This is a genomic window from Haloquadratum walsbyi C23, assembly GCF_000237865.1.
Lineage (GTDB): Archaea > Halobacteriota > Halobacteria > Halobacteriales > Haloferacaceae > Haloquadratum > Haloquadratum walsbyi.
The window spans coordinates 1727250-1842592 of sequence record NC_017459.1 but is presented as its reverse complement, the minus strand read 5'-3'; the positions used below and the strand labels follow the sequence as shown (position 1 = coordinate 1842592).

Genomic DNA, 115343 nt, shown 5'->3' with positions numbered 1-115343 from the left:
TTTATACGAACTGGTATACTCGACTACCGATTGCTGCCCTACTCATCCGATACCCGCTACTTCGTCACCATGACTCAATCAATCCTCAAGCAAGTCCCACCAATCTACGAAGATCCAATCCACGCCCCTGTCAACGAGTCGGTCAGCGTCGGAACCGGGTCTCTTCACTACAAAAGATATTAATGGCTAATCCTGAATAACTGTTTAACCCATCTTGACTGCTTCTTTCGCCGGCGTGGAACACATCGAGTGTCCCCACAAGATAAATAAATCGCTTAGCGGCGCCTTTCGCCGCTCTAAGAGCAACTTTAAGACTGAATAGGCAGGATGGAACCCCAGGCTTTGGAATGATGACATAACTCAATTAGCACCCTAAACTTTCATAACACTCTCCTCGTAAAACATAGTGAATCACTAACGGCTATGACCGGACTTGATGACTGAGTGAACCCCCAGACATTTTCAGGGCTGAACAGCACCGAATACTGTCGCTGTCCGGTCAATCTGATTCGTTCCGAAAGGAAGTTCGCTCTCCCCGATTTGAACAGGGGAATACGGCGCGATAACAGGTCGGCATTGGACAATCTGCTCGGCTTCCCCGACCGCTGGCGTGGGCTCGCGGAGATGACAACCAATGACCCAAGATCTCGAACTCATCGCACCACAGAAAGCAGTAGACCTCTACCTCGCACAGCGAAGACGACGCTTCTGAGAGAACCGTACAGGCTCACAGATACGGTCTCAGGTACTTCGCCCGTGATAGTGATGAAAGCTGAAAATCTACATCAGAGGGGATATGTCCTTCGTGAAGCAACTCTACTACTGGTGCAGAGGTGATCAGCAGTTGATGGATGAATGTTTCCGAGCCTCTGGTCGATACGGTATACGCGGCCAACCTACTCCAAAGTGGGATGAGCAACGCGGTGACAGACCTATGGAGAGATGACCACACGGAACGTCTGTCGAGCCAACAGCGAGACGTTTGGAGAGAGGTACGTGGAGTGAGAAAGGATTCGAAAGTGTTGGTATCGTCCACCCACCACCTGTGTTATTCCGCTGGTTGTCAGCCAAGGTACACGGAGTGTTTTCCATGTACGCTATCTCTCGTTCAATCCCTCCATATACTACCTATGACAATCGGGTGGATGTTCGTTGAATTAGCAGCAACGTGCCCAGACAAAACAGGAGAGACTCATGAATCAGGTTCGGAGTGACCGAATATGAGACGCCGAGTTGGAACGAGTCTGTATGCTGGGCTATTGTTCACGGTACTCGGCGTGATTGCGTGGGGAAGTGGTCAACCGTTCATCTTCCCAAGCCTTGGCCCAACCGCCTTTGTTCTCGCGTTTGACCGACGGAGCGAACGGACACAGACGTATCGAGTCATCGGTAGTCACCTTATCGGAGGAATTGCTGGCCTGATAGTGTGGACGGTAGTGGCGACAGGGATTTCTATTACTGCGACACCACCTCCCCTCTCTATAGAGGGCTTTCGCTTGGCTGCAAGTGCAACAGTTTCCATCGTACTGACCAGTTGGGCGATGATAGCCACTGATGCGATTCACCCACCCGCTTGTGCCACGACGCTTATTATCTCACTCGGACTGCTTTCGACACCTTTGCGTGTTGGTATCATTGTCGGTAGTGTTACTATTCTTGTTCTGTTTCACGGTGGCGTACTGTATGTCTTCAAGCGTATTGTTGGTGAATCTCATCCTCTATATAGGGAGGAGAAGTCCGATTGATGAGCAGTAGTCTGTCCGGCATTAATCGGGTGCCATAGGACTGTTTCCGAGATGTAGATTCTTTTTGATGAGGTTGAATCGAGTGCATATATCTGCTCGGCTTCGAGTCGTTTGGTGAGGAAGTCCGCCCTCCCCGATTTGAACGGGGGGCAAGTCGATCTACAGTCGACTGCTCTACCAGGCTGAGCTAAGGGCGGTTATCATATATAGCGACGTTTAATAATTTAAACGTTACTCATCACTATTGTCCATCGACTCAATCACACATCTTCCTCAGCTACATCACGCTCTGTCACACGGATCCCTTTCTCAGCCAAGTGTCGAAGCTGACGTTGCGCAAACTCCTCTTCGGTTGTACCCCGAGTTGCAAGAACGTAGACCTGTGCACTTCCTGTTGGACGCATCGTCCGACCTGCACGCTGGGCACCTTGTCGCCGAGAACCACCAAGACCTGATGCAACAACTGCCAACTCAGCATTTGGAAGATCAATCCCCTCATCACCGACGCGTGATATAACGAGTACTGATATCTCGTCGTCACGAAATGACTCAAATACTTGATCTCGTCGATAATGTGGCATTTCACCACTAACGAATGGAGCGTCAAGCGCGTCTGCAAGTGCCTCTCCGTGGTCAAGCCATTCAACGAACACAAGAGCACTCGCATCAGAATGCATCCCAAGCAATTTCTTTGTCGTTGTTATCTTCTGTGGGTTTTCTGCGGCTAATCGTCGGCGATCACGACCATCGGCATTTGCCCACTCATTCTGTGAGAGTTCATCTTTCCATGGAACATATTGAATCTCGACATATGGTTCCTGTACATATCCTGCCTCAAACAGTGCTGACCAATCAGTTCCGATAGGCGGACCGACAAGTGTGAAAATCTCTGTTTCCTTATCATCTTCACGGACTGGTGTTGCAGAAAGCCCAAGTCGATGTTTTGTCTGCAAGTCTGCACTCCGCCGATACACCGCAGCAGGGATATGATGAACTTCATCATAGATAATTAACCCCCACTCACGTGAGTCGAACAATGATCGGTGTCTATCCATTCCAGCCGTTTGATAGGTCGCAATTGTTACTGACTGTACTGTCTTTTTTCCGCCGTGATACTCCCCAATTTGATCATTGTTTAGATCAGTGTGTTGAATTAACTCTGCACGCCACTGCGAGGCAAGTTCTCGTGAAGGAACAAGAATGAGCGTCTCACCACCAATCGCTGCCAGTGCACCAATAGCTGTTACTGTCTTGCCAGACCCGGAGGGTCCAACAAGAACACCCGCACGCTGGTCAAGAAAATTATTAACCCAATCCTGTTGATATGAACGAAGTTCAGCCTCGAGTGTGACTGCAAGTGGTTCTCCAGTCTCAAGCTCTCTTTCATCGATTACAGGATATCCAGCTTCATATAACGTGCGTTTAATCGCTGCCTCAGCACCGTCACGAACCCAATTCTGTGTATCCGAGATTGGTGCAATAAGTTGCTCTTCATCAAGTTTTTGTCTTGCGATATTCCCCATCAAACTTTCTGACGCGGCTTCAAGTACCACATACCCATCATCGTGTGTAAAGAGCCGAAACCGATTCGCTCGCTTCCACTGCGTCTCAATCCAAGATTCTAATCCTGGAACACGCCGCGGAAGTGCTGATCGAATCACTGAGATGAGACTTCCGAGATCATCAAACGGTGCTTGCCAGATATCTTCTTGACGCACACGATAGAGATAACCACGCGACTGAGGCTGTCGTGGGGCACGTGTGTCTGCGTCCGTCTCTGCGTCTTCATCTTCAACGATTGTTGTCTTCTCAGGGTCAGTTATGCTAATGCCATCTTGATCAACCATCTCTTCACTTACCTGTGGTCCATGCTGATCTACTGGTTGTCGTTCGCCAGTGGTGTCGACAAGATGCGCGAACTGAGTGAGTTGCGCACGCGTATATTGTGTTGGATTATCAACTACAATCTCCCGGCGGTCTGGAAAGACAACAATGCGTTCACGTGTCGACATTTCCGAAAGTGATGTTGGGTAATATACAACTGGATCGTCATCAACTGTAATATTATCAATGACTCCACTATCAATTAACGTCGATAATTGCTCTGTTATTGTTGCTTGATTTCTCGACAAATAACGTGCAATGGTTGAAGCGGTGACAACGGGCCGACGAGCAGCCTCAAATATATCATAAATCTGATCCGTAGAAAGTCTATCCGATGTTTCGGTTTTATTCGACCGGGGGTGATCATTCGTCTCGACCGCTGTTTCGGTCTGTGTGTCTATAGATTCCGCAGATTCCACAGACGCATCAGATTTAGACTTCTTACCCATTACTGGTATTACGTTGCAATAGGAAAACAACTTGCGACATTACCTCTTGGATAATAAAAACCCATATATCGCTGTCAAGACTCCATGTTCAATGGTTGATTACACCCGGATCAGACGTATATAATATATACGAACCTAGTCGGAACTAGCCTATGAGCAAGTATGAATAATATACAATGTAATACTATAATACAACAATAACGCTCAGATTAATTTAACAGACCAAGATCCTCAATTCGTTCGACAATTTCTTCAACTGCTGCTGCGGCATCATTCGTCTGCTTTCCACCGGTAATAACGATCTTTCCGGATCCAAATAGCAAAATAACCACTTCTGGTTGATCCATTCGATACACGAGTCCAGGAAACTGCTCAGGTTCATATTCAACATCTTCTAATCCAAGCCCGATTGCCAGTGCATTCAAATTGAGGGTGTGTCCAAGATCTGCACTTGAGACAATATTCTGGACAGTTATCTCTGGGTCTTCATCAACAGGAATACTGAGCCCCCGGAGCTTCTCGAAGATGATCCCAAGCGCATCATGCACATCATTGATGCTCTTTGCTCCTGTGCAGACGATTTTTCCTGAGCGAAAAATTAGTGCTGCTGCCTTTGGCTCCTGTGTCCGATACACTAACCCAGGAAAATTGTCAGGATTGAAATCTGCCCCCGGAAGGTCCTCAGCGAGTGCTTCAAGGTCGAGTTCCTGTCCAATCCCAGTCGATGCGACCACATTCTGAATCTCGATTGAGTCTGCGGGTGCACTCATACGTTGTCAAAGTGACGCTCCGTACCCTTATAAAGCCCCATTATAAACCATTCACACGCAGATAATATATCTGTCATAAATTCTGTCATATAACTCTCGACCAATACGGTCGAATAGCTGCTGTTTGAGCATTAATCATCCTGGATAAACATCTTCTAGTTATCCAGATGTTGTATTTATATGAAACCCGTATCATATACCGACTTAGCCTTACGACCACTTTGTCGGTATCCTCAATCGAATCGGCTTGTATTAATCAATCGTTATTATCGACCCGACCTGTACCTATCGTGCAGACATTACTGTGATCTGAACACAAAGCATACACCGTTGATATTTTATTGAAATGGCTTAAGAAGCAACTATGCGCGCATCAATCAGATAATAATCATTTGGTTTAGATTTGATACTCAATTTCTTCACTATATAGCATATATATCGTAAGCAGTCGTTGTATGTCTCTCATAGCACTGTTTCAATTAATCCCCACATCAACGACCTTATATACAACCCTCACATTAATCGTAATGCGAAGAACGCATGACTGCAAGCGGTTCAAATCCGTTTGCATTCACCGATTTCCAACTCAATCATCATACTGATTCAACGGGTTTATACCTATACGACAGTTTCGATTGATTGGACAGAAGATGAGGATTCCATCCCTGCGGTCCGCCGTACAGACGGAATCTGATGTTAGCTTTGGTGGTTCGGTGATACCTGTCTGGTGTCTCCGAACCACTCGGACCATGCAATGCGAAATATCTGATCAACTATCAGAATATATCATGACGTGACGTTTCGTGTGTAATCGTCACTCTGATTCTCTGCTAATACAGCATCTAATGAGACTCAGACTGACACTCACCCCGTGACAATGATACAATACGATACGATACAATAGGATACGTATCCTTGTCACATCGGTGATTCGTTACCACGAATCCCGCCACCCTCCTCATGACTCATACGTCTGAGTCACGAGGAATCCCATTCCGGTTGATCCTGCCGGAGGCCATTGCTATCGGAGTCCGATTTAGCCATGCTAGTCGTGCGAGTTCAGACTCGCGGCACCGAGCTCAGTAACACGTGGCCAAACTACCCTACAGAGACGGATACCCTCGGGAAACTGAGGTTAACCCGTCATATCGATCTCAGGCTTGAATCGCAGAGATCACAAAACGCCCCGGCGCTGTAGGATGTGGCTGCGGTTGATTAGGTAGACGGTGGGGTAACGGCCCACCGTGCCCATAATCAGTACAGGTTGTGAGAGCAAGAACCTGGAGACGGAATCTGAGACAAGATTCCGGGCCCTACGGGGCGCAGCAGGCGCGAAACCTTTACACTGCACGCACGTGCGATAAGGGGACTCCGAGTGCGAGGGCATATCGTCCTCGCTTTCGTGTACCGTAGGGTGGTACACCAACAAGGGCTGGGCAAGACCGGTGCCAGCCGCCGCGGTAATACCGGCAGCCCGAGTGATGGCCGATCTTATTGGGCCTAAAGCGTCCGTAGCTGGCTGCGCAAGTCCGTCGGGAAATCCACTCGCCCAACGAGTGGGCGTCCGACGGAAACTGCACAGCTTGGGACCGGAAGGCTCGAAGGGTACGTTCGGGGTAGGAGTGAAATCCCATAATCCCGCACGGACCACCGATGGCGAAAGCACTTCGAGAAAACGGATCCGACAGTGAGGGACGAAAGCCAGGGTCTCCAACCGGATTAGATACCCGGGTAGTCCTGGCCGTAAACAATGTTCGCTAGGTATGACACAGACTACGCGTCTCTGTTGTGCCGTAGGGAAGCCGAGAAGCGAACCGCCTGGGAAGTACGTCTGCAAGGATGAAACTTAAAGGAATTGGCGGGGGAGCACTACAACCGGAGGAGCCTGCGGTTTAATTGGACTCAACGCCGGACATCTCACCAGCTCCGACTACAGTGATGACGACCAGGTTGATGACCTCATCACGACGCTGTAGAGAGGAGGTGCATGGCCGCCGTCAGCTCGTACCGTGAGGCGTCCTGTTAAGTCAGGCAACGAGCGAGACCCGCACCCCTAATTGCCAGCAACAGTTTCGACTGGTTGGGTACATTAGGAGGACTGCCAGTGTTAAACTGGAGGAAGGAACGGGCAACGGTAGGTCAGTATGCCCCGAATGAGCTGGGCAACACGCGGGCTACAATGGCTAAGACAATGGGTCGCTATCTCGACAGAGAACGCTAATCTCGAAACTTAGTCGTAGTTCGGATTGAGGGCTGAAACTCGCCCTCATGAAGCTGGATTCGGTAGTAGCCGCCTTTCAGTAGAAGGCGACGAATACGTCCCTGCTCCTTGCACACACCGCCCGTCAAAGCACCCGAGTGAGGTCCGGATGAGGCTATCACTGATAGTCGAATCTGGGCTTCGCAAGGGGGCTTAAGTCGTAACAAGGTAGCCGTAGGGGAATCTGCGGCTGGATCACCTCCTAACGAACGGGACTAGATCGATGTATCTAGCCCACCACGATCGCAACCGCGATCGCAATCTCGACTGCGAATTCGACTATGATCCGATTGTACACTGATTGAATCTCACATCACACTCAGTTACAATCACATATTACAGACGAAACGATACACCACGATATATACCACAGCACCGTCCGAGTGGTCGGTACCTCTGTTCGTGTATTCCAACAGAACAGACAACACAAACATAGACGACAGACAGGCACCTTAGAACCACCAAAGCTAATTAGGGCCCATAGCTCAGCGGGAGAGTGCCTCCTTTGCAAGGAGGATGCCCTGGGTTCGAATCCCAGTGGGTCCATTTCAGCCATCGACACTGACCATTTGAGTGAATCCAAATTTCATTCAACACAAGTGTCGTGGTGTTCCGAACTGATGCACCATTCCGTGAAAGCGCGAATGGGAAGGGTTCGATGAACGCGTCAATAACCACTTAGATCTGACCGTTCCATGACAACCGTATGTACGCGTGTAATCCAGACGCCCACTGAACCCGTTCACACGGGCTCCATCGTGGACGTCAACAACACAACATAACTCAACACAACCATAACGTCACAACGACAATAATAATGTCAGTCATCAAGACTGCATTATGCTATACTATACTGTAACATACTAGATTGTCTTATCATCGAGATGAGACTGACTATACTATACACTGTATACTTATACTATATACTATACTGGCTACTGTACTGGCTGGTGAATGGCTCGGCTCGAGAGCCGACGACGGACGTGCCAAGCTGCGAAAAGCCTGAGGGAGCCGCACGGAGGCTAAGAACTCAGGATCTCCGAATGGGAATCCCCATTGCGATTACGAGGTATCTCGTAATCGGGAACGCCCCGAATTGAAACATCTTAGTAGGGGCAGGAACAGAAAGCAACCGCGATATCGTTAGTAACCGCGAGTGAACACGACACAGTCCAAACCGAATCCGCAAGGAAATGTGGTGTTTCGGACCAACAACCACGGACCGCACGATACCGAGAAATCTCCTGGAACGGAGTACGACACAGGGTGACAGTCCCGTATCGTCATCACGCGATCCCGCGTTGACTCCAGAGTCGCAAGGGTTGGCTATCCCTTGTTAATTCCGCAGACATCAACTGCGAAGACTACACACTCCTCGAGACCGATAGCGAACAAGTAGCGTGAGCGAACGCTGCAAAGCACCCCGAACAGGGCGGTGCAATAGGGCCTGAACTCAGTCAGTGATAGAACGACGAGGCATACAAGGTCCCACTCACAACGACCTGAGAGCAATCTCACTGTAGAACGAGTGGGAAGCCGATGTCGCGTCGTACGTTTTGAAAAACGACCCAGGGAGTGCATCCACCCGGCAAGTCTAACTGGTCCACCCAGGAAGACGCAGGGAAACCGATATGACCGCAGTCATGACATCTCATACTCATGACCAGGGTCACCGTACTTACATGCGGGGAGTCGCGTGGATGCGACCCGAAACCGAGTGATCTACGCGCGGGCAAGGTGAAGCGTGCCGAAAGGTGCGTGGAAGCCTGTTAGGGATGGTGTCCTACAATACCCTCCCGTGACCCACGTGTAGGGGTGAAAGGCCCATCGAACTCGGCAACAGCTGGTTCCAGCCGACACATATCGAAGTATGTCCTCAGCCGAGGTAGTCTGCGAGGTAGAGCTACCGATTGGATGTCCCGCCTCCGAGAGGAGTCGGCCATGCTGTCAAACTCCAAACTTGCAGACGCCGTAGACGCTGGGAATCCGGACTGCGGGGTAAGCCTGTGGTCCATGAGGGAGACAACCCAGAGCAGGGTTAAGGTCCCCAAGTGTGGATTAAGTGCAACTGAAGGTTGTCTCGAGCCCTAAACAGCCGGGAGGTGAGCTTAGAAGCAGCTACCCTCTAAGAAAAGCGTAATAGCTTACCGGCCGAGGTTCGAGGCGCCCAAAATGATCGGGGCTCAAATCCACCACCGAGACCCTGCAATACTTATTATCAAGTAACTTCGTAGGCTTGGCGTACTGACCGGATGGAAGTACGGGCGAGAGCTCGTATGGACCGCTCAGTAACGATAATCCTGGTCACAGTAGCAGCAATAGTCGGGTGTGACCCCCGACGGCCTAACGAGCAAGGGTTCCTCGGCACTGCTAATCAGCCGAGGGTTAGCCGGTCCTAAGTCTGACCGTAATTCGACTCAGACAAACAGGGAAACTGGTTAATATTCCAGTGCCGTCGTGTCTTATCGAACGCTTTCGGAAACAGTGAACGGGGCCATCGCCCCGTCGAATCATGGAATCTCGTGGATGCCGTAACGGCACGAAGCGGGAGAATCATGAGACCGCGCAAGTCACTGGTACCAAGAGCCCGTGAAACAAACACACGACGCCCGTACCAAGATCCGACACAGGTGCTCAGGCAGCGAAAGCCATGGCCCGTCGGGACCAACCGGCGTTAGGGAATTCGGCAAGTTAGTCCCGTACCTTCGGAAGAAGGGATGCCTGCTCTTGACCGAGCAGGTCGCAGTGACTCGGACGCTCCGACTGTCTAGTAACAACATAGGTGACCGCAAATCCGCAAGGACTCGTACGGTCACTGAATCCTGCCCAGTGCAGGTATCTGAACACCTCGTACAAGAGGACGAAGGACCTGTTAACGGCGGGGGTAACTATGACCCTCTTAAGGTAGCGTAGTACCTTGCCGCTTCAGTAGCGGCTTGCATGAATGGATCAACGAGAGCGTCACTGTCCCAACGCTGGACCCGGTGAACTGTACGTTCCAGTGCGGAGTCTGGAGACCCCCAAGGGGAAGCGAAGACCCTATAGAGCTTTACTGCAGGCTGTCGCTGAGACATGGTCGCTGATGTGCAGCATAGGTAGGAGCCACTACACAGGTATCCGCGCCAGCGGATCACCGAGGCACTCATGAAATACTACCCGTCAGTGACTGTGACTCTCACTCCGGGAGGAAAACACCGGTAGCCGGGCAGTTTGACTGGGGCGGTACGCGCTCGAAAAGATATCGAGCGCGCCCAAAGGTCTCCTCACGTGAGTCGGAAACTCACAGACGAGCGCAAGAGCACACGGAGGCCTGACAGTGATCTTCCCAACGAGGATCGCTGACGCGAAAGCGTGGTCTAGCGAACCAACGAGGTTCAGAGATGGGACCCGTTGATGACAGAAAAGCTACCTTAGGGATAACAGAGTCGTCACTCGCAAGAGCACATATCGACCGAGTGGCTTGCTACCTCGATGTCGGTTCCCTCCATCCTGCCTGTGCAGACGCAGGCAAGGGTGAGGTTGTTCGCCTATTAAAGGAGGTCGTGAGCTGGGTTTAGACCGTCGTGAGACAGGTCGGCTGCTATCTATTGGGGGTGTAAGGTACTTGCGAGGAACGCTCGTATAGTACGAGAGGAACTACGAGTGGGTGCCACTGGTGTATCGGTTGTCCGACAGGGCAGTTGCCGAGCAGCCACGCACCACAGGGTAAGAGCTGAATGCATCTAAGCTCGAAACCTCCCTCAAAAAGAAGTACCACGAAGGATCCTTCTAGAAGAGAAGGTAGATAGACTCGGGGTGTACGCATCGAGGCAACGAGATGTTGAGCCCGCGAGCACTAACCATCCAAGCCATAATCATATTATACTATATTATACTGTACTACAATATACTGTATCATATCAGATGTATACTGAAAGTCAGACAACACTCATATCGAGTTGGTTCGTCTCACACACGAGTGAGAGACGACACTGACAGTATAGGATTGAGAGATGATTGGGTTGATTGACACTGACACTATACTACACTGGAACCTGCGTGAGCGGGTTCAGGCGGAAACTGGATTACACGCGTATATACGGACACAGACACGGACACACAAAACAGATCAGGTAAGAGAGACGCGGTATAACCGAGCGATGGTTCAAGTCACGTCACGGCATGTCACAGCACATTCCAGATCAGATCGGATTAGAATAGATCAGGATAGGAAAGTGATCACAGTGATAATACAATACAATACGGTTCGATTCCGTAAGTTCGGATTTGAGGCGGCCAGAGCGGCAGGGAAACACCTGTACCCATCCCGAACACAGTGGTTAAGTCTGCAAGCGTTGGAGCACGTACTGGAGTGAGAGATCCTCTGGGAGCGCTTCATCGCCGCCTTGCTTTTCATACTTTTATTCTAACTAGTGCCTACCATCTGGCGAATATTAGTGTTAGTGCTAGTGTTAATCATATGCCTGGCAATCAGACTTTGTGCCGGAGACAATTCGTTACTCCAGTATTAGTATTATAAATATGCAAATATGGGCATGCAAATTTTCACTCAGACTTCTGAAGATATTTTGTGAGTGTTTCGTATGGAATTTGTGCTCGTGTGGCAACAGTTTTCACTTCAACGTCGAATCGACGACAAGCAGCTACTGCGCCAGTGATAATGAATAATGACTGATCAGATGGAGAGAGGTCAGACATTCCATAGAAATCAAGTGACGAGGGATTCCATGGGTCGGTCGCGTGATTCATTGAAGAATCAAGCGCATATGCAATCAGTGTACTCGTCAAGAGTGCGCTGAGGAGTGATTCTCCTAACATGGTGGCTGTTCGATCCGTGTTCATATTTGTGTCAGCCTCCGCGTTTGAAATTGGTACTTTTTCAGCGTCTGTTTCGATAGATAGTGGCGATGTGTCATGGGAACCACCGTCTTCGAATACACTGGTCTGAGCGTTGGATTCAGTGAGATTCAGATCTGTTGTTGGCGATATCGTTCGTATGAGTGCTCCGGCGACAGCAAGATGATGTCGGGTGCTGACGATTGTTGATTCTTGGGTATCAGACGCCGATTTATCCGCTGTAATGTGTGTATTTATTCGATTGGCAACTTTATCGGAACTATTTGATTTCATCGTTTTTACTGCTGCATCTTTGGGTAGATTGATATCTATATCATCGGCAGTGACATCATCGGTGTCAGCAGGGTTGTCAGAATCATCAGATGACATTTTGTCGACCGGTCTATCGATGGTGAGTGCTTGCTTGAGGGTAGTATTAATGACGATTTCGATAGGTGATTGATCCGGAAAGGAAGTACTCACAGTTCTTCAATAGTAACAAGGGATGTATTATGAACTGTTCCATCTGGGGTAAGTGTCATGCGACCGAGTGAAATAGTTGTTCCAGCATCATGTTGTGCTGCGAGACGTTTGAGGACAGTCGACTTTTCGAGATGGTCCCAGACGATTGCTTCTATTTGCGTTTGGAACGTTGTCGAGTTAGTCCATCCTGAGTCGATGTCAGATGGAACGTGAACAACAAATTGGAGGTCAGATTCAGTAATATGTATTCCAACGCCAAATGTGTCGCCTGGCGATACCACGTCCTGTGAGTCAGCAGAATGGGTGTCAGTAGAACTGATATTTGGAGGCATGTATAGAACGTTAGCTACGTTAGAAGAAAAACTTGCGGCGTCAGTAGAGATCATGAGTCGCTACAAAAATCAGATGAAGGTGAACACAGCGAACTCTTCGGATAGTATTTGTACATTGGAAATCATCAAAATATGCACATAAATATCCCTTTGGTAAAAAAGGGGCGCTCACTGTATCCAGTTAATAAATATATAACGATAATGACGAATGAGAGTCCACAGGAGTATTGCAATACTGACAATCGTGATTACGAGGATACTCTGACCATTTATTGCATTAGAGCCGGCATATGCAGCAAGTGCGAATGTCGGGGCACGTCCAGTGAGAACAAGCAAAATAAATGTTCGTAGCCGAATATCAGAGAGTCCAGCAGCAAAACATAATAAATCGTCTGGAAATGTCGGTAACAAAAATGCGGCAAATAGGAGCAAAATACCTCCTTCATTATGTGTTAGGCTTTCATCCCACCGTGAAAATTGATCAGGATCGAAGAGGCGTTGAACAGCACGACGACCAATACGACGGGTGAATATAAATACAATAGTGCTCCCAGCTACGACTCCTATGAGGCTATACACTGTTCCAGGTAATACACCAAAGAATGCACCAGCAACACCAGCAAGAATCTGCCCTGGGATTGGTGCGATAATGACCTGAAGCGCTTGAAGTAGGACAAATCCAACTGGTGCTGTCGGACCAAGCGCCGCCAATTGGGCTTGAATCCACGTCGGATTGTCGATTTGCTCAATTGAAGCGATTAAATCGAAACTATCCGCAACCATAGAAACGACCGTCTGTTTTACAGGTAGTGTAACCACACTAATCACACTGAGAAATATGATCATGAGGCTGATAGTGATAATGACAAGTCTTTCTCGTCGGTCTTCAGGGAGCGTCACCACAGATAAGACGACAATATCCAATAGTATCATATGTTTAATATAATAGGTTGGGCAATGTTGTGTGAGGCGACAGTGTCCGTGTTGGTATTATTACTGGGTGATTCGGGCATTCATGGAGTCGGTGTAAGTTCCGCACACATCTGAGATCCGAAAGATACTGAATGAGGATACAGGGTGACAGAAAGCACGATTGAGACAAGCGGTTTCATTCAGATGGTACATTACAGATACCCAGTCTCAATTGCAAGTGCGAGCAATGTAACAATCGTGATGAGTATTCCGATGAAAACATGACCTGCAGTTGTTTTTTTTGCTTTATAATTTGAAATCATCAATGGGCAGATGGCAATAATCACAATCCCGGCAACCCATCCATTCCAAATTTCAAGAACTGAATGAAGTAGATAGCTCAATAGAACAATCACGTTTGTGTGGACGACCGTTGTTCCGTGATAGTAACTGACGTTACCATCTGAGCCAAACCCGTCATTGTTGTGGCGCACAAGTCGAAGTCCGCCAAATGAGAGGATACAGAATCCAACAACAAGGCTTGCAAGAAGATGCGGAGAAAGCGTGAGATGATATAGCAACGCGGCAGGGACAAGATATGCAAAAACATCAATAAATGAGTCTATTTGTCGACCAAACGGTGATGTATTGTTGGTTTGCCGTGCGTACCATCCATCAAGTTTGTCAAACCCAAATGCGGCAAACATGACAATGACACCCCAGTTTGGTTCGCCACGGACGAGTAACAGAGCACTTGCCCAGCCAAATAATAATGCGCCAAGGCTGATATAATCTGCACCAGTAAGACGATCACGAATATCGATTCGGTCATTCGTATCAGGTACACGATATATTGCTGGGTCAAGCCGTTGATATATTCCTTCAATTGTCTCTCGAATTTCACTCGACATCCACACAAATACATAATTATCGCTATTGATATAATACTACTCTGTGAACTATTTACTTAGGAGATATCTATATTGATAGATAGAACTATTGCGTGTTTGGCAATTGATGACGAATTGAGAGAGGTCCAATACGGGCGTATACTCGGGTAGAGCGAACGGTAAACCCACACGTTTCAAATAACGCTTGTGAGGGTCGGTTATCGATTGCTACGAGTGCCACTGCTTGTGTTGCATCACGTGCGGAAGCATATCGATTGGCGGCGGTAATAAGTGCAGTTGCGACTCCACGATTACGATGTGCTTGATCGACGTACACGCGACGAATATATGCACCATTAAACGAGAGTTTGCACTCAAGAACATCAATCGGGACAGTTGTATTAACTGAAATAAATAAATATCCCCGGGCAACGCCTTTCTCACAAACTGTAAGAACAGTTTCAGCTGGAAGCTTCTCTGCTAGTGGTGCATTAAGAGATGCAGGCGCATCAGGACGGCTAACGATACTGAATTGAGAGTTTGATTCAGATGTCCACGTATGCACAGAAGCGTGTGATGAGTTGTCTGCTCGTATCGGCTTACCGACTTCTGTGGCTGTTTTATTTGGAAGGTCAACCGCGTACTGGCGCATAGCTGTCGCGGTAATACCAGCTTGTGCGAGTAATTCGTATAATTTCCGTCCGTATTGGTTCCGGGTAAGACGCCAAAGTGAGACCACGACTGTATGAAATAGTCTGCATGATTCAATTCAAATGTATTGCTTTGTTGTGATCGTGAGTATACTTTATAATCTATACTATATTACGGATAGACTGGCGTATTGATATTGGTTTTAATCCATTAGAATCAGGTTAATTTCACCGTGGAGCGATTGGTTATATCTTACATTTTGACGACCACTCATTATGCTATTTTTAATATATAGTATTCAATCAGTAATATCGTACGTCACACCGGACAGCACTAATTTATTGAAATAGGTTTGAATTACTATTTCAATCTCCTGGCGTTGGGGTTGGTTGTTCAATATTCGTTGGTTCACCAACTTGTGTGTAGACAAGTATCAGTCCGCCAGCACTCAGCACTGTTGCAACAACAAATGGCGTTGCAAACCCAAATCCAACGAGGATTCCTGAGAATAATGTTCCAAAAGCAATCCCAAGTCCGAATCCCATTGTAAGTAATGAGAGCGTTGACCCAGATTCACCCTCGCCAGCAAGGTCACCAGCGAGTGCGAGTGATGGAGCAAATACTGCTGCGACAGCAATTCCCTGGATAAATCGTGCAACAATCATCAGTAGCGAAGAGGTGAGAAATCCTTGTACAAGCGTCGAAGGAAGGAGGAGTACAAACCCCCAAATAAGGAATAGACGTCGTCCATATATATCACTTAACCGTCCGATTGGGAGTTGAAATAGCACATTCGCGAAGACAGTCGCACCAAACTGCAGTGAGAAGAGGAACGTTCCTTGATCAAGACGTGCATTGATGCTATTGGCTAGTGGTGCATAAATTGCCAGTCCAAGTGCCATGACGATTGTTGCAACACCAAGCGCAAACACAGGGTCAAGCCCAGTCCCGTCGACGCTACGAACACGGATACTGATATCTTCAGCTGCCTGCCCGTCTGCTTGTTCTGGATCAGTGATAAGTATTGCAATAAGCACAAAACTAACCAATGCTCCTCCGACAGCAACAATAAACGCAGCATCAAATCCAGATATCTCAAGTGGAATTCCCAGACCCAACAGCGAATACGGTCCAGCAGCAACGACACCCCCAGCAACGAGAGGTCCCATGCCAAATCCTAAGAGTCGAAAAGTGTTGAATAGTCCAAAATTTCCTCCACGGTTATCTGCTGCAGAAAGCTCATTCACTAGTGCAACAGTGACAGGAATAGTAAACGCTGCTCCAATTCCTTGAAGTGCACGCATAAGAACGACCGAGAGATAGTCAGTAAAGAAGATGTATCCTGCACTTCCAATAGCGACAAGCGAAAGCCCAATAAGTAAAAACAGTTTTCGCTTTCCCGTCTGGTCTGATAGTGACCCAGTAAATGGCTGTCCAAGGCTATTTAGAAATCCGAATAATGAAAGAACGACCCCAATGAGTAACTCAGGTGTCAGCGTAAATGGAATCGACCCAAGTTGTACAGTTGTACCCACAAAAGCTGGAAGCGAAACGAGTTGACTCCCAATATACAATGGAAGAACAACGACTAAAAACGAATTTGCGAGCGCATCGACCATCCGCGCTATTGCAAGAGCAAGAATTCGCGAGTCAATATTAGACTCAATACCAAGAACCATCATCAGTAAATAAACGCGAGAGTTGTATCAACCTGTTTACTTGAAGTGACTTATTCACCGCTTCAGGATTATAGACAATCACCTCAGATCTGAGATTCCTTAGTTATACTGCTATTCGATATCGTCTGACAACCTACGGTCATCTCACAAACGCATTTCAAACATTAACTCGGTATTTGTAGAAGTGCAGTTTCCATATGTGGCGACAGATCACAGAGCAATTCGGCTATCCGTTGGATATAACAGGGCAGAGATATCTGAAGAGACATCTCCAGATCATCACAACTTTGATACAAAAGATTCGCGTCTCAAAATACTCATACTCAATCCCCGTCACAGTCACAGTTGACTGCATATAGCAGGTGGACATGCCCTCAAAGTTTGATAGATCCGAGACAATCTGGGAGACTCAAGCTGATGTGCATATATCAAAACTACTTTTGATATAGATACAACCAATTGACACATGCCCTCCAATACCGACTCAGTAACCGCAATTCAGGATATTACTGATGCGATTCGCGCAACAACTGCGTTTCTATCGCCACCAGATATACAACAGTATGTAAAACTTGGATTTTTAATCGTCTTTCTTGGTGGTGTCGGCGGTATCGGTCCAGTTCAACTTCTCACTGGAATTGGAAATGTTGATACTGATAATCCTGTGATGGATGGACCAGGATCCAATACTGCTAGTTTTAGCGATATGCTAACGACGCTTGATAACTCTGAGTTATCTCTTATTATTGGCGTTGTAGTGGTTATTCTACTGTGTTTTATTGGCTTATTAGCTGTTGGATCAGTCTTCGAGTTTATGTTCGTTGAGGTCCTCCGACAAGAACGGATCAAAATCCGGGCATATTGGAGACAATGGTGGAGACAGGGACTTCGTCTACTTGGGTTCCGATTAGTCGTAGGGGCACTCACTGTTATCCCAATTGCTGTCATCGCACTCACCGTCGTGACACCGCTCATCACGAGCGGAAATTCACCTTCATTCGGTGTTGTTATTTTTGCCTTAGGCATATGTGTGACAACTATTGTTCTTAGTGGTCTGCTGACCGGACTTACAAAAACGTTTGTCGTTCCTGTGATGATTACTCAAGACGAGACACTTCTCACAGCATGGCAGCGCTTCTGGCCGACAGTACGCAGTGAGTGGAAAGAATACAGCATATATCTGATTATTCGGTTCGTTCTACAGCTTATTATCGGCATTGCAACAGGTCTGATACTAACTCTTTCCACAATTATATTCGCGATTCCAGCAATCGTAATTCTTGCTGCTGGTATACTTCTTGGTGAGGCAACTGGCATAATCGGTATTATACTCATCATTGGTGCGATATTCGTATTTGCTTTTGGAATCCTTTCAACTGCGATCCTCGCTGCAGTACCAATTCAAATATTCTTACGATATTATGCATTATTTGTTCTTGGAGACACCAACAGTCGATTTGATCTTATCACTGATCGACGCATGTCAGTTCGAAAATCATGATAATATATACGCTTATTCAATGGTTGCTTCTGGAGATCACCATGTAAGATACAGAATTCATTCGCGTTTTAGCAGTTTATAGGCGCTAAGCCCCCGTCCTCAAGGAGCGAGCCACTACTGTGGCGAGCGAGTAGGGTGGGGTAGTTCACATGGATAATATATCAGTTACAAATTATAATATCATACAAAATAAATCATATTTATATGTATGTCACTTGATCGCGTGATGATACCAATTGTTCTTTAGTATTGACTGTTGAAGATGAATTAATGATGATTCGACGAAGATTTATCTCTGCTATTGTTGCAGGAATCATAATTATCAGTGGATGTACTGGGCCGAATGACTCACCGAATACCGCTTCCCCTGATTCAACCCCAACAGGGACGCAGCAGACGGCTACCGACGTACCGGCACAGCCGACCACCGAAACAGATACTCCCTCTCCAACACCGACCGCAACAGAGACGAAAACGTCGACACCGACACCGACACCGACACCGACACCGACACCGACACCGACACCGACACCGACACCGACAGAAACAGAGGATGATGACGGCGGATACTACTGACTGCAGATGGCTAATCTGGGGGATGAGTAGTCTATTAGCAGATTCTCATTACCACAGCAATCAAGTGGGCACTCGATTTTATGATCATCTTAGTGGCAAGCCTCAGATAGAAATACAATAGATCATTATTATCAGTATCTTACTCGCACTGGAACCGTTCGTCCCCTGAAGTCAGGATGAAGAATCCATAATCTGCTAATTTTGAACTAGTATTCATAGATAATTGATTAATGAGTGAGTCGCTGTTGTTCGTATTGTCGGAGGGCGCGCGTAAGTGCAGTTATTTCTGCTAATAAATCGACATCAGGGTATGCGTCAAGCAACGCTGGTTTCCATATCTGATAGCGCTTTGCGTCATGAATAAACGCCTCAACTCGATTTCTGATTCGATAGTATTCCTTCTTACAGAGGTTATCAGTAACATCGATACCTGCAACTATCTCAATAAACCTGCTGTAAGCTGTGATATCAAACTTCACTATATTTTCAGTATGTGTAACCCCATCGAGTGCTTCGAATGATCGATTTAGATCAGAGGAAAAAGATAGCATCAGTATATATGTTATATAACAATATGTATAGAAATATATTTTCGGATTACTCGAATCCAAATAACCCACAAAACAACACATCAGATGAGTATTGGTGTCGCCTCGTTTCTAAATGAAATGACAGCGCGTGTTCCATGACCCACCGTGGGCGGGGTCAAGCGTGTCTCCGGCGCGTGTTCCGTCCTTTCAACATCCTGCTTGTATTCACCGATATTTATTCATATGCCCGGACAGATGACTGAGTATATCGAGGGATCACTCTAAGATATTCTTCATCGGGTGCTAATCTCATCCTTATTTTTGAGTATTCGTGTTTCGGCTTCACCGGAGGTCAACTCATTCATAAGATCATAAAAATCATTTTGCATTCCCGCAGGAAAGGTGACAACACCGACCCAGGATCCATCGGGTTGCCACTCTTCACGCTCAAGATCGCCGTATTCACGCACTTGCGCCTGTGTCTTTCCTGCATCAGAAGCCGGGACTTGGACGGCAACAGTCACCTCATCGAAGCGGATTGGTATTACAGGTCGAAGGTCATCGAGTGCATCATCGATTTGTGATTCAACCGGCTCCATTGGGTCAACACGAAATCCAGCCTCCTCAAGCGCCCGCTCGATTCGCTCTGGAGGATGTGGTGCATTATCCATCTGTGGATTTACTGCATTTCGGGCGATTTGGTTAATTAGCTGTTTCCGCTTTTGTTCTTGCATTTCTCGACGTTGTTCAGCGGTAATTTGGATTTCACCGTCTTTGACAACAGTTGGAATGATCGAAAGTGGTTCTGTTGTCTCAAATACCGCTTTAAGATCCTCTTCTGCGGGTCGGTCACCTCTCGCAGCATTTTCAAAGACATCTTCAGCAGCAATGACATCTTCAATGTCATCGTCGAACTCATCACGTTTCATCTCAAGTGCTGCATCCGGGTCGATAAGTACCTCAAAACGTTCACCGTGTGACTCAAGTCGAGCTGTAACGGCTTCATCAAGCGAAATCATACTTCATCATTTCACCTCTGTGGTAAAAAACCTCCCTGGCAGGTAATTACGAAGGACAGTATAATATGATATGATATGGTCGAGTGAGCTACGCTACCGTTCCAATTTTCAGTAGCTTTCAGTAGTGCATCGTAAGAGACAGGTACACTGTTGGACGACTGGACCGCGTCCATCACTACCATCTGCGTTCGACCTGGGCACGGCGACAGCGGGCGCTATGACAGCCGATCCACCACCAGCCGCCTCTGCCTGTTCGGGTTCGTAGGCGACGATTCCAGACCCGAACGTAACTCGCGTGCAGCAGAACGGTCAACTAGCACGATTTCAGCATCCCCCCGTAGGAGGATGTGACTCCATGGTCTAGCTCGTCTGTCTCGCTGAAGAACACGTGAGTCACGTTCAGCGCCCCGATGTAATCCCGGTCGCCTTCGAACCCACATCGGGTGTTGTCACACCGGAAGTGCCCGCCCAACCACTGTTCTTTCTGGTGGTCGGCGATTTGCAGGTGTGACTATGTGAGCCACACCGGGGACACGACTGGCTCGTCCCCCGTGAATAGACTTGTTCAACAGCTACTCCAGCGCAGTCTGCTCGGTATTCGATGTTCTCGATAATTTCACGCCGAGCCCACGATGACAGCTCCCACGACAACGTGCCTTCGTCACCCGGTGGGGAGAGCGACCGCAGATCCTCGTGGACAATCGTGTCCACGTCGTAGGTGAGCACAAGTGCGAGAACTTAGTTGGCTACATTGTGCGTCAGTTGTTCGCGCTTGTGCCGAATCTTGCTATTTACTCGTTCGTATTCGCTCTGGATGTGCGCGAACTCGTCAGTATGCGAGCGACCATCACGGCGCAACGCGGCAAGGCGATCGCTCAGTCGAGTTCGTTCACGGTAGAGCCATCGCATCACGTCACGGTCAGTGAACTGGATGAAATGTGGCGTAGACAGTTGTTCGCCGTCGTCAGTGACCATCACAGCAGTCATATCTTTCCGCATCCCAGCGTCGAGGGTCAGCACGGAATCAACGTTGTCGTTTGTCTCTATCTGATCGACTTCGACAGGAAAGGACAGTTCGTAATAGGCGTCACCGGTCTTTCGCCGGGAAGGTTGGAACTCAAAAGCCGAGAGATTACCGTAGGACAGTAGATCGTGAAACGCTTCGTAACGCGCTCGTGCTCCATCCACGACCAGTCCCCTCGTGTCTCCGGCGACGGCGTGTCTGACGTCTTGAGCCGGATGATCAACATCTCACCGTCGGCGTCGTACTGGTATTTGACGGCTTGACCGCTGGTTGGGCCGTCGTCCGCATAGAACGGCAAGACGCCGCTATCGTACTCTGGATAGCCTTGCATTTCGAAATACGTGGCTGGATACGCCCCGTGACGGTCGTAGTAGCTGGTGAGTTGGTCGATGAGGATGTCCATGTAGCCTGACGAGATGTAGTCACTGTCATCCCAGAGTTGTTCTTTGATGCAACGACGGTGGATGCGTCGGATTTTATGCTTTGGATAGACTGGAAGGCGTCTCGGCGGTCGACGTGACTGCGGAGTGTTTCCCCGACTTTCTGCAAGATGCACCGTCGAAACCGCGGGGGGAGATACAGGTCGAGTTCTTCGAACGGTTCATGTTCATCGAAATATTTCCACGCCTGATGCGATGCGTCAGTAATCCCGTCCAGATGGACCGGCGTCCAATGGTCTTCGAGAACATGGTTGGCGACACGACGGATGAGTGTTGCCAGTCGTTCGAACCGTTTGTCCTCTTCGTCTGGCAAGTGAATCGGGAGTGAAAGGTGGTCACTCACCGGGTTTCACCTCTGATTCGACAGTATTGACGACCTGTTGTTTTTTGATGAGCACATACCGTAGATTTTGCTGCTGAAGCTGGCGACGAACTTGATGAGGTCGTCAACGAGTTCCTCCTGTGCAGATTTGTCCGTCCCGTCTTCGATGATGGTGACTGTGATGGCGTAATAGTCGAAATGCCGCTTGAGATACGAGAAGCCAACGGGTGAGTCTATCTTTATGAGTGACAAGAATGCGTCCGTGGTCGGCTTCCTGTACGTCATCGAAAAGGGATTGAGCCCACGGTGGTCCTTATTGAGGTCACTTCCAATGTCGGTATAGGTGTTTTCGACGCTCCATCCGTGGTCGTGAGCGTATTCCGTGAGTCGGGCGAGTTGGCGGTCAAGGTCGCCGTTTTCACTCTGGCTGTGAGACGCGGGCGTAAAGTGCAACACAGTCTGTTGAGCGAGTGTCGCCTGCGAGCCGGCGGAGTTCTCGGTGTGGAATTCGACGTTCACCGCTGGGTGTTCGGGTGTAGTCGAAATCGTCGTTGCGACACCAGCGTTTAATCGTCTGGGGGTGAACATCGAGTTCGTCTGCGAACTCGCCAATCGAGCACGACCGTGGCATTCTGATATGCTGTTTACTACTGGTAGTTACTCATAGATACTGGATTCTGTAACAGTTATATAACCCTACTCGATTGCTCGTGTGAATTGGTTAAGCGTAGAGCTTTTGATGGAGTTTAATTCAGGGTCTGACCATATCCAAGATCAGAGAGAATCACTCGCTGTGGGGGCGTTCACAGCCCGATCAAGACTCTTTTTCTCAAACATCTTGCTTGAGAGGTTGAGTCTGCCTGAATTAAACATGGCAGAACGTCAAAAATGAATGTTACTCTTGTATGCGTTATGAGTTGAAACGACCCCACATAAGAACAGTATATTACATCTCATATTATGATATCAAAAGTTACGATTGACAGATATATCCCCTCCGTGTTCGTCCACTTCAGTCGGTTCTTAATGAGCGGTCTTTTGCTTAATTTAGCTAAACCTGATAATAAAGATATCATATATCATATATCATATAATCATTGATAATTTCACCAAGCATACCATGATAACACACGGTCCTACGCTGTATTACATATCAGACAGTTAATCTGTGAGACCGTCAATAACCGACATAAGATCACTCTTATCTTGGACGCCAATGACCTGTTCTGCCATCGTGCCGTCGGCATAGAACTGTAATGTTGGAACTGACCGGATTCCTTTTTCCTGTGCTAGTGATTGAAGTTCATCGATATCAACCTTGGCGACAAGAGCATTCGTCTCTGTTGCAATCTCCTCGACAGTGGGTTCAAGCATCTTACATGGACCACACCAATCAGCATAATAGTCAACAAGAACAATATCGTGATCGCTAACGAACGACTCAAGATCTGATTGACTCTCAACGTGGACCGGTTCGTCAGTTGCTGCAGGAGCACTCATAATAATACATTGTATCGGCGTCCTCTTAGTGGTTCTGTGTGACTGCAAAACAACACCGCTGATTTCAATGTCTCAATATTAATTTCAATCAATTGAATCATATGTCGATGCAGTCGCCTCAACATCATATTGTAATAATACCCCATCATCAATCTGCTTGACAGATGTCAACTGCAACTGTGTGGGGTCATCGATAAAGCCATTACCATCGGCTAATGTGGGTGCATCCCGTCCACCGATAAGCATGGAGCCGACATATACTGAGAGTTCATCGACAAGGTTAGCCTCAAATAATGAAAAGATAATTTCACCACCGCCTTCAACCATTATTGAACTCATTCCGCTGTCAGCGAGTGCTGATAATGCAGCTGGCATTGAGACACGGTCTCGTCCAGCAATAATAACATTCGCTCCTTCAACTTCAAGATCTGCTTGCCGGGAGGTGGGTGCTGACTCACTGACAATAATATATGTCGGTGCTTCATCATCAAGGACTTCCGCATCGGTTGGCGTCCGCGCTCGTGAATCAATAATGATACGATGCGGTGTTGGGATGAGTCCTTGATCTTGACGACGTTTCCGGTATGACCCCTCAACGACAAGATGTGGATCATCTGCGAGGACGGTCCCGATCCCAACAAGGATAGCATCATTATTAGCCCGAAGTTCACTGACTCGTTCAAAATCACGCTCGCCGCTAATTGCAACCTGTTCGCGGCGGCGCGTTGACAACTTTCCATCGATACTGATCGCAGCATTAACGACGACGTGCACATATCTATTGTGACATTCTATCACATGGTCGTTTCGATTATTGAATCGTGTCTGGCGTGAATAACTCAGAGGTAAACCTCGATATATTCACTCCCTGATTGTACATCTACAAATAATCGAGGCGATCGGGGCGTAAACGACCACGGGTCAGGTGACCCGTGGAACTCTCGCTGTTTCCTTTAGACTATGTAATGAAACCCGACACCACGAAATCTGCTGGGAAATCCCACTCCCCAGTAGGGCGATAAACCTCTAGATACCACCCTGATTAAACCCAGAGTAAAAACAGTGGTGGCACTCTCTCACCAACAGCCAGGACGAAAGCGTGTGGGCGGGCGAACTCCGTTTGCAACGTGACGGGAATCGTTGGGTGTTGCACGTCACGGTAAACTTCGAAATCGAACCGAACCAGTCCACTGGTGTTCGTGCGAGAATGACGATATGGCTCCTATCGGATTCGACGTGGGTGAGTCGAAACTCTTGGTGGGCTGTGCCCTCCGAGACAACACCCCGGTTGATTCGTTGTTCGTGGATGGTGGTCGCGTCCGACACCTCCGAGAAAAACAAGCCAGCACTGAAGACCGGCTGAAACCACGATATGCGTCGAACCTCTGGGACGACCTCGTGTGGGGATGGCAAGACGTTATCAAAGACGAAAAAGAAAGAGCCTCACATCGGGCAGTCGAATATGCCTCATAGTTCGAGAGCCCGGTCAGCGTTTTTGAACAACTTGACGGTATCACCGACGGGGATATTGGGAAGTACTGGAATCGACGACTCGGCGAGTGGCTGTTCTTTCGATTGCAGTCACGCATCAAGGAGAAGGCGGCGGAACACGGAATCGCTGTGGAATACGCGTACGTGCACGTGTATCCGCGCCATACGTCGAAGATGTATCATGCGTGTCAACATTGGGTATCGACCGTATCAGGGTACGTTCAAATGTACGAACGATACGTATTGGCTGTCGGAGTACCAGGCGGATCTGAACGCAGCAGCGAACAGAGCCAATCGGCTCAATCCGTAGGGAGAGAGCCTGCCTCGGAAACCGGCAGGCGATGACTCGCCTCGGAGCGGGGGTCAGTGGCAGGCCGATGAAGACACGTCGCCGAGAGAGGGACTCCCGTCCGAGAGGCGGGCTTCCAGTGACAAGGGTTCGTCTAGCTCACCAGCAGTGGGAGCGTGGATGGAGCCGGAGACCAGTGACGCGAACACGTCTTGAAACCTCAATACGACGTCGTGTTGGTATTGCACCTGCGGTGGAAGCCCCGGCGTTCAGGCTGGGCGAGGATATCACGCCTGAAGATAATGAGTTACCAATAACTGTTATGTGATGAGTCCACAAAGACATGTACCATGATGTCGCCAAAAATTCTAATGCTTGGATGGGGGTTTCCGCCGAATGTGAGCGGCGGGTTAGACACACATGTGGGTGAGCTATTCGATGGAATGCGCGCCCGAGATGTCGATATCGAGTTAGTGCTCCCAGCGGAGTATGCTCCAGAAGATCGTGAGGGTATTATTGGCGTCCCAACCGGCGATGGTGACATCATCACGCGAGTCGGACGAATGAGTGAGACCTTCGCAACGCGTGCAGCAGATGCTGATATTGTGCACACGCATGATTGGTTTGGGTATGGTCCTGGCTCTCGGGCAACAGCAAATGCCGAGGTTGAGTGGGTGACAACGTTCCATTCGCTATCCGCTGATCGAAATCTCGACCCACCAACACGAGAGGTTGAAACTGAACGTCGGCTTGCAAACCGTGCAGACCATCTCATTGCTGTCAGTGAACTCACCGCAACTGATGTTCAATCACAGTATGGGGGCGATCCAAGAGTAATTTATAATGGATTTTCGACGTGTGAGACAACTGATCGCGACTTCAAAGCTGAACTTAATATCAGCGGGTCAATGCTATTTTTTGTTGGGCGACACACGAATCAGAAAGGAATCTCACATCTTGTATATGCGATGGATCAACTCCGGCGTGATGATGTGACACTTGTCATTGGCGGTTCTGGTCATCTTACTGACCAGCTTAAACGATTTGCGGAATTACTTAATGTTGAGGACTCAATTGAGTGGGTTGGATACGTGCCCGAGAAAGAACTTGGTGATTATTATGCTGCTGCGGATTTATTTATTTCTCCATCATTGTCAGAGCCATTTGGAATTACAATCACAGAAGCACTTTCAGCTGGCACTCACGTCGTTGCGACTGAAAGCGGTGTGAATGAAGTCCTTCCAGATGACTGCGTCGTTGAGGTTGCAGCTGAATCACAATCGATCGCGAGAGGCATTGAACGTGGATTGACGCTCGAGGGCAGCCCAGAGTATGACCCTGTGACCTGGGATGAGGTGGTTGATGAAACGCTCGCGCTTTATGATTCAATCATATAATTATCGCTGAAGTAACTCAGCGCTTGCAAGCAAAAAATCACCGAAGAACTCGAACATCTGTTGCTGGTTCAGGATGATAAATACGGTAACCTTCGGTTGTCGATACAAGCCCTTCTTCATCTGATTCTAATTGTGACTGTGACTGTGACTGCGTAGACTGATACGGACTGTCGGTCCCCGAGGATTGATATGGACTATCAGTTGGCGCTGATTGATACGGACTGTCACTCGCTGCAGATTGATATGGACTGTTTGTTGAGGCAGACTGATCTGCACTCTCGTTTCGCTGTGTAGTCGGAGCAGCCCGCTCAAAGTCTTCTGGAGGAAGATACACGCGCTCTCCTGATGCCGACTGTACAATCACTGCTGTATCTCTATCACCATGCATATCAATTATTGTCACTCCGTCCTCAATTGTCACATTGAATTTGATTGGTCCAGTTTGATGATGGTTTCCGTCTGAGTCCATATCGTCATTTACCTTTCCCCCGTCTGTTCGCAATGTAGCTAATTCGGTGTGCTTCATAATTCAATGACGATACCGAGTGTACTTATTCATTGATGCTATGATACAATGGTTCAGTCACGTTCATGTGCAACTAAATTAAATTGATTATCGCAGATCGATGTTCATCTTGCTCAGAGCATACATATTCCACTCGGATTTTCAGTAAGTTCAGATATTGAGAAATTCAATATCAGTAATATCATAATAATAATCTATCTGTGATAGTCGACCCATATCTATGTCTCTGACGCCGATGGATCCGGGTCCGGATCTGAGGATTGCTCTGTTGCTCTGTTTTGGTCCGCAGGTGTATCTGTGCCCTCCGTCAGATCTCCATCCCGCCATGTCCCACGTTCGAACCATCCAGCCGCAACAAGTGCTGCGACGATGCCTGAGATAGCGAATGAGAACCAGATTCCCTCTGGCGTTCGGGTACCAAATATCCATATATCAAACGGAATTAGCCCTTGTGAAACGACATATGCAACCGGCAAACGAATAAATCCGAAGAGAACAATTGTAATCACCGCAGCAGTGAGAGTTTTTCCAGCTCCCCGAAATCCCCCGCTATAACCCCGTAATATCCCAACAAATCCGAATGTCGGTGCAATCCAGCGAAGAAATGTCGCACCTTGTTCAACAACCGCAGGCGAGTCATCAAATGCTCTGATAATTTCGGGAGCAAAAATGAATGTTATAATCCCAAGAATCGAAAGGATGCCAAATGATGTTATCGCAGCAAATCGATTTGTCTTTGAAACGCGGTCACTATTTCCGGCACCAATATTCTGCCCGGTCATTGTCTCAACCCCCCGATCAATCGCAATCGCAGGCATGAAAATCATTGAAAATACACGGATTCCGACACCAAATGCGGCAACAACCGGTGTAGAAAATAACGTAACGATGAGTAAAATAGCATTAACTGAAAGAGCACGTCCCGTGTTTTCAAGTGAGGCAGGTGCCCCTATTCGAAGCAATTTTGTGATATATTCTCGATCAGGCCACATATCACTTAGCGTAATTTGTACGCCATGACCTCCACTAAAAAGAATCCACAAACCAACGACTGCTGCGGACCCTCGTGAAAACACGGTCGCTATCGCGGCCCCATCAACACCCAACTCTGGTACGGGTCCAACACCAAAAATCAATATTGGGTCGAGAATCACATTTATAATGACCGTTCCAAGCATGACGAGCATGGGTGTCAGTGTATCACCAGAACCACGCATCAACGCAATAAATACGATAAATCCGAATAGAAATGGAAGTCCAAAGGAAATAATTCGCATGTAATCCGTGGCGAGCGCAAGCACAACCGGGTCGGCACCGAAAACACTCAGCACCTCATCAACAAATATTACACCGGCGGCGCCAAGCAGTATTCCAATTGCAATCGTAAATGCGACCGTCTGTGAGGCAGCATAGTCTGCTTGTGCTGTTTGTGTTGCGCCGGTGTGTTGTGCAACCAATACACTGCCGGCGACGGTCAATCCAAGTCCAAGTGAAATAAACAGATACACCAGAGGAAAACCAAGACTGATTGCTGCCAATGCATCGGTGCTGTAACGACCTAACCAGAATGTATCTGCAAAATTATATGCAACCTGTAGGAGGTTTGTAATGACAATTGGTAGTGAAAGAAAGAATAATGACCGCCCAATCGGCCCTTCTGTCAGTTCTAACTCTTCAGGTCGCTTAAATATCTTTCTTGCTGCTGATCGGAAATCAATATTCATATTCTCGGACTCCTCTGCTAATAGTAATACTCAGAGATTCGTCATCAGCGAAAATGAACCCAAATTGACACCATGTAGAACTGCTCAAAAAATGCACTATATAATATCATATCGTCACGAGTATAAATCCAATTGTTCGGTTATACCCACTGCAACGACAAACTCAGTTGAAAAGTTATACTTCGCATTGATAGCTGACTATGTCAGGTATATCGAGAATCAAACCAGTTCTAAAATAATAAAATTAACAATATAATTAAACTGGATTTCAACTGATCGCCGATTGCTACGAATCAGAAAAACGAACGGACGTAGCGGGATTCGAACCCGCGATCTAGAGGTTAGGAACCTCTCGCCCTTGTCCACTAGGCCACACGTCCTCTATATACTTCATCCGATAATCACGTTAAATCCTAATTGTTTATTATTTGTTACATGTCGGATGATTCGTATAGACTCAATACATATTGCGTAAGCCAGTATATGTATTAGTTATGAATACAAAGTTCACACTAACGAGCAGATATATGAATCCATAGTATCACACATTCCGGTTTCTATAGATTTGCTCTTGAGATATATTGAAAATAAATAAATGTTCTATATTCTGATTCTGAATCAAAACATCTCTGATACAACTGAGACCCGGATTTCTGAAATCTCACTACGGCACCCACACTCACCCAATCAGTGTAGATATCAATTTGGTTCAGTCGCCGTCTCAGTTTCAGATTCGGTTGATGATGAGCTAGAGGCTGGGGTGGATCCCTCATCTTCGCCACTACCGTCAACTTCACTTAATTCTTCTTCAAGTTCCTCTCTTCCCCGCTTAAACTCACCCATTGCTTGACCTGTTGAGCGAGCCAATTTTGGAATTTTATTCGCTCCGAATAATAAGACGAGCACAAGTAGAACAATGAGGAGTTCTGGTCCGCCCGGCAGCCCTGGGAACAACGGAGTGATGATTCCGGTCATGGTTATCTGACAGTAATCTAGTGGTAATTATAGTCTTTTCGGAGACTCAACAGTATAGTCACACAAATTCACTTGATTATAGAAATTTAACACATCCGACAACTGAGAATCAATCTGTCCTTTCTGATGCTCAGTTGTAATGTTCAATATGTCGTGCCATCTCCCGAAGCCTTTAGTACATGGAGAAAATGAATATTGAGACGGACAGTATTGGAGTATTTGAATAGACGAACGCTCACCGCGCAATTTTGCTTTGAGTGTTACTAAGATAAAGTCGATACAGCGAATGGAATGAAAAATTGCTACTACTGTGTCCATGACGGCGAAAACATACTCCCCAGGTCATACCCGGCGTGGCAGTTCATATTCAGTATATCAACTTGGTATTTGAACATCTTATACGGCAATAATATTCCTATGTTATCAAACTATTATGTAATAATATCAATATGTCTCTCATCCAGATCATCAGTCGAGATATGTCAGGGTACTGTGAGCACACGCTGACTCCGTGTGGGAAGAGTCTCCGTGGTTGATGCATCACCCATAGCCCCACTGTGGGAGGAAGCCAACGACTTCAGTCGTGGGTAGCTGACGCTTCGACAACATAGCCATATTAGCCAGCAGAGGTTCGATAGATATCTAACGAAAACAGCGAGAGTTCCACAGGTCAGTTGACTCGTTTATTTGTGGTCGTTTACCTCAACTATGTTAATTAGTTGACCGAGACAACTCACGCAACGATAGGTCATAATAGTAAATTAAGTTATATGTAATGACACATGTTTTGTGGTGTATATTCATCACGAATAAAGGCGAATACTTTGGGGCTTGATCCTGAGGCAGTTGACGCGAGCACTCAATCTCGTGAGGAGCAGTAAAAACACGAGCGGTATGAGTACTGAGAGAAGTCAGCATCTGCAGAAGTCATTCACAACCCCTACACATAATGAAGACGATTACCTCAGGGGTTGATCATGAAGTGCTCCACAACATACCATATGTTATCCTCGACTAGTACCTCTGCAGAGCGGTCTCGACAGCGCTCCTCACATCTGCCGGCATTTCCTCGGCAATGACAACCAAACAGCATTGATATTTCTCCCACTAGATATTTGATACTCAGTATCATACAGACAATGTAATGGCTAAATCAGGCTCGGTTGATGTTGAGGATCGCCAATATGATCCAGATGATGATCATGAGTTTCCGACAGAGCGTCTCAATGTTGTTCTCCCAGAAATTCTTTCAGACCCCGAGATTACAACGTATCTACAGGCTCAAAATGTTAATGCGGTAACGCGAAAAGGGTATAATGATCACGGAACTAAGCATATTGAGATCGTTCGTAATCGTGCGCTTAGATTATATGAACTCCTAAAAACTAGTAATATCGAATTTAATGGTGCAACAGAACAGGGATTATCTGGCGCTGATGAACCAGTGATTATCGCTCTTGCTGCGACGCTACATGACGTTGGTCATGTTGTTCATCGTGATAAGCACCCATATTATTCAATCCCACTTGCTGCTGATATTCTCGATCGGTTTCTTCCACAGTTCGATTTTTATGATATCGAACAGCAAGTCCGTATGAAAGCTGAAATATTACATGCAATTCTGTGCCATCACACAGCGGAGGATCCACTTACCACAGAGGCAGGCATCATCCGTGTTGCTGATGCGTTAGATATGGAACGTGGCAGGTCGCGGATTCCATATAAAAAAGGCGGACGGGGGATTGATACACTCTCAAGCCAGGCGATTGATCGTGTCTCATTACAATCTGGATCGGACTGCCCTGTTCTTGTCAAAATTGAGATGATCAACGCCGCTGGCGTATACCAGGTCGATAATCTACTAAAAGCAAAACTTCGTGATTCGGGACTACAAGAGTATGTCCGAATTGTTGCAGTCAATACTCGTGGTGGGGATCAACTTGTCGAACAAATCGAATTATGACTGTTCAATACTGCCCCCTGCAATAGTAACTTCACCCTCAAGTGTTCGATTTGGATATGGCATATCGATTTCATGCTGATCAAACCGCTCTTTTACCATTTGTACATACTGTGCGCGTGCTTTTGCAACACGACCGCGGCTTGGATTATCGATCCAGACCTGCGATTGAAGTGTCACAGCAGAGTCACCCAGTTCAGAAAGCCGAACTGTCGGTTCAGGCTCCGTTAAGATATCCGCATGATCATCAGCCGCTTCATGAATGATTGCTGAAGCAGCATCGATATCATCATTATAACTAATACCGAATGGAACCTGCATTCGTAGTCGTTCATTTGCGACCGGATTCTTGATCACCCCATCAGTGAGTGTCGAATTTGGGACTGTCAGTAACTCATTATTGAATGTCCGGACTCGTGTTACTCGAAAACTGATGTCCTGAACAACTCCAGCATGTCCATTCCATTCGATCCAATCACCAATTTTGAACGGTCGGTCAGCATAAATAAACACACCAGCAACAAAGTTCTTCAATACGTCTTGAAGTGCAAACCCGACCGCAAGTGTTGCTGCGGCAGCCACAGTTGCAAGTGATTGAAGAAAGTTTCCATACCCTGCTGCCCCGAATCCGATTGTTAGTGCAACGAACCCAATAGCAATAACGACGATCCGACGAAGAGGCTTCCGCGCATGTGCTTCAATATCGCGAGAGTCTAAAACTCGCTCAAGCAATCGAATGATGATAGTTCGACCGCCAATAAAAATAAGCGCAAAAACCGCAATAAATGCAATTGCTTGTCCAGTCAGTCCTGCGATTGTCTCAGGAAGACCAGCACGAGTCAACAAACGTGCAATCGATCCAGAGAGGTCAACGCCGACCTGCAGTGGAGTGGTTGTCAAATCAAATATGATACTCATCGTCGATAAAGAACGCCTGTATTTCCACGCGTCTCAATAACGTGGGCATTTACCCGGTTCGCGAGATCATCTGCAAGTTCTGCGACTGTTGTGCCACCCTGTGCTGCGCGAAGGAACTTTACCTTCACGAGGTCAGTATCTTTTAGTTGATTGTCTAACTCTGGCTCAACGGGGTCGATTCCACTTTTCCCAACCCACACGGTTATATCTAGATCATGTGCTTGCTTTCGAAGTGCCTGTGTATCCATGGATAAACGCCTGCATTGTAATTTGCTTCGAAGAGGATTACACTGTCGACTGCTGGATAAATCATTTAAACCATGACTGTTAGGCTAAATTTCACTCATGCGGATAGCGTTTTGTTGCGCCACATTCTAAACATCGAATGACAACATGGCCAGGTTGCAATCGAACACGTGCTGTCTTCGCCGGTCGAAGATAAATATCACAGTTATCGCAACTAAAACGGCGAAATTGACGGGGAAGACTAATACGGTTTCGTTCGCCAATCCGTCTAGCAAGTTTGACATATGACCGTGCTCGCGCCTTTTTTCCGGTAGCCACTGCCTCACGAGCAAGGACATGAAGTCGCTTCATCCGCTCGGCAGGAATGCTCATGGTCATTCTTAGATCTATTCACTACATTAAAAGACATTCCGTAGTATATTTATATTTGCACTCGTGATTCCGTCTTATCGGTATAAGTTCAGTTTCAACCAACGAGGTCAGTCCAACATACTCGAAGTGAATAACGGCATATAAATACGCTGCAGTCAAATCCGGCGCTGACGTGACCTTGCGTGTATTGAATTATCTTGAACTTGAATCCCGGCTTAACCGCAGTGGGATCGGGACAGCGGTTGACCACCAACGTGCAGCACTTAATATAACCGATGTAGCGGATGTTGAAATTTATACATCACTGCGAAATGCTCTCTCTCCACGCAACTGGATCAAAGATACGCTTTGGTCCGCCGCAGTTGATCTTGATCAAGACTCGGGTGACAGCTATAGATCAAACAAGGAATATTCTGATACAGATTCCAATTCCAGTCCTCCGCATACTCACGTTTCTGCTGTTGATGGCTCCGATTCGACTGCAGACTCTGAACGTGGATGTGAGTCTGATATCGATATTGTCCATTGTAATCTTGTTGGACCAGGATCATTCGCTGCTGCTCAATATGCACTTCGGAGTGAGATTCCGCTAATCCTCCATGCACACATCACACGCGAGGATTTTGCGGAATCATTTCGCGGGTCGACGACAATTGCACCAGTTGTCGAACGATATCTTAAGTGGTTTTACTCACACGCAGATCTCCTCTTATGTCCATCAGAATATACCCGAAGTGTCCTTCAGGCATATCCCGTCGAAACACCGATTCGGGTGATAACGAACGGTGTTGATATTAATGCATTATCCGGATTTGAGTCATATCGTGAAGAATACCGTCAGAAATACGATCTTTCCGGTCCTGTCATATTCGGGGTTGGAAATGTTTTCGAGCGAAAAGGATTGACCACATTCTGTCAAGTAGCGGAACAAACATCATATGATTTTGCATGGTTTGGACCATATGATACCGGTCCTCAGGCCTCCAGAACAGTCCAACGATGGACAAACAATCCACCATCAAATGTCACCTTCACCGGATGGGTTGATGATATCCGTGGTGCATACGCTGCTGGGGATATCTACTTCTTTCCGACAAAAAATGAAAATCAAGGAATTGCGGTCCTTGAGGCGATGGCCTGTGGAAAAGCAGTTGTTCTTCGCGATATCCCTGTCTTTGAGGAATTCTACACACATAATGAGGATTGTCTGAAGTGTGAAACCCAAGCGGAATTCCGTGATGCAATTAATTGCTTGGTCAATGATCCGACCTTACGGTCCCGTCTTGGTGAGAATGCAAAGGCAACCGCTCATGAGCATGATCTCGAAGGCGTCGGTGATCAACTCGCTGAAACATACAAAACAGTCATTACAGCTACTGAAGCTGGTCATGAGATTACATCCACAGATATCACATAACATAATTACTTGATTAATACTAACTTAAATATAACTGGGCTTCTGATACCGTTAGCTCGAATCCATAACCGATTAACCGATACTCTGTAAATCAAACCTGATGAGCATCCCCACCGTTGTTGCGTTTACTGATACATACTTACCAACAGTCAATGGTGTTTCATATACCATTCAAACGTGGCGAGATCAGTGGCATGATCGCGGTGGAACAATGCAGATTGTCTACCCAACTGCAGACCAATATGAGTCAACAACAGGTGAGTTTGGCATCCACAGTCTCCCGTTTCCACTATACGATGGATTTCGACTCGGACTCCCATTACTTCCTGATGAACTTGATGTAGCTGATATCGACATTGTTCATACGCATACACCATTTGCAGTTGGTCTAAGTGGAGTCCGGTTGGCTCGTCGCGCGGACGTTCCGCTTATTGCTTCATATCACACTCCAACAAGTGAATACGCTGATTATCTCACCTCTCAACCGCATGTTGAGCGAATCGTCAGTGCAATAGCTGATGGATACGAACAATGGTTCCTCTCACGTGCAGACGCAGTCATCTGTCCAACACATGATGCTCAGAGTCGACTCAAATCATCAATCGATCCCGACGCAGAGTTAGCGGTGATTTCTAATGGGGTTGATACTGACTTTTTTTCCCCGGCAGATGAATCAACCACTATTTCATTCCGAGACCGATATGACCTCCCCACTGGTCCACTTATTGGATATACTGGACGTCATGGATATGAAAAGAACCTTTCAGAGCTTCTGTATGCGGCTGAATGGATTAAACAGAACATTGACACTGCAGAAGCCGAGCCACGAGCCACAGCATCGATTGAAGATAATACACAGATCAAAAATATCAATCAATTCAGTATCAGCGGTGATTCGGCTGGAGATAATATACCTCAACAAACTCTAATTGATGATCTCAATGTCGATTCGCTCAATCAAGAGCCGACGGTTGTGCTCGGTGGTGACGGTCCAGCACGAGAGGAACTTGAGCTATTGGCTGATAAGCTTGGATTAAACGTCCATTTTCTTGGATTCCTCGCACGTGAAGAACTTCCGGTATTTTACTCCATGCTTGATGTATTTATGTTTCCGAGTCCGGTCGAAACGCAGGGACTTGTTGCTCTGGAGGCAATTGCATGCGGAACTCCTGTTGTGGGGGTCAATGCCGGTGCGCTCTCATCAACAATTGAAGATGGAATCACTGGACGACATTACCAGCCTGATAATCCAGCAGCATGTGGAGCAAGAGTTATTGAAATACTTACAGATTATAACCGATTTATGCATGGATGTTTAGATTACCGCTCAAAATTGAGTGTCACCCGCGTTGTTGATGATTTATTATCACTATATCAACAGATTTCTAAATGATACAATATCATTACTCTGATCTAATTTTGCTCGAAACAGATATGATAGATGGAAACCTAGAGAGTTTGTTTCGTTATACATTATCGTCGAAGAGCTGGACGCTGAGGCGCTGTATTAACCAATAGCGGTTTGTCTTTTGAGACACCATATCTGCTGATGGATGATACTGACCGGACTCGAGTGATTGTTGATACGGATACCGCCGGTGACGATACACAGGCCTTAGTCCTCGCTGCACTCTCTGATCAGATTGAGCTTGAAGCTGTGACGATTTGTGCTGGAAATGTCACATTTAACCGGCAGGTTGAAAATGCAAAATATACACTTCAAGCGGCGGGTGTCGGTAATAACGTAACCGTTTATGAGGGTGCGCAAAGTCCGTTGCAGAAAAGCCACGATCACGCCGAACATGTGCACGGTGAGGGAGGATTAGGTGGATCGCTTTTTCCACAGACAAATATTCCATCTGGAGATATCCACGCGGTCAAATATATTATCCAAGCAGCTCGACAGAATCCTGGTGAGATAACAGTCGTCGCTATTGCACCACTGACGAATCTTGCGCTTGCACTACAACTTGAACCAAAACTGCCTGAGTTACTTGATCAGGTTGTGTGCATGGGTGGTGCTGTTAATACGATTGGTAACGTCACTCCCGCAGCAGAATATAATTTCTGGGTTGACCCTGATGCAGCAGCAATGGTTATCGACGCGTTCGAAATCACACTTATCGACTGGGGAGTGACGGTGAGGGATGCAAAGCTTGGTCCAGATACCTTCGAGCAGGTAGCGCAGATGGATACCGAATTAGCTTCGTTTTATTCGACTATTATACAGCCAGTGCGCCAGTTTAATCAAGAATCAAAGAACAATGCAACTGATCACGATGATGATACTGCGACCCATCCAGACTCGGTCACAATGGCAACAGTACTTAATCCAGATATAATTGAGACTGCAACACAATGTCACATTACTGTCGATTCCCGGAGCGGTCCAACTCGTGGATATACGCTCGCTGATGAACTTGATGTGTTGAGTTATCCATCAAATGCGCGTGTGATTAAATCGATAGACACTGACCGATTCCAAACGATTCTCCTTGATACACTTGCGTATGCTGACCCACATTATACATACTGAACGATTCTCTGTGTTTGTTATCTTCAGCAGCTCATTATATAATTTGTCACACATAAGAGCCATTCAGGTCGGTGCTAGAATACAAACTTTTCTTGTAGCTTTTTACGAAATGGGTCATTCCGAACCCAGTGGAACAGCGATACAGACTTCGATATCTGTGGGAACTACGGTTACTGCTACAAAATGCACCGTAGAGACAGCAAGCCTCGCTTCACAGAGTCATCACCGACAGCAAGGAGAGTAGGGTAGTTCACATCTGCAGATGAATACAACAGCACCAGTAGTTCTTATCACAGATTTTTTAATTATCGGTAAGATCCTCAACAGCCTGGGCAATTCGTTGCAGCTGCCGGGTTGCATCTCGGACTTCATCACGAAGTTGTCGTATTTCACGAACAACTTCCTCATTATCACTATCGTCGCCATCACCCATACCTGGTCCACCAGCACCTGCTCCTGCTCCTGGTCCACCGCCGCCCATCATTCCGCTCATCATCTGTGCAAATGGATTACCACCGCCGCCACCGCCGCCACCGCCGCCACCCATGCCACCCATCCCGCCTGGGGCGCCGCCTGGACCACCGCCGCCACCACCCATCATCTCATCAGGCTCCGGTCGCTCACCCGATTCGCGCTCTTCAGCACGCCGCTGGCGAATTTCTTCGACTCGCTCACGGAATGATTTTTCATCCTCATCAGCGTCCGCAGTGTCAGCACTTGCATTGTCCGCGGTATCATCTCCTGATTCAGTTTCGTGGTTAGTCTCAGGGTCTGTGTCGACGGACTCCTCTGAATCATCAGCCATACCATCAGTTCTCCCCCAGATTGGAAATGGTTGTTGATATTCCAAGTGTCATGTTGAATACTACACCTATTATTTTGTATCACTAATCAGATATTATCGCTCCACTTGATTTAGTATCTACGGGTCAAATCTCCATCCTCAAACAGCAACGCAGTGACTGGAGTGAGTGCACGATAGGGCGGGTAGTCCAGCGATGAAATGTTATAAGCATCATTTCCATGCATCAAGGCTTGCTTGGAGATTTCGTGTAGTCGTTCCTGAGTTTATTATATGACCAACAAGGTCACGCATATCAACTGTGTATGTGCTCCCAGCATAATCGAGTATTATCAATCGCCCCTTTATTCCACGGACTGTTCCAGTGGCAATTGTTTCAGAGACAGGACGGTCACTAAGTTTAAGATCATATCCCAGTCGATAGATTGCAGGTGGGTCAGGATTTTCTTTTATTTCATCTCTATTATCTGCAACTGCCTCTGTCATCAACTCAGAGACAGACAAATCAACTTCTGGAAGACTTTCGATATATGTGTTTATCCCAGCCTGGGACCCGATGTCTAATTCAATGGCTGACTCAGCCTTGACATCGGCTAATTGAGTGGCTACTGCAGATTCATCGACATCTTGATACAAGCTTGTATGCTTTGTTACCGCGCGAATCCGATCAGTAATTGACGCAGTTGTTGCGATTTCTGCCTCACGCTCACGGGCAATGCGACCGTTAGAAACTGTCTGGAGATGAATTCCATAATCCGCGCCCTGCTCAACGAGACGCTGAGTGAGCCGCCATTGTTTTGTTACTCCTACTTTGTGTATATCTGGAGCGAAAACAGCAAGATAAATTGCATGTGGCTCATAGCAGTCCATCTCGTCCTTGAGACACGTTCCAGTACATTTTGCACAGACCCACGTTGAGTTGTGTTCCCGACAGTGCGGTGCTGACGTATTTCTACAAGAATAATGACCTTCGTCGGTTATTACACCCGCACAGTGGCGTTGTCCGAGCGTATATGCAAGTTCGGTCCCGGGAGCGAGCGAGATAAACTCAACCTCGTTTAATGAATTTAGTCCATCCGCTTGTGGTTCAACATGGCTCAGATACATTCCCGGCGCGCTCGTATCATACCCGACGATTTGCACATCTAGTGTATGATATGAGTATTGAAAGCGATACCGCTCTCTATGTAATAATTCATATCATCAAAATCAGATAGACAAGTACAATAGGAGGGTGTTAGAGAAGACTTCACACACCCGAGCTGGAATCGCTGAGTGCAGTCAACGTAGGCCTCAATTGCACCTATTCAAAAGAGATATCAGAAACAGACGTGAGCACTTGCTATGGTTAATCAACTTGCTTTCGTTCTCTTCTGGCTTCCAATCGTCTTCGCCGTCCTCGTTGGAGCATCCTATCTCGGGACGAAACTCGCCCTTCGATCGTATTTCGAGGACGAAAATCCTCCCTCTGGATTCATCGGCATTGAGGATAAAAGCGGGAAACAATAACCACGCAGACTCTCACGGTTGACTCGACTGTGAGATCGTGGAATAAACACCGTGGCAACTCTTCTCTAACACCCTAACAACAGATCTATTTATGAATGAGCCAGAATCCAATCACCAGCACAATTATTTCAATTAACGATGACCAAATCAAAATGATATTTAATTAGTTCAATTCCTTATATAGTTCCTTGGCGGCATGTCGGACAGCGGCGTCACTCTCAGTGTCGGCATTCCAGCCAATTTTCCGTAGCTTTTCAACCGAAAGACGCATTCGTGGAACGTCGCCATCCCATCCACGGTCACCACCTGTGTAGTTGTATGTTGGGTCAAGATCCATGACGTCTGAGACAATATCAGCGATTTTTGTGACTGACGTTGTCGTCTCTGTCCCAATATTATAGATGTTCATTGGCTCATCGGTATATTCAACGATATGACATATTGCATCGACACACTCTGTCACATATAGATAGGACTTCTCTTGACGACCATCACCAAGTATTGTGAGCGTTTCAGGCTCCGCGAGAAGCTTCTGGATAAAGTCAGGAATTACGTTTCCGCGCTGTCTTGGTCCAACGATATTCGCAAATCGAAAACACCACACGGTCAATGACTTTGTATGTGCATATGTAGATAAGAGTCCCTCATCAGCGAGTTTCGACGCTCCATACACACTAATTGGTTCAAGTGGAGCATAATCTTCGGGAGTTGGTCGCGGGGCTTCTCCATAAACAGTTGATGAGGAGGTGAACGCAACACCATCGACGCCGACTGCTGCGGCTTGTTCAAGAATATTATATGTCATATCACTATTTTCCTCAAACAACTGTCGTGGTTCTGCAAAGTTTGTGTCTGTATATGCAGCGAGATGAAACACAATATCAACATCTGATGTAATCACCGACTCAACCTCATTTGAATCCGTCATGTCGGCTTCGACAAATGCTGTATTATCGGGAATCTGATCGCGAGTCCCCTTTGAGAGGTCATCTGCAATAATTACGTCATTTGCTTTACTCAGACGCTCAGCAAGATGTGATCCAACAAGACCAGCCCCGCCTGTCACAACGATTGTCTGATTACGGAGAGTAAGAGATTTTGAGATATCAAGATCAATGCCAGCGTCAGTGTCAAGATGATTATCTGCTTTTGCTTCTATTTTCGATTCAGTCTCTGTCTCGGTTTCCATAATTACGTGTGTGTCTCTGTGTCTGGTAACGGCATTCAAGTGCTTTCTCCTCTAAGAATGCTTTCCGAAGTGGCTCATCGACACCGTCACTCGGCTGTTTGTCCGACTGCAGTCGCGATTGAAGATAACACAGAGGTATCGACATCGGTCATATAATTGACCGCTTTGATTGCTGACCACCATGACATTGATACGCCGCTCCCACCGTGACCATAATTGTGGATTATTCCATCCGCATCCTGTTCGACACGCATTCCATTAGACCGGTATGGACGATATCCCTGTTTTGCACTTACATTGGATTTATCAAGTGACACAGAATCGTGATCACTCATTATATCCGCATTGACTGTATATATCCGCTCAGGAATCGTCTCTCCATCAATGGTCATCGGCTTTTTAGGTGTTTCACCGTCCCATTCCCCGTTGATTATATCTCCCTTTAGATAGGATCCACCGAAGAGAACTGTGTCTTCACGTGGATACATGTATGCATAATGACCATATTCATCAGTAGTAGGTGTATAAGTATATGAGAATGGAAGCGGGAATTCACCATCATATGGCAATGTGAGAATATGACCTCTAATCGCTCGCATTGATGTATCATCGAAAAGCTCCATACTTCCATATCCTGAGCAATTAAAAACCGTGCCACGAAGATCAGGTATATCAGCCGCCGTGAGCGTTCGTTGAGTCAATGTACCGCCAAGTCGATTATATGTTTTGAATAACTGCGGAATATACTCTGGCATTTCGACAAAGTACTCCTCGCACGTGTAGCCTCCGCGAATATCGCAGCCTGTCCGCGATGGCGTATATTTATTATATTCTTCAATCGGTTGCACCCCCATTCGATCTGGTAATGACTCATCATGTGAGTCCTCATAAATATAGAAATGTCTATGTTTTCGCACGGGAACCCCTTCAGTATCATAAAATGGCTTGAACGTTGATTCTGATCGTCTGATGAGTTCATCTTCGGTATACTCTGAGGCAATTTGGACTGGATAAATTGATGCGGCTGCATAATCTGTTGCAACCGTTGGGATGTCCGGTCCATCGAGATATGCGAATGCATCACTCACGATTGTTGTCTCATGACCGAGATATTCAAGAATAATTCCAGTAGAGACACCTTGGATCCCTCCACCAATAACGGTACAATTCATGTATGACCTGTCGATATACATATTACTAAGTATTCTGTTCAATCCCTCAGGCAAGACAACTAATCACGAATTTATTTCATCAGGTAAGTATACTGATAGCACTGATGATATATCACCCCCGCTATCAAATACGATCGACATCGGGAGATCCAACAAAAATAAAAACACCGGTCTCACTGAATGTATCAGGCCTGGTGACCGACAGCGGTTAACCTCTGTCATGATTGTCTGAAGATATGAAACAGTCCTGTGAAAATGATGTGTCCGTTCTTCGATACGGACACCGTCCTGGTCGAGATGATCGGATGACAACGCATGTTGGACTCACCGCACGTGCACTTGGTGCAGATCAAGTAATATTTCCGGATAATGCAACACAATCTGCAGAAACAGTTTCAGATATTGTCTCTCGATTCGGTGGTCCATTCGACGTTGAGCGGACAGACGGGTTGAATACGACAATCCGTGAATGGTCAGGGACAGTTATCCATCTCACGATGTATGGAGAGCGCGTACAGGATGTTACGGAGGTGATTCGCGAAACATGTCTTCATCATCAGCCATTACTTATTATCATCGGTGGTGAAAAAGTCCCATCTGATGTGTATGAATGGGCAGACTGGAATATTGCTGTAACAAATCAACCACATTCGGAGGTTGCAGGGCTTGCAGTTTTTCTTGATCGACTCTTCATGGGGCAGGAACTTGAACAGGAGTGGGCTGGTGCTGAACATGTTGTTGTTCCACAGGCGTGTGGGAAGCGTGTGGTTGATGCTGAGCTAACAACAGAGGCAGATGAAATGAGTGCTGAAAAACAACCTGAGGAGCGGTCTTGATCAATTCAATGCGAGAATCAGGGACGCGATTTTTGCTCAAGATACTAGGTGACACCTTCTCCGTCCTGAAACGCAGGGTTTGAGCCTTACAACTTCGATAACGATACACTCATCCACAAGGTTAAAACGATTGAATAGCAGACAATTAGATAATGGCCTTTGATGAGTTATTAAACGATCCTGTTATTCAGAAGTACCTACATGAACTGGTTGGACCCACTGGGATGCCAGTCGCGGCAGCTCCGCCGGATGGAGAGGTAACAGATGAAGAACTTGCTGAGGAACTCGGGCTTGAACTCAATGACGTTCGGCGAGCATTATTTATCTTGTATGAGAATGACCTCGCTACATACCGTCGAGTCCGTGATGAAGATTCCGGATGGCTTACGTATTTATGGACTTTTCACTATGAAAATATCCCAGAGAATCTTCAATCTGAGATGTACCGTCTGCTTGATGCGCTCGAAGAACGGCTTGAATATGAGCGCAGCCACGAGTTCTATCTTTCAGAACCGGCTGGGATTCGATTTGAATTCTCTGAGGCAATGGAACTTGGATTCCAGTGTCCTGAAACAGGTGCGCCACTTGAGCCGATTGAGAATCAAGAGATGATTGATGCGATGGAACGCCGGATTGATTCACTTCAAAGTGAACTCAATGTCGGTGTCACACAAACCGTCTGATGGATAATAAAATCCCCATCTCAAGAGATACTATAAATCAGTCTGAATCTCTATTCAATCACAGTGTCAGAGCTAATATTAACTCCAATTCCAACTCGAACTCGACTGATTCATCACTAGATAATCCTACAGAGAATATACAAACAGCAGATCAAAGTAATGCCAAATCCCACGATAGCCCTGACACTAGCACTAACACCGACACCGACACTGACACTGACCGTGCCAACGTCATTCTTGGAACAAAGTGTTATATCGACGGTAGTGCCCGCGATCGTGCGCTTGATAGCATGGAATCACTGATCGAGAATGATATTGGCGAACTCACTGTTTCCTGGGGTATTGATATTCGTGATGACGCATTCATTCATGTCACGCTCACTGGAGCAGATGCAACGGCTGCATCAAATCTCCTTGCAGAGACATGGGGAGAAATTCACGCATCTACAGAACGAACTGATGGGGAGATATACATTGGGACACTTGATTCATGGGATGAAAGCGGATGGACACTTGACGTTGGGGGTGAATATGTCATGATTCCCGCCTCTGAACTTGGACTTGGACAGGGATCACCAACACAGGTCCGTGACCGATTTGGTATTGTCCAGCACACGCCGCTTCGATTTATGGCTGGTGAAACACCACGATTGGCTGACTCAACCCGCGATAAATTGTATGAGTGGACGCGAGAAACAGGTGCCGGTCGTGTGAATGTAAATAGTGCAACGCGTGGAGAGGTCCGAGCAACAATTAATCGCGCTGGTCATGCTGACGATATTGTAACTGTAGACCGGCTTGGATTACTTGAACAAAGTGTTATTTGCACAGAAGATACCGACCCTCCTGGATTAATTGCAAGTATTGGATCATATATACGCGCAGAATTGAAATGCGTCCTTACCTGAACATAACGTGTGTTATATACAGTTGGACTCGAGCGGAGGATTAATACTGTGTACTCTCTGCATGCCGACATGCCCCGTTTCAATTACATCTCTAAGCGTGCCAATACGGCAGATATAAAATGAGACTAATAACATGAACAGACGACTCCTTCTCGCGGTTTGTGCACTTGCATTCCTTGGGGTACTGAGTGGATGTCTCGGAATTGGGACTGGTCCAATCCCTGCTGAGGAGATTGATAGTGAGCCAGCTGAGTCGTATGAATGGACGAACGACCGAAGCACACACATTACAATCCAAGAGAACACCAAATTTCGAACCATTATTACGGTCAATGACTCATCAATCCAGCTCTTCCGTAATGATGGATTCGGGGGGACAAATCCATTATCAATCTCTGCTGTGCGTTATCGATATCCTGGTGGTGAAATAATCACTGGTACAGAGATCCGAGAGCGAGGTGGTGAAATTCGACAAACACAGGCTGAGACGATAATTGAACTTCCATCAGACGCCCCTGACGAAACGGGTAAAATCGCGTTTACAAGTGGTGGGAGTCGTAAGCGATTCAGCCTCCCAACATATGCTGACGGCAGCTATGAAATTATCCTACCTCCAAACCGCCGTATCGATATTCCGGTCTTCGGGACGGCTTCACCTGGCGGATATGAAACAGAGATCGATACTGAAGATCGATTACATCTTCAGTGGGCAAATATTGATGAAAGCACTGAAATCGTTTCCGTCCGATTCTATCTCCAGCGCGATCTGTATGTATTTGGTGGGATTGCTGCGTTTGTACTACTCGTCGGTCTCGGTGGATTATTACGATATCGACAGCAAATCCAGCGGTTACGTGCTCAGCGAACTGAAATGGGTCTCGAAGTCGAAACCGATGATGATGATGAATTTGATGATGGTCCTCCGCCTGGAATGGGATAATGACCTGTTCACGATTATAGGTAATATTCATCTGTAAGTGCTGAATTCTGACTCCCGAGTCTCTTTTGTATACCTCATTGCTATTAAATACATGCGCGTGGCAGTCGTCACAGTTGGAGACGAAATTTTGGCTGGGGACACTATCAACACAAACGCTGCATGGCTTTGTGAACAATTGACAGATCACGGTGTTACTGTTGAGCGTATAACAACCGTTCCTGATACTGTTAGCGATATCGCTCGTGTTGTGAATGAGTACCATGCAGAATGTGATGCAGTAATCGTAACTGGTGGATTAGGACCGACGCATGATGATGTCACGATGGAAGGAATTGCCGCGGCTGTCGGTCGATCAGTTGAACCGCATGATGCTGCCAAAGAGTGGCTAAGCGCTGAGAAAGGGTATGCTTCCGATGACCTTGCTGATGGGACAACTGCGCTTCCAGCCCGTGCACGAATGCTGCCGAATGAAGTCGGTGTTGCTCCCGGCGCAGTTGTTGAATCGATATATGCGTTTCCGGGGGTCCCAGCAGAGATGCAAGCTATGTTTGAATCTGTTGCGGCGGAGTTCTCAGGCGAGCAGACAGTAACAGAAATTGTTGCAATTGACGAATATGAAAGTGAATTAATTGATCGGATTGCAGATTTACGAGAGCAGTTTGCAGTGACAGTCGGAAGCTATCCAGGTGACTGTGTTCGAGTAAAACTAACAAGCACTGATCCTGAGGCAGTTGCCGCCGCTCGACGATGGCTCACAGCGCGCGTTTCACTGGCAGACACCGACGATGAGACAGCATGAGCAATAAAGTTCAATTCAGATATAACGAAAGTTCTCAGATAAACCGACCGGAGACTCAGGAGTGCTTTTTTATCTGACGGTGAGACGGCTTTCCTCTGTCGCATCATTCGATTACATGAGACTAAACTGCTCGACTGCGTGAAGTATCTCGGGGACAAGCCCGATGATTCACTGTTTTGGGTCAGCACCGCACCCGCAGGCGAATTTCATTCCTCCCGACCCTCTCCGTGAGGAGTCGGCTGGAAGTAACACCCGAACACGCAGTGCGTCCGTGGGAGTTGGGGACTCGGCCTCCACCAGCCCCCGTTGAAACCCTCGTCGCACCGCCAGTGGCGGATGTTGAGAGAGTCCACAGTTCCAGACTGTCGCAGCCAGCATCGGATGAAGATCTTTAATCCGTCTTTGAGATCTTCTAGCTGTATCTTTTGATAAGACATGTGGTGTGATAACTGTTCATGTCGGCTTCACCATTGGGGTCTCATCAACATCAAAGCCCCGAGGCACTCGTCTTGATATCTGTAGATTCAAAAAGAAGGTCCTAAATTCAGTTATTGAAGAGGTCGCTAGCGATATAAATACGCTAACCATCCAATTGTCATTGCGATGCCAACTATCAGTATAACACCACCAGTCTCTGCAATTGGGAGCGGTTCGCCTGTTATTTCAAGAATAAACATATAACATAATTTGGGGTGTATGATTTAATAATTACGAGGCTAAGTCCCCTCCCTCAAGAAGTGAGTGAAACGAACGAGTGAGGGGATACAGCCGTCTATTAATTATAATACATAAGCGACAGAATGCGAACAATCAAAATATTGCGTCGATGTCGTGGTACAAGCTCAGGAAAGAGTTTGAATACCACGGTAAAAGAATGGGTGTCACATAGTGATAGTGGAAGTTCTACCTGAAGGGACGACGAAGCAGTGTGCGAAGTGCGGTGTCGAATCGGAGAAGCCGTTATGAGTTCGAGAGCATTCATGTTCATCATGTGGTTATGAGACAGATAGAGACCAGAATGCATCGATAGAGATTCAGCATTTTGGATTGAACGATTTGGGAGTGGGAGTGGACTTGGACTTCGAGAAAAAAGAGATCTCTTCTTGCGGTTTCGAATGTAGGGCTGGGACGGTCCGACTCAGAAGGTCTGTCGGCGACTGGAATCTCTGAGGGTGTTCGTCATCGAGACGAGTTGGTTTCAAATTTCGTCGTTGAAACAGAAAGTCCGATACGAGAGCACAGAAGCCCCACCCTCACCGGAGCGACAACGGAGTAGGGTAGGGTATCACATTGCAGTGATACAGTGTTGTCGACAAGATCGAGAGTGGCTTTCAGGACTGAAGGCTGACAAAGATCGACGACAAAGTCTCACTTCCGTCGCTTTGACTCATACTGGCTGATTCTGTCTCAGTTGTTCCAGCAGTTGATGTTTGTATATTCACAAGTCCATCATCCGCTAGATCTGTGACAATCTCATAAAGCCAATCGCGACCGTGCGTCCCCTCTGGGCTATAATCAACACGAATCCGATGACCAAGTGTATCAAGTGCCAACTCCCCATGCTCCCCGAGTGTTCGCACAATCCGACCACGAAACTGCCGACGGCTTCCCTCAAATGACGGTTGTGTCGGCACATCAGGCGCAGTGAAATCGCCTGTTTGATACGCGTGACACCACTGCCGCCACGGGCAATTAGCCTCATCACATCGTGGTGTTTTTTTACAGGCAACTCCGCCAAGTTCCATAATCGCATTATTCCAAGTACGTGATCTTTCTACTGGCAATAACGCGCTTGCAGTTTGTTCATATGGTGGATCATCTGCTTGCCGAATCTGTTTGAACACACGGTATAGAACACGCTCGACATTCGTGTCAACAACAGCATCACCATTATTAAACGCAAATGATGCAACGGCATTTGCTGTGTATGGTCCAACACCCATCAACGAAAGTAATTCATCAGGATCAGCTGGAACTGTTCCATCATACTCGTCAACAACTTGATTCGCTGCTTCGTGTAAATAGCTTGCGCGATTATTATAGCCAAGTGCATGCTCACTCCAAAATGTGACAACTGCAGATTGACTATCCCCAGCGAGTGCCTCAACCGTCGGCCACCGTTGAATGAAGTCTTTCCAGGCTTCGACGACGCGATCAAGTTGTGTTTGGTGACTCATCACCTCCGAGACGAGGATTGCATAAGGATCATCGGTTTCTCGCCATGGAAACTCTCGATGCTCAGCCTCATACCATGAGATTAGTCGATTACGGAATACATCGATATCAATATCGGTATCGATACATTTTATTGATGCCTCGGCATCTGAATTCTGCCCACCACTCATCGTCAAGTACTCTGTCGGAATAGATTTGTGCGTTGTGTTATATCTGCAATAACACGAAAGAGAATTCATCTAGATGAGTACGTCGGAGGATATCATCTGCATAAGCCAGAACGATGTCAACAAATAGCTGTCATCAGTACACCCACAAACGGGAATAATAAAATGAACGATGATCAATCAACCACAGAGATCGGTGCAAAGACGAGCATCGATTGGGAAGCAATTGGTATTTGCTCATTCATCGTTCTTTTTGGGATTGCTGTGCTCGTGGGTATCACATATGCAAACCTGTCGACCTCGACACAGACAGCGCATGAGAACCTCCAGCGTAACTGCGGAGAACTTGCTAATGATACCCGCCTTGTCGATGGTGGGATTGGTCTGATGCGACAACCATTGAATCAAACAACAGTTGCTGCGTGTCAGAACGTAACATACGCTGAGTATCACCAGCGGCGGGTACAATCAATGCGGACGACACCATTCAATCTTGGTCAGTGGGCATTATACGGCAGCGTTGGAGGTGGGTCAATCATTGGGGGAGTCGCATTAGCAATGCGAGTGCGCCGAGTTAATTAGAGTAATGAATACTATTGTCATAATTATTACCTGGGAAACACTGCGTGGATTGAATTTAAACTTATCTATGAATGTCTAACATCACGTCTCAAACTCAGCCGGGAGCAGCAGTTCTGGATTTGACTGTGAGAACACAACTTGACGATCATTGTTGAGAGGTCGGACAAATAGACTGATTTTACCGCGTGTCATCGCGCGCTGTGCCATCCGCTGTGCATCACTCGATTGATAATAAAGTGGCACAAACACAACAGTATCATCAGCCGATGCTTTGATCGCAACAACTACAAATAATATATCTCCTCTCTCTGCCCGGAAGGATTCATATTCATCAAATATTTTATTGCTTGTTATATCGCTAAGTTGGCTGAATTCATTATCAGGAATGATAATCTCTAATCCGGTACGTGCGTGTGGCTCAGATTCATTCTGAGTAGTATCGTTTGTTGTGGGTGTGTAATCGGTGCCATCTGAGGAAGTGAGACTTGTCTCATTAGTCCCATCTTCCGGTGGTATCGGGAGTATATCACCTGGATGTAACTCAAGAGTCTCCCACCCCGCGTTGCGGTACTCGGTCGCTGTAGTCGACATATCATCAATCACACGCTCCCAGCGATCATCGTGACCGGTTATTCGATAATCAACACTTTCACTCATATTTGATCTTGATTCATTGATATTTATATCTGAGTCTGATCGTCCGTCATCCATATTATTGTTCGATCTCGGGAGGCGAATAAACGTTCGCTTAGAGCGTGTACAGGCGGTACAAGGCGACTGCCTCGAGAATTGACCCAAGGTGAGTTCATCCCAGATATGTGTGTGTCTATATTTATGCTATACAAGCATACCTAGTTACCTTGTAGGTGTGAAAAGGTATTTTCCTCAGAGGCGATCATAATGAAGATATGTCCCCGATTCTCTCGCTTTCAGAACTCCGTACGCAGTTTTCTACTGAGCGTGGGCAAGTCAAGGCAGTTGATGATGTGTCACTTGATGTTCATGCCGGTGAGACCGTTGGACTTGTTGGTGAATCCGGTAGTGGAAAAAGTGTCACCGCCCTCTCAGCGATGGGGTTGATAGATGACCCTGGTCAGGTTATTGGAGGAGAAGTAACAATACAATCTGCATCACTGGCAGAGATGTTTCGAGATCAATATACAGATCTATCATTTGTCGATGGTGATCAAATTCTACTTACTGAAGCGCCTGAGGAAGCACTTCGATCGGTTCGTGGTGCAGAGATGAGTATGATTTTCCAAGACCCAATGACCTCGCTCAATCCGGCACTTACGATTGGCGAACAGGTAGCTGAATCTCTCAAACTACACCAGTTCGGTAATCGAAAAAAAGACACGTGGATTAATGCGATTCGCGAGATGCTTACCCGTATCAGATCTAATCCGGACAATGCTGTCGTTGAGCGCACAATCGATGTTCTTTCACAGGTAGGAATCTCAGAGCCTGCCTCACGAATTGATGAGTATCCACATGAATTCTCTGGTGGAATGCGGCAACGAGTCCTCATCGCAATTGCACTTGCGTGTCAACCAAATATCCTTATTGCAGATGAGCCAACGACGGCACTTGATGTGACAATCCAAGCACAGATTCTTGAATTAATAAACGAGCTTCAAGCTGACCTCGGTATGGGTGTATTATTTATTACACACGATCTCGGAGTTGTCGCTGAGACATGTGATCGTGTTGCTGTGATGTACGCTGGTAAGATTGTCGAGGAGGGTCCTGTTGAAGAAATCTTCACGAATCCATCACATCCATACACCTATGCCCTACTTGAGTCGATTCCCACAGCAAATCGTGATCGCCTGACGCCAATCGATGGAAATGTCCCAGATCTTATTGATATGCCAGAAGGATGTAATTTCGCTCCACGGTGTCCATGGGCAGAACCAGCGTGCCGTCATGGTGATATTGCATCTCGTCAACATGGTCCTGCAGATGTTGATCATCGCGCAAAGTGTATTCTTGACGAATTTAATGAAGACGAGTATGGAACAGATGCAGATCTCACAGCTGAGACGACAATGCAAACCAGTGACCCCATCCTTGAGGTTGATGGACTGCAAAAACATTTTCTGCAATCGGAAAGCCCGCTTGATAAATATCTCGAACTCGATACTGAGCGTGTCAAAGCCGTCGATGGCGTCGATTTAACAGTGTATAAGGGGGAAACGGTTGGATTAGTCGGTGAGTCGGGCTGTGGGAAATCAACGACCGGACAAAGTATCCTCCAATTAATTGAACCAACAGATGGTCGAGTGGTTTTTGCTGGTGATGATCTCACAGATCTGTCGAAAAGCGAATTACGCAAACGGCGATGCGATCTCCAGATGATCTTTCAGGATCCAATGTCGTCACTTGATCCACGGATGAGAGTTGAACAGATCATTGCTGAACCGCTACAGATTCACGATCTTCCTGCAGATACCAATTCATCAAATCAAACTACACGCAAACAACGTGTCACAGAATTGTTGAACGCTGTTGGATTGGACCCAAATCAGCGCGATCGATATCCACATGAACTCTCAGGTGGGCAGCGGCAGCGTGTAGGCATTGCCCGTGCAATTGCCGTCGACCCAGAGTTTATTATCTGTGATGAACCTGTATCAGCGCTTGACGTGTCTGTGCAAGCTCAGATACTTAATCTACTCAAAGATCTACAATCCGAATTTGGACTTACCTTCCTCTTCATCGCACATGATCTCAGTGTTGTCAGACATATTTGTGATCGTATCGCCGTGATGTATCTCGGCGAAATTGTTGAGATTGCGCCAACGGAAACACTCTTTACAACGCCACAGCACCCCTACACCCGCGCGCTGCTGTCTGCAATTCCTGTTCCTGACCCAACAGCACACACAGACCGTGTGATACTTGACGGCGATGTTCCATCTCCTATTGACCCACCATCAGGATGTCATTTCCGGACGAGATGTCCCGAGGTTATCCCTCCCGATGATGTTGAAATTGATCAATCAACATATCGTGATATAATGACACTACGTGAACGTGTGTCTAATGCTGCTATCGATGTCGATGCAATTCAAGAAGAAACAGGCGTGACAGATGAAGATGCACTTATCGATACTCTTTCCAAAAGATATATCAATAATCCACTCAGTGGAAAAAACCGTCGTGTGGTGAACACCGCGCTCAAGGCGGTGGTAAACGGTGACTTCGAGACAGCTACAACGCGGCTTCATGAGCGCTTTGCGAGTGTATGTGAGCAACAATCACCAGCATTCGAGACGTCGAAAGAGAGTGTCTTATCATCATCCGGTATATCGACTGCGGAAGAAGCGCATCCAACCGCCTGTCATCGATACGATGACGATATGAATGTTGAACCACTTGAAATAATAGATACAGATACTGACACTGACGCTAACGCTAACACTAACACTAACACAGATACGAACACAACCTATGGCGACGTTCGACGATCAAACACAGATTGATGTTGTTGAATCCGCGAACAGTGTATATTGTGAACCTGTTTTGGGGTCACATCAACGTCAAAGCCCTGAGGCAGTCGCCTTGACAATCTGTACATTGAGGAATAATAGTGTCACTGCCACTAGAAAGAGTAACTAACGCAACATTTAACAGACTTTCTCGGTGTATATCAATATATCTATGTCCTCTAATATAGATCGGCGAACCTTTCTTACAACCGCTGGAAGTGCTGCAGCAGCAGCAACCCTTGCAGGGTGTTCAGGAAGCGACGATGGATCAGCAAGTGATGAGACGACAGAGACAGGAACGACGGGTGGTAATGAAGCTGAATCCGACCTGAGTGGAACGCTTGTATATGCCCGTGGTGACCATCCACAAAATTACGATCCACAGCAAACAACGAGTGGTGAAGTTGCCAAAGTTTCAAATCAAATCTACGACCAGTTAGTCGGCTTCACTCCTGGAAGCGGTGGACAACTTCGAGATGGGCTTGCAACAGAATATTCACTTGAGGGGACAACGGCGACACTAACGCTCCGTGAGGATGTTACATTTCACAATGGTGAATCATTTACTGCAGCTGATGTCCGCGCAACAATTCGCCGATTTACTGATAACGAGTATGAACATTATCTTGGCGATGAAAACAGATCAGGATATGGACCGTTTACTTTTGGTAATTGGGTAGATACAGTTGAAGCGACCGGAGAGTACGAGGTCACAATTGAACTCACGCAGCAATATGCACCGTTTTTGCGTAACCTCGCGATGTTTGCGGCTGCTATTCTCTCAAAATCACAAATCGAGTCACTCGATAATCAGGTACAACTCGGGACAGAGCCACAAGGAACCGGTGCCTTCGAGTTCTCGGAACTTGATAACAGCAACCAGCGGGTACTTCTTTCGGCTAACGCCGATTATTGGGGGAACGGACCAAATGTTGAACAAGTCGTGTTTAAGACCATTGGTCAGAACTCAACGCGAGTGCAGGATGTTATCAACGGAAGCTCACACATCACTGATAATCTTGATTCGCAATCTTCTCAACAACTTGAAAACGCCGGGTCCGCACGCCTCGCCTCAAAGAATGGAATCAACGTCGGCTATATGGCGATGAATCAATCCCGGCGTGAGGAGTTCCGAAGCCGGAAAGTCCGTCGAGCTGTTTCATATGCAGTTAATACACAAGCCATTGTCGACAGCATTTATCAGGGATTTGCAACGACAGCTGATCAGCCACTCCCACCAGACGTTCTTGGACATAATGAGGACCTCGAACCATATCCAACTGATAAGGATGAAGCTCGTCGTCTGCTTAACGAGGCTGGCTACGGTGATGGATTTGAGTTCGAGCTTGCCACGTTTTCAAATCCGCGTGGATACAACCCAAGTCCAGTCGAAACAGCAAACCAAGTCCGCTCAGATCTCGAAGAAATTGGGCTTACCGTTGAAATTAATCAGTTTTCGACATTCTCATCATATCTCAGCTACACAGATCAAGGGCGACATGACGCCTGTTTCCTCGGATGGTACACTGATAACGCAGATCCTGATAATTTCATGTACGTGTTGCTTGATCCGAAAGTCCCACTCGATGCCGTTCCAGACGGACAAAATTGGGTCAGCTTCGATACCGAAGGATATAGCCCACTAAACGTTGCTGGATGGGCACATTCTGAATATATGTCACTTGTCCGTGAGGCACAGCGAAGTTACGATGATGCGACACGTGAGGAGTTGTATGTCGAAGCAAATCGGATTGCACGTGAGGAGGCTCCATGGGTATTCATTGATTATGCACAAACACTTCGTGGCGTCAATGAGGCTGTTGTCTCCGATAGCTACACTGTCACATCCGTTGGTGGACCCTTCCTTAATACGGTTGAGTTGCAGTGAGCCATCTCGGAATATCGGTGCGATTGTGATATCCACGCTCAGTGTCTGTAACGAACATCATGATCCGTGATTTAATTTCGCACATACAAAATATCACATTAGATCTCTGCTGAATTCACCCACACACATTCGACTAACGATAATATGGTATCAAAACGGTTCCTCTTTCGACGTGTTCTGTTACTCGTGCCAGTTTTATTCGGTGTTGCAACGCTTGTGTTTTCAATTCTCCAACTTGCTCCTGGTGACCCAGCGCGAATTATTGTCGGTCAGCGCGCCTCCGCACAGCAAGTTGCACAGGTTCGGAGTGAACTCGGCCTTAATGACCCACTCTGGGTTCAGTACATCCGCTTTTTGATTGATGCAGCAACATTTGATTTCGGTCAGTCGTATAAAATCGCACAAGGGGAACCAGTTCAGAATGTCCTTGCTAGTCGACTTCCCGTGACACTTGAATTGGCGATTTATGGACAAATAACTGGTATTCTTCTTGGCATTCCGCTTGGTGTAATATCAGCCGTAAAACAGGACTCACTTACAGACCATCTCACCCGGGTTGGTGCACTCACTGGTATCTCTGTTCCGATCTTTTGGTCCGGACCACTGCTTATTCTATTATTTTCGACCTTTTTAGGTATCCTCCCCACAAGTGGACGTATTGGTTCAACTATCTTCCTCTCGGAGCAATGGTCATTATTCGGAATGGAGCTTCCGCTCACCGGGATGGTCACAATCGATACATTATTACTTGGTGAGTTTGATGCATTTATTTCAGCAGTAAGACATCTGTTATTACCGGTGCTTGTTCTTGGAATCTATCAGATGGCGTTGTTATCTCGGATGATGCGCTCATCAATGCTTGAAGTCGTCAGACAGGACTACATGCGGACGGCTCGGGCAAAAGGACAGGGCGCAAAAATAACGATCCTTAAACACGGATTTCAAAACGCGTTAATTCCGGTTGTAACAGTGATTGGCATTCAGTTCGGGACATTATTGGGCGGTGCAGTTCTCACTGAGACTGTGTTTGGAATTGGTGGTATTGGAACGATGCTTGTCAGTGCGATTGGCGCTTCCGACTATCCACTTGTTCAAGGGACAGTACTCACCTTTGCATTGCTTTTTACATTTGTCAATTTTGGTGTTGATATCACATACAGCTATCTTGATCCACGAATTGACCAATGATTTATTCAATACCATATCGTTGTCAACGCTTCACGATTCTGAACACGCACAATGAGTCACCCATAGCAATACGTTCAATATCTACTATCCAGTCGTCTTTGCGTTTATATGTACAGTCCTGCATACGAACATTCGACCCATCATAATCACCTATGGCAACTGATTCGCCGTCATCCGACGCTGACACACGAAGTTTCGCTGACCGATTACTGGCATCACCGTTTATATCCAGTCTGTTATCAAATCGACTTGCTATCGTCGGATTGAGCATTATTCTCGGCATCTTCACTATAGCCATCGTTGCGCGAGTTACATTCGATTTGAATATTTTGACTGGGTCTCGTCTTGGAAGCTCAATTCCGGATCGGCATCCACCCGGGTGGACTGGTCCGGCCGCGTGGAATCAATATCTTTTTGGAACTGATGTCGCTGCCCGAGATATATTTAAACGGACATTGTATGGATCATGGCTAGCACTAAAATTCGGTACTATCGCGGTTGGTGCCTCGACAGCACTAGGAGTTGGACTTGGAATCATCGCCGCGTACTATGGCGATGTCACCGATAATATCATCATGCGTACAATGGATATGCTTCTTGCATTTCCATCATTACTTCTTGCACTTGCGCTTGTCGCCATTTTTGGTGCTGGGCTCTGGAAAGCTGTCCTTGCACTCACACTTGTGTATACACCACGATTTGCACGCGTTGTTCGTGGTGCGGCACTTAAAGTGCTCGAAGATGAATATGTTGATGCAACGATTGCACTTGGTTCACACGATCCTCGAGTCCTCATTCGACATGTTCTCCCGAATTGTATTGCACCAATCACTGTCCAATCAACCCTGAACTTTGGACTTGCAATTATTGACCTCGCCGCACTGTCGTTCCTTGGGTTTGGTGCACAAGCAGGCGCTCCGTCATGGGGGCTGATGCTCTCTCGGGGAGTCGAGAATGGATTGCTCACAGGAAAGTGGTGGATGTCTTTCTTCCCGGGATTATTCCTCGCTATCACCGTGCTTGGATTTAATCTACTCGGTGATGGGATGCGTGATGCGCTTGACCCGCGAATGCGTGAGGCAATTGACTGACCGTAATGACCGGAATAATCATGACTCTGGTGTCTGAGAGATTAACTGGAATTAGGCGCTAACTCCCAGTTGAGCAGCAACGCAGCGGGCGAAGCGACCGAATAGCAAAGTAGACACGAGATACAATGCCGACAATAAGAAAAGATGTGTTTTATGATACTAAGCCAAATAAACCGCTGGGGTTCATCCCACGGATTGAACCGGATAGAGACTCGAACGCGGCGTGGAAGATCCTCTCCGGTGTGGTCTCGAAGATGTAGGTGTAGGAGTCGTTCACTCCGAACGAACGCCTGTGGATGTGGAAGCTGCGTTCCCTGCAGACACACATTTTGTGTCTGCAAAGCGCGTCGTACAAGCAGGAAGCCCTCTTCCCAAGAAGCGAACGTTCTCAGCCGTGAGCGAGTATGGTAGGGTAGTTCACGATCGACCAATGTTCTCGATACACTCTCTCGTTACTGTTCGAGGTCGAGTTGTTGGAACCGCACTGCTGGTTGGTTGTACGCTCGGTACTATTTCTGTCTCTATGAGTGCATATGTCATCGGTATCCCAACAGCTGCTGATACCGCTTTTCTTGTTGGGACACTTGCACTTGGGTTTGGAGCACTTGGGTGGTCAGCGTCAGTTATTGCTGGTCCAGGAATGAGAGCAATGCAGACGCATCTTGAAGCTCCGAGTGACTGGGATGAGGCTGATTCACGTCGGGCGATGGCTCGTATCAGCGGCTTTGGTATCGGTGTGATGACTGCCGCAATTATGGTTGGAATGCTTTTTGGATATACGTAACCGACATTATTATATTTTATTTGAGACTGCTGAGTTTCATTTATTGAATTATATGATATATGACTGGCAAATTGTTATAGAAAGTCCACTCACTGTATATCCTAAGAGTGGTATTTATTCACGGGGATTGCAATGATACAGATATGGATTCAGCTGAAGTCGAGGCGCAGATTGAATCGGAGATTCCAGACGCAACGGCAACCGTCTCATTACCGCGGACCCCGGATGAAAATCATGAAGACTCGCACTTTGCGGCAGTTATTGTATCACCTGCATTTGAAAATAAATCGCTTGTTGAACAACACGAGCTTGTCTATGACGCCCTTGGTGATGCAATGACGACCGAAATCCACGCACTCGAGATGAAGACATACACACCAGATGAATATGATCAGACGGCGTCCGTCGAGTGAAGTACTACGGGTGCGCTAATCCGTGTCTTCCGGGTTCGTACTCACTGCCCGGGGTGAAAGGGCAACGAATGTGGTTTCTTACACTCACCTTGTGCCAACGTTTCGTGTTGGCATAGCGTTGATGCTGATGAGTCCTGCGTCCAATATTCGTTGCCCATGTTAGTTATACAGAAAACAGGGTGAGTGACTCATAATGATTACTTCGAATAGTTTCACTGACGGTGTCGAATGACGCGGGTTCAGCGACTTCCATCGCCGACACGCATAATCACGGCGGTAAAGACTTGCACTAATCACTATCAGGGCTTGAATCTGAGTGTAGGTGTGACCCGAATGATTCGATTATAATGATGGTATTCATTTCATTCGACATATCCGTGAGCAGATAAGAAACTAATAGATATTTTATACATAGTGTTGAGGAACGACTGAATATCGACGGGTTTTACGCATTCGGCTTCCCTCGAAGCGACCGATGGCAGATGATTATCGAGTCGAACGAGATAGCCTTGGAGAGATACAAGTCCCAGCAGACGCTTACTGGGGTGCACAGACACAGCGGGCAATCGAGAATTTTCCGCTATCAGGGATTACATTCGGTCGACGGTTCATTCGTGCACTTGGAATCGTAAAGAAAGCAGCAGCGCAAGCAAACCGGGACCTTGATTTGATTGACGCTGACACCGCCGATGCGATTGTTGCAGCAGCGGATGAGGTCATCGCTGGAGAGTTTGATGATCAGTTTCCTGTCGATATCTTTCAGACCGGTTCGGGGACCTCCTCCAATATGAACGCAAATGAGGTTATTGCGAACCGTGCTGCTGAGATTCTTGATAAATCAATTGGTGAACGTGCTGTCCATCCAAATGATGATGTCAACTTCGGACAATCATCAAATGACGTTATTCCAACAGCGATGCATATTGCCGCAGATGAAGCAGTCACGAAAGATTTGCTTCCAGCCTTGGATACACTTGAATCAGAGCTTGCCTCACAAGCTGAAGCATTTGATGATGTGATTAAGACTGGTCGAACACACCTACAGGATGCAACACCAATCAGTCTTGGTCAGGAATTCGATGGATACAAAACGCAGATAAAAAAAGGAATCTCACGAGTTGAAACGGTCACTGACCATCTCAGTGAACTCGCACTCGGTGGGACCGCTGTTGGGACGGGACTAAACACTCACCCTGAGTTTCCGACACGAGCGACTGAATATATCAGCACTGAAACAACTATATCATTCCAACCAGCAGACAGTCATTTCGAAGCGCAAGCAGCACATGATGCAATGAGTGAAGCGCATGGTGCATTGCGGACAGTCGCGGGCTCATTGAATAAAATAGCCAATGATCTCCGGTTGCTTGCGTCGGGACCGCGCAATGGACTTGGTGAAATCGACCAGCCAGAAAACCAGCCAGGGAGCTCAATTATGCCTGGGAAAATTAATCCTGTTATCGCTGAAGCAGTTAATCAGGCACATAAACAGGTTGTTGGTAATGATGCTGCTGTTGCTGCGGGCGCTGCTGAGGGTCAAATCGATTTGAACCTGTATAAACCTGTTATTGCACACAACTTCTTGCAGTCAGCGATGTTACTCTCAAACGCATCAACCGTGTTCGCTGAGCGTTTTATTGCCAAGCTTGATGCAAATGAAGCAGTTTGTGAAACACAGGTTGATCAATCACTGGCGCTTGTTACAGCACTAAATCCAACGATTGGCTATGATAAGGCAAGTAAAGTCGCGAAAAAGGCACTGAAAGAGGATGCAACCGTTCGCGACGTTGTTATTGAGCAAGGGTATCTCTCACCAACAAAAGCCGATACCGTGCTTAACCCGGAGACGATGACGCACCGTGGAATCCTTGGTGAAAATGATGATCAAGCAGATAATGATGATACTGAGGATACGACGGATGCACAGTGATTGTTGGTCCATGAAAAGATACAAACTGATACTACACGGGAATATAACGTAATCAAAATAGCGAGAGTTTCAGGAGTCATTTGACTCGAAGCGATTCATGAATTTAAATTAGAAGCGAAAATATTCCAGGATATGTTAATTGGAGATCGCACAGTATGTTGTTATATGCTCACATAACACTATACAGCCGGAGACCGACGGATTAATATTGACTGTTTCATTCATCTCAGATATGCCTGCATTACAGTATGGACGCGAGACTGGACGGGATAAGTTAGAATGTCGGCGATGTGGAGCGCAGTTTCCTGAAGGTCAGGCAACTGATGACGGCTGGCACTATGTGTGCCCTGAGTGTGAAGAGGGACGTGGAATTGGCGATGGACTTCGTGTGTGTTGAATAGGTAATTTACACGATAACTGTTTAAAAAACACTACGTCGTGAGATAGCTCGGTGCACTTCTCTATTGAATGTATTCCTCCATTGAACCTTTTTTATTCCACCAGCGTGGATAGAAACATAATGACTGCCACCTCAGCTAACAGTGATGTGGACTCTGAAAAAACCACGACAGATGATGATACTGAGTATGATTACGCTGATCTTGGTCTAGTTGCCGGATTAGAGATTCATCAACAACTCAATACTGAGACAAAGCTGTTTTGTGAGTGTCCAACGCAGAGTCGTGACCCTGAGGCAGCGACCTATTCGTTCACTCGATATCTCCATCCAACAACAAGCGAACTTGGTGAACTTGATAAGGCGGCACTTGAGGAAAGTCAAGTCAAGCGCGAGTTTGAGTACCTTGGATACGATTCAACATGTCTTGTCGAAGCAGACGAAGAACCACCCCATCGACTCGATACAGAGGCTCAAAATGTTGCGCTTCAGATTGCTGATCTCCTTGAGATGGAACCGGTTGATCAAGCACATGTCATGCGAAAACTCGTAATTGATGGGTCAAATACGTCTGGATTTCAGCGCTCAACGCTTATTGCACAGGATGGTACAATCCAAACCGATGCTGGGGCGGTTGGGATTGAAGATCTCCTACTCGAAGAAGAATCCGCTCAGCGTATCGAAGAGCGCGATGGCGCTGTGACCTTCTCATTAGACCGACTTGGTATTCCGCTCGTTGAGATTGGTACACGCCCCGATATTGCAACCCCTGAGCAGGCACAAGATGCTGCCGAGCAGATTGGTATGTTACTCCGATCGACGGGGTCTGTCAAGCGTGGGCTTGGGACGATTCGACAAGATGTGAATGTCTCGATTGCTGAGGGAGCTCGTGTTGAAATTAAAGGTGTACAAGCGCTTGATCAGATTGATGAGATTGTCCGTCAAGAAGTCGCTCGACAGGTCGAACTCGTCGATATTCAAACGGAACTACTCCGTCGTGACGCAGATGTTGGTGAAATACAGGATGTTTCGACAGTGTTTACAGATACTGATTCGGGCGTAATTGCAAGCACACTTGCTGATGATGGAATGGTTGCTGCGGTACCACTATATGGATTTGACAGACTTGTCGGACGAGAGCTTCAACCAGATCGGCGACTCGGAACAGAACTCTCAGATCATGCTGGTCGCTATGGTGCTGGTGGGATATTCCATACGGATGAGCTTCCTGCATATGGTATTAGCGAATCTGAAATTAATTCACTTTATAATGCAGTTGATGCCGGCGAGAATGATGCTGTCGCATTAGTTGCTGCAGACCCTGAAACGGCTGAACAAGCAGCAGCGGCAGTCGCTGAGCGGGCGGCAGACGCCATATCTGGTGTTCCTGAAGAAACACGCGATGCAAATGATGATGGAACCACGCGATACCTCCGACCACTACCAGGAGCGGCACGTATGTATCCAGAAACTGATGTGCCGCCAGTAACATTCGATATCGGTGATATCGAGACTCCAGAGCTTCTAACCGAGCGCGTTGAACGCTATCAGTCTAAACTAAATCTTGACCCAGGGCTCGCAGAGCAGATTGCATATGGACGTCGAATGCCACTATTTGAGACTGCCGTTGATATGGGTATTGACCCGACCTTCGCTGCTAGTTTATTGACAGCCACACTTACTGAACTTCGTCGAGATGGGGTTGCAGTTGAGACCCTAACTGATGACCATCTTCTCTCCGTGATGCAACTTGTTTCAGCTGATGAACTTGCAAAAGAGGGCGTTGGACCGGTGATTACAAAACTCACAGAGGATCCAACCCGGTCGGCAGCGGACGCCGTCGAAGCAGCCGGACTTTCTGGCGTCTCTGAATCAGAGGTCCGTTCAGCCGTCATAGACGTTGTTGAACGAAATGCTGAGCAGGTTGATGAAGAAGGGATGGCTGCATTCTCAGCACTTATGGGCGAAGCAATGGGTGCACTTAGAGGCAAAGCCGACGGTGAGATTGTGAGTGATGTCCTCCGTGAGACAATCCAAAAACGAATGTAAGATACTTATTGGCTTAATTTGGGGTCAGCTAGCGATACAATGGGTGAATGTATGACTCAGATCAGGTATTATCACTATTTGTATTAGTCTCTACATCTGCATCTGTGCCTACGTCTGCACCTGCAGTCATTTCTGTGTCTTCATCCGCATTCATGAGATCTGCTGAATCTGATTGGTCACACAGTGAACCATCACTACTGGTTTGTGCCTCAGTCTCCTCATACCCTGATGATGTTGATTCAATAATCGCATTGATACTCTCCTCTGGAATTGATTCAACAGCAGTAGTATCGTCCATTTCATCCGTCTGATTTGACTCACCATATGATTGCTCTCCCAGGAGGATATTTGCTCGCCGAAACAGCCCAAGTAACGTCGAGATCTCTCGATTAGTTGGGTGTGCTCTGGCGATCAGTCGACGGAGCATTAGAGCTGTCTTTTCTCGTTTATGTTCACGCCCCTCAACAGAGTGAAGAAAATCCGTAAAGAATTCATAAAAGCGATCAATATCAGACTCATCAGCACGCTCACGCTCAACATCAGGAAGCTGTGTGTCTGTGAGTGTCAGTGATCGCAGTTCATATAATAGTACAGTTGCTGCCTGCCCAAGATTCAATACAGGATATGATTCATTTGCTGGGATTGAACACACCTCATCTAAGCTGGTCAACTCGTCGTTCGTGAGCCCAGTGCCTTCTCGTCCAAACACTAATGCAGTCTCTGTTTCGACAGTTTTGAGATCATCAGATATCTCAGCTGGGGTTTTATACGGAAATCGGACATGATGGCGACTATCTTCTGCGGTGATTGCCGTTGTCCCAATTGTATGATATTTATTGACGACAGCATCAAATGAGACTGTTTTTGCGTTTGGTAAAACATCTTCACGAGCATGCCCTGCAAACCCATATGCTTCACTTCCAGCCGGGATTGGTGGTGGGTCAACAAGTAATAACTCTGTCAGTCCGAAATTCTTCATCGCCCGAGCAATCGTTCCGATGTTTCCTGGCGTCTCTGGCTCGACGACGACAACAACAAAATTGTGTGCAGCTTCTGGCATTAATACGGTCTACGTTGTCGGATATTCACGGTTAATATCAAGACTGGACTCCTCATTAGTTGTATTGCCACTTCCATTCACCCATGAGATTTCACCCGTCCGAAGATCAATCCGTTTTCGCTTTCCGTCGTACTCTTGATTCAATCTCCGAGTTAGTTCATCAGCATCTGGTGGTGATGGAAGCGAGTCTGGGTCTGTGATAACATGCTCAATCCCATCATAATTGTCTGGAGATCGATTTCCATTCGTAAACCAATTAACAAATTCCGTCTGAACTCCATCTGTTCCAGCAGTGTCTGCACCGTCACCCTCACGGAACCAATAAAGGAAATCAGCCTCATGCTCTGCACATAATAGCACCTCCGCCATAGGTTCGCCGTAGACAATTGTCGCTTCGTTACATCGACGCTTTTGTTCATCGCCGTAGATGCAATGACATGCCATGCATGGTTCACCATGGAGATAGGTCAACCGAACAAGTCGTTGTCGCGTGTCATCGGGAATCTCAGCAAGTGGTCGGAATTCACCTTCCTCGGTGAATATCTCCGACTCCTCAAAACGCCACCCTTGGAGTCCAATACTGACCTTAGCCATCAAATAAATATAACGCATCCACAGATAAAAACAGCGTCAATTGCTCCGGGGCAAATCCAAAATATATCAGATATGAACCTCCAGGTCCTCACCTGATGAGATCGGAGGTTCTTATCTCTCTATCAGTGTGTCCCTCACGCACGTACGGAGATTCCAGACTCTGTAGTTCTTGTAAGGAATGGCTGAGAGTATATCACGTCTTAAGAGTGAATACTCAAGCACACCCAACGGTACCCAATTGAGCTTGCGAGTGAACACCACCTGATAGTGATTAGTGCAAGTCTTTACCGCCGTGATTATCCGTGTCGGTGATAGGAGCCGCTGAACCCGCGTCATTCGACACCGTCAGTGAAGTTATTCGAACTAATCACTATGAGACATGTAGTGAAATCTCAAATCGGTCTATCACTTCGACCGCAGAGGAAGACAGATATAGGTATGGGTGTGGGTATACCTATGCCATTCAATGGAACTTTGATATGCCTACACTCCACGATCGATAACGACTGGAGATAGTATCTGTTGCATAGTGTCTCATCTGTTGCAGATATCATAACAACTGATATGTGGCTACCATTCGAGATATAGGTATGCGATCAGTCGACGCGGCTGGATTGTCGATTGGTGATGAGTCTCCTCCACGAATTATGGGCGTTCTCAATATATCTAAGGAGTCACCATATGACCCAAGTGTCTTTGATGAACCAGATGCAGCAGCCACCTACGTTGATAGCGAATTGATTGATGAGGGTGCTGATATTGTTGATATCGGTCTTGAGTCTGCAAATAAGCGATTTGACGTCCTTTCTGCTGAGCAGGAACTCACTCGGCTTGAAACGGCTATTGAGGCAATAGAAAGCGTTTCTGGAGATGCCGTGTTCTCGATCGAAACCCGATATCATGAAGTTGCAGATGCAGCTCTTTCTCGAGGCTTTGATATGGTGAATGATATCTGTGGATTCGCTGATCCAAAGATGCCGGAAGTATGTTCAGAGTATGATGTCGCCGTTGGAAAGATGGCATCACCTCCCGATCTAACACGCCCAGGAGCAATTGAGAATGTCGATGATATCTATGAAGCGCTTGCGCAAAATGGCTTCACTGAAAAAACTATTATTGATCCTGCCTTTGGAGGATGGTCTGAAGAAAAGACACTTGCAGATGACCGTGAGACGTTTCAACGGCTTCGTGAGTTCCGCGGACTTGGTCGACCTATTCTTGTCTCTATTAACCGGAAAAACTTTCTCCGATCTATCGCTGACCGCTCAACTGAAGAGGCACTTTCGGTATCATTAGCGGCTACCTCACTCGCAGTTGAACGTGGTGCACACGTTATTCGAACGCATGATGTTGCGGAAACGCGCGACGCGGCGTTGATTGGAGATGCATTCACACCCGACCGTCCTTCACATCATCTCACCACTGATGATGACTCTCAGGTCACTGCTGAAGAACTCGATGTGACGACATCAGCGGAAGCGGGTCGTCATCTTGATCGACTCGGTATTAGTTCTATGAATGATATTACAGATAAGTCAATCATCCATACTCTCGAAATTGATGGCCTCTCACGATCTGCGGTTACCGAACTGAGCACTGTTACTGCAAAGTCAGATTCGGCTATCGTCACTGCGGTTGAATCCGAATCTGGGAGAGAAGCGAACTTAGACAGCGATTCTCAATCATCTGGTATCTTTCTTGCCGGGACGCCTGCTTCACTGGACGCAATCGCCACTACAGTCGATGACTCGGTATTAACAGAGATACTCACGAGTATCACACAACAGATCAGTCGGTGAGCATGACTGTATTAATGCGAATACAAACCCTGTGCACAATACGGCAATTACTGCTGTGTTGTACGAGAAAACTTATGCCACGGCGATGGAAACCAACATATCGGGTACTGGAGGGGCAGTCGGGTAGGGGTACTTGTTGCCACTCTGGTCCATATTTTTTGCATGGTGACCCATGTCTACCGTAGACTTTGGACTATCATTCGATGTATGGGAACCTATCTATGAGTCTATACTCACTGCCTTCGAGTATGACCGGGCAGCAGACCAGCAGGCTCGAGATATCCTTGCAACAGTATCATCATCATATTCATTTGATGAGGTAGGATTTCGTGGCGACACGGTCGCAATCGTTGGTGCGGCACCCTGTTTAGATGAGACAGTCGATAATGTTGCAGGCGTAGATCATGTTATTGCTGCATCGACCGCTGCGGATACTGTCCGCACAGCGGGATACGATGTTGATATGATGGTTACTGATCTTGATAAAAATCCAACCACTGCCCGGACATTGACGCATGAAGGGACCCCAGTTGCCGTGCACGCACATGGCGATAATATTGATGCAATTCGCGACTTTGTTCCAACATTCGCTGCAAATGCTGTAATCCCGACAACACAAGCAGCACCAATCAATGGAGTTAGTAATCCCGGTGGATTCACTGACGGTGACAGAGCAGCATTCCTTGCTGATGCACTGCATGCAGAATCACTCCGATTTGTCGGCTGGGACTTCGATGATCCGAGCGTGAACACACATAAAGCAGCAAAACTTGTATGGGCTGAACGATTGCTTGAATTGCTTGAGCGCCGGCGGAATGAGCAATTTACATTATTAGATAACCGTCGAAAGTCGATTGACCACATATCAATACCGACACGTTGAATCCGCTGTCACCCGTTGAACTAATATGCAACTTTATTGGCACCGAAGTGACCTTCGTGGTGTCGACAACCGTGGACTTGCTGAGGCTGCAAGTGCTGTGTCACCCGATTTATTACCTGACGCGGATGGAATTATTCCGGTCTTCATTTTCGATGATAATGCGCTTGAGCATGATGGAAACGCACGCGTCCAGTATATGCTTGAGTCAATAGCTGAATTGCGTTCGTGGTATCGTGACCGTGATTCTGACCTTCTGATTGCTCGTGGCGACCCTGCATCAATCCTTCCCGAACTCGCAAGCACTCATGATGTTGATCGGGTTGTGTGGAATCGTGAATATTCCGGATTTGCACAATCTCGGGATCAACAAGTTGCTGATGCACTCACAGAACACGATATTGCACATTGCTCGGTCCGTGATTCGATTTTCTTTGAACCGGGGTCCATCACGACAAATAAGGGTGAGCCATACTCAGTTTATACGTATTTCTGGAAGAAATGGCGTGATCGAGAGAAAAATGCCCCAATTGACGCCCCAGATGCTGATATGTTCGTGCCTGATGAAGGAATAGGAGATTCGTTGCCAACAATCGACTCACTCGGATTTGAGGAGCCAACTGCAGACATTCAACCAGCAGGAACAAACGCGGCTCGTAATCGATTATCAGACTTTTGTGCTGATGGTATCTATCGGTATGATGATGATCGTGACTACCCCTCTCGTGATGCGGTCTCACGGCTTTCTGCAGATTTATCATTTGGAACTATTGGTATCCGTGATGTGTATGCTGCTACTGTTGCTGCCGCAGAAGTTGATGGGATAACCGATGCCGAGGCTGAATCTGTTGAGGAATTCCAATCACAACTAGCCTGGCGAGAATTTTACACGCATGTGCTATATTTCAACCCAGAGGTCGTCACTGAAAACTACAAATCATACGAAAACGGAATACAATGGCGCGATGACCCAGCAGCACTACAAGCGTGGAAAGACGGGGAGACAGGATATCCAATTGTTGATGCTGGAATGCGACAACTGAAGTCTGAAGCATATATGCACAATCGACTCCGGATGATTGTTGCATCATTTTTGACAAAAGACCTCCTTATCGACTGGCGCGAGGGATACGGTCACTTCCGTCAATATCTCGCCGATCATAATATCGCAAATAACAATGGTGGATGGCAATGGGCAGCTTCGACCGGCACAGACGCTCAACCATATTTCCGAATCTTTAATCCAATGACCCAGGGTGAACGATATGATCCTGACGCAGAATATATCAAACAATACGTGCCAGAGTTGCGAGAAGTTCCTGCCGACACAATCCATGAGTGGCATGAGCTTTCACCGACTGAACGAGCACGTCTTGACACGGATTACCCAGCACCGATTGTCGATCATAGCAAACAGCGTGAAAAGGCGCTTGAAATGTTTGAGACTGCCCGTGGCGATGCATAATCACTGAAATTTAAGCTGTGGGCATATTGATCACTCACAACTGCTCAATACGCTGCCCTGAGAAGGAGGCTATTATATGCTGAACAGGCGCAATACCACACCCGGTTATAACGTGGATACGCGCAGTCACGGAGTGTGATAAACCACAGAGACGCAGTATCGGATTTCCACAGCAAGATTTATTCGACAGGCAGTCTCCCATAAATAGAGAAATCAGCGGGAAGCAGAGCGATTCCTACCTTCCTACGATGGCGGCCTGTCCGTCAGAAGCAATGATATTAATTCGAATAGTTTCATCGACGGTGTCGGAAGGTGCAGTTTCAGCGACTCCAGTCATTGATACGGATCGCCGCGGTGGTAAAGACTTGAAGTAATCACTATGAGACAGTAATCAGACCCAATCTGGTGAGCGGTCGGTTCGTATAACTATAATGAACCGACACGGTGTGACTGCTGGACGTAACTTAGCAAACAACTCTGAGTTTGGTGACGTTGTGGTGGCGCTCCCGTGATAAAAACAACACTGGGGCACCACATATAACCGAGAATAGGGGTTCCAGCGGCTTGGCACCGACAGCAGTCCCACCCGCGACAGCCCAGCCCATGAACACACCTTCAGATTCGGACTGATAGTGATTAGTTCGAATAGTTTCACTGGGGGTGTCGAATGACGCGGGTTCAGCGACTCCCATCACCGACAGGGATAATCACGGCGGTAAAGACTTGCACTAATCACTATGATTGGGTATCCGGCAGGACTGTGAGACCTGAAATTCCTCACGCCTGGGATTCCTCCGCGTTTAGTGCTTCACAGAAGATTTGGCTGTACTCTGCGTGGGTAGGGTAATAACTGTACGGGAGAAAGAGATCGTCCGACATCTCAGTGAGGACGATCTCGACCGCTTGCTCACATAGACTGACAGTGAGAAGGTGAGCAATAGTAGTTCACAGAAGAAGTGGGTGATTGAGTAGACATGCATCAGTCAGAATAGTTCTCTCACATCGAATGAGTGAATCAGTTCACCCAGGAGTTTGTTGAATCACTACACGCGGAGGAGGATGTCAAGTGGGACTCAGATCCCTAGTGGAAATAGATAGTATCCGATGATAATAAATTATGGTAAGTCGCCCCATTCTTCAGCGGCGTATGATTCAAGCGTTGAGAGTGGGATATCATCAATAACAGCCTCACTCGTAGCATCCAAGACAACAGGGGGTGCGCAGTCTGCGTCATGCGCTTCAGCCCACCGTGGGACACACAGACACCATCGGTCGCCGGGGGTAAGTCCGGGAAAATTCAATGATGGACGTGGCGTAGTGAGATCATTTCCTTGTGATTTGCTATATTCAAGAAACTCCTGTGTAAGCACTGCACAGACTTCATGTCGACCGGGGTCTCGACGGAGGTTTCGGCAATGTCCATCTCTGAGATATCCTGTCTCAGGATCCCGTCCACATGGTTGGAGTGGTTCACCGTGGACATTCCGATCCCGCAAATCATCTGACTCAGGAGATACTTCTTCATTCGTCTCGTGATTGCTCATATTAGCTTAATATGCCCGAACATCAAAAACGCTGTTCGGAAACAACTGCTAGTCATGCACTCATTTATTGATTGACTGATTGGTATGCAATCCCGATTATGGGTAGCATGTTAACACGTCACTCTCAAGATTTAACCCGAACCATCACACAATATATAGTGGAGACAGATTGATTATGAGCTACGAACTTGACCCACTACCATACGAATACGATGCGCTCGAACCACAATTGTCCGAACAGGTATTGACCTGGCATCATGATACCCATCAACAAGGGTATGTAAATGGATGGAATAACGCCGAGGCAGAACTTGAGGAGAATCGTGACTCGCACGACTTCTCGTCGTCTGCGGGTGCCATTCGAGATGTTACACATAATAGTTCAGGTCATCTTCTCCATGATCTGTTCTGGCAATGTATGTCACCAGAGGGTGGCGACGAGCCGACGGGTGACCTTGGAGACCGAATTGAGGAAGACTTCGGATCATATGACGCCTGGAGAGGCGAGTTTGAAGCCGCCGCAGGCGATGCGAGCGGTTGGGCACTCTTAGTGTACGATTCATTCTCAAACCAACTGCGGAATGTTGTCGTCGATAATCATGATGAAGGTGCTTTCTGGGGTGCCCACCCAGTCCTTTCATTGGACGTCTGGGAACATTCATACTACCATGATTATGGTCCAGCTCGTGGTGACTTCGTTGATGCATTCTTTGAGGTTGTTGACTGGGAAGAGCCAAGCCAACGATACGCACAAGCTGTCGAGCTCTTCGAATAAGTCGCGATTATATTGACACTGAAGTCGGCGTCCCGTCGATAAATCAAATCCTAAATTTTTTTGAACTCATGCAACTATGAGAGCTATCTCTATGCGAAGGGAGGATGTCCGCGTGAACCTGTTTCGGGGTCAGATCAACATCAGAGCCCCGAGGCTTCCTGCTTTTTCGACAGAACTTACGAACCCACTCTCACTGAAAGAGCCGTCTCAGAGCGGTTCCGGACTCCACAGATCGTTCGAAAATCGAAGATTTTCGTGATCGCGAGAGACTTCGTCTCTCGGACGACGTTGATTTGGAATGTCCTATCCCTCTCTGAGTTGGACAGTCTTGGTGTCTGACCGCCCGTGTGATGAGACTCTCAGCCAGACAAGTGACAATCATGGTCACTGCCTAACCACCAATCATACTAAATATTACGGGTCGATTAGATGTGTCGGCTTCACCCTCCGGGGTCAGATCAACATCAAAGCCCCGAGGCACTCGCCTTGACAACGTACAGAATAGATATCTCTCTGTTGTATTATGAAAATTCAAGGAGAACTCCCATGTTTTGATGCCTGTCTCTTACCCACAAGTCCTAATGGAAGAGTAGACGAACCAAGATTGGTAGATGGGGCGTCGCTCACGGAGTTGGAAGCCAGAACTCGATGAAGATGGACAGCTGTGTGACATGGATGTTTCAGGATGGATTCAAACGGAGTTTCGATCAGCCGAGTTTGGAGACAAGCGCCTGAGTGACCGACTAGTACAACTTGGGGATGAACTCGGCATCGGCAGCTCGCCTGCCGAGTCCATCCCTGCTGCCTGCGGAGACTGGGCGTCCACAAAAGCTACATACCGATTTTGCGATAATGAGAATGTGGATCCCAACGAGGTTCTCTCTGCTCACAAGCAGCAACAGCAATCAAGAGTGAGTCGGTCAGACGAACTCCTGATTGTCTCCGATACCACCGAACTCGTGTTTCCGAGACACCCCTCCAAGGAGGCTCTCGGCGATATTGGCAACTCTGAAATGGATCTCGAAGGTATCAAGCTTCACTCCACGATCGGAATCAATCCACGGACCCATCGAATGACTGGGGTCATCGATCAGCAGCCGCTGATCGAGGACCAGCAGGCCGATGAGAAGTACGATGCCAACGGCAAAGCAGAGCCGATTCAACTTGACAGTGAACATGAGAAATGGAGCCGTGGCGACAGCCAAGCCAGAGACTGGCTCGCCGACGATATCCGCCCGCTATTTATCCATGACCGAGGCGCAGATTCATTCGCGTTCTACGAGGAAGTCACCAGAGAGATGGAAAATGCTGGCTTCATTGTCCGAGCGAATCAAAACCGACGGATTTGGACTGATGATGGTGAACCTGGAAAACTCTTTGACTGGAGCAGCGACCTTGCCGAGCAAGGTCGCAAAACAATCGAGATTCAACAGGGAGGTGGGCGCGAAGCGAGAACAGCGGAGTTGTCGATAGCCACTGGAACGTGTGAGTTGCGCGCGCCAAGGAATAATCCTGAACAAGAGGGCTCAATCGAGGTGAATGTCGTGAGAGTCGACGAGGTCGGTGAAAATGACGACCCGATTCAGTGGGTGTTGCTCACCACTGAATCGGTCGAAGAGTTTGAGGAAACGCTGACACTCATCGACTATTACGGCCTCCGCTGGCGAATTGAAGACTGGCATAAAGTGCTCAAGAGTGGCTGTAACATCGAAGAACGGCAACTGCAGACTTGGGAGCGGATGGAAGTGTTGTTGAGCATGTATTCAGTGATCGCGTGGAAAGTTCTGGAGCTACGAGAACTTGCTCGTGGTGATAGTTCAGTATCTCCGGCGGTCCTGTTGAGTGAGGCAGAGCGCACAATTCTGGAAACGAAATTTCCAGAATTGAGCGGTCAAGATGGGAAATCATACGCAGTGAGCGTGGCTAAACTCGGCGGTTATCTTGATCGTGGTTCAGATCCGCCACCAGGATGGGAGACGATGTGGAAAGGACTCCAGAAGCTACGCATGTGGGCTGAAGGATACGAACTCGGTGCTGAATGAGCCGCGAAGCGGGCTCATTTAGCAGAACCCGCCGAAATAACGAGTTCAACTGAACTTTTCAAGCGGCTTCATGGATACTTCTCTAATCTTGGGCAGATACTGATGGAAATTTGATTGATTTCTTCTTTTCATGCCTGATTTGGTTGAAATTACCCTCTAGTATTGAGTTATGGGTAAGAGACAGGTTTCAACGGGCGGAGTGAAGCCGCTGACCTCCACGGACTCCTCGCGGAGTTCGGGTGTTAATTCCAGCCGACCCCTCACGGGGAAGGTCGGAGGGAATTAAATTCGCCTGCGGGTGCTGTGCAGACCCCAAACGGTGAAGCCTCGGGGCTTGACCCCGAGGTACTTCACACATCCACTATGGTTGAGTTGAGTCGATGGCACAGTCTGTTTATTGCGCAAGGATATCTAACCACAGACATATTACGTCGCTCTTGATGACCCGACGCAATATTCACAAACCACAGTCGAGAGCCAGATAGTCTCGGTCAGGATAGCTTCAGAGACACACGACTGACGCGCTGTCCCACGAAGGAATCCTCGCCGTTCAGGACGAGGGAGGTATTAATCATCACGCTGTCTTTGATTCGTGCCGACATGCGGCATTGCTGGACATTGCTGGATATGGGTTCGAGCGTCTGTTTCGCTTAGGAATCCTTTGCCGCATTGACACTCATAGTATCTAATATAATCATCAATAACCGAAGTTGAATCAGTCATTATTTTGAATTTTCTTTATGATATCTCTAGGCTATAGACATTAATACATCTATCATATTACACAGAGTCAAGGAGAATACCCGCGGCTTCAGCCCTGTTTTTTACCCATAAGTTCGTGGAGTCGTAACCGGACGTGTCAGACGCTCTCAGAGATATTTTGAACGTAGAAAATCGAGGCGAGAATCGATTCAGACAGTGATACCGGCTGTAGGGGTTACAGAACGCCGGTAATCAACTCCACTACAATTGTTCCAAAGAGGTGTTGGAACTGTAGATACCGAGGATTTCAGTCGTGCTCGCCGATCCCGATCCCGTTCCGCTAAAATCCTGACTCGATTTGTGGGTAAGAGACAGGGCTTCAGCCGCAGGATGAATCCGACAACTCGGAGTCAATCTACGCTGTAATAGCCACGCTGAGGTTTGGGACTCCGGAGCTTGAAGTGACAGGCAAGCATATCTATACATAGGAATTAGATCAGAAACAGGGCAGGGCGATTCCGGTCACTCCGACGATGGCGACCTGTCCGCCCCAAGCAATGAGACAATAATCGGAACCAGTCAGGTGAACGGTCGGTTCCTCTCATGAACCGATGCAGATGCAGATGCTGTGCCCGACTGCTTGAAAACAGCACAGAAAGTAATTCCGAGTCCACCGAAATCTGCCGAACTCCCCAAGGCAGAAACAACCTTGGGAGTCCGAACACGATGGAAGATAGGAGTACCGGGGGCTGAGATATGGCACTCCCAGCAGTCCTACCTGCTACAGTCCATGAACCCAACATGGATTCTCGCCGTGCCGGGGTTCGGTGAAACTGCAAACCTGCAATCTCTAATGCTCACGCTCACGATTCCTCCGCGTTTACGCCGAGGAGGATTTCAATGTACTCACCACGTTTGAGATACAACTCAAGAGTCAAATATGGACTATCGCTGTATTATTACTGAAAAATTAATTGAGTGACCACTAGCCTCCAGCCTTCTCGATTTTTTATTATGAATCACCACCGTCAGCGCTGAGCAGGGAGTAAATAAACTACAGAGAAGCTAAAACCCATCATTTGTCTTCATATGGTAGTTTATTAGAAGTGACTAGCTACATCACCCAGGTATTCACGTTAATTCAGGAATAACTATCGATATGCCCAGACCAAAGGACGCATTTGAGACACTGTATCCATATCAGTTATACAAACCTGCGGAGATATTAGATGCTGAGTTGATGTATACCGTTGATGAGATTGCCCGTTTATTACAAGGATTAGACCCAGGCGCCGACCTCCCATCTGAAACCGAAGAACGCGTCGTCGCATGGACGATTCCATGGCTCATGGCGCATGCTGATGAACTTGTCATCAACGACCCTGTTGGTGATGAACCAGGCTATTTTGGACTCAGGCGTGAGACAAAAACAGCATCTGTCCCCGATGACGCGGATACATAGTTACTCGATAGTGGATTAGGCGCTCAAACTTCGCAATTACGGAAATAAATGCCTATACGCAGTATTTTGAATTTTTATCACGTGCTGAACGCAATCGAAGTGGTCTATCTGCCCTACCACAATCAAACAATATTGGAGTTCATCTTTGGATCGTGGAACGTACTTCCATCAGACGAACAGGGTGTGAGAATCAATAGATACTATTGAATACCCGTCTTTTGAGCGTAGATAGTGCAGTAGTGTGTCACTGCTGGCATTCCCTCGAAAATAACATTCTGTGAATCTCCCAATTTAGTACCCCTCCGCTTGTGGGAAGCCTGGTGGTTCACCACTGGAAAGGTATCATATCCTACTGAGTTATATACAATAATATCAATCATTCACATGTACATTAATGTGAGCGGTCATTACACTCGAGCAGCCTGGGCCGCCATATCGATATTTTCCTTTGGATCCGTTGTAATCGCGGGACCATGTCCAGAATAAATCGCAGTGAGATTATCAGTAACTGTGTCCGCTATTCGATCAATGCTTTGAATCAGTGTTTTTCGATTTCCCCCCTCAAGATCGGTTCGTCCAAAACTACCATTGGCGAAGATGAGATCGCCAGCAAAGCAAATCCCGATATTAGCAGCATAAAAACAGAGATGATCAGGTTTGTGTCCTGGCGTATGAAGTGCCATATATCTCTCATCACCAATCGGGATTGACTCCTCATCTTGGATTGCGTGGTCAACAATATCGTGTGTTGTATCATAGCCCCATGTTTCAACATCAAATGCGTCACGAACTGACGGGATATTCTCAACATGATCAACATGCGTATGCGTGAGATAAAGCCGATCAATTTGCTCAGTATGCTCTTGTATCTGAGAGACAACATCGAAATTCGCTCCTGCATCGATAAGTGCAGTTGTCTCTCCAGTGACAAGAAATACGTTTGAGCTAAATGCTTGGACGTTACTGGCTACATTTTGTATCATATTGCGTCTTCAACCGCTGATGGTTTCGGCTTTTCTGTTTGGATATTAGATGAAAAAGTCAGTATTCACTGTTATTGTATAACCGTATGGTCATATTTGATTAGGTTGATATCGTCAGTTGTGATCAGTATCGATGATTCATACACCGCAACAATCAACACAGATAACTGAAAGCCATAATTATAGATAGCTCATGCACCAATATCGCGACCTTGTTACCGCTGTTCTTCGCTCCGGCGAGCACAAGCCGAACCGTACCGGTGTCGATACGATCTCCTCATTTAGCCAGCATTATACGATTAATCTTCGTGATGGATTCCCGTTATTGACAACAAAAGATCTTTCTGGGTCTCGATGGCATTCACTTCTCTCTGAGTTTGTTTGGTATCTCTCTGGTGAAGAACACATTCGATCACTCCGTGAGGAAACGAGTATCTGGGATGCGTGGGCAGATGACGATGGGCGGCTTGAAACCGCGTATGGTCGGTTCTGGCGGCGATATCCGGTTCCATCAACGGATTCACAATTGCCCGGCGAAGCGTGGCCAGTTGATGATCATCGCTGGCGAAATGATGATGGAACCTTCGATCAACTTGCATATGCAATCGAGCAATTACAGGAGAACCCGCAGTCTCGACGGATTGTTATCTCAGCATGGCATCCTGCGAATGCTGCTATTTCGACACTCCCACCGTGTCATTATACCTTTGTGTTCAATGTTCAAAATAATCGATTAAACGTGCATCTCACCCAGCGCTCCGGCGATATTGCTCTTGGCGTGCCATTCAATATTGCTGCATACTCGTTGCTTGCGACGGTCATTGCACAACAGACTGAACTCACCCCAGGAACGTTCGCACATTCTATTGTTGATGCACACATTTATTGCGGAATGGGCGACCGGGGTGCATGGTATGGTGAAAGAGAGACGCTCGATTCTCTTCGAAACCGGCTCGAAGCTGTTGACAACCCATCTGAGTATCGTGATGTCCGGTCGTGGCTTCTTGAATCTGCACCATCAGAGCCAGCGAATCAATCGGGGTATGATCATATTCCTGGGTTACTTGAACAGTGTGCACGCAGTCCACGGTCAAAACCACAGGTTGCTATTGATGATGTCTCATTAGATGATATTGGAGTTGAGAATATCCATCTCAGTGGATATGACCCTGCACCAGCAATTCGGTTCGCGGTGGCTGAATAATGAATAATATTAATTCGGATGACCGATCACCTACAGACGGATCAGAGCGAACACATAATCAGACCACTGACCATGATGTCGACATTGATATTGACATTGATATTGATATTGTACTCATCGCTGCTGTTGCGGCAAATGACATCATTGGTCGGGATGGAGAGATGCCATGGCACATCCCAGCTGATCTTCAGCAATTCAAACGCCGAACTATGGGTCATCCAGTTATTCTTGGTCGTCGGACATACGAGGCGATTATCGGCGCACTTGGTGAGCCATTCCCTGGGCGTACCAGCATTGTCCTTTCATCTCAATCACGTGATGTGCCGGCTGACGTGATTCTGGTGCACTCAATCACAAGTGCGATTCGCGAGGCATCGAAAAATGCTCGCGAGCGTGGTGTGGGAACTGTCTATGTTGCAGGCGGTGGCGGCGTGTACGAACAGTTTCTCCCCCTTGCAGATCGACTTCGTCTGACTGAACTACATGATGAATATGAGGGAGACACAAAATTCCCGTCGTGGGATGACACCGTGTGGCAGGAGACAACACGTGAAAAAAACGAGACATTTGATTTTGTGACATATGAGCGAACACCGTGAGTGATATCTGATAGTGAAATATCCTGCGTGAAATCCTCGCCCGGATTCTTTCACTAATTAAAAATAATCATTAGCAAAGGTGATATGCCGAGGGCACGTATCTTTCTAGTTGAGCTCGGGGTTTGAAATTTCTGTTTTATTAATACTATTCATACTGACACATCCAAGATGAACGACTGATAAAATGGATCATTATCGATTCCGGTAACATCAGGTGACGGTGGTGGCTTTATTTGTCCGGGGTCATAATTATTGTATCATGAACCGTAACGATAAGCAGGCGTATGATCGGGGTACATCGCTGTTTTCTCCCGATGGACGAATATATCAAGTTGAGTACGCGCGTGAGGCAGTCAATCGGGGAGCACCAAGCCTTGGCATTCGGACGACCAATGGGGTTGTTATTGCGGCTCAGCGACGAACAAGCTCTTCATTGATGGAAGCCGAAAGCATCGAGAAGTTACATAAACTTGATGAATATATTGGAGCCGCATCTGCGGGTCACGTAGCAGACGCGCGAAAACTCATTGATGATGCACAAACAGCCGCACAGCGAAATCGACTTCGCTATGGTGAGCCAATGGATGTTCGAGCACTAACACGTGCACTCTCCGATGAGATTCAAGAAAGCACACAGATTGGTGGGACACGCCCATTTGGCGCGGCGCTTCTTATTGCGGGTGTTGATGGAAGTAAGTCTGACCCAGAACCACGACTCTTTGAGACAGATCCATCCGGTGCGCCACAGGAATGGAAAGCAGTAGCAATCGGGAATGGTCGTGATGAACTACAGACATTCCTCGAAGAAGAATGGAGTCAAAATCTCACTGTTGGTGACGGTGTTGATGTCGCCGTTCGAGCGTTATTACAGACTGACGCGGAATTGAATGCTTCTGAAGTATGTGTCGGCATTGTTGATGCGGATGGATACCGTGTGCGTAGCGACAGTGATATTGAACCTATTCTTGCGGAATATGAGGGTACTGACGAATCTGAAGAATAATTAGCTAATCGCAGGCGTGAAGCCGCCGTCATCATCTATTCATACACTGTTTTTTGTCCTCTGTTCTGTTGTAGCCCACTCTGTTGCAGCCCACAGACCCACAGCAGTTATATCCCAGAACACCCAGCCTAGATGTAAAATATGCGTTTGACCTGTCAGCCTTGACTCGCTCATCGTTCCGTCTAGAACGACTCGCTCCTTACGAAGCTGATGGATATGTGCAGCGTTCAAACGCATCAGGATGCGTCGTCTCACGGCATTACCCCGTCGAGCAAACACGAGTGGGACACTCTAGAACCACGTCCTCAGAATCGCAAAACAATTCTGATGCGCGACCGAGAGCTTCGCTCTCGTCAACACCTGTTGAGACTGCGCTCCCGGGAACCACTATAGTTTCTGCAAAGCGCGTTCATCAGACTCCGTCTGGTGGGCTGTCAGACGCAGTCTGACAACGTCGTGGAAGCAGGAAGCCCTACCCTCAGACCAAGCAGGACGGACAGTTCATGACGTATTGCTGTTTATATTGTTGAGCCTTGAGCTACCCACCATTGAGACGTTGTCTCTTGCACATACCTCAGGTATGTCGAAGAGGGTTGATCAAATTTGTCTGAAATAGTCAATTGAATATCACTACTAACACAAGCAAACGAGCTTTACAACTGAACAGGTTGTGAAAATGGAGAGAAGTCCGAACGCATAGTGTGTTTTGTTGGCGGACTGGCGCTCATTCAATGTCGAGTTCGCGGCTTCCTCTCCACATACGAAGCTTCTACACGTTTTCAGCATCATCTACAGATATCAATGCGAATGTCCCAGGGCTTTGACACTGATATTGACGTTGATGTAACCCCGAGGTAGTTCACCAATCATATCGGTTTTCATTCATTTGGAAGTCCACTCTGAGGTTTATGATAATATGTGTCCGCGGAAATCGTCATCACGGATAGCCGTCGTCTGTTCGATTAATTTGAACATTAGGGTGCCGTCATACTTCATAGACTCTTCGACCTCCGTGACCCCACATAAACCGAACAAAACTGCAAGTACAAGACGTTAGTATCCCACTGAGTATCCGAAACCCCGTTCTTGTCTTGCAGGACCGACAGCGCACCTGCGCCGTCAATGATGATATCGACGACATATTTGACGAGCCCAGTCAGTTCCCACGAATCCCGGTAACCGTTCCGTCGTCCGTCTGTGTCACGTCTTAGACCATCATGTCGTAGTGGAATTCAGCGTCCGTCGACTCCACGCCCCTGATCAGGGGTCGTCCGAGCTCCAAGCGATTAATAACCGCGAGTTCCATAGAGGGGATATCAAGAACAGTGCCCTCCTGCAAAATTTCGAAGTGATCATACTCAGCACTGATGCTGGCGAACTCACTCGCGATCTGCGGTTTCGAAGCCGATTCGAACAAACATGTCCGCGGTTTTTCGCCGTTATGACACGCGATGTGACCAGATTCCCCAATAGTTTCCGGCCTAACGACCGCACCATTGAGACTCTCGTCCGCGGCGTAACTCCTGGCTGTCCTGGCGCTGTCGCCGATGCCAACGACATCGGACTTATAAGAAGTGATCATCATCATGTCTCTGCTACGCAATCAAAATTCTCCATCTCCCATCCCTATTAACGGGCGTGCTGTTGTAGTTGTGCTTTCTCGCTTAGACCCTACTTTTCGCCGGACTCATAGTGTTCGCCGGCGGATTCAGGAAGTCGCGTTCGACCAACAAAGGCGAGAATGACAATCACCATCACAAACGGGATGACTCGGATGAGTTGCTGTGGCAGACCAATCCCCTGGAGTTGGAACACCGTCTGAATCGCGTCAAGTCCTGCGAACAGCATCGTTGCCAAGAACGCCCCAATCGGATTGTAGTTCCCGAATAAGTATGCCACGATGGCAATAAATCCCTTTCCGTTGACCATCGTCGCCCCATTACCGGTGAACTGTCCAAGGTCGAGCGACAGCGCCGACCCGCCCATCCCCGCGAGGACGCCCGAGATGAGCACCCCCGCGTATCGGACTCGGTTGACGTTCACCCCGGCAGTGTCAAGCGCCTTCGGGTTCTCACCGCTCGCCCGGACCCATCGACCGAACGCGGTCCGCTCAAAGACGTACCACGAAGCTACCACCGCAATGAGGAGCATATACACCGATGGCGATGCTGAGAACAGCGCACCAAAAAAGGGAATCTCCGCGAGCACCGGCACACTGATAGATCTGGTTGTCCCCACTGTCGGGGTGTTGGGGCTATTGTAGATGACCTGCGATGCGAAGGGGGCGAGTCCTAGCGCAATCAACCACACCGCCAATCCTGCGATGATCTGGTCGGCGCGGAACTCGATTGTAACAACCGCGAAAAGCAGTGCGAGCAGCACACTCGCGACCACGCCGCCGCTGAACCCAACCCAGATTTCGCCAGTGATATCAGTGACGTAGATTGCGGTGAACGCTGAAATGATAAGCAGCCCTTCCAGGCCGATGTTTATAACACCCGCTCTCTCCGAGAATATCCCCCCGAGCGCGGCAAATGCGATTGGGACCGACAGTCGGAGTGCCGCAGCAAACGTGTCCTTGTCGGTGATAATGTCGGCGAGAATCCCCAAAATTGTGTCTGGAAACGCTGTTCCGCCGAGAAGCAACGCCGCGATTAACCCGATCGCTGCCCATGCGGTCAGTCCGCGGGACGACTGCGGCGCCAGCGGTCCCTTCTCGCGAGTCGCTTCCTTATCCGGCTCTGGGTCTACGCCTGGGTTCACTCCAGTGGTCTCTGACGAGGAGTCACTCATCGGTTGCCTCCAAGTTCCCATCGTCGGTCGCGACCGGCTTCGATCCGGGGTCAACAACCCGCTGACCCACCAGTCGGAAGAACTCTGGCATCGCCACGAACAGAATAATCAGCCCGCGGAGAACACCGACGAGTTGTGGCGGCACATCAGTCGCAAACTGGACAACTGTAGTGCCGCTTTTAAGAACACCAAATAAAAGTGCTGTAAACGCAACCCCTGCGGGATTGTTGCCTGCGAGGATCGAGACGGTGATCCCGTCGAAGCCGTATGCGGGCAGCCCTGACTGGAATGTCCCCAATACCATCATCACGTACATCGAACCAGCAACACCACCAAGCGCCCCTGAGAGCGTGAGACTCGCGACGATGGTCCGTTTGGCGTCGACACCGCCGTACTCCGCGGCGCCGGGTTGGAGCCCGCTGGTCTGGATATCGTAGCCAAACGCCGTGTATTCGAGCAGATAGTAGAGTCCGCCGATTGCCAGCAGCCCACACGCCAGCGCGACGAGCGAGAAGTCCTGGCGACCGCCGAATATGACTGTGGGAAACTGGGCGTACTCGGGCAATGGCACAGTCCGGTTCGCTGGACTTTCGGGATCTTTGAATACGCCACTAACGAGATACAGCGTCACCCCGGTGGCGATGAAGTTGAGCATGATTGTCGTGATCACCTCGTTTGCGTCGGAATAAGCCTTCAGGATCCCCGGAATCGACCCATAAAGCCCGCCAGAGACTACTCCAACCACGACTCCGAACGGAATCAAGAGAACAGATCCGATGACGCCCGAGACCACACTCGAGGCTTGGAGCACAAGAACCGCGGTCGCGAGCCCGCCAACAACCATCTGACCCTGCGTTCCGATATTAAAGATGCCCGCTTGAAACGCCAAGGCGACCGACAGCCCAGTGAAAATCAGAAGCGTAGTCTCACGGAGTGTTACCGAGAACTGTCCCTCCGGAGACCACGCGCCGTTGAATGGATCGCCGAGCGCCCCGAGGAACAACCGGTCGAACACTAAGACTGGATTGTAGCAGAACCCAGTCCCAAAGTAATAGACCGCATCGCCCACGGTGCACGTCGTCATTCGACCGGCGATTAACACTAGTAGGGCGCCGAGCAGGATCGAGAGCAGCAGCGCCGCCGAGCTGATTAGGATCCGTTCGGTCGCCGACGCCGCAACCAACCGCTCAAGGACTCGACGGGCATGGTCGATCACGCTCACACCCGCTCACCGCCCGTGGTGACATCAGTCGGGTCCTCAGTCAGGTCCGATTCGCCCTCGCGTTCGTCACCACCGGTGTCGTCCGGTTGCTGCCCAGCCATCAGCAACCCAAGTTCGGATTCTGTCGTCGTCGTGGGATCGACCAGATCAATGAACTCACCCTCGTACATCACCGCCAGCCGGTCGGAGAGTCCTTGAACCTCCTTGAGTTTCGAAGAGACGAGGAGGACTGCAGCCCCTGCTTCTCGGAGTTCTAGTAACCGCTCGTGAATGAACTCGATTGATCCTACATCGACACCCCGGGTCGGGTTCGACGCAACCACGAACTCGGGGTCGCGTTCGAACTCCCGACCGACGATGAACTTCTGCTGGTTTCCGCCTGACAATGACGCCGCAGAAGTGTCGGCGCCGGGCGTCCGCACGTCATACTCATTAATGATGGTCTTGGCATGTTCTCTGGTCTTGTCCCAATCGATCCGACCGCTCGATTGAAACTGTGATGAGTGTTGACTGCCCAACAGTGCGTTGCCTACTAGGTCGAAATCCATCACCACCCCCCGGTCCTGTCTGTCTTCTGGGATATATGCCATCCCAGCCTCAATCCGCTGGCGTCGGGAGTTGTCTGTCACGTTTTCATCGAGCAACCGGATCGTACCGGTCTCTGGGGCTCGCAAGCCTGTGATCGCCTCGATGAGTTCCGACTGACCGTTGCCGTCGACACCGGCAATCCCGAGTATTTCACCTGCACAGACCTCGAAATCGACAGTATCGACCGCCCGAACCCCGCGGTCGCCATCGACAACCAGGTCGGAAACTGACGCCACCACGCCCCCGTTTCGGTCGACGGGCGGTCGATATCAAGCAGCACCTCCCGACCGATCATTAACTCCGCGAGGGCATTACGGGTAGTGGTGCCGGCGTCGACAGTGTCGACCCTCTGACCGTCCCGCAGGACAGTAATCTCGTCTGCAGCCCGCATGGCCTCGCCCAATTTATGCGTGATGAAGATGATTGTTTTTCCCTGAGCAGTTAACTCTTCAAGTACGCCGAACAACTCCTTGATCTCTTGAGGGGTCAACACTGCCGTTGGCTCATCAAGAATCAGCGTGTCGGCGCCGCGGTACAGCGCTTTCAGGATTTCGACACGCTGTTGTTCGCCGACTGAGATGTCCTCAATCCGAGCGTTGGGGTCGATATCGAACCCATAGCGACCGGCGATCTCAACCACGGCCTTCCTGGCTGCGGTCCGGTCGACCGCGAGCCCACCCCACTTCCGCGGTTCGTTGCCAAGCGTGATGTTTTCGACCACTGTCATCGGGTCAACAAGCATGAAGTGCTGGTGAATCATTCCGATGCCGGCATCAATGGCGTCCCGCGGGGAGTCGAAATCCCGCTCTTCGCCGGCAACTTCGACTCGTCCCGAGGTGGGCTCATACAGCCCATAGAGAACATTCATCAGGGTTGTTTTCCCGGCGCCGTTCTCCCCTAACAGCGCGTGAACAGTTCCCTGCTTGACCTCGAACTCAATGTTATCGTTCGCAACGACACCAGGAAACCGTTTGGTTATCCCATCGAGGTGGACGGCTGTCTCCATATGTGTGTTACTCTCTGTCGAGAGGATAAACGAACAGGTTTAGATGGTGACTCCGAGTCAGTCATTCCGGCGACGTCGGGACCGAGATGTCGCCGCTAATGATATTATCGCGTGCGGTCGAGACCTCATCAGCCACGTCGGCAGGGATTTTCGATCCCAGTGAGTCGCCATAGATCAGCCCGATGCCTTCCTCGGCAAGCCCAAGTGATAGAGACTCGCCGCCGGTGAATTCGCCATTTACTTTTGCGGCGATGGCGTTATATACCGGTGTATCCACCCGTTTTATCATACTCCCGAGAATGATATCGGCGTATGAATCCCGGGTAATCGACTGGGCGCGGTCGACACCGATTGCGAACCGGCCCGCCTCCTGTGCGGCCTGGAACACACCAGTTCCGGTGTTACCGGAAGCATGAAAGATGATATCAGCACCGCCATTGTACATCGCAGCCGCCGCCTCGCGACCCGCTGCCGGATCGTTGAAACTCCCTGTGTAGTTCGTGCTGACGTCGATGTTATCACTTCCGGCGGCGACGCCCGCCTCGAATCCAGCCTGGAATCGCTTTATGAGATCGGATTCGACGCCTCCAACGAACCCGACGCTGGTGGAGTCGCTTACGGTCGACCCCGTGCCCGCCGAGAAGTCCTGGGTCGTGAGCAGACTAGCCATCAGCCCTGCGAGGTACGATCCTTCGTGTTCTTTGAATGTGTAACTTACTACGTTGGGCGATTCGACCACGGAGTCGGCAATCATGAAATCCTGATCGGGAAACGACCCTGCGGTCTCAGCCAAAGAGTTCGCTTGGAGGAACCCGATACAGCAGACCAGGTCATAATCAGGATCCGTTGACTGTGCGAACTGCTGCTGGAAGTTGCTGAACTGTGAGACCTCGTCAGGTTGTGCCTCGTTGTACACGATCCCAAAGTCCTCCTCAGCCTGGATTGCTCCACTCTGTGCTTGGTCATTGAACGACCCATCGCCAAGACCGCCGGTCGCATAAACCATCCCGATGTTGGCTGCCGGACTCCTCTCGGTGGTTTCGGTCGCAGTCGTCACTTCCATTCCGTCGCCGGAGTTATCGGACTCTGTTTCGGTCTCCGTGTTGCCTGCTCCGCCGGATGGACCGCCGCTACACCCCGCCAGACCCGCGATTCCTGCTATGCCGGTCGCTTTTACGAATGTACGTCTATCCATGGCTGTAAACACCTACCTAACAGTGGGTAGCGAGATGTGAATAAAATCGTCGCCTCGGTCCACCAGCCGCAGGGTTTAGAAACTTCTTTCACCGCGGAGGTCGTCGTCGTAGAGCGCGTCTCGCGCGGTCGTGTTAGCGGTGACGCACTCGGTGTAGGAGGTGTCGGACCAACAGAACTCGGCGGCACGGTTGGCGCAGTGAAGGAACTGCCGGGCGGATTCGTGGAGGTCGTCGCGGTGCTCGTCGGCAACGACGAGTTTGACAGGTGCGGTACGCCGGCACTATGTATTTCATATATGCTTCCAACGGTTATTATCTGTTTGGTAGTTAGGTAGTCGGAGTAACCCGGTTGTGTCGTAGCATGTCGGGTTCCTCTTCCGGTCTACTCGCTCACTCTGTTCGCTTCTTGAGGCCGGAGGCTCCACCTCGAAAATGCTGAAACAGCTAGCGGATATCATTGGTATTTCACTCAATTTTGAGGGAATTCACCATCCCGTGTATTTATCTCGGCGATAGATATCGAGTTCCTGAATCGTTGAATACTCCTGTGCAGCAGCGAAGGTAATCGCCTCTGCGACCTCCTCAGGCTCGGTTACCTCACCCTGTTCGAATCGATCTGTGAACTGCTCTCCCTCAACATCGAATTCCGTGCGAACCTCCGATGGATTGATAATACTGACTCCAACTCCCGTGTCACCAACTTGCGCAGCAACACTCTTTGCGAATCCTCGGATCCACCATTTTGAGGCGGCATATACTGGATTAAACGGTCGTGGATACTCACCGGCGAAACTTCCGACAAAGACAATTGTTCCCTTACTATCACGAAGATGAGTAAGAGCCGCTCTGGTGAAGAAAAACGCTCCATCGACATTCGTGTCCATCATTGCTCGATATGATTCTGTTGACATTGATTCGATATCACTCCCACGAGCAAGTCCTGCATTGGCAACAGCAACGTCAATCCCGCCGAATCGTTCAACAGTTGCCTCAATCGCTGCCTCAACCGCAGTCGCGTCTCGAACATCTGTTGGCACGGTAAGCGTCTCAGTCTCATACTCGAGTGTCAATTCTTCAGCGAGTTCATTGAGGCGCTCTTCGCGTCTGGCGAGTAATGCAACATCAGCACCAGCCGCAGCAAAACGCTTTGCTGTTGCTGCGCCGATTCCTGAACTCCCACCAGTGATTACTGCTGTCTGATTTTCGAGTGTCATCTCAAGCGGCATAGTTCGCATTGCAGGTGGCACAGGAATCATATGTATCTTTCCGGTGAACCCATCAAACGAAGCTCTCTCTGCATGTGACTTTCTCGAAACGGAATCGTTTTATTTATTCCAGCAGATTATTGGATATAGCCAGCTCCGTTGGTGTAGTCCGGCCAATCATCTTGCCCTCTCACGGCAAGGACTTGGGTTCAAATCCCAAACGGAGCATCCCAATCTGGGGCTCTTTTTGACAATTTGACTTACACGAATTGAGTGGCATGAACCACAAGCGTAGATGAATATCCATTGTGTTAACAAAGTCCATAGAAGAAATGGGTCGAACGGACTACCGAAGTTTAAATGGAAATTAGTGCGAGTTCCCTGCGCAAACGGTGGCGCGGAGTAGTTCACCTGAACATACTGTATCCGTGTTTCAGAACACACGCATCAGACGATCAAACTAGTTGATAAAATATACTTGACACTATGGACATATGTCCACGCAATTCTAATTATTCTATATGTAAAATAACTATAGAGAATGAGTAAGCAGATTCGAAAGGAGTATTCATCCGCATCTCGCCGCGGAGGTAAGGGGTCAAAAATTGAGCGAATAGCCGATGAGTATGATCTTTCAGGATTAGGAGATGAGCTGGTTTTTCGATGGCTGGGAGAAAACGGATATGAACGCGAGAGTCTCCGTGATTTGGCCGATCGGGTAAATAATCGTCTCATCCATGCCGCAGTCGATGACTCACTCACATTACTTGATGGAGAAGCTGAGAATATTCGTCGACTTCTCACCGATGACGATGTTACTATGGGGGAGCGAACTGAAACTCGACAGAATCTCAAACATAAAGGAATTGATATTAATCATCTTGAATCAAGCTTGATATCATATCAATCAGTCTATAATTATTTCAAACGTGACAGAAACATTTCTCGGAAGTCTCAAGAGACAACTCAGGATCCAACATCAAGTCTTGAACCGATTCAGAAGCTTGCAAATCGCCTGAGAGCCATCGTGACAAACAATATTGACCAATGGACCCGAAAAAATGTGGTTACTGATGGCTCATATGATGTGGATGTTGCTGTGTGGATCACATGTCAAGACTGTGGTGAACGATGGTCGCCAGCAGCATTTCTTGATGAAAGCGGGTGTCAGTGTACCAACACCACTGAATGTTAGCGATAGATGGAGATTTGATCTCTGCGTAGATCGAAATCCCATTGCCTGTTCAGCCAGGCACTGGGTCGTTCCACTCGGGGAGACAGAGGCTACTGGTTATCCCACTCTTTTCGAACCCTCGGTGATCTACAGAGAAGTATCAAGGATTGAACCAATAAAATACAATGATATTTGATACGCCCAATGCAACGGCATAAAACAGATTTAAACTATTTGTAAATAGGGATACAATCCAGACTCCCACTGCTGAGACGACTCCGACAAGAATCGCATATCTTACTCGAGAGAGTCCACGTACCCAATTATCTAACCGATAATACGTCTGCCGCAAAACACTCATATTGGGTTATGCACATCCCCACATATCAGTATCTCGTCCTCATGTAAACGACCCAACCCTACTTCGCTCACCGCATACGCGGTTCGCTCAGTGAGGGATGGGGCTTTGATCTGGATTCCCAGCGATCACCTGTCAGCGGTTGACCGATAGCCGTCGCCATTCAATATCCATATCCCACCATTCACACGCACATCTATTGGTGCGTCTGCGCCCCTCGACGTGGGCGAGGAACGCGGTCTGTGCTGTCGCCTCGACACATATCGTAGTCCGATGTTTTTCGCGCCGTTGTAGTTTGCGGTGATTTCGTACCCACACTTCAGACATCGGAACCGCTCACCGTCGCGGTTGTCCTCGTGAGTAAGCCCACAGTCGGTGTGTGAGCACCACTGGCTCGTGTGGTCGGGTTCGACCTGTTCAGCCGCCACACCGCGTTCTGGCGCTTTGTACTCAACGTACTCGACGAGATGACCGAATGCCCAGATGTGATGCCAGTCTGCGTGTAGCAGTCGCTCCCGAATATCAGTCAACTCCTCGAACACGATCACGTCGCAGCCGTGGTCAACCGCCTCATCAACAATCTCGTTGACGATCGTATGGATGTACTACCGGTTAACAACCATAATCTTATATTCAGAACACGAGAGACAAACCGACCCCTGGGCTGTATCTATCGCAGGAATTATGCATATATACTCATTCAGGGCTTCGCCACTCGCTGTATGAGGCAGGATCTTTCAATTTCCTGCGTCAACGATGCGACTTGCAGATGTCGTAATTGGGTCTACAGCAATCGCAGTTTCCACAGGTGATGTTCATATGAGATAGAAAATAGACATGGAGAAGACATAGGACGTTTGAATGGTATTACATCATATGCACGATGTCCTCGTTATTGGAGGTGGCGTTGCTGGATTGCAGGCTGCTGTATTCACCGCAAAGGCTGGACTCGAAACAGTTGTATTGGACGATGGCAATCCACTAGTCAGTAATACAGATAAGATTCAAAATCTCCTCACAGAGGAGCGAATTGCGGGCGATGAGATCATTAAGAGTGGTCGTGAGCGGGTTATGGAATTTGACGGTAATATCGAGAAGGCAACAGTAACGCGTCTTGACCGTGAGGATATGCCTGGACCGTTCACTGTCACAACAGAATCCGATGATTCATATCGAAGTGAAGCGGTCATTATCGCAACAGCGAACGAGTTTGACATGCTTACTCCACTGGATGACGAAATTGAATATGTAGATGGACCGGAAGGAGAGTTCACAATGGAAAAACATATTCAAACAGATGATGCTAATCAAGCAAGTGATAACATATACGTCGCTGGATTAGCGAATACATGGGAGTACCAGACGGCAGTTGCAATTGGCGATGGTGCCAAAGCGGCTATCAATCTTGTCAGTGACCGTAACGAGGAAGCATATATTGATCATGATTGGTAGGCTCAACATGTATCCGCCATATAATGTATGATGCTTATTTTATAGGATGCAACGAGCATTCCCAGGGTCTGACTCTGAAGCGATTCCCCAGGTTAATGTGAGTCAAATCATAGTAAACGCAGTGTGAACTACCCCACCATACTCCGCTATCGCTCCGTTGAGGGTGGGGCTTCCGTGTTCTCGCATCAGACTTTCTGCTTTTGTGACGGTATTTGCAAGTGGTACGTCTGGATGACGCATATCCACAGTGATACCAGTCTCCACCGACGCTCGGAGTCGGACTGCCCCAGCCCTACTCAATAGTGACAATGATAACTCAGGCTGACCGTGGTTAGTATCCCATTCTAAGTCAGTCTGATGAATACTGCTCGTTACAATTTAGTACGAGAAAGCATATGTTAATTATCTCTTGGCAAGATAATGCAAGCGGTATCCCCTCCCTACTCGCTCGTTTCACTCTGCTTGAGGAAGAGGACTTAGCCTCGTAATCGTTAATTACTGAACGATCATCTGTAGAAGCGAATACTCGTCGTTTCGATCCTCTCTGATCACAGGTGTCAGTTCGTTATTCTGCCGACCCTACACCCAATCTTCCGCAGGTACTGACTGCTACAAATAAGCGATTACTGAATACGGGATGAAGACGAACATGAGTGCGAGTGTTGAGAGTGCAGCAAAGAACCGCACGCAGATTATTATGCAGCGCGGACCGTTGACTGGAATCTCGTCAAAAACTAGCTCACGTTCACACAAGACAGATTAATTGCCAGATTGTCCTGGAGTTAGACATCTTCATTAAGACCAGCAATTTCATCTCTGCCGCGTTTCGTGTCCATATAAAGAGCTTACTGATAAGCGTCGTTCTAACAGGTAATTCCCGAATATATCAAATACATCTGACCAACCAATCTATACAGGAGCAACCTCAATACATTTCATATGAACACAATTTGTTATGAGTGTAATAAATCATACACAGAGCTTCAATTATTACCAGGTGAGGTCGATTTATGTCCGCAGTGTTTTGAACGGAAGCTCAACGGTGAATTATGATGAATATATGTTCACAAAAGGCTGCTAACAACGAATAATACATCGAGTGAATAGTATTGTGTATTATCCCGTGTTTTCTTATGAACATATTGGATGTCTGCAAGTCACGTCATCGAAACAGGAAGCTAAAAACTCCTGACCCGAGAAAGCGGCGTCATCCGTTGAGCAAGCAGGGTAGTTTACACCGAATATCATCTTTGTATGTTCCTGATCGCTATCAGACCGTTACAGACAGTGATGTCGCGACCGCAAATTTATCATCGATGGAGATTTCTAAATGTAGTGCAATGTCAGGACAATCTAATGTACTACGAAATCCGCTTGTGCATTATGGGTTACCGGCAGTAAACGCAGTTATTATCCTTGCAGTTGGCTTCTTATTTCTTGACCCCGGCATCACTCGTAACGTGCTATTTCTTGTTGTTGCGGTTGAGATCACCGTTGTGCCATGGGTATTAAAACGAGCAGGGAGACGAACCTAGTTAGAGGCGATCATAGATCTGTACTGCTAGAACATACTGGTGATTCTCGATTACCTCTACCGAACACTGGTGTGTATCGATGAGAGATGATCATCAGATAATGATATTTCGGATTGCATCTCCAATGACGATAGCAACGAATGATGCAACAATGCCAGCAACAAGCAGCAGGTAATTTGCTATTGTATTTTTTGCGGATACCAACTCCAATGAATAGTGAGTACCATCCTCCCCAAACGGTCTTACTCCCATCGGTGTGAGTGCGTCTGCCGCAATATGTGAAAGAATACCAGTCAGTCCAATAACAAATCCGAATGGAATTGATATAAGTATTGAAGCGATACGCGCATCAGCAAACATCACAGCAATTGTGGTCAAAACTGCAACAAGACAGCCAGTCAGAACAGCAAAGCTGATTGTATGTGTCACGCCACGATGTGTAAGAGTATCAATCTGTGTATCATAATCTGGAAGCGGTGCAATTGCCAGTGTTAATACTCCTCCAAGGACTGCTGCTACATCGAATCCAGCAATAATAGTGAGACATCCAACCGGAGCGTATGCCAGCAATGACGCACCATAATGACCTTTTCTGTACATTGATATTTTTGAGTTATGATACTACAACCACATTTATATGTTGTTTTTCTGATTTATTATATACTATCAGTACTGCATATTTATCTGTGGACGGCTTACATATAAATCATCAATAACACGCTATGATGAATAGTAAATATTAGTATATTAAGATCACCGAACTCAGTTTCTCACGCACGCGCGCGACGGGCTTATTAATCCTCTATACATAGATAACGTATGTCCGATACGACCATGCAGTCTATATCATCATCTGATCCTGATATTGAATACGAACAAACGGATGTTTCTGTACTTATTATCGGTGCTGGTGGTGCTGGTGCACGGACAGCAATTGAGCTCGCACAACAGGGGGTTGATGACCAACTTGTCTTAGGCAAACGTAGCCATGGCGATGCACATACAACGTGGGCACGTGGTGGTATCAACGGTGCGCTTGGAACGCATGATCCAGAAGACGACTGGACAATTCATGCTGCGGACACACTCAATGAGGGTCATTTTATCTGTGATCCAGAGAAAGTTGAGACTGTAACCCAGCAGATGCCAGATCGGCTGCGTGAACTCGATGAATGGGGAATGGACTTTTCACGAACCGAGGATGGTGGAGTTGATCAGCGGTTCTTCGGTGCGCAGTCATTCCGTCGCACCGCCTTTGCAGGTGATCATACAGGTGAATCGCTGCTTGATACACTCGTTTCACGAGCACAAGAGCTTGAAATACCATATGAAGAAAACACGATGATCACTCGTCTTATCTCCGACGGGGACTCTGTGCACGGTGCTGTTGGCATTGATCTTGATACTGGTGAATTCACTGTATTTAATGCCAATACGGTAGTGCTGGCTGCAGGAGGATATGCAGCAGCATATAGTCGTCATACTTCACGAGATGATGAAAATAACGGCGATGGTGCAGCACTTGCGTATGATGCTGGTGCATCATTGATGGATATGGAGTTTGTCCAGTTCCATCCGACGGGAATGGCAGTCGATGAGAGTGACTCTGAGTGGGCTGAGTGGAGTGGTCGTCTTGTAACAGAAGCAGTTCGCGGTGAGGGAGGACGGCTATATAATAGTGAAGGTGAGCGATTCATGGAACGGTACTCACCTGATCAAATGGAATTGGATGCGCGTGACGTCGTTGCTCGGGCAATTGCAAAGGAAATTGCGGAGGGGAGAGGAACAGAGAATGATGGCGTTCATCTTGATATCTCTCATCGAGATGCATCATTCATTGAAGAACGACTCCCACGAATGTACCAGCGATTTGCGGACCTCGGTGTTGACCTCGCTGAGGATCCCGTTGAGGTCGCACCGACCTCACATTACGGAATGGGTGGCGTTTCAGTCGATGAATACGGCGAAACAGATATTGATGATTTATTCGCTATCGGCGAGACAATGGCTGGTGTCCATGGTGCGAACCGACTCGGTGGGAATTCACTTGCTGAGACAGTCGCATACGGTACTGTCACCGGTGATCGCATTGCTGATCGGGTCACAGGGTCTGACGCAAATAATACAATCCCACACTCACTGCGTGAGAATCTTATCCAACCACATTTAGACGAACTACGCTCGTTGGCAAATGCTGACGGTGAGCATGATGTGATGACGGTCTTTGAAGAAATTCAGACGCTTATGTGGGAGCATGCACGTTTGCTTCGCGATCAGTCATCCATTGAATCAGGAATTGATGAACTCGAAAGAGTGCAATCAATGGTCAGCAACATGAATGTCGGTCCGGTTGGAAGTGAATCCTTTGAGTTCGCTATTGATGTTGGGTTTATGTTGACTGTCGCTGAATCAGTTCTTCGAAGCGCTGCACTGCGAACTGAATCACGTGGTGCCCACTATCGGATCGATCATACTGAAACCGAGTCATCATGGCAGAAAAATATCTATGTTGAACAAGCCGATATTGGCGGCATGCGAACGTGGACCGAATCAGTCGATACACCAAGTCCTGCTGTCCAAGCCGCGCTCGATGAAGGTCACGAACTCGACTATCATCAACTTGAGTAATTAAGCAGTTCGTCCCCATTTTTAATACGTCTCATATAATTACCCAATGGTATATTATTTGTCATTATAACCGATATATCATCGTCGAGAGGTGATAATAATCCCAATGAGTGTCATAGCTCCTCCAATCGCAGTAAATCTTGTCGGGAGTTCGCTCAATAATACTACTGCAAGTACCGTGCTACACACAGGTTCAGCAAGGAGTGAGACACTGACAACACTTGATTCGACATGTGCAAGAGCCCAATTCAGGACGGTATGACCGAGAATTCCTGGTCCAAGTGCCATGAGGAGAAAGAGAAACCATTCATACGGTGGATACGCAAATAATGTATCATTTACAGCGGTCGTGAGAGCAAGTAGCACAACCACACAAACCGCATACACAATCACAACATATGGGACAAGCGGGATGCGCTGCCGGAGTGACCGACCGGTGAGAACATACCCAGCCATGCACACAGCAGCCACAATTGCAAGTACATTCCCATAGAGCGGTGCTGATCCTACGGTAGGTGCACCAACAATTGTCCCTCCAAATGACATAATCGCGATCCCACAGAGTGCAATCATCATCCCGACACTAGCACGACGTGTAATTCGCTCAGATAGAAATAACGCTGCACCACTCGCAACAAACAATACCTGTATTTGTACGATTGTCACAGAGGCAGCCACGCTTGTCCATGCTAGACTTTCAAACCACAAAGCAAAGTGCAATGCCAAAGCGACACCAGCTGCACTCGCAGCAATCCAATCACGACGAGAGAGTTGATAAAATGCATCACGATAAGAGTGAACCGCAAAAGGCAACAATAGCACCGTTGTGAATAGGACACGATACAGTGCAATAACGAGTGTTGGCGCTGAACTGTATCGGATCAAAATAGCACTTGTGCTTACTGCAAGAATAGCAATACCAAGCGCTACTACAGGCGGTATTGCATCCGTTGCACGTCGAACAGAGACCCCCACAACTACAATGCTATACGGTGAAATATTAATGATGTGAACTGCGCAGCACTACTTACCCAGAGGCGCTTATATATGCTGTACTGGATAGTTATCGTAACTTGAGGTATTAATATCCAAGATTGAAAATGAAAAAAACTAATTGGTGCCTCTGACGGCATCCCAATTACAATTGATAAATTAATAAGAGTTACTATTATTACAGATTATAACACTGTCATATCGACGCTCTGATGAGTCATCTGAATTATCCAAATCGAGGAGAGTGCCGCCTCCAATTCTCAAAGGTTAATCATATAGTGATTATGGAGCAGATGTTTCACCCTTAGTATCTGAGTTTGCAACTGTTCGAGCAGGGAGACGCGCATAAAGCACGGCTGCAATCGCGGTAACACCTGCTAATAGGAAAAATGACTCCGCAAGGAGTTCACGACTCGCCATTGCTCCAACGACAGTCGACCCAGTAGCGCCGAATAAGAAAAATCCACTTCGAAGGGTTCCCCATGCGGTTCCAGTGACGGTATCGGGTAACACAGCAATAATATACGCATTTGAAACCGGTGCAATACCAAGTCGGGATCCAATAAGCACCGAAACAACAGCAAGTGGTACGATACCATCGACAAGCGGCACTGCAATTAGTGCTGGAACGCCAATCACTGTCATTGCAGTCAAGCTAATACGCTCACCAAATCGGGTCGTGATCGCTCCGGCAGTGACTTGTGTGATTGCACCACCCAAAAATAAGAGTGCAAGCATCCCTGCCGCAAGAGACTGATCAAGTTGTTTCGCAGAGACAAGATATGTGACATAAAATGCCGATAGCCCCTGAAAGGCGAATAGCATCAATGCGACTGCTGTTCCCGCGAGAGCAACTCCACGGTGACGAAGCGCACGGATACCATTAGCTATGAGCCCCTGAATCGAGACAATTTGTGAACGTGAGGTTGATTCAGAGGCTGCAGGTGGGGTCGTGGTATGTCTATTTGCAATAACACGATGCGTAAAGACACTTGTCACCGCAAGCAGAGGAACTAATGATATAATCACAACGCGCCACCCAAGCTCATCAACGACTGCTCCGGCTGTCAATGGTAATACTGCTGAACCAACACTTCCCGCAGCAAGCGTTGCACCGATCGCGGCACTGTCATTACTCGGAAATGTTCGCGATAACGCTGTACCACGGGCGGGACCGTAGAGTCCAGTCGCCAGACCAAACACACCGCATCCAGATAAGAAAATGATGAATACTGGTGCAGCTCCGAGGATCACAACACTTCCAGCGGTGAAAAGAAGGCTTCCAGTGAGTAACCGTCGTTCGCCTAATCGATCGATGAGGATGCCGGCAGGTGATTGCATTATCGCATATGTCGCCCACATAAGTGTCACTGCGATGCCAACACCCAGATTACCGACAGCAAACGTTGTTTTCACTTGTGGGAGGACAGCAGGAACGAGAAACCGACCACCAAGAACGAATACCCACCCAAGTGCAATCGAGATGAGCGTCCATCCGCGACCATCACCACGTAGCCGACTGACTGCTGTGTTAGTCCCCATGTGGTACCTCGAGGTAGTACCCATGAGGGAATTGTGATTTCACCTGCTGGTGAGCGACTTCGAGTTTGAATACTGAAAGAAAATATATTATCCTTACATTCATCGAATCATATTGAGAGCGTTGAGTCAAGTATCGATATGAGTTCCTTGCACAGACCAGAAACTACCAGATATAGGGAGTAACTTATCAAAATCGGTTTTTCGTTTGGTATCTCAGTTATCAACAATACCTCATTATCTTAGGACACTGAAACAGCAAGAGCAAATGATTACACCAGCAATGTCAATATATCACGATTTTGACTACGTAGACTCTGTTATCTCATCTATAAGCCGGTCATACATTCGAAGTGAAATAAATTCGCCGTCAAGATGAGCCGTCCCATGGTGAGCGTATTGAGTTGTCTGGTCATGATCGCCGACTGGATCGTCCAACTGGACTGTCACATGAGCATGAACAAGGATGATCACAATAAGTTGGAACGGTCAATACTGAGGGTCTATGACGAATGTCTTCCGTATTGAATTTCCTCGCGATTTGCTTATCAGTCACTATAGTATGAGTCTCGTTATTCAATACAAGACGCGTATGCCGGCATTCTAGTCGAATGACCTCGGCTCCACAGAGAAACAGTGCTCACATTGCCAACAATTATCAGAAGTATGACCAAAACGGTGACTCCCATATGCTCGTAACGGATTTTCTACAGATACGTAAGGCGAGTTTCTCGGGGCTTTGTATTGATGTTGCTGTGACGTTGACACTGAGGCGTGTTCTGTTCGTTCGATATATCGTTCAATCGTCTCCGTTGAGGCGGTTCCCGCAGCCCCAATGGAGTCCGACCGTTCGTAAACGACCACGGGTCGGGTGACCCGTGGAACTCTCGCTGTTTCCTTTAGAGCTCACCGCCCCACAATGCCTCTTCAAAAATGACTCGTGCTGTTCCCACATCTTTCGAGCCACTTCGGGTGGGATGAGAGGAGTAATATTCTGATTTTTTATCTCGTGAATAAATCTTGTGCTGCCTGCAGCATATATCAAGAATCCGCGGCGATATCTTATAGCATTCTAGCGTATATTAGGATATGTCAACGACGACTGAAACGGCGAATAACCCGCAAGCAGACGTATATAATGGTGAATGGACAGCAGGTGTCATTGGGGGCATTGCTGGGGCAATAGTGATGGCTGCTGCAATAATTGCAATGAATACACCAACACTTGCTGTCGCGATTCCATCATTATACACACTTGCACCGCCAGCAAACGTTGGGCTTGGATTATTTGTCCATCTCTCCCATGGCGCTATTCTTGGCGTTATCTTCGCAGCACTCATCGGTGTCGGAGGATTCTCGAGGCTTGGCGCACGAGTTGGTGTCGGTGTAGTATGGGGAGTTATTACGTGGGCCGGGTTTGCTGCGCTCGTGATGCCGGTGTGGCTCGGTGCTGTCGGGTCACCCGCCAGTCCACCATTACCAAACTTTGCACCACCATCATTGCTGTGGCATCTTCTCTATGGTGTCGTGCTCGGTGTTATCTATGATGTCTCCGAGGATATTGCTTAAACCGTGGAATTCGACATAAACCTCTGTTTTGACCACTAGCCGTCAGAAAGAGTATCCACCGATCAGATCAAATCCAACATCCCGCTGGTTAATCGTACGCCGCTGTCGCTTCAGTTTGGCTGTGACGGAAAGGCTACAGTCCGTCGGTTTTCACGGCGTTAGGGTCCGAATGACTCTCGTACCCGTATTTCAGACACTCGAACGCCTCATGCTTGCGGGCGCTCTGGACGAGACTGGATTATAGTGAGAGAGCCTCACGAACGTCAGAATACATCTTGTCGTGGAGCGTGGAGTGTGTTTTTTCGCCGTGATTTCGGAGGGGTTTCCGCTCCATCCGTGGTCAGCGACGTCGGGCCGCGTGACGGAATTGCTCGGGCGTCTCATCGAGAACACAGTGTTTGTCCTCGGGAACATTGAGTTTTATTTGGATGTTTCGGACAAGCTCCATATTTCATGAGTATATCTGAAGATATTGAATTGATATAATACATCGGGAGTCGGTTAACTACCAAACGTGGAATGTGTCATGGAGTGTCAGGTTCCTCCTCGGGGTCAAGCCCCGAGGTATCCGGCTTGATTCTTGATGAAACACTATGACTGGGCTCGCCGAAGATAATATCTCTCACTTGTTTGAGTGATGACTACTCTCTTCAAGCGGTTGTGAAAAAATAACAATACTGATAACCGACAGTTGATTAATGTAGTTTTCTCGACTCTAATGAGTATTATAAATTTATTAATAGCATCGACAACTCAACTGGTGCTGTTCACGAGAGTGAGTTCCCTGCAACGATAGTATCAAGCTACCAGATGATGATCTTCATCGATAAGTTGCTGGTGAGTGCCTCCTGATAAACGCCCAAAATAAGAGACCTCATTCAATATATCGTATGCTATTGCTTATCACTAATCACACTGATTCCATTATCTGTCATGCGGACATGTAGCAAGGTTTGCTCGAGTGTCTGATCAGAACCGGAGTCCGAATCGGAGTCAAAATCGGTTACATCAGCGAGCTCGGGAGCGCATCCCATCATTCCAATCTGATTGAACCCGCATGCATTACAGACTGCATCCTGTGGGTTTGGTTTGTACTCATCTTTACTCACTGTTGCTGCAAGATATCCAATATCTGTGATCTCATCATTACACACTGAGCAGTTCAGTGGTTGTGGTGTTGAACGCAGCTGCATATTTCTCCATTCGTATTGTGCGTATATCAGTGGTTGGCACTGTGATAATAAGATGCGTGTTTCTGTATGAATCCATACATACCAGAACTGGAACACCAACTTGCGTGTTTCATCTCGAGTCAGGAAAGTCGCAGTATCAACAACCGATATAGAATCAGTTGATACGCAGGACGGGATTACTCACAATCACTGTACCAGCTGTCATTCTCTCATTGCTAAATATCGCACCCCTCTCAATGCCATGATGCCTCACCTCTGATAGTGATTGATTTGAATAGTTTCACTGACGGTGTCGAATGACGCGGATTCAGTGGCTCGTATCACCGACACGGATAATCACGGCAGTAGAGACTTGCACTAATGACTATGAGATTATATCAGAGTTAATTATAACACTGCAGATTTTTGATAATAGAATCCAGTTACTGCAGGCTCATACCCTCCTCAGAAATCAAATCACTCCCGTAGCAATCGAGTATGATTGCGTACTCCAGCGAGTCATTATTATTCTGAGTAAAATACCTCCCAAGTTGGCTCCCCGTCGTCAGGATCAGCGATGGATTCGACCTTTTCACGTTGAAGTGCATTCAACTGTGCTGTTGCCATTGCAGTCCACTGGTGGAATTCACGACGTAATTGCGCCCGGACTGTTTCTGGTGATACCGGCGTATAAATATACACCTCACCGCCACTATCAAGTAGTCGTCGTTGTTTTTTGACGACACCAATTGATGCAAGATGATTGAGATGCCGATTAATTAAACTCCGATCATACTCAGTTTGCTCTGCAAGTGTTGCTACGGTCACCGAACCGCCTTCCATTACACATAAACAGAGTTCTAATTCTGTTTCTGACATATCAAGGACACTTTTCAAAAGTTCAGAGAGTGTTGGAGTGCTTGAAATAGGATCATCTTCTATCACCTCCATTGTCTCCTCACAGCATCTGATCTCTCCATCACCAATCCCAAGATTTCCACAGTGTGAGCACTCAAATGTTGTCACATCATTACTCATGATTAAGCTTATGTCACCGTGATATAATACACTGTATTCGCTGTGTATTTTAACCACAATAGCGATATTTCAGTCAAATAGACACAATCCGCAATATATGGAATATCATATACTATCTGTTGTTTCAAGGATTCGGCAATATGCATGGCATAAAAACGTAGATAACCAATGTGCTAACATGTACATGATTACAAGCACGCATATTAGATATTGATGCGAGACGCAATTCCCGAACCCCCAACTGAGTCGCTCTCACCACTTGCCACAGCAACAGCAGAAGTCATCACACAGTATTCATACGACATCACAACAGCGATTAATGCCATTGATGATGCGATTCCTGGATTTGGTGGACTTTTTGATCCAGGAACAACGATGGATGAGCGACGAAATGCAATCGACACCGTTCTTGAGACGACCGTCGATATCCAGGCGTCTCATCAGTTAGGTGATCATGATTTTGAGAAGCTCATACTGTATACAGACGGCAGTTCTCGGGGGAACCCAGGACCAGCAGGAGCAGGGGCTGTCGTTGAAACGCCGGATGAAACGGTGTTATGTCGAGTTGGACGACCAGTTGGGTCACGAACAGGGAATAACACCGCTGAGTACGCTGCACTTCATCTTGGACTTGCCTGTGTTCTCACACGATATGGGGTATCGCCGCTTGAGATTCGGATTGATTCGATGACAGTCATTGGTGACATCTGGCAGGGTGCGACTCGGGAAGAATTCACAGACTACCGACGTGTGATTAATACGTTACTTGGTGAATTTCCAGATCATCACTGGACGCATGTTGTAGACGCTGAGCGAAATCCTGCCGATGCACTTGCAACAGTGAGTGCTGATATTGCCGGACTTGGTCCTGGGGCATAAACTGAAACATCGATAATAACTTTCTGTTATTTGAAAACTGGATAGTATCTATCAGAATACGAATCAGAGAATAATGATATTTGAGAAGATACGTTACCTGATGGTATGAGCTACTCCACACTCATGCGCAGTACAAGGCGGATATGATCTTGCGTCAGTTCATCAACTTGGGTAGTGCTCAGTTTAATTCATGACTGTTTCATATTAAAGTAAGAATTGCAGTACGCAAATGCAAGATTGGATAACTGATATTGCTGTCTAGCCAGTATAAGATATAATGATACAACCACTGGTCGGGGAGACCCCGACATATGAGGTGGATGGTAAGACAACAGTGCCGTGGATTCTTGGCACCCAACTCCATCCTGATGTTGGTCCGCTCGCACGGGCACCTTCTGGATCCCGTGTTTTGTTGATTGAGGCACATAATTTTGCACGACGAAAATCGTATCATCATGATAAACTCGCAATCATGTTTAGTGGGATGCGACATTTCAGAGATGAACTTGAGGATGCGGGATATGATGTCGTTTATTTCAAAGCACCCACGTTCAGCGATGCTCTTGCGGAGTATTTTGAACGGTATCCTGATGATGAACTCATACAGATGCGCTCACCAAGCTATAATAGCGCGATGCGGTTTGATGAACTCGTTGAAGATGTTGGTGGGCAGTATCGATCTGTCGAGAACGAACTCTTTGTTGGGACAACAACAGCTTTTGATGAGTGGGCGAATAATTCAGATACCGATCCATTCAGACACGAGACATTCTATCGATGGATGCGAGGGAAAAGCGGTGTATTGATGAATGATGGAGATCCTGTTGGCGGCGAGTGGAATTATGATGATGAAAACAGGGACTTCCCTCCAGATGATTGGGAGTCACCGCCAGTATATGACCCAGAGCATGATGAGCTCACAACAGAAACCATGTCATGGGTCGAATCAACGTTTGATACATGGGGAGACACAGACTCACTCATCTGGCCAGTTACTCGCGAACAGGCACTTGAGAAACTGCATCATTTTATCTCTGAGCGGATTCCATCATTTGGTCCGTATCAGGATGCAATGCGACGTGAAGATTGGGCAATGTCACATGCATTGTTAGGCAGTTCAATAAACCTTGGATTGCTCCATCCTGTTGAGGTAATCCAAGAAATCGAAACTGCATATCATAATCGCGACGATATTCCACTGAATTCGGTTGAAGGCGTCATCAGACAAATGCTTGGATGGCGAGAATTCATGCGACATGTTTACCGCCATACAATGCCTGAACTTGGCTCAGCAAATCAACTTGATGCGCAGCATGATCTTCCATCAGCATATTGGTCAGGAGAAACAAACATGGCTTGCCTTGGCGAAACGGTTGATGATGTCAAACAACGCGGATACTCACATCACATACAGCGACTGATGGTGCTTGCAAACTTTGCAACGCTGTGGGGTGCTGACCCAAGCGAATTGAATGAATGGTTTAACGCAACATATGTTGATGCATACCACTGGGTTACGACGCCAAATGTCGTTGAAATGGGACAATACGGAGAGGGAGTCTTTGCGACCAAGCCGTATGTCTCCTCAGCGAATTATATCGATAAAATGAGTGATTACTGTGGTGAATGTAAGTATTATAAGACAAAAGATACGGGCGATGGTGCCTGTCCGTTTAACGCACTATACTGGGACTTCCTTGATCGAAATGAGGAGACCCTTCGAAGCAACCATCGAATGGGGCTGATGTACAGCCATGTGGATAACAAACGCGAGGATGGCGAGATGGAGAATATCAGAGAACGTGTTTCGGATCTTCGCGAAATGGAACGCGCAGGGACGCTATAACTTCTGACTATCCCGATAACCGGATATCTAGGTGCATATTCTGATATCAACGATAGTGGGAGTATCAATTCGCCTGTGAGGATTCTGTAGATAAAATACGGCAAGCGTCCCAGAAGTAGAGGTACTTTATCCCGTGTGTGGAACGTGAATATGAGTATACTCTCAGGCATTTGTGGCATATATCTATGATTCAATTCACGGTTTGGCGTAAAAAGTAGAATATACTACGTAGTACTATATTTGATTACATCGTATCATATTCTAAATATGTCATCACGGCTGGTCCGCGTGACATATACACACTGGGGTCCATGTGATGGTAATGCCCGAATTTACTTTATATGGTGGAAAGGGCGGTGTCGGCAAGACCACTTGTGCGTCGGCAACAGCACTCGCCAACGCCCGCCATGGGAAGCGGACACTTGTGGTTTCAACAGACCCTGCCCATTCAGTCGGAGACCGATTTGAGATGAGTGTCGGTGCTACACCAACATCGGTTCACGACACGTACCCGCTGTATGCTGCTGAGATTGACCCTCAACAGCGACTTGATGATAATTATGCAGATACGATTGACGCGTTGACAAATGAGATTGAGAATCTCGGCGTCGATATTGGTGATACATTTGGAATTGACGCTGGTGATGTTATTGGCAGCGATGAACTTGCTGTCGTCGACGCATTCAGTCAGTATATTGGCGATGATACATGGGATCACGTTGTCTTCGATACAGCTCCAACCGGACATACACTTAAACTTCTCCAACTTCCCGATATCCTTGATTCAACATTTGGCAAAGCATTGCAGGTAAAATCGCAGGTTGAAAGTGTGACAAACGCGGTGAGTGGATTTTTTACCGGTGGGAGTGACGACCGAGAGCGTGGACTCTCAGATATCGATGTTGACTCAACAAAATCCCGTATTGAGCGTGTTGCTACGGTTCTTCAGAACCCAGATCAGACCCGCTTTCGAGTTGTCATGGAACCTGAACGACTCTCACGACTTGAGACTGAACGATTACTCGAACGACTTGAGAGTGCTTCGGTCCATGTTGATCAAATTGTCGTCAATAAAGTGCTCACCGATATTGATACATCATGTACGCTTTGTAGTACCCGCCGAGAAAGCCAACAAAAGGTGTTACAACGGACTCAAGAGCAGTTCGACCAACCAGTGACGACAATTCCGTTAATCGCCGGGCATGACGGATATGAAGTGCTTGAAATTGTCGCTGAGCATCTTGATCATACTGATACATAACTGCGCCTATCGCTGTTGAATCCTGTCGTAATCTCCATTATCGGGGATGCAAGCCGAAAACCTCGCTCTCCAGGGCAAGGAGAATGCTAAGATACCGAACTATTGTATAGATAGTATCATTTCGAATCTCATTACGGGTGTGTTATATATTGATATTATAACCATAGATTATATGCCGCGGAGGACTCTTGTGTCTTGATGTCGATATATAATATATGTCACGAGAAGTCACACACGAGGCAAATGGACCGACACCGCTTGATGAAGATGATCTTGAAGAGCAGGGCGGAACTGCATATCTTTGTGCTTGCGGTCTCTCAAATAACAAGCCGTACTGCGATGGGTCACATAATGCAACGGCAGATGAAGAGGAAGATGTGAGTTATAAATATGAGGATGACGATGACGAAAACCCTCGTCACGAAATTGATGAGATTGCTTTCACAGACGACTGAAATAATAGTTGGCGACATATTCTCAGTAGTCGGGGCTTGACCGTCTCATAGTTGATACGAAGATGCCCGTTGAATACGCGTGATTGCTCGAGTGTCACCGCAAAATAACTCAAATCACTAGGTATAGCCAAGATCTTCAAGCTGACTTCGTGTTGCTGCTGTCACCTCAACAGCATTGCTGTCTGATCGGTTATCTGGAATCTGATCGTCAAGAGACTGTAGTACTGATTTCAGCTCATCAGCAGTGACATCTGTCTCATCACCTGCGATACGGAATCCCTCATCTGTTTCATATCCATACGCAGTGTCTGTCACAACACCACAGTAATCTGTGTCAACGGTATCGATAGCTGATGGGTCATATCCACGCTCGAGCAGCGTGTCACGCCGCATCGTTGCAATCCCATGATACTCAGTTCGCACAGGTGCACTACTACCGTATGTCCGAAGATCTCGACCACGGCTTGCGCTCATGTCAGTGCCATCACTCCCAGTTGCGATTGATAATATCGTCTGATGCACATCAAGTAATGATACAAGATCATCACGTGAGGTATTGGGAAACCCTGGACCTGTAATCACCAATGGAATTTGAAGCAGTTCAGGATAGACCCCATATCCGTGCTCCCATACGTCATATGTCCCGAATAATTCACCATGGTCAGCGATTGTAATCACGTAATCGAAATCCTCGCGTAACGTTTCAAAGATATCACGATAGATATCCGCGAGATATGAGACTGAATCATCGTATGCTGCGGTTGCATGATCGCTATCGAGAGTTATCTCAGGTGTGTCAAGTTCATTCGGATCGATCCCAGCAGCGACCGCATCCGCCGGATCAGTGAATCTTGTCCGGAATGTTGCCTCAAATGCTGGACCCATTGCATACGGCTTAACCGAGCGATGTGATGATGGGACACGATATGGTTGATGAGCTTCCATGAGATTTGCAAACAAAAATGTAGAGTGCTCATCGGTATCGGTGACATTCGCCCCATCACGGTTGATATAGTCTTGAAATGCTGTAGCACCGCTGTCAACGTCTCCAATGTCATATGCGTGGCGTGCATGTTTGACGCCAAGTTGGAGTGACTGCTGAACATCATACTTACCAGACAGTATCTGACGTACACCATCTGCATACGCTATTGATGCTGATGAATCGTTCTCCTCCATATGTCGAAACCAATTGAATATCTCTGGTTCAGGGAGTGAAAGACGCCATGTTCCCTCAAATGAATTAAACCCCCGATCATAATCGTACGCCGGCGAGACATTGATATTTGCAGAAAATGCGTTCGTATCATAGCCAGCTGTTTGCAGTCGCTCAGCGAGCGTTGGGACTGACGTTGACAATGTCCAATCATGAACTGTCACGCCCACCTCACTCGGGTATCGCCCAGTAAAGAGCGATGCATGGGCAGCACCGGTCCAGTGACTCGTTGACCATGCGTGTGTAAATCGCGATCCAGGAAGCCATTCGAAATGTCGATCAAATGCGTCCGCTCGCACCGTGTCAAGAACGACGACTGCAATATTACTCATAAGATTATTAGATACTCATATAGTGAATGTGGTGGTGCCGGATATATCTCTTGAAACTCTGAGCATATTTTTCATATGTTATATGATTGCGTCTGTCTGATTATTATTACCGCTTTGATCGTCGCGGTAGCAAAATAGAACATCTAGGTGAGATGAAACAAAAAGTGATGGTACCGACTAGGCGAGGGAGCACAGTTCGATGTGTTTATTAAATGTTAGATTATGCTCATTTCGTCTTCTGTGCATTCAATTGACGTATATATATTTATACCCGTAACTAAATGTGAGGATTTAATCTGAAGGGGCACATCGTCAATATGTTGTGTCGAACACCTTCGATGAGACGGTTCGATTTTCGCTTGTGCAACTCGATGACTACGGGCCATGGACGGTCACACCGGCTCCACGCCGAGAGACAGATCTCCAGGCATTACAGGCTCGAATTTATGCCGACTTTGCCGACTTTGTCGGTCGAAGCGATGGATATGCATTTTATAATCGATTTGATAATATGCTCGGGGTTGTCAATGATATTTCACCAGAGGAATTCGCTCGGTTTCAAGAACGGATCCGGAATCGATATCCTGTCACTGCTAGTGTTGGTATTGGCGAAGCAACGACACCTGTTGAGGCGGTTCGCCGGGCAAGTGAACAGCTACAACAGGCTGGTAGCGCTCAAGACTCTAATCGGCGCGAAGCACTTCGGTATGGTGGGGTCTCAGGAACAACAACATCGCCACAGATGACAGTTGCGCATTTTGATATTATCGATGTGACGGGGACATACACTGATGATACCAATGCTGTTGATACTGAGTTAGCAATCCGTGATTCCGCTATGACGCTCAGAAAGCATCTCCGATCAGAACACGATAGTGTTGCACAATTTGTTGGTGGTGACAATGTCATTGCAGTCTGCCCACAGCTATCATATGATACGTTTGAGACGATTCTTGAACATGTTAGCGCAGAAGCTGGCGTTGAGTATCAAGTTGGCATTGGGCGGGGGCAGACAGCACACGATGCTGGAAGTGATGCAAAACATGCACTTGAGGTGTGTCGCGAATCGGGTATCTCCGCATATGAAGTCGATAGCACAGATCATACCGCAGACGATGAGACTGACAGTATGAAAAGCGGTCATGGCCGTGACACGGTTGAGTCTGAGTGGGTTGGCGAGTAGTGACGATGAGACAATCAGTATCTCTCAGTGATGTAACTGCCGCCAGTGGTGTTGAGACGAACAGTGTAATAAACACGTACATCAGATATGGATACTGATATAACTCAATCCGGTATGGATACACGCGTATATCTGAGCATGCACAGCGCGCTGTCTAATACGGCTAACAATCAGACGACACAGACAGAAATCGGAGAAAAATATGACTGATAGCTCTGATGTAGACTCCGGTACGCGCGTGCACTCAGATGTGAATGCAGGTGTTGAGACGGATACGGCAGACAAACTTGTTTTTACTGACGTCCGTGATGTCAGTCTACAGTCAGTTTCAATAGAAGATCTTGACCCAAACGGTGTTATCGTTGAGACGACCGTCTCAGCAATCAGCCCTGGAACAGAATTACTCGTATATAACGGAGAGGTTCCTGAGCAGATGGCTGCTGACGCAACACTCGAAACACTCAATGGTGATTTGTCATATCCGACAGCATATGGGTATGCTGCTGTTGGTGATGTTGTCAAAACGGGGACACAAGCAACTGACCGACTTGGCGAGCAGGTCTTTGCATTCCATCCGCATCAAAATCGGTTTTCTGTTGATTCAGATGCACTTATTGCGGTCCCAGATAACTTAGACGCTGAGACTGCAGCATTATTACCGACCGCTGAAACAGCAACGAATTTTCTACTTGATGGATCACCTCGTGTTGGTGAACGCGTTGTTGTGTTCGGAGCTGGTGTTATTGGGCTGTGTACAATACAGTTACTCGCCGATCTTCCAATCAGCGAACTTGTTGTCGTTGAGCCAATCCCTGCTCGGAGAGAGTTAGCACGCTCATTTGGTGCAGATCGTGCGCTTGACCCATCAGCAAGTGAGGATATATTTAGTTCTCATGACCCACCCGGTGCAGACCTCATTTATGAGGTATCGGGTCAGCCAGCCGCGCTGAATGCTGCAATTGATCTTGTCGGGTATGATGGTCGGATCATCGTCGGCTCATGGTACGGTAATAAACCAACAGAGCTTGGACTTGGTGGTGATTTCCACCGTGACCGCATTACAATTACATCGAGTCAAGTGAGTACGATTGACCCTGACCTCCGAGGGCGATGGACGACTGACCGTCGATTATCCGTCGCAATTGAGCAACTCAATACCATTGACGTTGAAGCACTCATTACTGATCGAGTTCCATTTACTGACGCCCCAAGTGCATACAACCGACTGACAGAAACACCTGAGTCAACACTTCAAGTATTACTGACGTATCAATGAGTGAACATACTACATGCAATGCGTAGCACACAATACACGAAACTACATTGGCAGTGGTTATGATCCTAGCTCGGACTCGGACGCAGACGCAGGCGCAGATTCATAGTCGTAACCAGCGCACTCGCAGTATACACTCAAACTGTGTGACAGTGGCTTTGAGACACAATCAAAAGACAAAATCAGAAAAACTACGATATGATTAACAGAGGACTATCAGCAGAAACAAATGATAATAAGCCGATAGAGCGTGAAAATAAATAATGACAACAGCGTACTCATATGAACTTGCTGTCCAGCGTGACTTCATCGCACAACACGTTCTCACAGTGCCAGATCCGGAGCCTCCAGAGGGACAGATACATAGTCACCATTTTGAGGTTGAACTTCACTTTGCAGGTGACTCACTCGGCGAGTATGGATATCTGTTAAATATCGTTACTGTTGAATCAATACTTGAAGATCTCGTTGAGCGATATCGTGATTCAGTACTTAATGACCTTCCTGAGTTTGAAGGACTAAACCCAAGTGTTGAGAATTTCTCACGGATATTCGGCGATCATGTCGCAGAGAGGCTGAGTGTTGCTGGTGAAACCACGCCTGATCAACTCCGAGTGCAAATCTGGGAAGACGATGCAGCATGGGCGAGCCATACACGGACAGTATAACAATGGCTGTTGATCATGCACTCGTTCGATATCTCGAAGCAAAACGAACCGTCGACAATCGGTCGTTCTCACGACGGGTGAGAGAAACACTTCATGAATTGCTCCCTTCAGAACCAGAAATCATTGATGTTGGTGCTGGGACAGGGGCGACGGTTCCACGGTTACTCGACTCTGGAATCGGTGGATCATACCGCGGTATTGACTCATCTGAGCGATTGACTGCATATGCCCGCGCTGTTCGCTCTCGTGAACTCCGGTTTCGGGGATATGATGTCACAACAAGCCCCGATGGGATGTTTACTGTTAATGACACATCAAATATAGACACTGATACTCAATCTGATGCTGAATCAACGCTTACTGTTGCCTTTGAAACGGCTGATGCACTCACTGCTGTGACGAATAGTAATGATATCGACCTTCTGATGGCGCAGCAATTCATGGATCTTGTTTCGATTGAAGATGCACTAGATGTGTTCTTAGATGCACTTCGTCCGGGCGGGTTGGCGTACTTTCCGCTCACATTTGATGGGACGACTGTTTTTCAGCCAGACCATCCCGCAGATAATGCGGTTGAGACAGCGTATCACGATGCGATTGATGCTATCCCGGATCGAGATAGCCATGCAGGACGACACCTCTTAGATGCACTCCGCGATCGACCTGGAACGGTGCGTGCGGTTGATGCTGCTGATGCAATCGTCTATCCGCAAGGGAATACATATCAAGGTGATGAACAGTATTATCTTCAGCAGTTACTCGCGTTTGTTGAGGAGACTGTGACAAGTGATGTCGTTCCTGAAATTAATGAATGGATTACATCGCGACGTCAGCAGATATCCGATGGACTACTCAGTTATGTTGGTCATCGGTATGATATATTATATCAGACACCGACACGTCACTCATAGTAATAGTTGTTCTCATCCAATCATACACGTAAAAAATGTCGAGCCAGGATTCATCTGTTATTCCTCCCATTGATCGTGAGAGAGACTTCAGCTCTGTAATCGGTGTTTGATATTTGATATTGATATCGATATCAAATGTCGATTCAGATCCGAGTCGAACAGAGTCCAATATTTCTGGGTTTGACTTTGGTTTGAACTACTCTTCGGGATTAAGATCAATTGTTCCGTCAACAGTCCAATGTGCATGGTCTGCATCGGGTCCAGTCTTACTCGGAACCTGAATCTCCATATTGCGGAGTCGGAGTGTGGTCGACCCGTCACCACCGCTCATCTCTTCGTACACCATTGCAACGAGTTCAGGCCAGTTGTTTGTCTGCTCGACTGGAGTATCATCATTCGAACTCATACATGTCTCAATTCGACCGCAAGGAAATACCGGTGTCGGTATCCGTTTTGTATGTATATATGCTGATGATTCTTGAACAATATCTATCAAAACCATCTATCAGAAAAGAATAGCGCAAGTGCCCCGACTCACCGTGGGCGGGGTGAAGCGCGTCAAAACACGAGCTTCTGAGAGATAGCGAACCATAACAAAATACAGTGCAATCGTCCAAGCTCACCCAGACAATGTTGTTCGGACTAGACATCTACACAGGGAGTGACGACAACTTGCTAACCGGTTGTCTCGAAGCCCGACGCATCCGCAACGAAACCAACCGACTCGGTCGAGCTGGTTGGGACTGGAGTAAGATCAAATCAAGTGTCGTTGACAACGCTAATCACCTCAAAAACACCAGTCAACTCATCGTTGACAGAGTACTCGGTGAAATCGAAACGTATCACGACAACAAAGATGACGGCTGAGGATGGTCCTACCCGTACATTGACCAGTCGTACTCGATGGTAATGAACCACGGCGAAGGCTACCACCTGTTCCTCGAAGACGACAGGACGGTTCGGTTCCGTATCATTGCTACGAGAGGCAGGCACCTCAAAGCTGAACTCCGTGGTAGCCTCGACCACGTCGACCACTTCGACCGTCTACGGACTGCGTTCAGCGATGAAGTAGCGGGTTGGGACCGCTGAAGTCGTTCACAACCACACGAGTGGCGACTCCACGTCATGGTCATATGTGAGTCTCATCAAGTCGCCAGCAAGAACAATGCAGACACAATTGTTGGTGTGAATGTGAACGAGGATTGCATCGCACTCGCTGCGATGAGTCGAAACGTCTCGGTGAAAGAACAACGCCACGAGTTCTTCACCAAACGTAAGCGGATGCAGAAAGCCAAACAGACTGCGTTCGAGACAGTCGTCCAACCGTAGAACCCGACTACGTTCATGACTGTCTACACAAGTCTCGCAGTTTTCGAGTCCGGTCATCGTCTTTGAATACCTCAAGGATATGCGGGAGTCCATCGACTACGGTACGCGGATTAATTGTTGCCTCCACTCACTCGCATTTCATTCCCTCAGAGAGATGGTGGAGTACAAGCCTGCGTGGAACGGGATCCCGTCAGATGAGGTTGACCCAGAATACACGAGCCAGCGATGCCCGAGAACGGAGTGCCAGCACACAGAACGGGGGAATCGAGACAAGAAGCGGTTCAAATACCAGCAGTGCAAGTTCCAAGACGATAGCGACAGAAAGGTGACGGTGTGCGTGATACAGAACTAGTTCGAGCAACAGGACAATGAGAATGTGCCGTCTCTCGAAACCCTCCCTCGCGTGAAGACGGTGAGACGGGCGGTATCGAGGGCTGGTGGAGACCCCGACTCTCACACATCCTTGGATTCGGGTGTTGACCGACACGGAATGTCGGCGCAACTGTCACAGGGAGCACGAGAGAAATTAAAATCCGTTGCGTCAGTGATGCAAGATTAAACACGGACGCATTGCACTACCGTGCGCGGGGTACTTCATATAGTTCATGCTCTGCGTAAATCATCGCGACACAGCACCCACTGATGATCAGCGTGGACGTTGTCGCACTACGGTTCTGTCACAAGAGAGCCAGCAGTTGAGTCAATATGCTCACGAGCAGCAGCGAACGCTTCTTTTGGCGTTTTAAATGAGCCAAGATGCGTCCATTCACCAGTTGGCGTCGCTGTGTACGTATCAAAATCATCGCCACGATATTCGTGTGACTCAACATAGAGTTCCTCTGTGATAGTTCCTGTTTCATCCTGACAAAGCCAGACTCCCAGTTCTTTTCCACCCTCAAGATCTCGACGCCGATGCCATTCCATATCTTTATTATTGAACCGGATGCTCAAATCATGATTGCTGTCACGCGGTGTTCATCGGTTATGTTGCAAGTGGTACTTACACCGATCAACAATGATAATCATAGGCACAAATAAAAACACTCGCTCATATGTGAGCTCGTATCTCAGCACTGGTTGAATCGCATCTCAATTCGATTTCCAGATGGGTCGCGTGTCTCAACGTCAACCGTCCCATTAGACCGCATCACAACCCAGTATACGAGCCACAATCCAAGCCCACTTCCATGATAGACAGATCGAATCTCGGTCCCACGCTGGAGTATTTGTCTATCCATGCCTGGAATTGGCTGATTTTCATCTTCGACGCGTACTACCACCTCATTCTCCGTTGGAAGTCTCTCAACCGTGATTGACACCTGTGTCTTAGCAGCGTCAGGTGATCGCGGTAACGATACCAGTGATAACGATTGCATCGATTCATCATCTGCACTATGAGCTACTGTGGTGTCTCTGTTGAATTCATCAGTCATTGAGACAGTGTCACTGGTAGAATGAATAATAGCATTATTGATTAACTCCTCTATTGCGGTACGGACCTGTGGAATTGCTCGCACCGGTGGTGTCTCTTTACAGTTAATGTCGATAGACGCCCGTGTGTATGTTTCTGAGATACGCTCGGCTGTCTGTTGTGCAACATCGCTCAGATTAATCTCTTGAGACTCAGGCGGGTCAATAATTAAATCAGTAATTGTTGTTGATTGCTCAGCGAGCGTTATGACATCGTTAGCTGTCGTAACGATATTAGCAGTATAATTCTCATTGCTGTCAGTCGTATTACTAATCATTGTTTCTGCATATCCACGAGCAATATTCATATCATTTCGTAGGTTATGTCGAAGGACGCGACTTAATAATTCAAGATGTTGTTGATGTTCTTTCAATTCTGTAATATCTGTGAGAATCACCACATATGATGTCGTCGACGCGTCTTGTGAATTAATTGGTGTAATCGTCTGTTGTGTATAGTATGTTGTTCCATCCTGACGTTGTTGGATAACCTCCGTCTCTCTTCCACCAGTATCTTGTATCTGTTCCCAGAGATCGTCAGGATACGCATTGGGGGCATCTGGGGCGTTCAAGATCGCTGGTGAGCGCCCGATGAGTGTTGAACGGTCATACCCAGTGTTCTTCTCGAACGCTGGGTTAATGTATTCAATTGTCCCACGGACATCAGTCATGAATACAGAGTGATCGACTGCCTCAATAGCCTGCTGGAATCGTTGACGCTTAATTTCAGTCTCAGCGAGCTGTAATCTGGCTTCTCGTGACTCTGTTACGTCAATGTATGCAAATACTGTCCCCGATTGAGAGCCTGATGATCGGATATCACGTTTGATGATATTATAATATTTTGTGGCGCCATCTTGATCCCACTGGAATGATTCGCTGTTATGTGTAAGATTAGATAATTGTGGTGCGACGGTTTCAAACAACTGTCCTTCTGATCCAGCGAGTGTTGAAAATACGGCAGTAGCGTTGGATCCAAGATATCTAATCCGCCCTTCTGCATCAGTGAGGACAACTGCATCAGCAATATCATCAAGTGCCTGCCGGCGCCACGATTGTGAAACGGAATATAATTCTTTATTGGTGACAGTTGCGGTTCCAAGCGCAAAGAAAGCCATGCCAAGTGGTGCATAACTCACTTCAATAAGCACTGTTGGAATGGCATCTGCATAAACAAGCACATCAAGAAGCGCTGGTGCGGCGGTTAACGCGAGCACCGCTCGAAATCGGGTGGTATCAACGCGTGCTTGTGGAGCCGTGGTAAATAACCAGTATAATCCGATTGAGACAGCCGTGTATGCAATGCCCGCAACAAACCAATACAACGGTCCTGGATTAAATGAAAGGTGTAAAAATGGAAGCGACTTTTGCGCTGAGATAAAATAGAGATTGTGAATCGGATTGGTAATCTTTGCAATGACAATAACCAGATATACCGCCAGTGCCAGAGCGCGATTGATCGTGCTCTGATGATAACTAAATCCTGCGTATGCTGAGGCAACATATAGCCATGCGCCAATACTTGCAAGACCGATAATCAATCCTCCAATCCGAAGTGCGATGTCGACGCGCATATCTGGAACCGCAATCCGTGCTGCCGTCGTCAATGACCACACTCCGGCAAGGATGAACAGCCACATGAGACCGGTTCGAAAGTCATTATCAACGGCGCGACGAGCTCGATATGCTCCAGTGAAGCAGGCTACAGTGGCGAATCCAAAGACGGATAGATAGGCTATCCAGATGTGATTCACAAGTGTGTATTGGATATTCCCACCTCAATAATATTGTGGAAAGTATCACATCGATTATTGATATAGAGAATTAAGTAAATCGGTTCCTCAACATATCAAATATTGTTTTTTTACTATTCGCTGTGCTAACACCCTGCTTATTATCGATTTAATTACTATATCCTGGAGTCATGTAGAGTTGTGCTCACAAAAGCCCGTACCCAGATGAAAAGACTGCGTTATAAAATGAATATAATTAAACATTTGTTATATTGATGACGTATTAAGTTCTATTCGGAAATCATATCAAACATAATATAGATTTTAGACAACAGAAAGAATATAGGTATACAGTGATTATATGATTATAGCAGACGTAATAATTCGAGTTATTCAATCCGTTCATCTGAAAAACATAATAATTGTACAGGTACACCGATAATGATACGTATTCTATATCTAATTACACATCAGTTTAAATTACTTCGCTGCTGTCCTCATGATCGCGAGAAGAAATCTATATCTGAGATTATTATACTAACCGGAGTTGATAGAAAACG

The 115343-nt window shown here is 47.5% G+C and carries 101 protein-coding genes, 4 tRNA genes, 3 rRNA genes and 7 pseudogenes; 57 read left to right on the top strand and 58 right to left on the bottom strand.

Annotation, left to right across the window (positions count from 1 at the left end):
* Nucleotides 1-462: 462 nt before the first annotated feature.
* Nucleotides 463-657 carry a hypothetical protein gene (locus HQRW_RS15560; RefSeq protein ID WP_149031539.1) on the bottom strand — a complete coding sequence of 65 codons (195 nt, stop codon included), beginning with the start codon at nucleotides 655-657 and terminating at the stop codon, nucleotides 463-465.
* A 139-nt stretch (nucleotides 658-796) separates the two neighbouring features.
* On the opposite strand from HQRW_RS15560, the gene HQRW_RS16955 reads away from it, so the two are divergent.
* Both HQRW_RS16955 and HQRW_RS08135 read left to right on the top strand, forming a co-directional pair.
* Complete coding sequence (locus HQRW_RS16955) at nucleotides 797-946, top strand: phage NrS-1 polymerase family protein (RefSeq protein ID WP_394324561.1); 150 nt, start codon at nucleotides 797-799, stop codon at nucleotides 944-946.
* 274 nt (nucleotides 947-1220) lie between these two features.
* Nucleotides 1221-1745, top strand: coding sequence for an HPP family protein (locus tag HQRW_RS08135; RefSeq protein ID WP_011571759.1), 525 nt, complete (start codon nucleotides 1221-1223; stop codon nucleotides 1743-1745).
* Nucleotides 1746-1868: 123 nt separating this feature from the next.
* Here the strand turns inward: HQRW_RS08135 and HQRW_RS08130 are convergent.
* The 3 genes from HQRW_RS08130 to HQRW_RS08120 all read right to left on the bottom strand — a co-directional run bounded on the left by HQRW_RS08130 (nucleotide 1869) and on the right by HQRW_RS08120 (nucleotide 4848).
* Nucleotides 1869-1942, bottom strand: a tRNA-Tyr gene (locus HQRW_RS08130).
* Between the two features lie 63 nt (nucleotides 1943-2005).
* Nucleotides 2006-4078, bottom strand: a complete 2073-nt coding sequence (locus tag HQRW_RS08125; RefSeq protein WP_014556215.1) for a DEAD/DEAH box helicase — start codon at nucleotides 4076-4078, stop codon at nucleotides 2006-2008.
* Between the two features lie 209 nt (nucleotides 4079-4287).
* The gene (locus HQRW_RS08120; protein ID WP_011571757.1) at nucleotides 4288-4848 is read right to left on the bottom strand and encodes a TATA-box-binding protein; all 561 of its coding nucleotides are present in this window, start codon (nucleotides 4846-4848) and stop codon (nucleotides 4288-4290) included.
* A gap of 992 nt (nucleotides 4849-5840) precedes the next feature.
* Between HQRW_RS08120 and HQRW_RS08115 the strand changes: the two genes are divergently transcribed.
* From HQRW_RS08115 to rrf, 4 genes are all read left to right on the top strand, one after another.
* Nucleotides 5841-7312, top strand: a 16S ribosomal RNA gene (locus HQRW_RS08115).
* Nucleotides 7313-7582: 270 nt separating this feature from the next.
* Nucleotides 7583-7654: transfer RNA gene (locus HQRW_RS08110), tRNA-Ala, on the top strand.
* Nucleotides 7655-8034: 380 nt separating this feature from the next.
* Nucleotides 8035-10965: ribosomal RNA gene (locus HQRW_RS08105) — 23S ribosomal RNA — on the top strand.
* 410 nt (nucleotides 10966-11375) lie between these two features.
* A 5S ribosomal RNA gene (rrf, locus tag HQRW_RS08100) occupies nucleotides 11376-11497 on the top strand.
* The 16S, 23S and 5S rRNA genes sit together here with 1 tRNA gene alongside, the layout of an rRNA operon.
* 156 nt (nucleotides 11498-11653) lie before the next feature.
* Here the strand turns inward: rrf and HQRW_RS08095 are convergent.
* From HQRW_RS08095 to HQRW_RS08070, 6 genes are all read right to left on the bottom strand, one after another.
* Nucleotides 11654-12427, bottom strand: a complete 774-nt coding sequence (locus tag HQRW_RS08095) for a hypothetical protein (protein ID WP_014556214.1) — start codon at nucleotides 12425-12427, stop codon at nucleotides 11654-11656.
* Nucleotides 12424-12759 carry a hypothetical protein gene (locus tag HQRW_RS08090; RefSeq protein ID WP_065757388.1) on the bottom strand — a complete coding sequence of 112 codons (336 nt, stop codon included), beginning with the start codon at nucleotides 12757-12759 and terminating at the stop codon, nucleotides 12424-12426. Before HQRW_RS08090 ends, HQRW_RS08095 begins: the two co-directional genes overlap by 4 nt.
* 168 nt (nucleotides 12760-12927) lie before the next feature.
* The gene (locus HQRW_RS08085) at nucleotides 12928-13587 is read right to left on the bottom strand and encodes a TVP38/TMEM64 family protein (protein ID WP_231852284.1); all 660 of its coding nucleotides are present in this window, start codon (nucleotides 13585-13587) and stop codon (nucleotides 12928-12930) included.
* 296 nt (nucleotides 13588-13883) lie between these two features.
* On the bottom strand, nucleotides 13884-14582 hold the full coding sequence (locus HQRW_RS08080; protein ID WP_014556211.1) for a CDP-alcohol phosphatidyltransferase family protein: 699 nt from the start codon (nucleotides 14580-14582) through the stop codon (nucleotides 13884-13886).
* 85 nt (nucleotides 14583-14667) lie between these two features.
* Complete coding sequence (locus HQRW_RS08075; protein ID WP_014556210.1) at nucleotides 14668-15300, bottom strand: GNAT family N-acetyltransferase; 633 nt, start codon at nucleotides 15298-15300, stop codon at nucleotides 14668-14670.
* Between the two features lie 277 nt (nucleotides 15301-15577).
* Nucleotides 15578-16879 carry an MFS transporter gene (locus HQRW_RS08070; RefSeq protein ID WP_173362470.1) on the bottom strand — a complete coding sequence of 434 codons (1302 nt, stop codon included), beginning with the start codon at nucleotides 16877-16879 and terminating at the stop codon, nucleotides 15578-15580.
* A gap of 478 nt (nucleotides 16880-17357) precedes the next feature.
* Here HQRW_RS08070 and HQRW_RS08065 point away from each other — a divergent pair, with 478 nt between their 5' ends.
* On the top strand, nucleotides 17358-18392 hold the full coding sequence (locus HQRW_RS08065) for a DUF7544 domain-containing protein (RefSeq protein WP_014556208.1): 1035 nt from the start codon (nucleotides 17358-17360) through the stop codon (nucleotides 18390-18392).
* A gap of 270 nt (nucleotides 18393-18662) precedes the next feature.
* A complete protein-coding gene (locus HQRW_RS08060) occupies nucleotides 18663-18968 on the top strand; it encodes a hypothetical protein (RefSeq protein WP_231852283.1) in 306 nt (101 codons plus the stop codon).
* Nucleotides 18969-19195: 227 nt separating this feature from the next.
* On the opposite strand, the gene HQRW_RS16490 is transcribed toward HQRW_RS08060, so the two are convergent.
* The 8 genes and pseudogenes from HQRW_RS16490 to HQRW_RS08020 all read right to left on the bottom strand — a co-directional run bounded on the left by HQRW_RS16490 (nucleotide 19196) and on the right by HQRW_RS08020 (nucleotide 24577).
* Complete coding sequence (locus HQRW_RS16490) at nucleotides 19196-19447, bottom strand: hypothetical protein (protein ID WP_231852282.1); 252 nt, start codon at nucleotides 19445-19447, stop codon at nucleotides 19196-19198.
* Between the two features lie 344 nt (nucleotides 19448-19791).
* Nucleotides 19792-20517: a ribosome assembly factor SBDS gene (locus tag HQRW_RS08050; RefSeq protein ID WP_014556205.1), complete on the bottom strand. Its 726-nt coding sequence runs from the start codon at nucleotides 20515-20517 to the stop codon at nucleotides 19792-19794.
* 399 nt (nucleotides 20518-20916) lie between these two features.
* Nucleotides 20917-21228, bottom strand: a complete 312-nt coding sequence (locus tag HQRW_RS16260) for a zinc ribbon domain-containing protein (RefSeq protein WP_197535309.1) — start codon at nucleotides 21226-21228, stop codon at nucleotides 20917-20919.
* A gap of 27 nt (nucleotides 21229-21255) precedes the next feature.
* Nucleotides 21256-21705: a hypothetical protein gene (locus HQRW_RS16255; protein WP_197535308.1), complete on the bottom strand. Its 450-nt coding sequence runs from the start codon at nucleotides 21703-21705 to the stop codon at nucleotides 21256-21258.
* Between the two features lie 55 nt (nucleotides 21706-21760).
* Entirely contained in the window at nucleotides 21761-22324 is a 564-nt protein-coding gene (locus tag HQRW_RS16250; protein WP_197535307.1) for a hypothetical protein, read from the bottom strand.
* Nucleotides 22317-22934: pseudogene (locus HQRW_RS08030) on the bottom strand (IS607 family transposase). Before HQRW_RS08030 ends, HQRW_RS16250 begins: the two are co-directional and overlap by 8 nt.
* Nucleotides 22935-23464: 530 nt before the next feature.
* Nucleotides 23465-23803 (bottom strand): thioredoxin, encoded by a 339-nt coding sequence (gene trxA, locus HQRW_RS08025; protein WP_011571741.1) that lies wholly within the window; start codon nucleotides 23801-23803, stop codon nucleotides 23465-23467.
* Nucleotides 23804-23887: 84 nt separating this feature from the next.
* Nucleotides 23888-24577, bottom strand: coding sequence for a 2,5-diamino-6-(ribosylamino)-4(3H)-pyrimidinone 5'-phosphate reductase (locus HQRW_RS08020; protein WP_014556202.1), 690 nt, complete (start codon nucleotides 24575-24577; stop codon nucleotides 23888-23890).
* Nucleotides 24578-24943: 366 nt separating this feature from the next.
* Here HQRW_RS08020 and HQRW_RS16245 point away from each other — a divergent pair, with 366 nt between their 5' ends.
* The 3 genes from HQRW_RS16245 to HQRW_RS08010 all read left to right on the top strand — a co-directional run bounded on the left by HQRW_RS16245 (nucleotide 24944) and on the right by HQRW_RS08010 (nucleotide 26980).
* Complete coding sequence (locus tag HQRW_RS16245) at nucleotides 24944-25276, top strand: hypothetical protein (RefSeq protein WP_077260076.1); 333 nt, start codon at nucleotides 24944-24946, stop codon at nucleotides 25274-25276.
* A 503-nt stretch (nucleotides 25277-25779) separates the two neighbouring features.
* Nucleotides 25780-25911 (top strand): hypothetical protein, encoded by a 132-nt coding sequence (locus HQRW_RS16705; RefSeq protein ID WP_269448443.1) that lies wholly within the window; start codon nucleotides 25780-25782, stop codon nucleotides 25909-25911.
* Nucleotides 25912-25954: 43 nt separating this feature from the next.
* A complete protein-coding gene (locus HQRW_RS08010; RefSeq protein ID WP_049891842.1) occupies nucleotides 25955-26980 on the top strand; it encodes a glycosyltransferase in 1026 nt (341 codons plus the stop codon).
* A gap of 37 nt (nucleotides 26981-27017) precedes the next feature.
* Here HQRW_RS08010 and HQRW_RS08005 read toward each other — a convergent pair whose 3' ends face one another.
* From HQRW_RS08005 to HQRW_RS07990, 4 genes are all read right to left on the bottom strand, one after another.
* Complete coding sequence (locus HQRW_RS08005; RefSeq protein ID WP_014556200.1) at nucleotides 27018-27506, bottom strand: DUF7510 family protein; 489 nt, start codon at nucleotides 27504-27506, stop codon at nucleotides 27018-27020.
* Between the two features lie 218 nt (nucleotides 27507-27724).
* Nucleotides 27725-29230 carry an MATE family efflux transporter gene (locus HQRW_RS08000; protein WP_014556199.1) on the bottom strand — a complete coding sequence of 502 codons (1506 nt, stop codon included), beginning with the start codon at nucleotides 29228-29230 and terminating at the stop codon, nucleotides 27725-27727.
* Nucleotides 29231-29536: 306 nt separating this feature from the next.
* A tRNA-Arg gene (locus tag HQRW_RS07995) sits at nucleotides 29537-29610 on the bottom strand.
* A gap of 319 nt (nucleotides 29611-29929) precedes the next feature.
* On the bottom strand, nucleotides 29930-30205 hold the full coding sequence (locus HQRW_RS07990; protein ID WP_014556198.1) for a Sec-independent protein translocase subunit TatA/TatB: 276 nt from the start codon (nucleotides 30203-30205) through the stop codon (nucleotides 29930-29932).
* 1144 nt (nucleotides 30206-31349) lie between these two features.
* On the opposite strand from HQRW_RS07990, the gene HQRW_RS07985 reads away from it, so the two are divergent.
* Nucleotides 31350-32168: an HD domain-containing protein gene (locus tag HQRW_RS07985; RefSeq protein ID WP_014556197.1), complete on the top strand. Its 819-nt coding sequence runs from the start codon at nucleotides 31350-31352 to the stop codon at nucleotides 32166-32168.
* Here HQRW_RS07985 and HQRW_RS07980 read toward each other — a convergent pair.
* The 3 genes from HQRW_RS07980 to HQRW_RS07970 all read right to left on the bottom strand — a co-directional run bounded on the left by HQRW_RS07980 (nucleotide 32163) and on the right by HQRW_RS07970 (nucleotide 33701).
* Nucleotides 32163-33083, bottom strand: a complete 921-nt coding sequence (locus tag HQRW_RS07980; RefSeq protein ID WP_014556196.1) for a mechanosensitive ion channel family protein — start codon at nucleotides 33081-33083, stop codon at nucleotides 32163-32165. The genes HQRW_RS07985 and HQRW_RS07980 overlap by 6 nt on opposite strands.
* A complete protein-coding gene (locus HQRW_RS07975; protein WP_011571733.1) occupies nucleotides 33080-33331 on the bottom strand; it encodes a YhbY family RNA-binding protein in 252 nt (83 codons plus the stop codon). Before HQRW_RS07975 ends, HQRW_RS07980 begins: the two co-directional genes overlap by 4 nt.
* A gap of 91 nt (nucleotides 33332-33422) precedes the next feature.
* Entirely contained in the window at nucleotides 33423-33701 is a 279-nt protein-coding gene (locus tag HQRW_RS07970) for a ribonuclease P protein component 4 (protein WP_011571732.1), read from the bottom strand.
* A gap of 178 nt (nucleotides 33702-33879) precedes the next feature.
* Here HQRW_RS07970 and HQRW_RS07965 point away from each other — a divergent pair, with 178 nt between their 5' ends.
* The 3 genes from HQRW_RS07965 to HQRW_RS07955 all read left to right on the top strand — a co-directional run bounded on the left by HQRW_RS07965 (nucleotide 33880) and on the right by HQRW_RS07955 (nucleotide 37654).
* Entirely contained in the window at nucleotides 33880-35118 is a 1239-nt protein-coding gene (locus HQRW_RS07965) for a glycosyltransferase family 4 protein (protein ID WP_231852484.1), read from the top strand.
* Between the two features lie 100 nt (nucleotides 35119-35218).
* A complete protein-coding gene (locus HQRW_RS07960; protein ID WP_014556194.1) occupies nucleotides 35219-36511 on the top strand; it encodes a glycosyltransferase in 1293 nt (430 codons plus the stop codon).
* A gap of 156 nt (nucleotides 36512-36667) precedes the next feature.
* The gene (locus HQRW_RS07955) at nucleotides 36668-37654 is read left to right on the top strand and encodes a nucleoside hydrolase (RefSeq protein ID WP_014556193.1); all 987 of its coding nucleotides are present in this window, start codon (nucleotides 36668-36670) and stop codon (nucleotides 37652-37654) included.
* A 301-nt stretch (nucleotides 37655-37955) separates the two neighbouring features.
* On the opposite strand, the gene HQRW_RS07950 is transcribed toward HQRW_RS07955, so the two are convergent.
* The gene (locus HQRW_RS07950; protein WP_011571728.1) at nucleotides 37956-38459 is read right to left on the bottom strand and encodes a hypothetical protein; all 504 of its coding nucleotides are present in this window, start codon (nucleotides 38457-38459) and stop codon (nucleotides 37956-37958) included.
* A gap of 210 nt (nucleotides 38460-38669) precedes the next feature.
* Nucleotides 38670-39599 carry a DUF2797 domain-containing protein gene (locus HQRW_RS07945; protein ID WP_231852281.1) on the bottom strand — a complete coding sequence of 310 codons (930 nt, stop codon included), beginning with the start codon at nucleotides 39597-39599 and terminating at the stop codon, nucleotides 38670-38672.
* Between the two features lie 201 nt (nucleotides 39600-39800).
* Between HQRW_RS07945 and HQRW_RS15855 the strand changes: the two genes are divergently transcribed.
* Entirely contained in the window at nucleotides 39801-39965 is a 165-nt protein-coding gene (locus HQRW_RS15855; RefSeq protein ID WP_158298129.1) for a hypothetical protein, read from the top strand.
* Nucleotides 39966-40128: 163 nt separating this feature from the next.
* On the opposite strand, the gene HQRW_RS07940 is transcribed toward HQRW_RS15855, so the two are convergent.
* Nucleotides 40129-41154: an NAD-dependent epimerase/dehydratase family protein gene (locus tag HQRW_RS07940; protein ID WP_014556191.1), complete on the bottom strand. Its 1026-nt coding sequence runs from the start codon at nucleotides 41152-41154 to the stop codon at nucleotides 40129-40131.
* Nucleotides 41155-41240: 86 nt separating this feature from the next.
* A complete protein-coding gene (locus tag HQRW_RS07935; protein ID WP_014556190.1) occupies nucleotides 41241-42326 on the bottom strand; it encodes an FAD-dependent oxidoreductase in 1086 nt (361 codons plus the stop codon).
* Nucleotides 42327-42562: 236 nt separating this feature from the next.
* Here HQRW_RS07935 and HQRW_RS07930 point away from each other — a divergent pair, with 236 nt between their 5' ends.
* The 5 genes from HQRW_RS07930 (at nucleotide 42563) to HQRW_RS07910 (ending at nucleotide 46492) form a co-directional block, all read left to right on the top strand.
* Nucleotides 42563-43162, top strand: coding sequence for a tRNA (cytidine(56)-2'-O)-methyltransferase (locus HQRW_RS07930; protein ID WP_014556189.1), 600 nt, complete (start codon nucleotides 42563-42565; stop codon nucleotides 43160-43162).
* A 152-nt stretch (nucleotides 43163-43314) separates the two neighbouring features.
* Nucleotides 43315-43845, top strand: a complete 531-nt coding sequence (locus HQRW_RS07925) for a transcription factor (RefSeq protein WP_014556188.1) — start codon at nucleotides 43315-43317, stop codon at nucleotides 43843-43845.
* 233 nt (nucleotides 43846-44078) lie between these two features.
* Nucleotides 44079-44753 carry a DUF2110 family protein gene (locus HQRW_RS07920; RefSeq protein ID WP_049892280.1) on the top strand — a complete coding sequence of 225 codons (675 nt, stop codon included), beginning with the start codon at nucleotides 44079-44081 and terminating at the stop codon, nucleotides 44751-44753.
* 133 nt (nucleotides 44754-44886) lie between these two features.
* Complete coding sequence (locus tag HQRW_RS07915; RefSeq protein WP_014556186.1) at nucleotides 44887-45693, top strand: DUF5803 family protein; 807 nt, start codon at nucleotides 44887-44889, stop codon at nucleotides 45691-45693.
* Nucleotides 45694-45784: 91 nt separating this feature from the next.
* The gene (locus HQRW_RS07910) at nucleotides 45785-46492 is read left to right on the top strand and encodes a competence/damage-inducible protein A (protein WP_011571720.1); all 708 of its coding nucleotides are present in this window, start codon (nucleotides 45785-45787) and stop codon (nucleotides 46490-46492) included.
* A gap of 168 nt (nucleotides 46493-46660) precedes the next feature.
* Here the strand turns inward: HQRW_RS07910 and HQRW_RS15555 are convergent, their stop codons facing one another.
* Together HQRW_RS15555 and HQRW_RS07905 are read right to left on the bottom strand one after the other, a co-directional pair.
* A complete protein-coding gene (locus HQRW_RS15555; protein WP_149031537.1) occupies nucleotides 46661-46870 on the bottom strand; it encodes a hypothetical protein in 210 nt (69 codons plus the stop codon).
* A gap of 953 nt (nucleotides 46871-47823) precedes the next feature.
* Complete coding sequence (locus tag HQRW_RS07905) at nucleotides 47824-48837, bottom strand: HhH-GPD family protein (RefSeq protein WP_014556185.1); 1014 nt, start codon at nucleotides 48835-48837, stop codon at nucleotides 47824-47826.
* Between the two features lie 162 nt (nucleotides 48838-48999).
* On the opposite strand from HQRW_RS07905, the gene HQRW_RS07900 reads away from it, so the two are divergent.
* A complete protein-coding gene (locus tag HQRW_RS07900) occupies nucleotides 49000-49416 on the top strand; it encodes a hypothetical protein (RefSeq protein WP_014556184.1) in 417 nt (138 codons plus the stop codon).
* Nucleotides 49417-49497: 81 nt separating this feature from the next.
* On the opposite strand, the gene HQRW_RS07895 is transcribed toward HQRW_RS07900, so the two are convergent.
* The gene (locus tag HQRW_RS07895; RefSeq protein ID WP_014556183.1) at nucleotides 49498-50127 is read right to left on the bottom strand and encodes a DUF7529 family protein; all 630 of its coding nucleotides are present in this window, start codon (nucleotides 50125-50127) and stop codon (nucleotides 49498-49500) included.
* Nucleotides 50128-50324: 197 nt separating this feature from the next.
* Between HQRW_RS07895 and HQRW_RS07890 the strand changes: the two genes are divergently transcribed.
* From HQRW_RS07890 to gatE, 10 genes and pseudogenes are all read left to right on the top strand, one after another.
* Nucleotides 50325-52901, top strand: coding sequence for a dipeptide ABC transporter ATP-binding protein (locus HQRW_RS07890; protein ID WP_014556182.1), 2577 nt, complete (start codon nucleotides 50325-50327; stop codon nucleotides 52899-52901).
* A 172-nt stretch (nucleotides 52902-53073) separates the two neighbouring features.
* The gene (locus HQRW_RS07885) at nucleotides 53074-54795 is read left to right on the top strand and encodes an ABC transporter substrate-binding protein (RefSeq protein WP_049892279.1); all 1722 of its coding nucleotides are present in this window, start codon (nucleotides 53074-53076) and stop codon (nucleotides 54793-54795) included.
* A 144-nt stretch (nucleotides 54796-54939) separates the two neighbouring features.
* On the top strand, nucleotides 54940-55983 hold the full coding sequence (locus HQRW_RS07880) for an ABC transporter permease (protein ID WP_011571710.1): 1044 nt from the start codon (nucleotides 54940-54942) through the stop codon (nucleotides 55981-55983).
* A 152-nt stretch (nucleotides 55984-56135) separates the two neighbouring features.
* Nucleotides 56136-57074 (top strand): ABC transporter permease, encoded by a 939-nt coding sequence (locus HQRW_RS07875; protein ID WP_014556180.1) that lies wholly within the window; start codon nucleotides 56136-56138, stop codon nucleotides 57072-57074.
* A 197-nt stretch (nucleotides 57075-57271) separates the two neighbouring features.
* Nucleotides 57272-57477 (top strand): annotated as a pseudogene (locus HQRW_RS15545) (RNA-guided endonuclease TnpB family protein); the annotation flags it as partial.
* A 27-nt stretch (nucleotides 57478-57504) separates the two neighbouring features.
* The gene (locus HQRW_RS17155; RefSeq protein ID WP_011571708.1) at nucleotides 57505-57858 is read left to right on the top strand and encodes a DUF7268 family protein; all 354 of its coding nucleotides are present in this window, start codon (nucleotides 57505-57507) and stop codon (nucleotides 57856-57858) included.
* A gap of 143 nt (nucleotides 57859-58001) precedes the next feature.
* Entirely contained in the window at nucleotides 58002-58271 is a 270-nt protein-coding gene (locus tag HQRW_RS07865) for a BolA family protein (RefSeq protein ID WP_011571707.1), read from the top strand.
* Between the two features lie 475 nt (nucleotides 58272-58746).
* Nucleotides 58747-60201 carry a class II fumarate hydratase gene (locus HQRW_RS07860; RefSeq protein WP_014556179.1) on the top strand — a complete coding sequence of 485 codons (1455 nt, stop codon included), beginning with the start codon at nucleotides 58747-58749 and terminating at the stop codon, nucleotides 60199-60201.
* 232 nt (nucleotides 60202-60433) lie between these two features.
* Nucleotides 60434-60598, top strand: coding sequence for an HVO_2901 family zinc finger protein (locus HQRW_RS16125; protein WP_014556178.1), 165 nt, complete (start codon nucleotides 60434-60436; stop codon nucleotides 60596-60598).
* A gap of 123 nt (nucleotides 60599-60721) precedes the next feature.
* The gene (gene gatE, locus HQRW_RS07850; protein ID WP_014556177.1) at nucleotides 60722-62647 is read left to right on the top strand and encodes a Glu-tRNA(Gln) amidotransferase subunit GatE; all 1926 of its coding nucleotides are present in this window, start codon (nucleotides 60722-60724) and stop codon (nucleotides 62645-62647) included.
* A gap of 337 nt (nucleotides 62648-62984) precedes the next feature.
* Here the strand turns inward: gatE and HQRW_RS07845 are convergent.
* Both HQRW_RS07845 and HQRW_RS07840 read right to left on the bottom strand, forming a co-directional pair.
* Nucleotides 62985-63707: pseudogene (locus tag HQRW_RS07845) on the bottom strand (RNA methyltransferase); the annotation flags it as partial.
* A 9-nt stretch (nucleotides 63708-63716) separates the two neighbouring features.
* Nucleotides 63717-64301 (bottom strand): hypothetical protein, encoded by a 585-nt coding sequence (locus HQRW_RS07840; RefSeq protein ID WP_014556175.1) that lies wholly within the window; start codon nucleotides 64299-64301, stop codon nucleotides 63717-63719.
* 590 nt (nucleotides 64302-64891) lie between these two features.
* Here HQRW_RS07840 and folP point away from each other — a divergent pair.
* From folP to HQRW_RS07825, 3 genes are all read left to right on the top strand, one after another.
* Entirely contained in the window at nucleotides 64892-66100 is a 1209-nt protein-coding gene (gene folP, locus HQRW_RS07835; protein ID WP_014556174.1) for a dihydropteroate synthase, read from the top strand.
* 172 nt (nucleotides 66101-66272) lie between these two features.
* Nucleotides 66273-66983, top strand: coding sequence for a 6-hydroxymethylpterin diphosphokinase MptE-like protein (locus tag HQRW_RS07830; protein ID WP_014556173.1), 711 nt, complete (start codon nucleotides 66273-66275; stop codon nucleotides 66981-66983).
* 25 nt (nucleotides 66984-67008) lie between these two features.
* Nucleotides 67009-68445: a cryptochrome/photolyase family protein gene (locus HQRW_RS07825; protein ID WP_014556172.1), complete on the top strand. Its 1437-nt coding sequence runs from the start codon at nucleotides 67009-67011 to the stop codon at nucleotides 68443-68445.
* 1115 nt (nucleotides 68446-69560) lie between these two features.
* Here HQRW_RS07825 and HQRW_RS07820 read toward each other — a convergent pair.
* Entirely contained in the window at nucleotides 69561-69989 is a 429-nt protein-coding gene (locus HQRW_RS07820) for a DUF2237 family protein (RefSeq protein WP_011571699.1), read from the bottom strand.
* A gap of 175 nt (nucleotides 69990-70164) precedes the next feature.
* Here HQRW_RS07820 and sod point away from each other — a divergent pair, with 175 nt between their 5' ends.
* The 3 genes from sod (at nucleotide 70165) to HQRW_RS07805 (ending at nucleotide 74970) form a co-directional block, all read left to right on the top strand.
* Nucleotides 70165-70764 (top strand): superoxide dismutase, encoded by a 600-nt coding sequence (gene sod / locus HQRW_RS07815; protein ID WP_011571698.1) that lies wholly within the window; start codon nucleotides 70165-70167, stop codon nucleotides 70762-70764.
* Between the two features lie 611 nt (nucleotides 70765-71375).
* Nucleotides 71376-72806, top strand: a complete 1431-nt coding sequence (locus tag HQRW_RS07810; RefSeq protein ID WP_014556171.1) for an IS4 family transposase — start codon at nucleotides 71376-71378, stop codon at nucleotides 72804-72806.
* Between the two features lie 1861 nt (nucleotides 72807-74667).
* Nucleotides 74668-74970: a DUF5827 family protein gene (locus tag HQRW_RS07805; protein WP_011571695.1), complete on the top strand. Its 303-nt coding sequence runs from the start codon at nucleotides 74668-74670 to the stop codon at nucleotides 74968-74970.
* Nucleotides 74971-75377: 407 nt separating this feature from the next.
* Here the strand turns inward: HQRW_RS07805 and HQRW_RS07800 are convergent, their stop codons facing one another.
* Entirely contained in the window at nucleotides 75378-75953 is a 576-nt protein-coding gene (locus HQRW_RS07800) for an MBL fold metallo-hydrolase (protein ID WP_014556170.1), read from the bottom strand.
* Between the two features lie 193 nt (nucleotides 75954-76146).
* Here HQRW_RS07800 and thyA point away from each other — a divergent pair, with 193 nt between their 5' ends.
* The 3 genes from thyA (at nucleotide 76147) to HQRW_RS07785 (ending at nucleotide 78759) form a co-directional block, all read left to right on the top strand.
* Nucleotides 76147-77157 carry a thymidylate synthase gene (gene thyA / locus HQRW_RS07795; RefSeq protein WP_014556169.1) on the top strand — a complete coding sequence of 337 codons (1011 nt, stop codon included), beginning with the start codon at nucleotides 76147-76149 and terminating at the stop codon, nucleotides 77155-77157.
* Nucleotides 77157-77756 carry a dihydrofolate reductase gene (locus HQRW_RS07790; protein ID WP_014556168.1) on the top strand — a complete coding sequence of 200 codons (600 nt, stop codon included), beginning with the start codon at nucleotides 77157-77159 and terminating at the stop codon, nucleotides 77754-77756. Before thyA ends, HQRW_RS07790 begins: the two co-directional genes overlap by 1 nt.
* Before the next feature lie 259 nt (nucleotides 77757-78015).
* Nucleotides 78016-78759: an archaeal proteasome endopeptidase complex subunit alpha gene (locus tag HQRW_RS07785; protein ID WP_014556167.1), complete on the top strand. Its 744-nt coding sequence runs from the start codon at nucleotides 78016-78018 to the stop codon at nucleotides 78757-78759.
* Nucleotides 78760-79966: 1207 nt separating this feature from the next.
* Here the strand turns inward: HQRW_RS07785 and HQRW_RS07780 are convergent.
* From HQRW_RS07780 to HQRW_RS07750, 7 genes and pseudogenes are all read right to left on the bottom strand, one after another.
* Nucleotides 79967-80344: a hypothetical protein gene (locus tag HQRW_RS07780; protein WP_158307745.1), complete on the bottom strand. Its 378-nt coding sequence runs from the start codon at nucleotides 80342-80344 to the stop codon at nucleotides 79967-79969.
* An 86-nt stretch (nucleotides 80345-80430) separates the two neighbouring features.
* Nucleotides 80431-81552, bottom strand: a complete 1122-nt coding sequence (locus HQRW_RS07775) for an ABC transporter permease (protein WP_011571690.1) — start codon at nucleotides 81550-81552, stop codon at nucleotides 80431-80433.
* Nucleotides 81545-82774, bottom strand: a complete 1230-nt coding sequence (locus tag HQRW_RS07770) for an ABC transporter permease (protein WP_014556166.1) — start codon at nucleotides 82772-82774, stop codon at nucleotides 81545-81547. The genes HQRW_RS07775 and HQRW_RS07770 overlap by 8 nt, the downstream gene beginning before the upstream one ends.
* Nucleotides 82771-84368, bottom strand: a pseudogene (locus HQRW_RS07765) (ABC transporter ATP-binding protein). The gene HQRW_RS07770 and the pseudogene HQRW_RS07765 overlap by 4 nt, the downstream one beginning before the upstream one ends.
* Before the next feature lie 61 nt (nucleotides 84369-84429).
* Nucleotides 84430-85563: a BMP family lipoprotein gene (locus tag HQRW_RS07760; RefSeq protein ID WP_014556164.1), complete on the bottom strand. Its 1134-nt coding sequence runs from the start codon at nucleotides 85561-85563 to the stop codon at nucleotides 84430-84432.
* 105 nt (nucleotides 85564-85668) lie between these two features.
* Nucleotides 85669-85842, bottom strand: a pseudogene (locus HQRW_RS16480) (RNA-guided endonuclease TnpB family protein); the annotation flags it as partial.
* 207 nt (nucleotides 85843-86049) lie between these two features.
* Nucleotides 86050-86799 (bottom strand): SDR family oxidoreductase, encoded by a 750-nt coding sequence (locus tag HQRW_RS07750; protein ID WP_014556163.1) that lies wholly within the window; start codon nucleotides 86797-86799, stop codon nucleotides 86050-86052.
* A 123-nt stretch (nucleotides 86800-86922) separates the two neighbouring features.
* On the opposite strand from HQRW_RS07750, the gene HQRW_RS07745 reads away from it, so the two are divergent.
* Nucleotides 86923-86997 (top strand) — tRNA-Glu (locus tag HQRW_RS07745).
* Between the two features lie 313 nt (nucleotides 86998-87310).
* Nucleotides 87311-87964, top strand: coding sequence for a rod-determining factor RdfA (rdfA, locus tag HQRW_RS07740; protein WP_014556162.1), 654 nt, complete (start codon nucleotides 87311-87313; stop codon nucleotides 87962-87964).
* Nucleotides 87965-88103: 139 nt separating this feature from the next.
* Here rdfA and HQRW_RS15535 read toward each other — a convergent pair whose 3' ends face one another.
* On the bottom strand, nucleotides 88104-88304 hold the full coding sequence (locus tag HQRW_RS15535) for a hypothetical protein (RefSeq protein ID WP_143704727.1): 201 nt from the start codon (nucleotides 88302-88304) through the stop codon (nucleotides 88104-88106).
* Between the two features lie 125 nt (nucleotides 88305-88429).
* Nucleotides 88430-88906 (bottom strand): annotated as a pseudogene (locus HQRW_RS07735) (zinc ribbon domain-containing protein); the annotation flags it as partial.
* Between the two features lie 271 nt (nucleotides 88907-89177).
* Here HQRW_RS07735 and HQRW_RS07730 point away from each other — a divergent pair.
* Nucleotides 89178-89753 carry an NAD(P)/FAD-dependent oxidoreductase gene (locus HQRW_RS07730; RefSeq protein ID WP_231852280.1) on the top strand — a complete coding sequence of 192 codons (576 nt, stop codon included), beginning with the start codon at nucleotides 89178-89180 and terminating at the stop codon, nucleotides 89751-89753.
* Nucleotides 89754-89855: 102 nt separating this feature from the next.
* Here HQRW_RS07730 and HQRW_RS15850 read toward each other — a convergent pair whose 3' ends face one another.
* On the bottom strand, nucleotides 89856-90017 hold the full coding sequence (locus HQRW_RS15850; RefSeq protein ID WP_158307744.1) for a hypothetical protein: 162 nt from the start codon (nucleotides 90015-90017) through the stop codon (nucleotides 89856-89858).
* A 1076-nt stretch (nucleotides 90018-91093) separates the two neighbouring features.
* On the opposite strand from HQRW_RS15850, the gene HQRW_RS07725 reads away from it, so the two are divergent.
* Nucleotides 91094-91288 carry a hypothetical protein gene (locus HQRW_RS07725; RefSeq protein WP_231852279.1) on the top strand — a complete coding sequence of 65 codons (195 nt, stop codon included), beginning with the start codon at nucleotides 91094-91096 and terminating at the stop codon, nucleotides 91286-91288.
* Nucleotides 91289-91381: 93 nt separating this feature from the next.
* Here HQRW_RS07725 and HQRW_RS07720 read toward each other — a convergent pair whose 3' ends face one another.
* Nucleotides 91382-91888: a metal-dependent hydrolase gene (locus HQRW_RS07720; RefSeq protein ID WP_014556160.1), complete on the bottom strand. Its 507-nt coding sequence runs from the start codon at nucleotides 91886-91888 to the stop codon at nucleotides 91382-91384.
* 219 nt (nucleotides 91889-92107) lie between these two features.
* Between HQRW_RS07720 and HQRW_RS07715 the strand changes: the two genes are divergently transcribed.
* Nucleotides 92108-93916, top strand: a complete 1809-nt coding sequence (locus HQRW_RS07715) for an L-aspartate oxidase (RefSeq protein WP_014556159.1) — start codon at nucleotides 92108-92110, stop codon at nucleotides 93914-93916.
* Nucleotides 93917-93994: 78 nt separating this feature from the next.
* Here the strand turns inward: HQRW_RS07715 and HQRW_RS07710 are convergent, their stop codons facing one another.
* From HQRW_RS07710 to HQRW_RS15305, 4 genes and pseudogenes are all read right to left on the bottom strand, one after another.
* Nucleotides 93995-94891 carry a DMT family transporter gene (locus HQRW_RS07710; protein ID WP_014556158.1) on the bottom strand — a complete coding sequence of 299 codons (897 nt, stop codon included), beginning with the start codon at nucleotides 94889-94891 and terminating at the stop codon, nucleotides 93995-93997.
* Between the two features lie 300 nt (nucleotides 94892-95191).
* Nucleotides 95192-96451, bottom strand: a complete 1260-nt coding sequence (locus HQRW_RS07705; protein ID WP_014556157.1) for an MFS transporter — start codon at nucleotides 96449-96451, stop codon at nucleotides 95192-95194.
* A gap of 303 nt (nucleotides 96452-96754) precedes the next feature.
* Nucleotides 96755-96898 carry a hypothetical protein gene (locus tag HQRW_RS15845; protein WP_158307743.1) on the bottom strand — a complete coding sequence of 48 codons (144 nt, stop codon included), beginning with the start codon at nucleotides 96896-96898 and terminating at the stop codon, nucleotides 96755-96757.
* Between the two features lie 324 nt (nucleotides 96899-97222).
* Nucleotides 97223-97412 (bottom strand): annotated as a pseudogene (locus tag HQRW_RS15305) (hypothetical protein); the annotation flags it as partial.
* Between the two features lie 125 nt (nucleotides 97413-97537).
* On the opposite strand from HQRW_RS15305, the gene HQRW_RS07700 reads away from it, so the two are divergent.
* The gene (locus HQRW_RS07700; RefSeq protein ID WP_014556156.1) at nucleotides 97538-98017 is read left to right on the top strand and encodes a DUF6789 family protein; all 480 of its coding nucleotides are present in this window, start codon (nucleotides 97538-97540) and stop codon (nucleotides 98015-98017) included.
* 893 nt (nucleotides 98018-98910) lie between these two features.
* Here the strand turns inward: HQRW_RS07700 and HQRW_RS07695 are convergent.
* Nucleotides 98911-99210: a hypothetical protein gene (locus HQRW_RS07695; protein WP_014556155.1), complete on the bottom strand. Its 300-nt coding sequence runs from the start codon at nucleotides 99208-99210 to the stop codon at nucleotides 98911-98913.
* Nucleotides 99211-99714: 504 nt separating this feature from the next.
* Complete coding sequence (locus HQRW_RS07690) at nucleotides 99715-100227, bottom strand: helix-turn-helix domain-containing protein (protein WP_014556154.1); 513 nt, start codon at nucleotides 100225-100227, stop codon at nucleotides 99715-99717.
* A gap of 213 nt (nucleotides 100228-100440) precedes the next feature.
* On the opposite strand from HQRW_RS07690, the gene HQRW_RS07685 reads away from it, so the two are divergent.
* The 4 genes from HQRW_RS07685 (at nucleotide 100441) to HQRW_RS07670 (ending at nucleotide 104668) form a co-directional block, all read left to right on the top strand.
* Nucleotides 100441-101106 (top strand): ribonuclease HI family protein, encoded by a 666-nt coding sequence (locus HQRW_RS07685; protein ID WP_014556153.1) that lies wholly within the window; start codon nucleotides 100441-100443, stop codon nucleotides 101104-101106.
* A gap of 277 nt (nucleotides 101107-101383) precedes the next feature.
* Nucleotides 101384-102952, top strand: a complete 1569-nt coding sequence (locus HQRW_RS07680) for a cryptochrome/photolyase family protein (RefSeq protein WP_077260075.1) — start codon at nucleotides 101384-101386, stop codon at nucleotides 102950-102952.
* Between the two features lie 322 nt (nucleotides 102953-103274).
* Entirely contained in the window at nucleotides 103275-104213 is a 939-nt protein-coding gene (locus HQRW_RS07675) for an ArsA family ATPase (RefSeq protein WP_014556151.1), read from the top strand.
* Between the two features lie 215 nt (nucleotides 104214-104428).
* Nucleotides 104429-104668 carry a CDGSH iron-sulfur domain-containing protein gene (locus HQRW_RS07670; RefSeq protein WP_011571670.1) on the top strand — a complete coding sequence of 80 codons (240 nt, stop codon included), beginning with the start codon at nucleotides 104429-104431 and terminating at the stop codon, nucleotides 104666-104668.
* A 117-nt stretch (nucleotides 104669-104785) separates the two neighbouring features.
* Here HQRW_RS07670 and HQRW_RS07665 read toward each other — a convergent pair whose 3' ends face one another.
* Entirely contained in the window at nucleotides 104786-106216 is a 1431-nt protein-coding gene (locus HQRW_RS07665; protein WP_014556150.1) for a sulfatase-like hydrolase/transferase, read from the bottom strand.
* 322 nt (nucleotides 106217-106538) lie between these two features.
* On the opposite strand from HQRW_RS07665, the gene HQRW_RS07660 reads away from it, so the two are divergent.
* The 4 genes from HQRW_RS07660 to HQRW_RS07645 all read left to right on the top strand — a co-directional run bounded on the left by HQRW_RS07660 (nucleotide 106539) and on the right by HQRW_RS07645 (nucleotide 110251).
* A complete protein-coding gene (locus HQRW_RS07660; RefSeq protein ID WP_011571668.1) occupies nucleotides 106539-107399 on the top strand; it encodes a GTP cyclohydrolase III in 861 nt (286 codons plus the stop codon).
* A 202-nt stretch (nucleotides 107400-107601) separates the two neighbouring features.
* On the top strand, nucleotides 107602-108675 hold the full coding sequence (locus HQRW_RS07655; protein WP_014556149.1) for a zinc-dependent alcohol dehydrogenase: 1074 nt from the start codon (nucleotides 107602-107604) through the stop codon (nucleotides 108673-108675).
* 260 nt (nucleotides 108676-108935) lie between these two features.
* Complete coding sequence (locus tag HQRW_RS07650; protein WP_011571666.1) at nucleotides 108936-109340, top strand: 6-pyruvoyl trahydropterin synthase family protein; 405 nt, start codon at nucleotides 108936-108938, stop codon at nucleotides 109338-109340.
* The gene (locus tag HQRW_RS07645) at nucleotides 109313-110251 is read left to right on the top strand and encodes a class I SAM-dependent methyltransferase (RefSeq protein WP_231852278.1); all 939 of its coding nucleotides are present in this window, start codon (nucleotides 109313-109315) and stop codon (nucleotides 110249-110251) included. Before HQRW_RS07650 ends, HQRW_RS07645 begins: the two co-directional genes overlap by 28 nt.
* 196 nt (nucleotides 110252-110447) lie before the next feature.
* On the opposite strand, the gene HQRW_RS07640 is transcribed toward HQRW_RS07645, so the two are convergent.
* Together HQRW_RS07640 and HQRW_RS16240 are read right to left on the bottom strand one after the other, a co-directional pair.
* Nucleotides 110448-110657 (bottom strand): hypothetical protein, encoded by a 210-nt coding sequence (locus HQRW_RS07640; RefSeq protein ID WP_065757402.1) that lies wholly within the window; start codon nucleotides 110655-110657, stop codon nucleotides 110448-110450.
* Between the two features lie 353 nt (nucleotides 110658-111010).
* Nucleotides 111011-111277 carry a hypothetical protein gene (locus tag HQRW_RS16240; RefSeq protein ID WP_197535305.1) on the bottom strand — a complete coding sequence of 89 codons (267 nt, stop codon included), beginning with the start codon at nucleotides 111275-111277 and terminating at the stop codon, nucleotides 111011-111013.
* A gap of 99 nt (nucleotides 111278-111376) precedes the next feature.
* On the opposite strand from HQRW_RS16240, the gene HQRW_RS16235 reads away from it, so the two are divergent.
* Nucleotides 111377-111580 carry a hypothetical protein gene (locus HQRW_RS16235; RefSeq protein WP_197535304.1) on the top strand — a complete coding sequence of 68 codons (204 nt, stop codon included), beginning with the start codon at nucleotides 111377-111379 and terminating at the stop codon, nucleotides 111578-111580.
* Nucleotides 111581-111659: 79 nt separating this feature from the next.
* Nucleotides 111660-111932 carry a zinc ribbon domain-containing protein gene (locus HQRW_RS16950; protein WP_394324560.1) on the top strand — a complete coding sequence of 91 codons (273 nt, stop codon included), beginning with the start codon at nucleotides 111660-111662 and terminating at the stop codon, nucleotides 111930-111932.
* 314 nt (nucleotides 111933-112246) lie between these two features.
* Here the strand turns inward: HQRW_RS16950 and HQRW_RS07630 are convergent, their stop codons facing one another.
* Both HQRW_RS07630 and HQRW_RS07625 read right to left on the bottom strand, forming a co-directional pair.
* The gene (locus HQRW_RS07630; RefSeq protein WP_014556145.1) at nucleotides 112247-112504 is read right to left on the bottom strand and encodes a hypothetical protein; all 258 of its coding nucleotides are present in this window, start codon (nucleotides 112502-112504) and stop codon (nucleotides 112247-112249) included.
* A 143-nt stretch (nucleotides 112505-112647) separates the two neighbouring features.
* Entirely contained in the window at nucleotides 112648-114804 is a 2157-nt protein-coding gene (locus tag HQRW_RS07625; RefSeq protein WP_014556144.1) for a PAS domain S-box protein, read from the bottom strand.
* Nucleotides 114805-115343: the final 539 nt, after the last annotated feature.

Excerpts from the sequence above, each read along its gene's own strand:
- HQRW_RS15560 (WP_149031539.1), bottom strand. The coding sequence starts at position 657 with ATGAGTTCGAGATCTTGGGTCATTGGTTGTCATCTCCGCGAGCCCACG.
- HQRW_RS16955 (WP_394324561.1), top strand. The coding sequence starts at position 797 with ATGTCCTTCGTGAAGCAACTCTACTACTGGTGCAGAGGTGATCAGCAG.
- HQRW_RS08135 (WP_011571759.1), top strand. The coding sequence starts at position 1,221 with ATGAGACGCCGAGTTGGAACGAGTCTGTATGCTGGGCTATTGTTCACG.
- HQRW_RS08125 (WP_014556215.1), bottom strand. The coding sequence starts at position 4,078 with ATGGGTAAGAAGTCTAAATCTGATGCGTCTGTGGAATCTGCGGAATCT.
- HQRW_RS08120 (WP_011571757.1), bottom strand. The coding sequence starts at position 4,848 with ATGAGTGCACCCGCAGACTCAATCGAGATTCAGAATGTGGTCGCATCG.
- HQRW_RS08090 (WP_065757388.1), bottom strand. The coding sequence starts at position 12,759 with ATGCCTCCAAATATCAGTTCTACTGACACCCATTCTGCTGACTCACAG.
- HQRW_RS08080 (WP_014556211.1), bottom strand. The coding sequence starts at position 14,582 with ATGTCGAGTGAAATTCGAGAGACAATTGAAGGAATATATCAACGGCTT.
- HQRW_RS08065 (WP_014556208.1), top strand. The coding sequence starts at position 17,358 with ATGCCCTCCAATACCGACTCAGTAACCGCAATTCAGGATATTACTGAT.
- HQRW_RS08060 (WP_231852283.1), top strand. The coding sequence starts at position 18,663 with ATGATGATTCGACGAAGATTTATCTCTGCTATTGTTGCAGGAATCATA.
- HQRW_RS08050 (WP_014556205.1), bottom strand. The coding sequence starts at position 20,517 with ATGATTTCGCTTGATGAAGCCGTTACAGCTCGACTTGAGTCACACGGT.
- trxA (WP_011571741.1), bottom strand. The coding sequence starts at position 23,803 with ATGAGTGCTCCTGCAGCAACTGACGAACCGGTCCACGTTGAGAGTCAA.
- HQRW_RS08010 (WP_049891842.1), top strand. The coding sequence starts at position 25,955 with ATGCTTGGATGGGGGTTTCCGCCGAATGTGAGCGGCGGGTTAGACACA.
- HQRW_RS08005 (WP_014556200.1), bottom strand. The coding sequence starts at position 27,506 with ATGAAGCACACCGAATTAGCTACATTGCGAACAGACGGGGGAAAGGTA.
- HQRW_RS08000 (WP_014556199.1), bottom strand. The coding sequence starts at position 29,230 with ATGAATATTGATTTCCGATCAGCAGCAAGAAAGATATTTAAGCGACCT.
- HQRW_RS07990 (WP_014556198.1), bottom strand. The coding sequence starts at position 30,205 with ATGACCGGAATCATCACTCCGTTGTTCCCAGGGCTGCCGGGCGGACCA.
- HQRW_RS07985 (WP_014556197.1), top strand. The coding sequence starts at position 31,350 with ATGGCTAAATCAGGCTCGGTTGATGTTGAGGATCGCCAATATGATCCA.
- HQRW_RS07980 (WP_014556196.1), bottom strand. The coding sequence starts at position 33,083 with ATGAGTATCATATTTGATTTGACAACCACTCCACTGCAGGTCGGCGTT.
- HQRW_RS07975 (WP_011571733.1), bottom strand. The coding sequence starts at position 33,331 with ATGGATACACAGGCACTTCGAAAGCAAGCACATGATCTAGATATAACC.
- HQRW_RS07970 (WP_011571732.1), bottom strand. The coding sequence starts at position 33,701 with ATGAGCATTCCTGCCGAGCGGATGAAGCGACTTCATGTCCTTGCTCGT.
- HQRW_RS07960 (WP_014556194.1), top strand. The coding sequence starts at position 35,219 with ATGAGCATCCCCACCGTTGTTGCGTTTACTGATACATACTTACCAACA.
- HQRW_RS07955 (WP_014556193.1), top strand. The coding sequence starts at position 36,668 with ATGGATGATACTGACCGGACTCGAGTGATTGTTGATACGGATACCGCC.
- HQRW_RS07950 (WP_011571728.1), bottom strand. The coding sequence starts at position 38,459 with ATGGCTGATGATTCAGAGGAGTCCGTCGACACAGACCCTGAGACTAAC.
- HQRW_RS15855 (WP_158298129.1), top strand. The coding sequence starts at position 39,801 with ATGGTTAATCAACTTGCTTTCGTTCTCTTCTGGCTTCCAATCGTCTTC.
- HQRW_RS07940 (WP_014556191.1), bottom strand. The coding sequence starts at position 41,154 with ATGGAAACCGAGACAGAGACTGAATCGAAAATAGAAGCAAAAGCAGAT.
- HQRW_RS07935 (WP_014556190.1), bottom strand. The coding sequence starts at position 42,326 with ATGAATTGTACCGTTATTGGTGGAGGGATCCAAGGTGTCTCTACTGGA.
- HQRW_RS07930 (WP_014556189.1), top strand. The coding sequence starts at position 42,563 with ATGAAACAGTCCTGTGAAAATGATGTGTCCGTTCTTCGATACGGACAC.
- HQRW_RS07925 (WP_014556188.1), top strand. The coding sequence starts at position 43,315 with ATGGCCTTTGATGAGTTATTAAACGATCCTGTTATTCAGAAGTACCTA.
- HQRW_RS07915 (WP_014556186.1), top strand. The coding sequence starts at position 44,887 with ATGAACAGACGACTCCTTCTCGCGGTTTGTGCACTTGCATTCCTTGGG.
- HQRW_RS07910 (WP_011571720.1), top strand. The coding sequence starts at position 45,785 with ATGCGCGTGGCAGTCGTCACAGTTGGAGACGAAATTTTGGCTGGGGAC.
- HQRW_RS15555 (WP_149031537.1), bottom strand. The coding sequence starts at position 46,870 with ATGCTGGCTGCGACAGTCTGGAACTGTGGACTCTCTCAACATCCGCCA.
- HQRW_RS07905 (WP_014556185.1), bottom strand. The coding sequence starts at position 48,837 with ATGAGTGGTGGGCAGAATTCAGATGCCGAGGCATCAATAAAATGTATC.
- HQRW_RS07900 (WP_014556184.1), top strand. The coding sequence starts at position 49,000 with ATGAACGATGATCAATCAACCACAGAGATCGGTGCAAAGACGAGCATC.
- HQRW_RS07895 (WP_014556183.1), bottom strand. The coding sequence starts at position 50,127 with ATGGATGACGGACGATCAGACTCAGATATAAATATCAATGAATCAAGA.
- HQRW_RS07890 (WP_014556182.1), top strand. The coding sequence starts at position 50,325 with ATGTCCCCGATTCTCTCGCTTTCAGAACTCCGTACGCAGTTTTCTACT.
- HQRW_RS07880 (WP_011571710.1), top strand. The coding sequence starts at position 54,940 with ATGGTATCAAAACGGTTCCTCTTTCGACGTGTTCTGTTACTCGTGCCA.
- HQRW_RS07875 (WP_014556180.1), top strand. The coding sequence starts at position 56,136 with ATGGCAACTGATTCGCCGTCATCCGACGCTGACACACGAAGTTTCGCT.
- HQRW_RS17155 (WP_011571708.1), top strand. The coding sequence starts at position 57,505 with ATGTTCTCGATACACTCTCTCGTTACTGTTCGAGGTCGAGTTGTTGGA.
- HQRW_RS07865 (WP_011571707.1), top strand. The coding sequence starts at position 58,002 with ATGGATTCAGCTGAAGTCGAGGCGCAGATTGAATCGGAGATTCCAGAC.
- HQRW_RS07860 (WP_014556179.1), top strand. The coding sequence starts at position 58,747 with ATGGCAGATGATTATCGAGTCGAACGAGATAGCCTTGGAGAGATACAA.
- HQRW_RS16125 (WP_014556178.1), top strand. The coding sequence starts at position 60,434 with ATGCCTGCATTACAGTATGGACGCGAGACTGGACGGGATAAGTTAGAA.
- gatE (WP_014556177.1), top strand. The coding sequence starts at position 60,722 with ATGACTGCCACCTCAGCTAACAGTGATGTGGACTCTGAAAAAACCACG.
- HQRW_RS07840 (WP_014556175.1), bottom strand. The coding sequence starts at position 64,301 with ATGGCTAAGGTCAGTATTGGACTCCAAGGGTGGCGTTTTGAGGAGTCG.
- folP (WP_014556174.1), top strand. The coding sequence starts at position 64,892 with ATGCGATCAGTCGACGCGGCTGGATTGTCGATTGGTGATGAGTCTCCT.
- HQRW_RS07830 (WP_014556173.1), top strand. The coding sequence starts at position 66,273 with ATGTCTACCGTAGACTTTGGACTATCATTCGATGTATGGGAACCTATC.
- HQRW_RS07825 (WP_014556172.1), top strand. The coding sequence starts at position 67,009 with ATGCAACTTTATTGGCACCGAAGTGACCTTCGTGGTGTCGACAACCGT.
- HQRW_RS07820 (WP_011571699.1), bottom strand. The coding sequence starts at position 69,989 with ATGAGCAATCACGAGACGAATGAAGAAGTATCTCCTGAGTCAGATGAT.
- sod (WP_011571698.1), top strand. The coding sequence starts at position 70,165 with ATGAGCTACGAACTTGACCCACTACCATACGAATACGATGCGCTCGAA.
- HQRW_RS07810 (WP_014556171.1), top strand. The coding sequence starts at position 71,376 with ATGGGGCGTCGCTCACGGAGTTGGAAGCCAGAACTCGATGAAGATGGA.
- HQRW_RS07805 (WP_011571695.1), top strand. The coding sequence starts at position 74,668 with ATGCCCAGACCAAAGGACGCATTTGAGACACTGTATCCATATCAGTTA.
- HQRW_RS07800 (WP_014556170.1), bottom strand. The coding sequence starts at position 75,953 with ATGATACAAAATGTAGCCAGTAACGTCCAAGCATTTAGCTCAAACGTA.
- thyA (WP_014556169.1), top strand. The coding sequence starts at position 76,147 with ATGCACCAATATCGCGACCTTGTTACCGCTGTTCTTCGCTCCGGCGAG.
- HQRW_RS07790 (WP_014556168.1), top strand. The coding sequence starts at position 77,157 with ATGAATAATATTAATTCGGATGACCGATCACCTACAGACGGATCAGAG.
- HQRW_RS07785 (WP_014556167.1), top strand. The coding sequence starts at position 78,016 with ATGAACCGTAACGATAAGCAGGCGTATGATCGGGGTACATCGCTGTTT.
- HQRW_RS07780 (WP_158307745.1), bottom strand. The coding sequence starts at position 80,344 with ATGATGATCACTTCTTATAAGTCCGATGTCGTTGGCATCGGCGACAGC.
- HQRW_RS07775 (WP_011571690.1), bottom strand. The coding sequence starts at position 81,552 with ATGAGTGACTCCTCGTCAGAGACCACTGGAGTGAACCCAGGCGTAGAC.
- HQRW_RS07760 (WP_014556164.1), bottom strand. The coding sequence starts at position 85,563 with ATGGATAGACGTACATTCGTAAAAGCGACCGGCATAGCAGGAATCGCG.
- HQRW_RS07750 (WP_014556163.1), bottom strand. The coding sequence starts at position 86,799 with ATGCGAACTATGCCGCTTGAGATGACACTCGAAAATCAGACAGCAGTA.
- rdfA (WP_014556162.1), top strand. The coding sequence starts at position 87,311 with ATGAGTAAGCAGATTCGAAAGGAGTATTCATCCGCATCTCGCCGCGGA.
- HQRW_RS15535 (WP_143704727.1), bottom strand. The coding sequence starts at position 88,304 with ATGAGTGTTTTGCGGCAGACGTATTATCGGTTAGATAATTGGGTACGT.
- HQRW_RS07730 (WP_231852280.1), top strand. The coding sequence starts at position 89,178 with ATGCACGATGTCCTCGTTATTGGAGGTGGCGTTGCTGGATTGCAGGCT.
- HQRW_RS07725 (WP_231852279.1), top strand. The coding sequence starts at position 91,094 with ATGTCAGGACAATCTAATGTACTACGAAATCCGCTTGTGCATTATGGG.
- HQRW_RS07720 (WP_014556160.1), bottom strand. The coding sequence starts at position 91,888 with ATGTACAGAAAAGGTCATTATGGTGCGTCATTGCTGGCATACGCTCCG.
- HQRW_RS07715 (WP_014556159.1), top strand. The coding sequence starts at position 92,108 with ATGTCCGATACGACCATGCAGTCTATATCATCATCTGATCCTGATATT.
- HQRW_RS07705 (WP_014556157.1), bottom strand. The coding sequence starts at position 96,451 with ATGGGGACTAACACAGCAGTCAGTCGGCTACGTGGTGATGGTCGCGGA.
- HQRW_RS07700 (WP_014556156.1), top strand. The coding sequence starts at position 97,538 with ATGTCAACGACGACTGAAACGGCGAATAACCCGCAAGCAGACGTATAT.
- HQRW_RS07695 (WP_014556155.1), bottom strand. The coding sequence starts at position 99,210 with ATGCAGCTGCGTTCAACACCACAACCACTGAACTGCTCAGTGTGTAAT.
- HQRW_RS07690 (WP_014556154.1), bottom strand. The coding sequence starts at position 100,227 with ATGAGTAATGATGTGACAACATTTGAGTGCTCACACTGTGGAAATCTT.
- HQRW_RS07685 (WP_014556153.1), top strand. The coding sequence starts at position 100,441 with ATGCGAGACGCAATTCCCGAACCCCCAACTGAGTCGCTCTCACCACTT.
- HQRW_RS07680 (WP_077260075.1), top strand. The coding sequence starts at position 101,384 with ATGATACAACCACTGGTCGGGGAGACCCCGACATATGAGGTGGATGGT.
- HQRW_RS07675 (WP_014556151.1), top strand. The coding sequence starts at position 103,275 with ATGCCCGAATTTACTTTATATGGTGGAAAGGGCGGTGTCGGCAAGACC.
- HQRW_RS07670 (WP_011571670.1), top strand. The coding sequence starts at position 104,429 with ATGTCACGAGAAGTCACACACGAGGCAAATGGACCGACACCGCTTGAT.
- HQRW_RS07665 (WP_014556150.1), bottom strand. The coding sequence starts at position 106,216 with ATGAGTAATATTGCAGTCGTCGTTCTTGACACGGTGCGAGCGGACGCA.
- HQRW_RS07655 (WP_014556149.1), top strand. The coding sequence starts at position 107,602 with ATGACTGATAGCTCTGATGTAGACTCCGGTACGCGCGTGCACTCAGAT.
- HQRW_RS07650 (WP_011571666.1), top strand. The coding sequence starts at position 108,936 with ATGACAACAGCGTACTCATATGAACTTGCTGTCCAGCGTGACTTCATC.
- HQRW_RS07645 (WP_231852278.1), top strand. The coding sequence starts at position 109,313 with ATGGGCGAGCCATACACGGACAGTATAACAATGGCTGTTGATCATGCA.
- HQRW_RS07640 (WP_065757402.1), bottom strand. The coding sequence starts at position 110,657 with ATGAGTTCGAATGATGATACTCCAGTCGAGCAGACAAACAACTGGCCT.
- HQRW_RS16235 (WP_197535304.1), top strand. The coding sequence starts at position 111,377 with ATGGTCATATGTGAGTCTCATCAAGTCGCCAGCAAGAACAATGCAGAC.
- HQRW_RS16950 (WP_394324560.1), top strand. The coding sequence starts at position 111,660 with ATGCGGGAGTCCATCGACTACGGTACGCGGATTAATTGTTGCCTCCAC.
- HQRW_RS07630 (WP_014556145.1), bottom strand. The coding sequence starts at position 112,504 with ATGGAATGGCATCGGCGTCGAGATCTTGAGGGTGGAAAAGAACTGGGA.